The organism is Devosia sp. Root413D1, from assembly GCF_001425235.1.
GTDB lineage: Bacteria > Pseudomonadota > Alphaproteobacteria > Rhizobiales > Devosiaceae > Devosia_A.
Genome location: NZ_LMEA01000009.1, coordinates 1 through 113947 on the forward strand (window position 1 = coordinate 1; position 113947 = coordinate 113947).

Annotated in this window: 107 protein-coding genes and 1 tRNA gene (1 of these 108 cut by a window edge); 60 read left to right on the forward strand and 48 right to left on the reverse strand. The window is 65.2% G+C overall.

The features are described from left to right. The first annotated feature begins 342 nt into the window (after window positions 1-342). The 3 genes from ASC89_RS12070 to ASC89_RS12080 all read left to right on the forward strand — a co-directional run bounded on the left by ASC89_RS12070 (window position 343) and on the right by ASC89_RS12080 (window position 1935). Window positions 343-525 carry a hypothetical protein gene (locus ASC89_RS12070; RefSeq protein WP_055873375.1) on the forward strand — a complete coding sequence of 61 codons (183 nt, stop codon included), beginning with the start codon at window positions 343-345 and terminating at the stop codon, window positions 523-525. A gap of 309 nt (window positions 526-834) precedes the next feature. Next, window positions 835-1470, forward strand: coding sequence for a peroxiredoxin (locus ASC89_RS12075; RefSeq protein ID WP_055875875.1), 636 nt, complete (start codon window positions 835-837; stop codon window positions 1468-1470). Window positions 1471-1635: 165 nt separating this feature from the next. Then, a complete protein-coding gene (locus ASC89_RS12080) occupies window positions 1636-1935 on the forward strand; it encodes a GIY-YIG nuclease family protein (protein WP_055998077.1) in 300 nt (99 codons plus the stop codon). Between the two features lie 156 nt (window positions 1936-2091). Here ASC89_RS12080 and ASC89_RS12085 read toward each other — a convergent pair whose 3' ends face one another. The 3 genes from ASC89_RS12085 to ASC89_RS12095 form a co-directional block, all read right to left on the reverse strand. After that, the gene (locus tag ASC89_RS12085; protein ID WP_156384597.1) at window positions 2092-2346 is read right to left on the reverse strand and encodes a hypothetical protein; all 255 of its coding nucleotides are present in this window, start codon (window positions 2344-2346) and stop codon (window positions 2092-2094) included. A gap of 77 nt (window positions 2347-2423) precedes the next feature. Then, the gene (locus tag ASC89_RS12090) at window positions 2424-2768 is read right to left on the reverse strand and encodes an MmcQ/YjbR family DNA-binding protein (protein ID WP_055998080.1); all 345 of its coding nucleotides are present in this window, start codon (window positions 2766-2768) and stop codon (window positions 2424-2426) included. A gap of 12 nt (window positions 2769-2780) precedes the next feature. Beyond that, the gene (locus ASC89_RS12095; RefSeq protein WP_156384598.1) at window positions 2781-3104 is read right to left on the reverse strand and encodes a hypothetical protein; all 324 of its coding nucleotides are present in this window, start codon (window positions 3102-3104) and stop codon (window positions 2781-2783) included. A 240-nt stretch (window positions 3105-3344) separates the two neighbouring features. Here ASC89_RS12095 and ASC89_RS12100 point away from each other — a divergent pair. The 11 genes from ASC89_RS12100 to ASC89_RS12150 all read left to right on the forward strand — a co-directional run bounded on the left by ASC89_RS12100 (window position 3345) and on the right by ASC89_RS12150 (window position 17030). Beyond that, window positions 3345-3434, forward strand: a tRNA-Ser gene (locus ASC89_RS12100). Window positions 3435-3775: 341 nt separating this feature from the next. Further along, a complete protein-coding gene (locus ASC89_RS12105; RefSeq protein WP_055998082.1) occupies window positions 3776-4849 on the forward strand; it encodes an AAA family ATPase in 1074 nt (357 codons plus the stop codon). Window positions 4850-4967: 118 nt separating this feature from the next. Further along, window positions 4968-7289 carry a S8 family serine peptidase gene (locus ASC89_RS12110; RefSeq protein ID WP_156384599.1) on the forward strand — a complete coding sequence of 774 codons (2322 nt, stop codon included), beginning with the start codon at window positions 4968-4970 and terminating at the stop codon, window positions 7287-7289. 115 nt (window positions 7290-7404) lie between these two features. Then, entirely contained in the window at window positions 7405-8118 is a 714-nt protein-coding gene (locus ASC89_RS12115; protein ID WP_156384600.1) for a hypothetical protein, read from the forward strand. Window positions 8119-8406: 288 nt separating this feature from the next. Further along, a complete protein-coding gene (locus ASC89_RS12120) occupies window positions 8407-9291 on the forward strand; it encodes a hypothetical protein (protein WP_055998091.1) in 885 nt (294 codons plus the stop codon). Window positions 9292-9475: 184 nt separating this feature from the next. Further along, the gene (locus ASC89_RS12125) at window positions 9476-10165 is read left to right on the forward strand and encodes a GntR family transcriptional regulator (RefSeq protein ID WP_055873344.1); all 690 of its coding nucleotides are present in this window, start codon (window positions 9476-9478) and stop codon (window positions 10163-10165) included. Between the two features lie 433 nt (window positions 10166-10598). After that, entirely contained in the window at window positions 10599-12131 is a 1533-nt protein-coding gene (locus ASC89_RS12130; protein ID WP_055998094.1) for a UxaA family hydrolase, read from the forward strand. A gap of 218 nt (window positions 12132-12349) precedes the next feature. After that, window positions 12350-12535, forward strand: coding sequence for a 4-oxalocrotonate tautomerase (locus ASC89_RS12135; protein ID WP_055873337.1), 186 nt, complete (start codon window positions 12350-12352; stop codon window positions 12533-12535). Window positions 12536-12538: 3 nt separating this feature from the next. After that, entirely contained in the window at window positions 12539-14617 is a 2079-nt protein-coding gene (locus ASC89_RS12140; RefSeq protein ID WP_055998097.1) for a hydantoinase/oxoprolinase family protein, read from the forward strand. After that, on the forward strand, window positions 14614-16272 hold the full coding sequence (locus tag ASC89_RS12145) for a hydantoinase B/oxoprolinase family protein (RefSeq protein ID WP_055873332.1): 1659 nt from the start codon (window positions 14614-14616) through the stop codon (window positions 16270-16272). The genes ASC89_RS12140 and ASC89_RS12145 overlap by 4 nt, the downstream gene beginning before the upstream one ends. Continuing rightward, window positions 16269-17030, forward strand: a complete 762-nt coding sequence (locus tag ASC89_RS12150) for an SDR family NAD(P)-dependent oxidoreductase (RefSeq protein ID WP_055998100.1) — start codon at window positions 16269-16271, stop codon at window positions 17028-17030. Before ASC89_RS12145 ends, ASC89_RS12150 begins: the two co-directional genes overlap by 4 nt. Before the next feature lie 191 nt (window positions 17031-17221). On the opposite strand, the gene aldA is transcribed toward ASC89_RS12150, so the two are convergent. From aldA to dctP, 4 genes are read right to left on the reverse strand one after another with little or no spacing between them, the layout of a single operon-like run. Further along, complete coding sequence (aldA, locus tag ASC89_RS12155; RefSeq protein ID WP_197420994.1) at window positions 17222-18691, reverse strand: aldehyde dehydrogenase; 1470 nt, start codon at window positions 18689-18691, stop codon at window positions 17222-17224. A gap of 18 nt (window positions 18692-18709) precedes the next feature. After that, window positions 18710-20020 carry a TRAP transporter large permease gene (locus ASC89_RS12160; protein WP_055873327.1) on the reverse strand — a complete coding sequence of 437 codons (1311 nt, stop codon included), beginning with the start codon at window positions 20018-20020 and terminating at the stop codon, window positions 18710-18712. A gap of 31 nt (window positions 20021-20051) precedes the next feature. Beyond that, on the reverse strand, window positions 20052-20534 hold the full coding sequence (locus tag ASC89_RS12165; protein ID WP_055998103.1) for a TRAP transporter small permease: 483 nt from the start codon (window positions 20532-20534) through the stop codon (window positions 20052-20054). A 3-nt stretch (window positions 20535-20537) separates the two neighbouring features. Then, the gene (gene dctP / locus ASC89_RS12170) at window positions 20538-21554 is read right to left on the reverse strand and encodes a TRAP transporter substrate-binding protein DctP (RefSeq protein ID WP_055998106.1); all 1017 of its coding nucleotides are present in this window, start codon (window positions 21552-21554) and stop codon (window positions 20538-20540) included. Window positions 21555-21718: 164 nt separating this feature from the next. Here dctP and ASC89_RS12175 point away from each other — a divergent pair, with 164 nt between their 5' ends. Next, window positions 21719-22717: a dihydrodipicolinate synthase family protein gene (locus ASC89_RS12175; RefSeq protein ID WP_082533336.1), complete on the forward strand. Its 999-nt coding sequence runs from the start codon at window positions 21719-21721 to the stop codon at window positions 22715-22717. Window positions 22718-22730: 13 nt separating this feature from the next. Then, window positions 22731-23534: an aldolase gene (locus ASC89_RS12180; RefSeq protein WP_055998111.1), complete on the forward strand. Its 804-nt coding sequence runs from the start codon at window positions 22731-22733 to the stop codon at window positions 23532-23534. Between the two features lie 232 nt (window positions 23535-23766). On the opposite strand, the gene ASC89_RS12185 is transcribed toward ASC89_RS12180, so the two are convergent. After that, window positions 23767-24405 carry a GntR family transcriptional regulator gene (locus tag ASC89_RS12185; RefSeq protein ID WP_055998114.1) on the reverse strand — a complete coding sequence of 213 codons (639 nt, stop codon included), beginning with the start codon at window positions 24403-24405 and terminating at the stop codon, window positions 23767-23769. 144 nt (window positions 24406-24549) lie between these two features. Between ASC89_RS12185 and ASC89_RS12190 the strand changes: the two genes are divergently transcribed. Next, window positions 24550-25437: a dihydrodipicolinate synthase family protein gene (locus ASC89_RS12190; RefSeq protein ID WP_055873308.1), complete on the forward strand. Its 888-nt coding sequence runs from the start codon at window positions 24550-24552 to the stop codon at window positions 25435-25437. 130 nt (window positions 25438-25567) lie between these two features. Here the strand turns inward: ASC89_RS12190 and ASC89_RS12195 are convergent, their stop codons facing one another. The 7 genes from ASC89_RS12195 to ASC89_RS12225 form a co-directional block, all read right to left on the reverse strand. Beyond that, window positions 25568-26593: an ABC transporter ATP-binding protein gene (locus tag ASC89_RS12195; RefSeq protein ID WP_055998117.1), complete on the reverse strand. Its 1026-nt coding sequence runs from the start codon at window positions 26591-26593 to the stop codon at window positions 25568-25570. Beyond that, window positions 26590-27627 carry an ABC transporter ATP-binding protein gene (locus tag ASC89_RS12200; protein ID WP_055873304.1) on the reverse strand — a complete coding sequence of 346 codons (1038 nt, stop codon included), beginning with the start codon at window positions 27625-27627 and terminating at the stop codon, window positions 26590-26592. Before ASC89_RS12200 ends, ASC89_RS12195 begins: the two co-directional genes overlap by 4 nt. Next, the gene (locus tag ASC89_RS12205) at window positions 27624-28760 is read right to left on the reverse strand and encodes an ABC transporter permease (RefSeq protein ID WP_082533337.1); all 1137 of its coding nucleotides are present in this window, start codon (window positions 28758-28760) and stop codon (window positions 27624-27626) included. The genes ASC89_RS12200 and ASC89_RS12205 overlap by 4 nt, the downstream gene beginning before the upstream one ends. After that, entirely contained in the window at window positions 28757-29743 is a 987-nt protein-coding gene (locus tag ASC89_RS12210) for an ABC transporter permease (RefSeq protein ID WP_055873302.1), read from the reverse strand. The genes ASC89_RS12205 and ASC89_RS12210 overlap by 4 nt, the downstream gene beginning before the upstream one ends. A 59-nt stretch (window positions 29744-29802) precedes the next feature. Next, window positions 29803-31737 (reverse strand): ABC transporter substrate-binding protein, encoded by a 1935-nt coding sequence (locus tag ASC89_RS12215; protein WP_162247939.1) that lies wholly within the window; start codon window positions 31735-31737, stop codon window positions 29803-29805. Between the two features lie 150 nt (window positions 31738-31887). Beyond that, window positions 31888-32976 (reverse strand): sialidase family protein, encoded by a 1089-nt coding sequence (locus ASC89_RS12220; RefSeq protein WP_055998120.1) that lies wholly within the window; start codon window positions 32974-32976, stop codon window positions 31888-31890. A 124-nt stretch (window positions 32977-33100) separates the two neighbouring features. Further along, complete coding sequence (locus ASC89_RS12225; RefSeq protein WP_055998123.1) at window positions 33101-34192, reverse strand: sialidase family protein; 1092 nt, start codon at window positions 34190-34192, stop codon at window positions 33101-33103. 345 nt (window positions 34193-34537) lie between these two features. Between ASC89_RS12225 and ASC89_RS12230 the strand changes: the two genes are divergently transcribed. From ASC89_RS12230 to ASC89_RS12300, 15 genes are all read left to right on the forward strand, one after another. Next, a complete protein-coding gene (locus ASC89_RS12230) occupies window positions 34538-36469 on the forward strand; it encodes an ABC transporter substrate-binding protein (RefSeq protein ID WP_055998126.1) in 1932 nt (643 codons plus the stop codon). Window positions 36470-36716: 247 nt separating this feature from the next. Further along, window positions 36717-38825, forward strand: coding sequence for an alpha-amylase family protein (locus ASC89_RS12235; protein ID WP_055998129.1), 2109 nt, complete (start codon window positions 36717-36719; stop codon window positions 38823-38825). Window positions 38826-38829: 4 nt separating this feature from the next. Then, window positions 38830-39819 carry an ABC transporter permease gene (locus ASC89_RS12240; protein ID WP_055873285.1) on the forward strand — a complete coding sequence of 330 codons (990 nt, stop codon included), beginning with the start codon at window positions 38830-38832 and terminating at the stop codon, window positions 39817-39819. 8 nt (window positions 39820-39827) lie between these two features. After that, window positions 39828-40976 carry an ABC transporter permease gene (locus ASC89_RS12245; protein WP_055998962.1) on the forward strand — a complete coding sequence of 383 codons (1149 nt, stop codon included), beginning with the start codon at window positions 39828-39830 and terminating at the stop codon, window positions 40974-40976. Further along, complete coding sequence (locus tag ASC89_RS12250) at window positions 40966-42678, forward strand: ABC transporter ATP-binding protein (RefSeq protein ID WP_055873276.1); 1713 nt, start codon at window positions 40966-40968, stop codon at window positions 42676-42678. Before ASC89_RS12245 ends, ASC89_RS12250 begins: the two co-directional genes overlap by 11 nt. Before the next feature lie 86 nt (window positions 42679-42764). Next, the gene (locus ASC89_RS12255; protein WP_055998132.1) at window positions 42765-43631 is read left to right on the forward strand and encodes an NAD(P)-dependent oxidoreductase; all 867 of its coding nucleotides are present in this window, start codon (window positions 42765-42767) and stop codon (window positions 43629-43631) included. An 8-nt stretch (window positions 43632-43639) separates the two neighbouring features. Beyond that, a complete protein-coding gene (locus ASC89_RS12260; RefSeq protein ID WP_244488455.1) occupies window positions 43640-44881 on the forward strand; it encodes an ROK family transcriptional regulator in 1242 nt (413 codons plus the stop codon). Window positions 44882-44963: 82 nt separating this feature from the next. After that, window positions 44964-45944 (forward strand): sugar kinase, encoded by a 981-nt coding sequence (locus ASC89_RS12265; protein ID WP_055998135.1) that lies wholly within the window; start codon window positions 44964-44966, stop codon window positions 45942-45944. Window positions 45945-46005: 61 nt separating this feature from the next. Then, the gene (locus ASC89_RS12270) at window positions 46006-47031 is read left to right on the forward strand and encodes a LacI family DNA-binding transcriptional regulator (protein WP_055998138.1); all 1026 of its coding nucleotides are present in this window, start codon (window positions 46006-46008) and stop codon (window positions 47029-47031) included. Between the two features lie 279 nt (window positions 47032-47310). Beyond that, on the forward strand, window positions 47311-48177 hold the full coding sequence (locus ASC89_RS12275) for a sugar ABC transporter permease (RefSeq protein WP_197420991.1): 867 nt from the start codon (window positions 47311-47313) through the stop codon (window positions 48175-48177). Next, window positions 48164-49120 (forward strand): carbohydrate ABC transporter permease, encoded by a 957-nt coding sequence (locus ASC89_RS12280; RefSeq protein ID WP_082533341.1) that lies wholly within the window; start codon window positions 48164-48166, stop codon window positions 49118-49120. The genes ASC89_RS12275 and ASC89_RS12280 overlap by 14 nt, the downstream gene beginning before the upstream one ends. A gap of 124 nt (window positions 49121-49244) precedes the next feature. Beyond that, window positions 49245-50792 (forward strand): DUF3502 domain-containing protein, encoded by a 1548-nt coding sequence (locus tag ASC89_RS12285; RefSeq protein ID WP_055998141.1) that lies wholly within the window; start codon window positions 49245-49247, stop codon window positions 50790-50792. A 56-nt stretch (window positions 50793-50848) separates the two neighbouring features. Next, the gene (locus tag ASC89_RS12290) at window positions 50849-51496 is read left to right on the forward strand and encodes a DUF624 domain-containing protein (RefSeq protein ID WP_055998144.1); all 648 of its coding nucleotides are present in this window, start codon (window positions 50849-50851) and stop codon (window positions 51494-51496) included. A gap of 20 nt (window positions 51497-51516) precedes the next feature. Then, window positions 51517-53922, forward strand: a complete 2406-nt coding sequence (locus ASC89_RS12295; protein ID WP_055998147.1) for a glycoside hydrolase family 2 — start codon at window positions 51517-51519, stop codon at window positions 53920-53922. A 7-nt stretch (window positions 53923-53929) separates the two neighbouring features. Next, the gene (locus ASC89_RS12300; protein ID WP_055998150.1) at window positions 53930-54715 is read left to right on the forward strand and encodes an SDR family NAD(P)-dependent oxidoreductase; all 786 of its coding nucleotides are present in this window, start codon (window positions 53930-53932) and stop codon (window positions 54713-54715) included. A 186-nt stretch (window positions 54716-54901) separates the two neighbouring features. Here ASC89_RS12300 and ASC89_RS12305 read toward each other — a convergent pair whose 3' ends face one another. Further along, on the reverse strand, window positions 54902-55669 hold the full coding sequence (locus tag ASC89_RS12305) for an FCD domain-containing protein (RefSeq protein ID WP_055998151.1): 768 nt from the start codon (window positions 55667-55669) through the stop codon (window positions 54902-54904). Between the two features lie 181 nt (window positions 55670-55850). Here ASC89_RS12305 and ASC89_RS12310 point away from each other — a divergent pair, with 181 nt between their 5' ends. The 4 genes from ASC89_RS12310 to ASC89_RS12325 all read left to right on the forward strand — a co-directional run bounded on the left by ASC89_RS12310 (window position 55851) and on the right by ASC89_RS12325 (window position 60719). Continuing rightward, window positions 55851-57167, forward strand: a complete 1317-nt coding sequence (locus ASC89_RS12310) for an ABC transporter substrate-binding protein (RefSeq protein WP_055998154.1) — start codon at window positions 55851-55853, stop codon at window positions 57165-57167. 268 nt (window positions 57168-57435) lie between these two features. After that, window positions 57436-58482: a mannonate dehydratase gene (locus tag ASC89_RS12315; RefSeq protein ID WP_055998157.1), complete on the forward strand. Its 1047-nt coding sequence runs from the start codon at window positions 57436-57438 to the stop codon at window positions 58480-58482. 93 nt (window positions 58483-58575) lie between these two features. Further along, window positions 58576-59577, forward strand: a complete 1002-nt coding sequence (locus tag ASC89_RS12320; protein WP_055998160.1) for a glycosyltransferase family 10 fucosyltransferase — start codon at window positions 58576-58578, stop codon at window positions 59575-59577. Further along, window positions 59574-60719, forward strand: coding sequence for a nucleotidyltransferase family protein (locus ASC89_RS12325; protein ID WP_055998163.1), 1146 nt, complete (start codon window positions 59574-59576; stop codon window positions 60717-60719). The genes ASC89_RS12320 and ASC89_RS12325 overlap by 4 nt, the downstream gene beginning before the upstream one ends. Here ASC89_RS12325 and ASC89_RS12330 read toward each other — a convergent pair. Genes ASC89_RS12330 through ASC89_RS12355 form a run of 6 tightly spaced genes read right to left on the reverse strand, consistent with a single transcriptional unit; the run spans window position 60679 to window position 65888 of the window. After that, the gene (locus tag ASC89_RS12330; RefSeq protein WP_055998165.1) at window positions 60679-61761 is read right to left on the reverse strand and encodes a glycosyltransferase family 2 protein; all 1083 of its coding nucleotides are present in this window, start codon (window positions 61759-61761) and stop codon (window positions 60679-60681) included. The genes ASC89_RS12325 and ASC89_RS12330 overlap by 41 nt on opposite strands. Before the next feature lie 38 nt (window positions 61762-61799). After that, entirely contained in the window at window positions 61800-61982 is a 183-nt protein-coding gene (locus tag ASC89_RS12335) for a hypothetical protein (protein ID WP_055998169.1), read from the reverse strand. Between the two features lie 50 nt (window positions 61983-62032). Beyond that, window positions 62033-62791 carry a hypothetical protein gene (locus tag ASC89_RS12340; RefSeq protein ID WP_055998172.1) on the reverse strand — a complete coding sequence of 253 codons (759 nt, stop codon included), beginning with the start codon at window positions 62789-62791 and terminating at the stop codon, window positions 62033-62035. Between the two features lie 47 nt (window positions 62792-62838). Then, on the reverse strand, window positions 62839-63135 hold the full coding sequence (locus tag ASC89_RS12345; protein WP_055998174.1) for a PqqD family protein: 297 nt from the start codon (window positions 63133-63135) through the stop codon (window positions 62839-62841). Window positions 63136-63162: 27 nt separating this feature from the next. Beyond that, entirely contained in the window at window positions 63163-64398 is a 1236-nt protein-coding gene (locus ASC89_RS12350) for a glycosyltransferase family 4 protein (protein WP_055998177.1), read from the reverse strand. Then, on the reverse strand, window positions 64395-65888 hold the full coding sequence (locus ASC89_RS12355) for a hypothetical protein (protein ID WP_055998180.1): 1494 nt from the start codon (window positions 65886-65888) through the stop codon (window positions 64395-64397). Before ASC89_RS12355 ends, ASC89_RS12350 begins: the two co-directional genes overlap by 4 nt. A gap of 110 nt (window positions 65889-65998) precedes the next feature. On the opposite strand from ASC89_RS12355, the gene ASC89_RS12360 reads away from it, so the two are divergent. Genes ASC89_RS12360 through ASC89_RS12375 form a run of 4 tightly spaced genes read left to right on the forward strand, consistent with a single transcriptional unit; the run spans window position 65999 to window position 69516 of the window. Next, window positions 65999-66754 (forward strand): hypothetical protein, encoded by a 756-nt coding sequence (locus tag ASC89_RS12360; protein ID WP_055998183.1) that lies wholly within the window; start codon window positions 65999-66001, stop codon window positions 66752-66754. Beyond that, window positions 66747-67601, forward strand: coding sequence for an FkbM family methyltransferase (locus ASC89_RS12365; RefSeq protein WP_082533344.1), 855 nt, complete (start codon window positions 66747-66749; stop codon window positions 67599-67601). The genes ASC89_RS12360 and ASC89_RS12365 overlap by 8 nt, the downstream gene beginning before the upstream one ends. After that, window positions 67598-68569, forward strand: coding sequence for an NAD-dependent epimerase/dehydratase family protein (locus ASC89_RS12370; RefSeq protein ID WP_055998189.1), 972 nt, complete (start codon window positions 67598-67600; stop codon window positions 68567-68569). Before ASC89_RS12365 ends, ASC89_RS12370 begins: the two co-directional genes overlap by 4 nt. Before the next feature lie 29 nt (window positions 68570-68598). Beyond that, a complete protein-coding gene (locus ASC89_RS12375) occupies window positions 68599-69516 on the forward strand; it encodes a nucleoside hydrolase (protein WP_055998192.1) in 918 nt (305 codons plus the stop codon). Window positions 69517-69695: 179 nt separating this feature from the next. On the opposite strand, the gene ASC89_RS12380 is transcribed toward ASC89_RS12375, so the two are convergent. Then, complete coding sequence (locus tag ASC89_RS12380; RefSeq protein ID WP_055873206.1) at window positions 69696-70703, reverse strand: aldo/keto reductase; 1008 nt, start codon at window positions 70701-70703, stop codon at window positions 69696-69698. 228 nt (window positions 70704-70931) lie between these two features. After that, the gene (locus ASC89_RS12385) at window positions 70932-71954 is read right to left on the reverse strand and encodes an aldo/keto reductase (RefSeq protein WP_082533345.1); all 1023 of its coding nucleotides are present in this window, start codon (window positions 71952-71954) and stop codon (window positions 70932-70934) included. A gap of 252 nt (window positions 71955-72206) precedes the next feature. Here ASC89_RS12385 and ASC89_RS12390 point away from each other — a divergent pair, with 252 nt between their 5' ends. From ASC89_RS12390 to ASC89_RS12420, 7 genes are read left to right on the forward strand one after another with little or no spacing between them, the layout of a single operon-like run. Further along, on the forward strand, window positions 72207-73037 hold the full coding sequence (locus tag ASC89_RS12390) for an ABC transporter permease (RefSeq protein ID WP_200940447.1): 831 nt from the start codon (window positions 72207-72209) through the stop codon (window positions 73035-73037). Window positions 73038-73093: 56 nt separating this feature from the next. After that, window positions 73094-74107, forward strand: a complete 1014-nt coding sequence (locus tag ASC89_RS12395) for an ABC transporter substrate-binding protein (RefSeq protein ID WP_055998195.1) — start codon at window positions 73094-73096, stop codon at window positions 74105-74107. Window positions 74108-74137: 30 nt separating this feature from the next. Further along, entirely contained in the window at window positions 74138-74914 is a 777-nt protein-coding gene (locus tag ASC89_RS12400) for an ABC transporter ATP-binding protein (RefSeq protein ID WP_055998198.1), read from the forward strand. 27 nt (window positions 74915-74941) lie between these two features. After that, window positions 74942-76072 carry an LLM class flavin-dependent oxidoreductase gene (locus ASC89_RS12405; RefSeq protein WP_055998201.1) on the forward strand — a complete coding sequence of 377 codons (1131 nt, stop codon included), beginning with the start codon at window positions 74942-74944 and terminating at the stop codon, window positions 76070-76072. A 13-nt stretch (window positions 76073-76085) separates the two neighbouring features. Next, window positions 76086-77522 carry an NtaA/DmoA family FMN-dependent monooxygenase gene (locus ASC89_RS12410; protein ID WP_055998204.1) on the forward strand — a complete coding sequence of 479 codons (1437 nt, stop codon included), beginning with the start codon at window positions 76086-76088 and terminating at the stop codon, window positions 77520-77522. An 11-nt stretch (window positions 77523-77533) separates the two neighbouring features. Then, window positions 77534-78907, forward strand: a complete 1374-nt coding sequence (locus ASC89_RS12415) for an NtaA/DmoA family FMN-dependent monooxygenase (RefSeq protein ID WP_055998208.1) — start codon at window positions 77534-77536, stop codon at window positions 78905-78907. 4 nt (window positions 78908-78911) lie between these two features. Beyond that, window positions 78912-79733, forward strand: a complete 822-nt coding sequence (locus tag ASC89_RS12420) for a sulfurtransferase (protein WP_055998211.1) — start codon at window positions 78912-78914, stop codon at window positions 79731-79733. A gap of 192 nt (window positions 79734-79925) precedes the next feature. Here ASC89_RS12420 and ASC89_RS12425 read toward each other — a convergent pair whose 3' ends face one another. The 6 genes from ASC89_RS12425 to ASC89_RS12450 all read right to left on the reverse strand — a co-directional run bounded on the left by ASC89_RS12425 (window position 79926) and on the right by ASC89_RS12450 (window position 86688). After that, window positions 79926-80600, reverse strand: a complete 675-nt coding sequence (locus ASC89_RS12425; RefSeq protein WP_055998214.1) for a hypothetical protein — start codon at window positions 80598-80600, stop codon at window positions 79926-79928. Window positions 80601-80604: 4 nt separating this feature from the next. After that, window positions 80605-81462, reverse strand: coding sequence for a carbohydrate ABC transporter permease (locus ASC89_RS12430; RefSeq protein ID WP_055998217.1), 858 nt, complete (start codon window positions 81460-81462; stop codon window positions 80605-80607). Continuing rightward, window positions 81452-82378, reverse strand: a complete 927-nt coding sequence (locus tag ASC89_RS12435) for a carbohydrate ABC transporter permease (protein WP_055998220.1) — start codon at window positions 82376-82378, stop codon at window positions 81452-81454. Before ASC89_RS12435 ends, ASC89_RS12430 begins: the two co-directional genes overlap by 11 nt. A gap of 256 nt (window positions 82379-82634) precedes the next feature. Further along, on the reverse strand, window positions 82635-83885 hold the full coding sequence (locus ASC89_RS12440) for a sugar ABC transporter substrate-binding protein (protein WP_055998222.1): 1251 nt from the start codon (window positions 83883-83885) through the stop codon (window positions 82635-82637). Window positions 83886-83981: 96 nt separating this feature from the next. Beyond that, window positions 83982-85592, reverse strand: a complete 1611-nt coding sequence (locus tag ASC89_RS12445; protein ID WP_055998225.1) for an FAD-dependent oxidoreductase — start codon at window positions 85590-85592, stop codon at window positions 83982-83984. 40 nt (window positions 85593-85632) lie between these two features. Further along, window positions 85633-86688 (reverse strand): LacI family DNA-binding transcriptional regulator, encoded by a 1056-nt coding sequence (locus ASC89_RS12450; RefSeq protein ID WP_055998228.1) that lies wholly within the window; start codon window positions 86686-86688, stop codon window positions 85633-85635. Between the two features lie 209 nt (window positions 86689-86897). Here ASC89_RS12450 and ASC89_RS29240 point away from each other — a divergent pair, with 209 nt between their 5' ends. Further along, window positions 86898-87341 (forward strand): SMI1/KNR4 family protein, encoded by a 444-nt coding sequence (locus tag ASC89_RS29240; protein ID WP_055998231.1) that lies wholly within the window; start codon window positions 86898-86900, stop codon window positions 87339-87341. Here ASC89_RS29240 and ASC89_RS12460 read toward each other — a convergent pair. The 8 genes from ASC89_RS12460 to ASC89_RS12495 form a co-directional block, all read right to left on the reverse strand. Further along, window positions 87332-87808, reverse strand: coding sequence for a Crp/Fnr family transcriptional regulator (locus ASC89_RS12460; protein ID WP_055873183.1), 477 nt, complete (start codon window positions 87806-87808; stop codon window positions 87332-87334). The genes ASC89_RS29240 and ASC89_RS12460 overlap by 10 nt on opposite strands. Window positions 87809-88030: 222 nt before the next feature. Continuing rightward, a complete protein-coding gene (locus ASC89_RS12465) occupies window positions 88031-89635 on the reverse strand; it encodes an FGGY-family carbohydrate kinase (RefSeq protein ID WP_055998234.1) in 1605 nt (534 codons plus the stop codon). A gap of 1 nt (window position 89636) precedes the next feature. After that, window positions 89637-90365, reverse strand: coding sequence for an SDR family oxidoreductase (locus ASC89_RS12470; protein WP_055998237.1), 729 nt, complete (start codon window positions 90363-90365; stop codon window positions 89637-89639). Next, window positions 90362-91105, reverse strand: coding sequence for an HAD-IA family hydrolase (locus tag ASC89_RS12475; protein ID WP_082533383.1), 744 nt, complete (start codon window positions 91103-91105; stop codon window positions 90362-90364). The genes ASC89_RS12470 and ASC89_RS12475 overlap by 4 nt, the downstream gene beginning before the upstream one ends. 2 nt (window positions 91106-91107) lie before the next feature. Further along, window positions 91108-91845 carry a glycerophosphodiester phosphodiesterase family protein gene (locus tag ASC89_RS12480; RefSeq protein ID WP_055998243.1) on the reverse strand — a complete coding sequence of 246 codons (738 nt, stop codon included), beginning with the start codon at window positions 91843-91845 and terminating at the stop codon, window positions 91108-91110. A gap of 298 nt (window positions 91846-92143) precedes the next feature. Beyond that, window positions 92144-93064 (reverse strand): ABC transporter permease subunit, encoded by a 921-nt coding sequence (locus ASC89_RS12485; RefSeq protein ID WP_055998246.1) that lies wholly within the window; start codon window positions 93062-93064, stop codon window positions 92144-92146. A 2-nt stretch (window positions 93065-93066) separates the two neighbouring features. Next, complete coding sequence (locus ASC89_RS12490) at window positions 93067-94062, reverse strand: ABC transporter permease subunit (RefSeq protein ID WP_055998249.1); 996 nt, start codon at window positions 94060-94062, stop codon at window positions 93067-93069. Next, window positions 94049-95395 (reverse strand): extracellular solute-binding protein, encoded by a 1347-nt coding sequence (locus tag ASC89_RS12495; RefSeq protein ID WP_055998252.1) that lies wholly within the window; start codon window positions 95393-95395, stop codon window positions 94049-94051. The genes ASC89_RS12490 and ASC89_RS12495 overlap by 14 nt, the downstream gene beginning before the upstream one ends. A 236-nt stretch (window positions 95396-95631) precedes the next feature. On the opposite strand from ASC89_RS12495, the gene ASC89_RS12500 reads away from it, so the two are divergent. From ASC89_RS12500 to ASC89_RS12510, 3 genes are all read left to right on the forward strand, one after another. Next, window positions 95632-96585 (forward strand): sugar-binding transcriptional regulator, encoded by a 954-nt coding sequence (locus ASC89_RS12500; protein ID WP_055998255.1) that lies wholly within the window; start codon window positions 95632-95634, stop codon window positions 96583-96585. A gap of 572 nt (window positions 96586-97157) precedes the next feature. Beyond that, the gene (locus tag ASC89_RS12505) at window positions 97158-98855 is read left to right on the forward strand and encodes an AIPR family protein (protein ID WP_055998258.1); all 1698 of its coding nucleotides are present in this window, start codon (window positions 97158-97160) and stop codon (window positions 98853-98855) included. Between the two features lie 241 nt (window positions 98856-99096). Then, window positions 99097-100290 (forward strand): hypothetical protein, encoded by a 1194-nt coding sequence (locus ASC89_RS12510; RefSeq protein WP_156384602.1) that lies wholly within the window; start codon window positions 99097-99099, stop codon window positions 100288-100290. Between the two features lie 97 nt (window positions 100291-100387). On the opposite strand, the gene lepA is transcribed toward ASC89_RS12510, so the two are convergent. Next, complete coding sequence (lepA, locus tag ASC89_RS12515; protein WP_055998264.1) at window positions 100388-102193, reverse strand: translation elongation factor 4; 1806 nt, start codon at window positions 102191-102193, stop codon at window positions 100388-100390. Window positions 102194-102401: 208 nt separating this feature from the next. On the opposite strand from lepA, the gene ASC89_RS12520 reads away from it, so the two are divergent. From ASC89_RS12520 to ASC89_RS12535, 4 genes are all read left to right on the forward strand, one after another. Next, window positions 102402-103037, forward strand: coding sequence for a DUF4389 domain-containing protein (locus ASC89_RS12520; protein WP_055998267.1), 636 nt, complete (start codon window positions 102402-102404; stop codon window positions 103035-103037). 111 nt (window positions 103038-103148) lie between these two features. Further along, a complete protein-coding gene (locus ASC89_RS12525; protein ID WP_055998269.1) occupies window positions 103149-103616 on the forward strand; it encodes a hypothetical protein in 468 nt (155 codons plus the stop codon). A 227-nt stretch (window positions 103617-103843) separates the two neighbouring features. Further along, window positions 103844-104320, forward strand: a complete 477-nt coding sequence (locus ASC89_RS12530) for a DUF1203 domain-containing protein (protein ID WP_055873142.1) — start codon at window positions 103844-103846, stop codon at window positions 104318-104320. Window positions 104321-104345: 25 nt separating this feature from the next. Beyond that, entirely contained in the window at window positions 104346-105158 is an 813-nt protein-coding gene (locus ASC89_RS12535) for an extensin family protein (protein ID WP_055998272.1), read from the forward strand. 2 nt (window positions 105159-105160) lie between these two features. On the opposite strand, the gene ASC89_RS12540 is transcribed toward ASC89_RS12535, so the two are convergent. Continuing rightward, window positions 105161-105637, reverse strand: coding sequence for an anthrone oxygenase family protein (locus tag ASC89_RS12540; protein WP_055998275.1), 477 nt, complete (start codon window positions 105635-105637; stop codon window positions 105161-105163). Window positions 105638-105717: 80 nt separating this feature from the next. On the opposite strand from ASC89_RS12540, the gene ASC89_RS12545 reads away from it, so the two are divergent. Further along, the gene (locus ASC89_RS12545; RefSeq protein ID WP_055998278.1) at window positions 105718-106365 is read left to right on the forward strand and encodes a TetR/AcrR family transcriptional regulator; all 648 of its coding nucleotides are present in this window, start codon (window positions 105718-105720) and stop codon (window positions 106363-106365) included. Between the two features lie 3 nt (window positions 106366-106368). On the opposite strand, the gene ASC89_RS12550 is transcribed toward ASC89_RS12545, so the two are convergent. Beyond that, on the reverse strand, window positions 106369-106878 hold the full coding sequence (locus ASC89_RS12550) for a GNAT family N-acetyltransferase (RefSeq protein WP_055998281.1): 510 nt from the start codon (window positions 106876-106878) through the stop codon (window positions 106369-106371). A gap of 7 nt (window positions 106879-106885) precedes the next feature. Next, window positions 106886-107026 carry a hypothetical protein gene (locus tag ASC89_RS28490; RefSeq protein ID WP_156384603.1) on the reverse strand — a complete coding sequence of 47 codons (141 nt, stop codon included), beginning with the start codon at window positions 107024-107026 and terminating at the stop codon, window positions 106886-106888. Window positions 107027-107122: 96 nt separating this feature from the next. On the opposite strand from ASC89_RS28490, the gene ASC89_RS12555 reads away from it, so the two are divergent. Then, window positions 107123-108286 (forward strand): class I SAM-dependent RNA methyltransferase, encoded by a 1164-nt coding sequence (locus ASC89_RS12555; protein ID WP_244488456.1) that lies wholly within the window; start codon window positions 107123-107125, stop codon window positions 108284-108286. A 207-nt stretch (window positions 108287-108493) separates the two neighbouring features. Here the strand turns inward: ASC89_RS12555 and ASC89_RS28495 are convergent, their stop codons facing one another. Further along, complete coding sequence (locus ASC89_RS28495) at window positions 108494-108652, reverse strand: hypothetical protein (RefSeq protein ID WP_156384604.1); 159 nt, start codon at window positions 108650-108652, stop codon at window positions 108494-108496. A gap of 97 nt (window positions 108653-108749) precedes the next feature. On the opposite strand from ASC89_RS28495, the gene ASC89_RS12560 reads away from it, so the two are divergent. Beyond that, on the forward strand, window positions 108750-109667 hold the full coding sequence (locus ASC89_RS12560; RefSeq protein WP_055998283.1) for a LysR substrate-binding domain-containing protein: 918 nt from the start codon (window positions 108750-108752) through the stop codon (window positions 109665-109667). 176 nt (window positions 109668-109843) lie between these two features. On the opposite strand, the gene ASC89_RS12565 is transcribed toward ASC89_RS12560, so the two are convergent. After that, complete coding sequence (locus ASC89_RS12565) at window positions 109844-110698, reverse strand: PQQ-binding-like beta-propeller repeat protein (RefSeq protein ID WP_055998286.1); 855 nt, start codon at window positions 110696-110698, stop codon at window positions 109844-109846. A 176-nt stretch (window positions 110699-110874) separates the two neighbouring features. Between ASC89_RS12565 and mbfA the strand changes: the two genes are divergently transcribed. Then, the gene (mbfA, locus tag ASC89_RS12570) at window positions 110875-111858 is read left to right on the forward strand and encodes an iron exporter MbfA (protein ID WP_055998289.1); all 984 of its coding nucleotides are present in this window, start codon (window positions 110875-110877) and stop codon (window positions 111856-111858) included. Window positions 111859-112156: 298 nt separating this feature from the next. Here mbfA and ASC89_RS29115 read toward each other — a convergent pair whose 3' ends face one another. The 3 genes from ASC89_RS29115 to ASC89_RS29120 are packed head-to-tail and all read right to left on the reverse strand — an operon-like array spanning window position 112157 to window position 112905. Continuing rightward, complete coding sequence (locus ASC89_RS29115; protein ID WP_257720954.1) at window positions 112157-112291, reverse strand: hypothetical protein; 135 nt, start codon at window positions 112289-112291, stop codon at window positions 112157-112159. A gap of 49 nt (window positions 112292-112340) precedes the next feature. Next, window positions 112341-112760 carry a hypothetical protein gene (locus tag ASC89_RS12575; protein WP_156384606.1) on the reverse strand — a complete coding sequence of 140 codons (420 nt, stop codon included), beginning with the start codon at window positions 112758-112760 and terminating at the stop codon, window positions 112341-112343. Between the two features lie 10 nt (window positions 112761-112770). Then, window positions 112771-112905, reverse strand: coding sequence for a hypothetical protein (locus ASC89_RS29120; RefSeq protein ID WP_274532708.1), 135 nt, complete (start codon window positions 112903-112905; stop codon window positions 112771-112773). 136 nt (window positions 112906-113041) lie between these two features. Here ASC89_RS29120 and ASC89_RS12580 point away from each other — a divergent pair, with 136 nt between their 5' ends. Beyond that, the gene (locus tag ASC89_RS12580) at window positions 113042-113602 is read left to right on the forward strand and encodes a TetR/AcrR family transcriptional regulator (protein ID WP_244488457.1); all 561 of its coding nucleotides are present in this window, start codon (window positions 113042-113044) and stop codon (window positions 113600-113602) included. 240 nt (window positions 113603-113842) lie between these two features. Here ASC89_RS12580 and ASC89_RS12585 read toward each other — a convergent pair whose 3' ends face one another. Continuing rightward, window positions 113843-113947: the end of a lipid kinase gene (locus ASC89_RS12585; protein ID WP_055873111.1), read on the reverse strand. Its footprint extends 789 nt past the window's final position; 105 of the gene's 894 nt are visible here — the last part of the coding sequence; its start codon lies beyond the right edge, outside the window; it ends in the stop codon at window positions 113843-113845.

The following is a 113947-nucleotide window of genomic DNA, read 5'->3' on the forward strand; positions in this document are numbered from 1 at the left end:
CCGGTACCACCGTACCAGCCGAGACAACCGATCCAGCGGACCATCACCCGAACCGGCAAGAACTGCATCGGCAAAACCCAACTGCCCTGTCCGCTTGATCGCCATCGGTCATCAACTCCGCTCTCCATAGTCACGGAATCACACCTGCAGAATTATGCAACAGGCCCCAAGGGGGCGAGGGGACGCGAAACCACCCGCAGTGCCAAGTTGCGGGCCATCTACAAACACCCCCCACATCGTTCAAACTCGATTCAACCCCGACTGAACCGGGCAAGCCCCAGGCAAGCTGTGGGCGCGCAGGCTCACCGCGATGCCCGCCCGCGGGCTTCGGGAGGCGTGATCATGTTCAGCTGGCTGTCGCAGGGTTCGGCGTCCATCGTCGCCTCGCTGCTTTTCATCGTCGTCGTGTTCCTCATCGCCCGGGTGGCGCGGCTCAGCCAGCCGCGCGCTTTGGCGTTAGCTCTGGCGCCGCCCCTTGCGATCGTGGCCGCCCTGCAATATGCCTTCGCCAGCGGCCTGATCTGACCCGTCCCGATCTCGTAGCGCGCTGCCGAAACCGACCTAGCACGCTGATTTTGCTGCTGACCGCGCCCCCGGGGGAAGCGGTTGTTGCCGCTTGACGGCAAAACACAAAAAGATTTCAAGCGGCGCAGTCGCAATCGACTGGCCCGCGTTCGATAGTGGCGCGCGCTAGAGCGAGATCAGGAAAAGTTGTGAGACTTTTCCGGTTCGATCTCGCGACAAAACAAGGACGTGGAGCTGGAGGGCGATCGAACGATCGCAATCCTGCTCCAGTGCCAGGCATGGCATACGACCCGCATCAAGGAGTTCATCATGGCAATTCTCATCGGCGATACCGCCCCCGATTTCGAGGCGGAGACCACCGAAGGTCGCATCCGCTTCCACGATTACATCGACGGCAGCTGGGCCGTGCTGTTCTCGCACCCCAAGAATTTCACCCCGGTCTGCACCACCGAGCTCGGCTACACTGCCAAGCTGAAGCCCGAGTTCGACAAGCGCGGCGTCAAGGTGCTGGGCCTGTCGGTCGATAAGCTCGAGAACCATGCCGGCTGGGCTGCCGATATCGCCGAGACGCAGGGCGCCACGCTCAACTTCCCGCTGATCTCCGACGTCGATCGCGAGATCGCCACCAAGTTCGATATGATCCACCCCAACGCCAATGACAGCCTCACAGTGCGTTCGCTGTTCGTCATCGGGCCGGACAAGAAGGTGAAGCTCAAGATCGAGTATCCGGCCTCGACCGGCCGCAACTTCGACGAGATCATCCGCGTCATCGACAGCCTGCAGCTCACCGCCAAGCACCAGGTGGCGACGCCGGTGAACTGGAAATCGGGCGAAGACGTCATCATCGTCCCCGCCGTCTCCGACGAAGCGGCGCGTGAGAAGTACCCGGAAGGCTGGAAGACGCTGAAGCCCTACCTCCGCATCGTGCCGCAGCCGCGCGCCTGATCAGGGTCAGAGATGTTGAACGGGCGGTCCACGAGGGCCGCCCGTTTTGTTTCAGTATTGCCATGGAGTCCCCCGAAAGCGGGACCTCCGTTTGCGATCGTGCGGCAGGCACAAAAACAGAGGTTCCCGCTTTCGCGGGAATGACTCCGCGGTAGCCGTTAGGGCATGAGCACGAGCGGGCGGTTCTTCGTCTACATCCTCGCCAGTCGGAAGTACGGCACGCTATACACCGGCGTAACCGGCGACCTTCCAGTGCGCATCTATATCCACCGCGAGGATCTGATCCCGGGCTTCTCATCCCGCTACCACGTGCACAAGCTGGTGTACTTCGAACAGCACGACGACCCTTACAACGCCATCACCCGGGAAAAACAGATCAAGAAGTGGCGGTGGGTCTGGAAGATCGAACTGATCGAAAAGGACAATCCCCACTGGGACGACCTGTACGATGGGTTGTTCGGATAGCTGTTGCTTCGCTCAGCCCTGATGGCACCCCACCCACCGGGTCATTCCCGCGAAAGCGGGAACCTCCGTTTGCGAAGCTCGCGGCGCCCCCAGCCTCTGCCGGGGTGACATCGTGGGTGAGGGGAGACCCAGGAAAGCCCTCACTGAGAACCGGCCTCAGGCGTTGCCGCGCAGCGCCCGGTTGATGGCGCCCAGCAGCATGACGATACGCCCCAGCCCCATCAGCGCCAGCCCGCCGACGAACGGCAGCACGGCCCATTGCAGCAGCCGCGCCACGTCGATGAGCGTGGCAACGAGGTCCGAGCCGGGCGTATCGAGCGCCGTGTTGACCATCTGGATCAGGCCGGGCGCCCCGTACCCGGCAACGACGAGCGTCGCCAGCACCGCAATCAGCCCAATAACATAAAGCAATCCCGCAACCATCTTCGCCCCCTCATGGCTTATGCGGGGTAGTTAAGAAGGCCTGAACGACTTCGTCAACGTGCTGCTCAGATTCCCAGCTCGGCCTTGAGCTTGCGCGTCAGCTTGTCGGCGATCAGCCGATGCGATTGGCGGACATAGCCCTGAGCGAGCTCATTCTCGAGCGCGCCCGGCGAAACCCGCACCCACTGGCGCTTGGCGAAGTAAGCCGCCTGCGCAATCCCCTCGAGCTCGGTCAGCCCATCGAAGGCGATCTCGCCGACCTTGAAGACGATATCGCCCGAGGCGTCCCCGAGCAGGCAAAACACCTTGCCGCCGACCTTGGCGACCAGCGCTTCCCATTGCTCGTGCAGCGTCACCCCGGGGAGCGTGGTGACAAACGCGGTGAAGCCGTCGCGATCATGGAGGGTCAAGGGCCGTTCCTGTCAGATCTGGTCGTGCCGGACGAACAGCCGGGTCTTGCGCGAGCGCCCGGCCCAGGCCAGCAGGGCGCCGGGCACCGCCAGCACCGCCCAGCCCGGCATGGCGAAGATCGCCTCCGAGACCGGCTCGAGCACCATGCCGAAGAACCGGCCGGCGAGGAACTCGCGCACCGTGGCGAGGCTCTCGGCATTGAGCCAGGTCCAGTTCTCGGCAAGCGAGGTGAAGATCAGCTGGTTGGCGCCGAGCGAGCGCGTCCCGTCGATGATCAACAGGATCAGCGCCACACCAAGGAGCCAGGTGCCCAAAAGCCTGATAAAAAGCCGCATCGAGGTCCGTCGCGTCCGGGATGCGCCGTGCGGGGTCCCAATGCTCCACCGGCTGCTGGCAACCCTTTTGCCACGCGGTCCGCGCGCGGGACAAGACAACTTTGCCGAGCCTTGACCGCAATCCCCGTCATCGGCGCGTTATGTGCCTTGCGGTCACGACGTCGATGAGTATATTGCGCCCGCTCCGGCAGGCTCAGCCCCCGGACACGCAGACCCGGGCCCGCCCGGCCCGCTGCATGCGGAGAGATGGCCGAGTGGTCGAAGGCGCACGCCTGGAAAGTGTGTAGGCGGGGAACCGTCTCAAGGGTTCGAATCCCTTTCTCTCCGCCATTGCGGCAATCGTGCCTCAACTATATGATTTCATTTAGCTCTTAATGGATCGATGTTGTTGATGGTGCCCCACGATGGTACCCTAAAATGCCTTTTGATATGGCTATCGCCGGATAGCTACCCTGAGCGGAGCTACCGGCTGGGCATGACGTAAGATTGCGTTGATAGGTGAGCGGTATAGTGCCACAAGCGTGGTGTTGTACTTTTGCGCCTACGTCGCGGGTGACTGGAACGGCCAATAGATGTGCTGTTCATATCTATGGTCGCGGGGTGCATACGGGCGTCGTGGCGTGCTTCTGTAGTGCACATGCGTTTTGGCGCATCAAGCGGCGGATTTTGAAATGGCACGCAGTGACCTTCTCCTATCGATAGTCCGGGCCGGAGCGGAAGGCGATCATTCCACCCTTCGTGCTTCAGTCGAGGCTTTGGTCGCGGACGAGCGTGCGAAGAACCACAATGCTCTCGCGGATCGCCTAGCGCGGCTCCTGAACTCGGTGTCGGTTTCCAGCGAGATGACGCAAAGGCGCCAGCCGGCGCCGGGTCGCGATATCGTACTCGAGTCCGAGCCACAAACGCGTTTGGACGATCTGATCTTGCCGCTGCCGGTTATGCATCAGGTGCGAAACCTCATCGAGGAACAGCACCGGTCTGACGTGCTGCGGGCGCATGGTTTGCAGCCTCGCCATCGGTTGCTGCTTTCGGGCCCGCCAGGTAACGGCAAAACCTCTGTTGCCGAGGCTGTTGCTGAAGCACTGGCTCTGCCGCTCTTTACAGTTCGCTATGACGCCCTCGTTGGCTCCTACCTAGGTGAGACGAACACTAGACTGCGGAAACTATTCGACTACGTAAGGACCACTCCCTGCGTCCTCTTTTTCGACGAGTTTGACGCGGTGGGCAAAGAGCGCGGTGATACTCACGAGACAGGCGAAATCAAGCGAGTTGTTTCGTTTCTCCTGATGCAGATAGACCAGCTGCCGAGCTACGTGGTCACTGTTGCCGCCACAAACCATCACGAGCTTTTGGATCGGGCGGTGTGGCGTCGCTTTCAATTGCGGTTGTCTCTTCCCGCACCTGACTGGAGGCAACTAGCTGTGCTCATCGAGCGTCAGTTTGCCAACTGGGATCAGTCTCCCGGTATTTCTTCCGACAAACTTGCGAAGGCACTTGCACCAAGTAGTTTTGCGGAAGTAATTGAGTTCTGTCAGACCGTTCGTCGCCGCCACATCCTGTCCCTAGGCCAACGGTCACTGAAGGCTATTCTTTCAGAGGAAGTAGAGCTTTGGTCAAGCCGGGTCGAACAGCCGTCAAGTGAAAGCGGACCCATCGAAGCCCCTCCTCAAGCTCGACTTGCCCGAGCAAAGCGTTCGCCAGCCGGGTCACGGCGGGGCGACGCCGTCGAGGACGATCATCCGTGATGAGCAAGGCAGGCGCTTAGGCCCGGTCTTCGACCGGCTGCAGCGGGTACTGGCCCAGAATAATCCTGAACTTGCCCTACGACGCGACCCTGCGGGCCTCGCTCCAGAACGGCTGCTGGTGTTTGAGGTGACCGGGTCGGTTACGGACTTTGCGAAGGCGGCTGCCAACATTCCGGGTCTATCCTTTGCGGGTGAGGACACGCTCGATGAGGATGAGGAAGACGAAGAGCCGACCGTCTACCTACTAGTCCCGGACTTGCTGGCTCTCAGGCAAATTCTCGGTCTTTGGCAGCGGTGGCAGCGCGGGGATAAAGCACAGCGCGGCTTTGCTCCTTGGGGTCACCTGTTTTCTAAGCTTCGCGATGTCCGCCCTTGGGGGCCAAGTGATCGCGTTCAGCCTGCAGATAGGTCTCAGTTAGCCGCCGCATATGAGGGAGTTCCGGACAGGGATTTGGTCCGGCTCGAGTGCGAGATGGTCTTTAGGCCGAATGCGGAAAGTGCCGCGCTGGCTGAGCTAGCGGTTCGCAATTCTATCGCCGCAGGAGGTGGACGTGTGGTCCATTCCGCTCGCCATCCCGAGTTCTCCTATCACGCGGTACTTCTTGATTTGCCCGCTAGTGGCGTCAGGCGGATCGTGGAACTCGATAGGAATAGCCTCGCGGGACTAGAGCCTGTCCTTTCCATCTATCCCCAAAGTTTGGGCTCTACTCTCGAAGTAGAGGATGCGGCCGAAGCGGCAGCCCCAGAGCAAGCCGAGATTGCTGAGGAGCCCGTGGTTGCCGTGTTCGATGCGGTGCCTTTGCAAGCTCACCCATGGCTAGCGCCATGGCTGAATGTCGTGGACCCATATGGCTTGGATCAAATCTCCGTTGGTAGGCGTGTTCATGGCACCGCCATGGCCTCCATCGTCATTCACGGCGACAGAAGCGTCCCGCGCCCGCCCATAGGTCGCAGGCTTTATTTCCGCAGCGTGATGTTTGCCCCGGCTGCCGGTCCGTTTGGCCCACCGGCGGAGCGATTTGTTGACGATCGGCTGATTGTCGATGTGATGGTGGAGGCGGTCCGCACCATGAGAGGCGAGGGCGGCCAACGCGTTGTGGTTGTCAATTTGTCCCTCGGAGACACAAACAAGCGATTTGCGGATCGGCTGTCTCCATGGGCTCGTGCGCTCGACTATCTGTCGGTGGAGTACGGCCTTCTTTTTGTCGTGTCCTCTGGGAATGTCCCAGGTGATGTCGACGTCCCAGACTTTCCTGGCACCATCGAATTTGAGAGCGCCCCGGTCGAAGATCGCGCAGCCGGTGTGTTCAAGGCCCTAGATGCGGTGAAGGCGGACCGACGCATACTTTCTCCCTCGGAGAGCATCAACGCGTTGACCATCGGCGCGTGGCACAACGACCCAATGGCACCGGTCGCGTTGCCAAACATGAAGTTCTTCCCATACCCCGACATGCGCATGCCCAATGTGTCGTCCGCGCTCGGCTTGGGACATCGGCGCTCAATCAAACCAGAGGCCCTCTATCCGGGAGGGCGAGAGCATCTGAATCTCCGGCCAGGGAGTGCCCCGGCAACGGTTAGGCCACACGCACATGGCAACGCTCTAGGCGGAATGAAGGTAGCGGCTCCTCCGGGGCCGGGGCAGGCCCTCGGTGCGAGCGCCTGGACTATCGGATCCAGTGGCGCTGCAGCATATGCAACGCACGCGGCTCATAAGCTTCACGATAGCCTTGAGGCCGAGTACGGCGAGGCCTTCGCCGAGCTTCCTAATATTCAGAGGGCTGCGATACTAAAGGCGCTTTTGATCCATCCCGCCTCGTGGGGCGACACACATGACTTCATCATCCGCACGAAATTCCCAGTGCCCCAGAATTGGGAGACCATGCGGCGAGAAGTAAGCAGGCACCTGGGTTACGGGTTTGTGGAGCCGGATGACTGCCAAAGCTGTGCTGCCGACCGCGCTACCATGTGGGCGTCTTCGCGCCTTCTATCGGAGCAGGCGATAGAGTACTCGATCCCGTTGCCGGACGCCTTCAGCACAACGAACTCCTTGAGAGCGGTATATGCCACCTTGGCCTGGTTTTCGCCCGTTCGGCCGGGTCACCAGCTCTATCGGGCGGCCAAGCTCAAGGTGCTTCCCCTGGGAGATGATGCCAGGGCGGTTGCCGGTGTCGCTACTACCATCGAGCCTCCCTATCATCAGACGGAGGCGGGGACAGTCGTTCATCGTAGGTGGGCGGGCACGAGTTTCGGCCATGCCGGTGCGGGCGGTACGATCCGGTTGCAGGTGCAAAGGGAGAAGGATCAAGGGGGCCAGCTTGACGATGCAATTTCCTTCGGCTTGGCAGTGACCGTCTCGATGGATGGCAGGGACGGCATTTACGATGAGGTGCTGACCAGGGTCGCAGTCAAGCCACGTAGCAGGACCGTTGTCGCGATATGACCGCGCCCTCAGCCCAGGATCCCATTGTCGGCAAGCGTGACCTCACGCGCCGATGACTGTTGGCTCGCGAGACACAAGAAACCGTCCGAAGGGGGCTCGACTACCGGAGGCAGCCATGACCTACAAGTGCGTTGTTTGTGGACGCTCTCCGACTGTTCGGTCTCATATCGTTCCGGCGGCGTTTGCTAGAGACCTACGTGATGACGAGCCGAATGTAGTGGTGGTGAACCCTGCTGAAGGAAGCGTGAAGTTCAGCCAAAGTGGAGAGTGGCATCCGGGCTTGTTGTGCGACCAACACGAACAGGCGCTTGGTGTGTTCGACGACTATGGGGTCAGATTTGCTCGGTCACTGAAGACTTACGGGGTCACGGAAAACACGATGGCCGTTTCGGTTAAGAACGATCGGCCCGAACGCCTAGCGGGCTTCGCCTTGGCGGTGATCTGGCGCTGGCACTGGAAGCATCGACTGAATATCGGCGAAAGCCCCTTGGGCCCCTACGAATCGCCATTGCGGGAGCATCTTCTGGGGTCATCACCGTTTCCGGTTTCTTTGATTGTGACGAAACCCAACGTCACGATCGAAGGAATACCAGCCCCAATGGCGGCCGACCCTGTGCGAATACGTTTCGCCGGACGGAATTCCTACATTCTCCGCTTCGGAGTAATGGACATGATCGTCCGAATGGATCGCAACAAGTGGCCGGCGGAAATCGAAGCTCACGACACGAGCGAACGTTCACCGGCGCACGTCTTGATTGAGCGCACGAAGGATATCCGAGGGATTCCTGCATTCCGACCGCTTATCGAAAGGTTCGGCGGCACGGCGTAATCAGCTCACCACCGCGACCGAGCTGGGGAGCCTAAGCTGTGACCGGCAGGCTTGGCGGGCGGAGGTCGCATGGCCCAATCAGCGTCGGCACGCCAATCGTGGCTCGGCGCAAATCCAGAACCCTAGGTCCATAGGATAGTTTAGGTCGCCCCGTGCCCTCGGTCCGGCGCTCTCTCGCCAATCCATCTGTGGCCCACCCGCAACAACGCCGCCACAACTGCATCCCTCCACCCATCAAGTCATCATATGACTTGATATAGCCGAGTAATAACTCTTGGAGGTCGATTCGTGTTCCGTTCGTTCATGTTGTGCGTTAGCGCCCTGGCGCTGGTTTCGGGGGCTGAGGCTGCTGATCTGTTCATCGACACTGCGTATGAGGCGCCCGTTGCTGAATCCTATGGCCTCCGCGGGGTGGTTGAGCTTGGTGGGCTCGGCCGCATGGCGCAGGAGGACGGCGGCGATTTCAGTAGTTTCGGCGGGCTCTATGGCGCCTTCGCCATCGAAGGCCAGTACGATGCGCTGGTGCTCGGGCTCGATGGCTATGGCGAGTGGCTGGCGATCGAAGACAGCGATCCGAACGTCACCAACGGCAATCTCGGCGTGCTCGGCGCGCAGGTCGGCATGCGGATGGACAATTGGTATCTCGGCGGCTTCGGCACGCTTGCCACCTATCCCGATGCCGAGACCGTGGATCAGTTCGTCGGCTATGCCGCGGGCGTCCAGGCGGCAGTGGATATCGATAGCGCCAAGCTAGTCGGCCGGCTCGGCTATGCCTTCGCCCCCAACGACGATTTCGACAATGACGACGAGGGCTTTGTCGGGCCGTTCGCCGAAATCGGCGCGGCCTATGCCCTGTCGAGCGATTTCGCCGTGATGGCCAATGTCGGCTATGGCTTCAGCGCCAACTTCGACGTGTCCAACGATCCGGGCGAATATGTGAACTGGGGTCTCAAGGCGGCTTACCGGCTGCCGGGCGATCTCAACCTCAACCTCGTCGCCTCCTATGAGGGCATGCACGCCTTCGACCAGGACGACGAGTCGAACACCACCCATACCGTAAAGCTCGGGATCTCGATCCCGTTCGGCGACGAGGGCACCGCGATCGATGCGTTGCGTCCGCTGGCGAGCCCGACCGCGCCGTTCCGCGCTTCGGTCTCGGCCGACGTCCTGTAACCGCATCCGACCGACGACCTGAAGAGGCCGGCGCCTGGCGCCGGCCTTTGACTTTTGCGGGCCATGCGCCGAGGATTCGGCGGCTGGCGCTGAGTCTGGGGCAGTGCGGCGCCTCCATTTACGGATCAGGCCTGATCAGCTAATTGCTGGTTGATGGTTGATCGTCAGCAATCGCGGAGGGCTTATGGCCAAGTTGACTAGCCTGAAGTCCGAAAAGCGCCTGCTCGATCGGCAGGCCGCCGATGGGATTCGCACCCACATTCTCGAGGGCATTCTGCCCGCCGGCGGGCGCTTGCTCGAGACCCAGCTGTCCGAGGAGCTCGAGGTCAGCCGCGGCACGGTGCGCGCCGCGCTGGCGCAGCTGGCGCGCGAAGGGCTGGTGCAGCAGGTGGCGTTCACCCGCTGGCAGGTGTCCGAGACCTCGCCGCGCGATGCCTGGGAGCTCTATACGCTGCGCGCCGCGCTCGAAGGGCTGGCGGCGCGGCTGGCGGCCGAGCACGGCGTCGCCGCCGACCACAAGCGGCTCAAATCTACCGTCGCCGAACTGACGCGCGCCGTGAAGGACAAGCGCTTCGAGGATGTGACCGACATCGATTTCCGCCTGCACCAGGAGATCGTCGAGATCGCCAAGCACCGGCGGCTGGCCGAGCAGCATGGCTTCATCATGCAGCAGGTGCGCTTCCACATGGTGCATTCGGGGTTCTTCCCCAAGGACTATGCGGCGCTGGTCGATGAGCATGCGGCGCTGATCGGCGCAGTGATCGAGCGCCAGCCCGATCTCGCCGAACAGCTGGCCAAGAGCCACAACGAGGCCGAGGTGAAGCTGCTGGCCGCACACACCGAAGAGAACCCGCGCACCGTAACCGCTTCCTGAGGTGCTGAGCTAGGGATTCCGGCCCTGTGCACGCTGCGTTAGCCGCAATAGGGTGACGCTGGGTATGCGAACCCGGGCGCTGCAAGTCCCCCCAACTCGGTGTCATCCCCCGCGAAAGCGGGGACCTCCGTTTGCGATCGCGCAACGGCCAAGAAAACAGAGGTTCCCGCTTTCGCAGGAATGACCCGGTGGGTGGGGCGCGACCTAGTGCATATGCGCGAAGGTGGGGGATATCTCGGCCTCAGCGGATGCAGCGGCATCCCACTAGGTTCCCGCCTTCGCGGGAATGACCCCGGCGGTGCGCTGAGCCGCTGTGCTTCGCCTTATGGTGGTTTCGCTAGCCGGCAGGGTAGAAAATCCGGCTGGTCTTCGCGCTGCTGATTGCTGACAATCGACGATTAGTGTGATTGTCTCTTCCCGAGGAGAGACGCTCATGGCTGGTCAGGTCGCTGCGGTGCTGCAGCTGAAGCCCGGGGACGAGGTGGGGATCGCGCTGCGTGATCTCCATGCCGGCGAGGCGTTGGCGCCCTTTCCCGGCGTCGCCGCCACCGACATCCCGTTCGGGCACAAGGTGGCGCTGGTGGAACTTCGGCCGGGCGCCGCGGTGCACCGGTTCGGCCAACCGATCGGACTGGCGCGTCAGGCGATCGCCGCGGGCGCGCATGTCCATCTCCACAATCTCGGCTTCGAGACCTCGATGGCCGGCCATGCCATAGGCACCCGGCTCTCCAACGCGCCGCTCAGGCCGAAGGCCGAGATCCCGAGTTTTGACGGCATCGTGCGCGTCGATGGGCGGGTCGCGACCCGCAACTATGTCGGCGTGCTCACCTCGGTGAACTGCTCGTCGCTGGTGGCGCGGATGATTGCCGATCATTTCCGCGATCCCCTGCGGCTCGCTCCCTATCCCGGTGTCGATGGGGTGGTGGCATTGACCCATAAATCCGGCTGCAGCGTCGCCGACGGCTCGATGTCGATGTCGATGCTGCGGCGGACGCTCGGCGGCTATGCCCGTCACCCCAATTTCGCGGGCGTGCTGCTGGTCGGACTGGGCTGCGAGGACAATCAGATCGACCAGCTGATCGACGAGGAGCAGTTGGAACTCGGCGACGAACTCAACAAGCTGGTGATGCAGGAGACCGGTGGCACCCGCACCTCGATCGGCCGCGGCATCGAGCTGGTCGAGGCGATGCTGGAGCGTGCTGCCCAGGCCAAGCGTCAGCCGGTGCCGGTGAGCGAGATCATCGTCGGGCTGCAATGCGGCGGCTCGGACAGCTTTTCCGGCATTTCCGCCAACCCGGCGCTCGGCGCCGCGGTCGACCGGCTGGTGGCCTCGGGCGGTACGGCGATCCTCGCCGAAACGCCGGAGATCTACGGCGCCGAGAACCTGCTGCTCGAACGCGCCGTGACCAAGGACGTGGGCGAGAAGCTGCTCGGCCTGCTCGACTGGTGGGAGGACTATACCCGCAACGAGCCGCAGGGCTTCGACAACAACCCTTCGCCCGGCAACAAGGCCGGCGGGCTCACCACCATCCTCGAAAAATCCCTCGGCGCGGTGGCGAAGGGTGGCACCACCAACCTCACCGATGTCATCGGCTACGCCCAGCCGCTCGCCACCAGGGGCCTGGTCTTCATGGATTCACCGGGGTTCGATCCGATGTCGGCGACCGGGCAGGTGGCGAGCGGCGCCAACCTCATCGCCTTCACCACCGGACGCGGCTCCTGTTTCGGCTGCCGGCCATCGCCCTCGATCAAGCTCGCCACCAACACCGCGATGTTCCGGCGCATGGAAGAGGACATGGATATCAATTGCGGCGCCATCCTCGATGACGAAGCCTCGATCGACGAGATGGGCGAGCTGGTGTTCCGCGAGATGATCGCCACCGCCTCGGGCAAGCCGACCAAGAGCGAATTGCTGGGCTATGGCGAAGACGAGTTCGCCCCCTGGCACGTCAATGCCTGGCTGTAGGAGTTTCGCAGATCAAAGAGAGTTTCACGGATGATTGACCCAAACTCGATGTCATCCCAGCGAAAGCTGGGACCCAACTCACCGCCAGCGCCAGCCGATGGCTGGGTCCCAGCTTTCGCTGGGATGACAGCCGGTGGGTGTGGCGAGCGTTGAGTCCAAGCACCTCGCTGCCGCCGAGGCGTGAACGCTCAAACCACCCGACTTCAGGAGATACCGCAATGCCGATGATCAAGGTCGAGCTGCTCAAGGGGCGCAGCATCGAACAGAAGCGCGAGTTCGCGGAGATCGTGACGCGCGAGACCGCCCGCATCCTCAAATGCCGGCCGGAGGTCGTCGACATCGTCTTTCACGATATCGAGCCGCATGACTGGGCCAATGGCGGCAAACTCAATTCCGACAAGTAGCCGATGACCCACAGCGCCCGCCTCAGCGTCGATATCGGCGGCACCTTTACCGACCTCGTCTTGTTGCGCAGCGATGGCGCCAGCTTTTCGGCCAAGGTGAGTTCCACCCCCGAGGCGCCGGAGGATGCGCTGGTCATCGGTATGCTCGAGGTGCTGGCGGCAGCGGAGCTTCGTCCCGACGGGCTCACCGAAGTGCTGCACGGCACCACCGTCGGCTCCAACACGCTGCTGCAGAAACTGGGCGCCCGCTGCGGGCTGATCACCACGCGCGGCTTTCGCGACGTGCTGGAGATCGGCCGGCTGCGCACCCCCGGCATGTTCGACCTCACCTGGGATAAGCCGGAGCCGCTGGTGGCGCGCCGCTATCGGCTCGAAGCCACGGAGCGGGTGCGGGCCGATGGCACGGTGATGACGCCGCTGCGGCTCGACGACGTGCTGGCGGCAGGGCGGTTCTTCGCCGCCGAAGGGATCGAGTCGGTCGCCATCTGCTTTCTCAACTCCTACAAGAACCCGGTGCACGAGCGGCAGGCGGCGACCGCCTTTGCCGAGGCTTTCCCCGGCATCGCGGTCACCGCCTCGGTGGATGTGCTGCCCGAAGCTGGTGAATACGAGCGCACTTCGACCACGGCGGTGAATGCCTATGTGCTGCCGCCGCTGCGCGGTTACCTGACCCGGCTGGAGCAGAAGTTGCGGGCCCATGGAGTGACGGCGCCGCTGTTGATCGGCAACTCCAATGGCGGGCTATCCTCGGCCCGCGTGGCGCAGCAAAAGCCGGTGTTCTTTATTTCCTCGGGCCGCTCCTCCGGTGCGGTGGGCGCGCTGCGGCTCGGCGCCGCCACCGATGAAGCCAACCTCGTTGCCTTCGACATGGGCGGCACCACGGCATCGGCGGCGCTGATCCATCGCGGCGTCCTGGCGCGCACGCACGAATATGAGTTCCGGGCCGGCATGTCGGTGCCGTCGCGTTTCATCAAGGCGGGCGGCTACATGATGCGGGTGCCCACTGTCGATGTCGCCGAGGTCGGCAACGGCGCGGGCTCGATCGCCGCCATCGATCCGGCGGGGCTGCTGACCGTCGGGCCGCGCTCCGCCGGGGCAGCGCCCGGGCCGGTGTGCTACGGCCGCGGTGGCACGCAGCCGACCGTCACCGATGCCAATGTGGTGCTCGGCCTGCTGCCGCCACGCCTCGCCGGTGGCAGCCTGTCGCTCGATATCGCGGCGGCCCGCGCCGCCATCGATCGCCAGCTGGCGCAGCCGCTGGGGCTCAGCATCGAAGCGGCGGCCTATGGCATCCGCGAGATCGCCAACGCCAACATGGTGCGCGCTATCCGGGCGGTGACGGTGGAGCGCGGGCTCGACCCGCGCGACCTGACACTCCTCGCCTTCGGCGGCTCGGGCCCGGTGCATGCGGCGGATCTGGCGCGAACGCTCGGCATCACCCGCGTGCTGTTCCCGCCCTCGCCTGGCGTGTTCACTGCCATGGGCATGCTGGCCGGCACCGTGGAGCATCACGAGTTGCGGGCGCTCGCCGGCCGGCTCGACCGCGTCGATGCAGCGGAGGTCGTGGCGCTCTCGGCCGAGATGCAGCGAGCTGCGGTCGCGCAGCTCACGGCCCAGGGTTACCCTGCCGCGGCCATCGCCTGCAGCTATGAGATCGACCTCAGGCTCGATGGCCAGGACGCCGCTCTGTCGATCCCGTTCGACCGGTTCGATGCGGCGGTGCTCCGGCCCGCCTTTATCGCCGCCTATCGCGACAGCTATGGCTACACCCCAACCGATGCGGTCGAGGCAGTGGCGCTGCGGCTCCACGCCCGTGCGCAGAACTCCGAGCCGCTGGATTTCCGCGCCCTCAAGGCCGGCGACCCCGGCGATGGCGAAGCAAACGCCGCCCGGCGCGAGGTGCATTTCGGTCGTGGTGGAGCGCAACTGACGCCGGTGCTGCGTCGCGCGGCGGTGACCGGCGCCATCGATGGACCTGTGATCATCGAGGGCCCGGATACCACCATCGTCATTCCATCAGGCGCACGCGTTGCGCCCAATGCCACCGGCAGCCTCGTCGCCACGCTGGAGCCGGTCCGATGAACGCCCTCGACCCCATCACCTTCGCGGTCATCAAATCCGGGCTCGATACCATCGTCGACGACATGGCCTATGCGGTGATGCGCACTGCCCGTTCGCCGATCGTCCGCGACGTGCTCGATTACTCGGTGACCATCTGCGACGCCGAGGGGCGCATCCTCAGCCAGGCCAAGACCGTGGCACTGCATCTGGGGGCGGTTCCCGACGCGATCGAGGTGGTGCGGAGCCGCTTCGCAGGCGACCTGTTCCCCGGCGACGTGATCGTCCTCAACGATCCCTATGACGGCGGCATGCACCTGCCTGACATCTTCATGTTCAAGCCGATCTTTGCAGGGGAACGGCTGCTCGGCTTCTCCGTGGTGATCGCGCACCATTGCGATGTCGGCGGCCGGGTGCCGGGTTCGAACGCTTCGGATTCGACCGAGATCTTCCAGGAGGGGCTGCGCATCGCCCCGATGAAGCTCTACGAGCGCGGCCGCCCCAACCGCACGCTCCTGACCATCATCGAAAAGAACGTGCGCCTGCCCGAACTGGTGCTGGGCGATCTCGATGCGCAATATGCCACCTGCAATATCGGCGAGCGCGAAATGCTGCGGTTGTTCGAGCGTCACGGCGACGAGCTGGAGCGCTATTTCGACCGGCTGATCGACTATGGCGAGGCGCTGACACGCAAGGCGATCGCCAGTTGGCCGGATGGGGAATACCGCTTCACCGACTATATCGATGGCGATGGCTTCTCACTGGCGCCGATCCCGATCGTCTGCTGCATCACCGTGAAGGGCGACCATCTCTGGGTGGATTTCACCGGCTCGTCGCCGCAGGTGAAAGGCGCCATCAACGCGACGCTGAGCTTCGTCAAATCCGCAACCTATCTCACCATCCGCTGCGCCCTCGACCACGACGTGCCCAACAATGCCGGGGTCTATCGCTGCATCACGGTGACGGCGCCGGAAGGCTCGATCCTCAACCCGCGCATGCCGGCGCCGGTCGCGGCGCGCGCCCTCACCGGCTATCGCGTTGTCGACACCGTAATGGGGGCGCTGGCGCAGATCGCGCCGAAAAAGCTGATGGCGGCCGGCGAGGGCGGCAATACCGTGGTGGCGATCGGCGGCTATCACGGTGAGCCGCCAAAACCCTTCGTCTTCGTCGATATGATCAACGGCGCCTGGGGCGGCCGAGCCGACAAGGACGGGGTCGAGGGCATCACCAACCCCAGCCAGAACATGTCGAACCTCCCCATCGAAACCATCGAGGCGCGCTATCCGCTGCTGATGGAGGAATATGCGCTGAGGCCGGATTCGGGCGGCGCCGGCGAGTTTCGTGGTGGGCTTGGGTTGGTGCGGCAGTATCGACTGCTGGCCGAGAGCGCCGTGCTGCAGTTGCGCGCCGACCGCCACGAGCATTCGCCCTATGGCCTGTTCGGCGGCGGTCCGGCAGCCTCGTCGCGCAACCTGATCGATCGCGGTGCGGGCTTCGAGGTGCTGCCGGCCAAGGTGACGCTGGAGATCGGCAAGGACACAGTGATCCGGCACGAGCAGGCCGGCGGTGGCGGCTGGGGCGATCCGCAGCGGCGCGCGCGCCCCGCGATCGAGGCCGACATCGCCAATGGCAAGGTGACGCCCGAAGCGGCGGCGAAGGATTATGGGAGCAAGCGATGAGCAAACTCGTGGTGGTCACCGGCGGCGCCAGCGGCATCGGCGAGGCGACGGCACGGCGCTTCGCAGCCGGCGGCTGGGCGGTGGAGATCGCCGACCGCAATGCCGAACGCGGCGAGGCCATCGCGGCGGAGCTGGGCGCCACCTATACCGGGCTGGATGTCGCCGACGACGACGCGGTGGCGGCCTATGCCACAGACGTGCTGGCGCGCCGCGGCGCGGTCGATGCGGTGGTCCACTCGGCCGGCGTGCTGCAGAACGCCGTGCGCGTGCTCGAAATGGATATGGCCGAGTATGACCGCATCCACGCCATCAATGTCCGCGGCACCCTGGTGGTCAACCGGGCCTTCGGCACGGCGATGGCGGCGCGCGGCGCGGGTGTGCTGATCAACATGGGCTCGCTCACCACCTACCGTCCCTCCGGCCAGCCGGCCTATGCCATGGGCAAGACCTCGATCAAAATGCTGACCGAAATCCTCGCCGCCGAACTGGGCCCCAAAGGTGTGCGGGTCAACGCCGTGGCGCCCGGCTACGTGCTGACCCCGGCCATGCAGGCACGCATCGATTCGGGTCAGCGCGACCCGAAACTGATCATCGAAAAAGCCGCCCTCCGCCGCTTCGTACAGCCCGCCGATGTCGGCGAGGCGATCTGGTTCCTGTGCTCCGACGCCGCCTCGGCGATCACCGGTGTGACCCTGCCGGTGGATGCCGGCTGGCTGGCGACCAGCGCGTATACGGCTTATGCGGCGGTACCGGAGTAGGGGGCTCACCCCCACCCTAGCTTTGCCAGGTCGCTTCACTCCCGGCGACGCTACCCTCCCCACAAGGGGGAGGGAGACCTGACTGCGAGCTCTCGGTTCCATCGTCTCCCTCCCCTTGATGGGGAGGGTAGCGCAGCTGGCCGCGTCAGCGGCTTAGCGAAGCTGGGTGGGGTGGAGCAGGTCGCCCAGGCTCACGCATAGTTCACGTAGATCGTCTTCTTCTGGAAATACGCATCCAGCCCATAACGCCCGTCCTCGCCGCCGATGCCGGAATCGCGGATGCCGGCGTGGTGGGCCTGGACCACGTCGCCGCCCTGCTTGTTGACGTAGATCTCGCCGAATTTCAGCTCGCGGATCAGCCGCATCATGCGGCGCATGTCCTTGGTGAACACATAGGCCGAGAGGCCATAGCGGCTCTCGTTGGCGAGCCGCAGGCCTTCGTCGAAATCGGTGACGGTCATCACCGGCACCACCGGCCCGAACACTTCGTCCTGCATGATCTGCATGGAGTTGTCGTTCACCTTCAGCACCGTCGGATCGTACCAGTGGCCGCGCGAGAACTCGCCCTCGGTGAGGCGGCGTCCGCCGGTCAGCACTTCGGCGCCGGCGGCCTTGGCCGCCTCCACCATGCGATCGACCTTGTCGAGTTCGGGGCGCGAGAATTTCGGCCCGACATCGACTAGCGTCGTGGGGTCGCCGACCTTCAGTTGCTTCACCGCGCCGGTGAAACGCTCGAGGAACTCGTCGGCGATCTTTTCGTGCACATACATACGCTCGTTGCAGATGCAGACCTGGCCGCAATTCTCGAAGCGCGACAGCACCGCGGCGCGCACCGCGGCGCCGATATCGGCATCTTCGGCGACGATGAAGGGCGCCTTGCCGCCGAGCTCGAGCCGAAGGATCTTGAGGTCGTCGGCGGCGTTGCGGAAGATGTCCTTGCCGGCCCGCACCGAGCCGGTGAGGGTAATCAACCGGCTCTGCGGGTGGGTCACCAGTGCCCGGCCGACCCCTTCGCCGGTGCCGCTGACCATGTTGATGACCCCCGCCGGAAAGCCGACCTGGTCGGCGAGCTGGGCGATCTCCAGCGCCGTCGTCGGCGTCCCCTCGTGCGACTTCACCACCACGGTGTTGCCGGCGATCAGCGCCGGCCCGATCTTCCGGCACATCAGCGCGGCCGGGTAGTTCCAGGCGGTGAGCGCGATCACCACGCCATGCGCCACCTTCTGGATCCAGATCTGCTCGTCCGGATTGTCCGAGGGGATGATGTCGCCGGTGATGCGTCGGGCTTCCTCCGCGGCATAGCTGAGGTAAAGCGCGGCGCTTTCGATCTCGCCACGCGCTTCCTGCAACGGCTTGCCCTGTTCGGCGATCACCATGCGGGCGAGCCGCTCGCGGTTTTCCAGGACGACGCGGGCGAGGTCCTTCAGCAACTGGCCGCGCGACGCCGGCGGCAGCGCTTCCCAGGCGGGCTGGGCCTGGTAGGCGGCGGTGACCGCACGGTCGGCATCGTCGGCATTGCCGCGCGGCACCGAAGCGATCACCTGGCCGGTGGCCGGGTTCTCCACCTCGATCCATTCCTTGAGCGTCGAGTCCACCCACTGTCCGCCGATGAAGTTGCGGTAGCGGTCGGTGCCTTTGACGAGATCTTTCATGCCGGGCATGGCGGGGTCCTCAGGTGGTCAACGCATAAAATTGCCCTGGACTTTGTAGCCCGCCATTTCGGGCAGCCAGAGCGTGATTTGGGGCACATAGACGAGCACGAAGAGCAGCCCGATCAGCGCGATCAGAAAGGGCCAGAGCTCCTTGGTGATATCGGCGACCTTGATCCCGGAAACTCCGGCGATCAGGAACACCAGCTCGCCCATTGGTGGGGTGACGAGGCCGATCATCAGGTTCACCACCGAGACGACGCCGAAATGCACCGGGTCGATACCGAGCGCGATCACTGTCGGCATCAGGATCGGGATGATGATCAGCAGCATCAGCAGCGTATCGAGGAAGGCGCCGAGGATCAGGAACAGCAACGTCACCACGAACATGAACAGCACCGGGCTGAGTTCGAGGCTGATCATCCACTGGCCCATCGCCTCGGGGATCTGCTCGGCCGCCACCACCCAGTTCATCACCAGCGCGCCGGCAATGGTGATGGCGACAATGGCGGTGGCCTTCGATGAATCGACCAGCACCCGGTAGAAGGCTTTGAGAGTCAGCGAGCGATAGAGGAAGGCGGCGAGCAGCAGGGCGCAGAACGCCGCTACGGCAGCGGCCTCGGTGGGGGTGACGGCGCCCGAATAGATGCCGCCGAGCAGGATCACCGGCAGGAACAGCACCGGGATGGCGTGAAACACCGTGCGCGCCGCCTCGCGGAGCTTTGGCGCCGGTTCGACCGGAAAATCCTTATAGCGCGCCATCACCGTGACGATCGCCGATTGCGCCCCGGCCAGCAGCAGCCCGGGAATGACCCCGCCCATGAACAGGTAGCCGATCGAGGTGTTGGCGACGACGCCGTAAAGCACCATCGGAATCGAGGGCGGGATGATCGGCCCGATGATCGCCGAGGTGGAACTCAGCGCCGCGGCAAAACCTGGGCTATAGCCGGCCTTCACCATGGCATCGACCTCGAGCTTGCCGGGGCCGGCGGCGTCAGCCAGCGCCGAGCCGCTCATCCCCGAAAAGATCACCGAGGCGAGAATGTTCACATGCGCCAGCCCGCCCTTGAAGCGGCCGACCAGCATATTGGCGACGCCATACATCCGCTCGGTGAGGCCGCCGGCATTCATGATCTCGGCGGCAAAGATGAACAGCGGCACCGAGAGCAGCACGAAGCTGCCATAGAGGCCGTTGAGGCTCTGGGTGGCGACCAGCGCGATATCCTGCTGGGTCAGCAGCAGGTAGACGATGCCGCTCGCCAGCATGGCATAGCCGATCGGCATGCCGAGGAACGACCACAGGAAGAACAAGGCGAACATCGCCCAGGCGGAAAAGCTCATGACGCTGGGGTTCTTTGGTGTCGCATCTCAGTCAAAGCGATTTCTGCCACTCGGCGCTCAATAGCCGCCGGATCCGGATCGCCGCGCCGACCACCACCGCAATGAGGAAGATGGCAAAGCACGAATAGACCAGGTCCATCCGCACATGCAGCAGCATCGTGCTGCGCTTGCCGAGGAATAGGATGTAGTCGATGACGCCCGGTAGCGCCGCGAGGAAGGCGAGGCCGAGGCAGGCGGTGTTGAAGATGGCAAGCCAGCGCCGCGGCCCCGGCTTGAACCAGTTGTAGATCACGTCGAAGACGATCTGCCGCCGCTCCGGCACCAGGATCCCGCAGCTCCAGAACACCACCCAGACATAGGCGATGGCGCAGAGCTCCAGCGTCCAGGCCACCGGCGCGTTGAAGATGTAACGCGAGGCGACCTGGACGATGAAGGCGAAGAACATGACGGCAAAACTCAGTGCCGCCACGCCCTCGGCCACCTGCGTCCACAGGTTGCGGAGCCGGTTGGGCACGGATCAGGCGCCGGCGGCGTTGATGCGGTCGAGCAGCCCGGCCGGCCAGGTCTTGGCGAACTCGCTCTCGAGGAACTTCTTCTGCACCTGGTCGCGGAACGAGGCGACATCCGGGGTGACCACCGTCAGGCCCTGGCCTTCGAGGAACTTCACCGCATCGGCTTCGGCCGCCAGCACGGCATCATCGTTGAACGCCTTGGCTGCGGCCTCGGCGGCTTCGATGGCCTTCTTCTCGGTATCGCTGAGCCCGTCCCAATAGGGCTTGGCCACGGCAAAGAAGGTGTTGGAGACCATGTGGTCGGTCAGCACCACCTCCTTGGTCACTTCATAGAACTTGTTGGCGATCACGTCGGCCAGGGGGTTCTCGAAGCCGTCGATGGTGCCGGTCTGCAGCGCCAGGTAGATTTCCTCGAAGGCCAGCGGTGTGGCGTTGCCACCGAGCGCGTTGCCGAGGAACTGCCAGGTTTCGGAGCCGGGCATGCGCAGCTTCAGCCCGGCGAGATCGGCCGGGGTCTTCACCTCGCGCGGCTTCACCAGCACCAGCTGGCGCGAGCCCAGATACTGGCTGCGGACGATCTCGAGCCCGAGATCGGCGCCGACCTTGGCCTTGTACTCGGCCCCGACTTCGCCGTCATACACCGCGTCCAGATGCTTGGCGTCGCGCATCAGGTAGCCATTGGTGAAGATCGAATATTCGGGGATCAGCGCCGCCACATCCTGTGGCGAGATCATCGCCACTTCGAGATTGCCCCGCTGCATCGCCTCGATCTCGGTGCCCTGCGCGAACAGCGTGCCGTTATAGTGGATCTGCACATCGAAGCCGCCGGGCAGCGCCTTTTCGAGTTCGTCCTTGAACACCACCAGCGCCTTGGACTGGATCTCGTTCTCGGCGCCCGGGGTGGAAATGCGGAGCGCCTTGGCCTCAGCCAATGCCGGGCCGGCCATGGCGATGGAAACGACGAGAAGTGCGGCGCCCGATATCAGCGTGCGGCGCCCGAATTTCGGAACGTTGAACGTCATGATTGTTCTCCCTGCATGGAGCCGCACGCCGAAGCGCCCTCTGCGGCTCCTTTCGCAGTTTCGATGCTTCAACAGGGCGGGGGATGCGTCAAGCACAATGTTGACAATCGGCAATTAATCTTGATGATGACGAGCATCCTGAAGCTGGCCATTCGAGCCACGAAATGCAGTTATCTCAAGAGGTTAGAGTGGATGGTCTGCCCAAGACCCGGTGCCTTGCGGTCGCCATAGCGACCCCTCTGACCAGGGATTTTCACCCCGATTTGCCGCGTCTGGTCGCCCGCATGGGGGCGCTGCTGGCGGCTGGCTGCGACGGCATCACGCTGTTCGGCACCACCGGCGAAGGCGCCGAGTTCTCTCTCGAGGACCGCACGCAAACGCTCGAGGCGGTGATCGCCGCCGGCATTCCCGCCGGCCGGCTGGTGGTCTCGATCGGCGCGCTGTCGCTCCCCGATGTGGTGGCGCTGGCGAGCCATGCCACCCGGCAGGGGGTGCACGGCGTGCTGCTGATGCCGCCCTGCGTCTATCGCGGCGGCATCACCGAGGACGCGACGTTCCGCTATTTCGCTGCGGTGATCGACCGGGTAGCGCTCTCGGCGCTGCGGCTCTATCTCTACCACTTCCCCGATATCTGCGGCGTGCCGATCACCCCGCAAGTGGTGCGCCGGCTCGACGAGCGCTATCCGGGGATGATCGCCGGTGTGAAGGATTCCGGCGGCGACCTCGATTTCACCATGGACCTGGTGCGCCGCTTCTCGCACCTGTCGATCTTCACCGGCAGCGAGATCCACCTGCCCGAACTGATCGCGGCGGGCGCGCGGGGCACCGTTTGCGGCCTCGCCAATGTCATGCCGCGCCTGATGCGCGGCATGATGGACGAGCCGACGGCGTTCGATCGCCGGGCCCTGCTGCCGCTGCTCTTTGCCGGCGACGCCATCCTGTCGCGCCGGCCGTTCATTCCGTCAGCCAAGGCGGTGGTGGCCGATTGGCTCGACGATGCCGAGTGGCGCAGGGTGATCCCGCCAATGCCGGATATCGCCATCCTGGAACGCCAGCACATCGTCGCCGATTTCCGCGCCTGGGATGCCGGCCTGCCCGAGCCGTGGCGCAGCATCGCCGCGGTGCCGGCGACCACTAATGTCGTCGACCTCAAGCGCGCCTGACAGGAGAGTCCATTTGGCCCACTCGCTCGACGGCAAGCCGCAACTTGCCACTGCTGCCGTGCTGCGCAGCAACGCGCCCGATCTCCACAGTCCGGCCGTGCGCGAAGCACGGGTCGATCTTGCCGCCTGCTTCCGCATGGCGGCGCGGCTGGGCATGCATGAGGGGATCTGCAACCACTTCTCGGCGGTGGTGCCGGGCCATGACGAGCTGTTCCTCGTCAACCCCTATGGCCGCGCCTTCGCCGAGGTGACGGCCTCGTCGCTGCTGATCTGCGATTATCTGGGCAATGTCATCGACGGCGATGGGGTGCCCGAGGCGACGGCCTTCTATATCCACGCCCAGGTGCATCGCCGGCTGCCGCGCGCCCGCGCCGCGTTCCACACCCACATGCCCTATGCCACGGCCTTGTCGATGACCGAAGGCGACCCGCTTATCTTTGCCGGCCAGACGGCGCTGAAGTTCTATGGCCGCACCGCGGTCGACCGCGACTATAACGGCCTGGCGCTCGACGAGCGCGAAGGCGAACGCATCGCCGCCGCCATCGGCGACGCCGATATCGTGTTCATGAAGCACCATGGCGTCATGGTCTGCGGCAGGACCATCGCCGAGGCTTGGGACGATCTCTATTACCTCGAGCGGGCCTCAGAAGTGCAGTTGCTCGCCATGTCGACCGGCCGCGAGATCAAGCCGGTATCCCCGGAAATCGCCGAGGCAGCAGCGCGGCAGATGCGCGACGGCGACGCCGAATCCGGCCGCCTGCATCTCGAGAGCATCAAGCGGCAGTTGGACAGCAGCGAGCCGGAGTATCGGCACTGAGGGTGGGGCTGGGCCGACACCGCTCCTCGCTTCGCTCATAGCGCGCTACGCTTCGCTCCGCGTACCCCTCATCCGGCGCTGCGCGCCACCTTCTCCCTCAAGGGGAGAAGGGAGTCCCGACTGAGATGCCTGAGGTGGTCGTCCTTCTCCCCTTGAGGGAGAAGGTGCCCGAAGGGCGGATGAGGGGTACGCGATTCGAAAGCATCGCCGATCCGAGCGGAGCGAGGAGCGATTACCCCTCCGCGTGCAACATCCGCCCCGCATCCTCGATATGCTTCCGCAGCAACCCCACCGCCTTCGCCACATCGCGCCTGCGGCAGGCATCGAGGATCAGCTTGTGCTCCCGATGCGCATCGGCGCGGCCATTGGTGGCCATCACCTGCATGCGGATATAGCGGCCGATGGTTTCGTGGGTACGGCGCAGCAGCTTCAGCATGCCGGGCCGGCCCGCCGGGGCGTAGAGCACCTCGTGCAGCCGCCAGTTGGCGTCGCCCCAGCCGTCGAGGCTGATATCGGCCATTTCCGAGATGATGGAGGTGGCCTTGTTGAGGTCGGCCTCGGTCATCTCGGGGATAGCAAGCGCGATGAGGTGCGGTTCGACCAATAGCCGCAGCTCGAACAGTTCGGCGATTTCGGCACGCGAGATCGGGGAAACCTGGGCGCCCTTCTGCGGCGTCAGCACCACCAGCCCCTCGGCCTCGAGCTGGCCGAGCGCCTCGCGCACCGGGCTGCGGCTGACGCCGAGTTCCGCCGCGATCTGCTCCTGCTGCAGCTTCACCCCTTGCGGGTAGTGGCCGGCGAGGATGCGGCGGCGCAGTTCCTGCGCCACCTGGATGCTGATGGTCGTCTTGTCGAGCAGGCCTGTCGCCATGTCCCGTCTCTCCAGCTGGCCCTCAGGGCCTCAATCGCTGTTACAGAGCCTTGCCCCGCCTTGCAACGTCGAAATGAGGAATGTATACATTCGACATACGGCGGACCACAGGTCCGGCATTCCCAAGACAAGTTGAGGCGAGAGATGACCTGGAGCGGCGTGTTCCCTGCAGCCACCACCAAGATGACGGCGAGCGGCGGGCTCGATCTGCCTGCCATGCAGCTGAGCATCGAGCGCCTGGTGAAGGGCGGCGTCAGCGGTGTCATCGTCTTGCCGATGCTGGGCGAAAACGCCGCGCTGACCCAGGCCGAAAAGGACAAGGTGGTGCGAGCGGCCAAGGAAGTGGTGGCCGGCAAGGTGCCGCTGCTCTCGGGCCTCGCCGAGCTCTCCACCGACGATGCGATTGCCGCGGCGAAAAACTACCGCAAGCTCGGGGCCGAGGGGCTGATGGTGTTCCCCAGCCTCGCCTACCGCACCGACCGGCGCGAGACTATCGCCTGGTACAAGGCGGTGGCCACCGGCGGGCTGCCGATCATGATCTACAACAACCCCATCGCCTATAAGGTCGATGTCGACGTCTCGACGCTCGAGGGCCTGGCTGGGGTGCCGGAGATCGTCGCGGTGAAGGAAGAGACCGGCGATATCCGCCGCGTCACCGACCTCTACAACGCCTTCGGCGACCGCTTCGATATCTTCTGCGGCGTCGACGACCTGATCCTCGAGAGCCTGGCGCTGGGCGTCGTCGGCTGGGTTTCGGGCATGACCAATGCCTGGCCGAGCGAATGCGTAAAACTGTTCAACGCGGCGCGGGCCGGCAACTTCAAGGCAGCGCTGCCGCTCTACCGGCTGATGACTCCGGCCTTCCACCTCGATACCGACGTCAAGCTGGTGCAGTACATCAAGTTCGCCGAGCACCTGGTCTACGGCGCCCCCGAACACATCCGCCCACCGCGGCTGCCGCTGGAGGGTGAGGAGCGGGCAAGGGTTGAGGCGGTGATCATGAAGACGATCGCGGACCTGAAGCGGGTTTAGGTCACTGATGAACTTCCCCTCACCCAGACCCTCTCCCCGGAGGGGAGAGGGGACGCACTTTGAACGGGCGGTGCCACATCGCCCCCTCTCCCCTCTGGGGAGAGGGTCGGGGTGAGGGGCAGTGCAACCCCTAAGCCACCCCACGCAAACTCAGCGCCTCGGCAAAATGACACGCCGCCAGATGCGGTCCCGTTACCCCTTCCACCTGCCGCAGCGGCGGCACCGTGCTTTTGCACACCTCCTGCGCATACGGACATCGCGGATGGAACGGACAACCCGACGGCCGGTTGGCGGGGTCGGCGACTTCGCCGCGGATCGCCACGCGTTCGCGCCGCACATGCGGGTCGGGTTCGGGCACGGCCGACAGCAGCGCTTCGACATAGGGCATTTTCGGGGTGCGGAGCAGCGCCTCGGTTTCGGCGAACTCGACGATCCGGCCCAGATACATCACTGCCACCCGGTCGCACTGGTGCTCGATCACCCCGAGGTCGTGCGAGATGAACAGGTAGGTGGTGCCCAGCCGCTCCTGGATGTCGCTCAGAAGGTTCAGCACCTGCGCCTGCACCGACACATCGAGGGCCGACACCGCCTCGTCGCAGACGACGAAATCCGGCTCCAGCGCCAGCGCCCGGGCGATGCCGATGCGCTGCCGCTGGCCGCCGGAAAAAGTGTGCGGGTAGCGCAGCAGGTAGCTCGCATTGAGCCCGACCAGCTCGAGCAGTTCCACCACCCGGTCACGACGCTGCTTGTGCGTGAGGTGGTCGAGGCAGATCAGCGGTTCGGCGATGATCTCCTCGACATTCATCCGCGGGTTGAGCGAGGCATAGGGATCCTGGAACACCATCTGCATCTTGCGCCGGATGCGCTTCAGCTCGGTGCGGCCGAGCTTGGCCACATCGACCGTGCCATCGCGGTCGTGAAACAGGATCTCGCCGGCGCTGGGCTCGATGGCGCGGAGGATGGCGCGGCCGGTAGTGGATTTGCCGCAGCCGCTTTCGCCGACCAGCCCAAGCGTTTCGCCGCGCGTGATGTTGAGGTCGATGCCGTCGATGGCGCGCACTTCGCCGGTGACGCGGCGCGACAGGCCGGAATGGATCGGGAAGCGCTTGCTCAGTCCCCTGATCTCAAGCAGCGGCGCGGTCTGTGCCTCGATCATGCGGCCTCCAGCGCGACCGAAGCCGCCAGCACTTCAGGGTAGAGCAGGCACCGGGCCCGATGGCCGGGCGCCACCTCGGCCATCTGCGGTTTCACCACATCACAGAGCCCGGCGACCGCCTTGGGGCAGCGCGGCTGGAAGGCGCAGCCGGGCAGTTCGGCGAGCGCCGAGGGCACCGAACCGCGCATCGCCGGCAGCCGCTCGCGCTTGCCGCGCCGGCTGCCGAGCCGCGGCACCGAGCCGAGCAACCCTTGCGTGTAGGGGTGCCTGGGCGCATCGAACAGCGCTTCGGTGGTGGTCTCCTCGACCACTTCGCCCAGATACATCACGGCGACGCGCCGTGTGGTCCGCGCCACGACGCCGAGATCATGGGTGATCAGCAGCACCGTCATTCCCAGCTCCTGCTGCAGCCGCTGCAGCAGTTCGAGTATCTGCGCCTGGATGGTGACGTCGAGCGCGGTGGTCGGCTCGTCCGCCACCAGCACGTCGGGCTTGCAGGCCAGCGCCATGGCGATCATGGCGCGTTGCCGCATGCCGCCAGACAGCTTGAACGGGTGGGCATCGAAGTGCTGCCGGGGGTTGGGCATGCCGACCAGCTCGAGCATCTCGATCGAGCGCTCTTTCGCAGCGCGCTTGTCGAGCTTCTCGTGGATCAGCAACATCTCGGCGATCTGGTTGCCGATGGTGTGGACCGGCGAGAAGGCGGTCATCGGTTCTTGGAAGATCATCGCCAGCCGGCGGCCGCGGATGGCGCGCATCGGGGCTCCGTCCGGGTCAAGTGCGGCGAGGTCGACCGGCGGCGTCTTGCGGTCGTCGAGGACGATCGAGCCGGCGGTGATGCGCATCGGCGACGGTGTGATGTTGAGCAGTGCTCGCGCCGTCATCGATTTGCCGCAGCCGCTTTCGCCGACGAGGCCGGTGGTGGCGGCGCGGGGGAGGTCGAGGTCGATGCCGCGCAGGGGCCGCAGCATGCCATGGCGGCTGCGCGCCGCGACTTCGAGCCCGCGGATGGAAATGATCGGGCCGTCGGTCACTTAAAACTCTCCCGCGAGAACGGGTCGGCCGCATCGCGGAGGCCATCGCCGAGGAAGTTGAAGGCGAGCACGGTGACGATCACCAGCGCGCCGGGCAGCAGCAGCCAGGGGGCGGTGGCCAGCGTGTTGACGTTCTGCGCATCCTGCAGCAGCACGCCCCAACTCAGCGCCGGTGGGGTGAGGCCGATGCCGAGAAAACTCAGCGCCGTTTCGGCCAGGATCATCGAGGGGATCGACAGCGTCACCGAGGCGATGATGTGGCTCATGAAACTGGGTAGCAGGTGCTTGCCGATAATGCGGGCCTCACTGGCGCCGGCGAGCCGCGCCGCCATGACGAAATCCTCTTCGCGCAGCGACAGGAAGCGGCCGCGCACCACCCGCGCCAGGTCGGTCCAGCCGACCAGCGACAGGATCACGGTGATACCGAAATAGACTTGGATGGTGGTCCAGTCATGCGGCAGCGCCGCCGCCAGCGCCATCCACAGGGGGATCGAGGGGAAGCACTGGATGATCTCGATCAGCCGCTGCACCGCGAGATCGACCCAGCCACCGAAATAGCCGGAGATGCCGCCGAGGATGACGCCCAGCACCAGGCTGATGGCGACGCCGACGAGGCCGATCGACAGCGAGATGCGCGAGCCATAGACCATGCGCGAGAACACGTCGCGCCCGAGGCTATCGGTGCCCATCAGGAAGAAGGCGCCGCCCTTGTCGACGCCGAACAGGTGCATGTCGGTAGGGAACAGGCCGAACCAGCTGTGCCGGTCGCCGGCAATGAACAGCTGCACCGGATATCGCTTGGACGTGTCGATGGCGTAGACGCGCTTGAAAGTCTTGCGGTCGAGCTGTTGCGACACGCCGAAGGCGACCGGCGGCCAGACGAACTCGCCATCGACCATCACGGTCGGCCAGCTCGGTGGCGAGAACGGCAGGCCGGTGCGGCTTTCGGGGTCGAAGGGCGCGATCCAGTTGGCAAAGATCGCCGTCAGGTACAGCGCTGCGATCACCCAGATGCTCGCGACCGCCAGCCGGTGGGCGCGGAACTTGTACCACATCAGGGTGAGCGGCGATTCGACCGGCGCGCCTCGCACGCTTCCGCCGCCGATCGGCAGGGGTTTGGCCGTAACGCTCATGACAGCCGGATCCTGGGGTCGAGCCAGGCGAGGAGGATGTCGGAGATCAACACGCCAATCACCGTCAGCACCGCCAGCATCAGCACGAACGCACCGGCAAGATAGGTGTCCTGGCTGAGCAGCGCTGCATAGAGCAGCGGCCCGGTGGTCGGCAGGTTAAGGACGATCGAGACGATCACCTCGCCCGAGATCATCCCTGGCAGGATGAAGCCCATCGAGGAAACGAACGGGTTGAGCGCGATGCGCACCGGGTATTTCAGGATCAGCAGCATCGGGTGCAGGCCCTTCGACCGCGCCGTCTCGACATAGGGCTTTCTCAGTTCATCGAGCACGTTGGCGCGGGTGATGCGGATCAGGCCCGCCGTGCCGGCGGTGCCGACGATCACCACCGGGATCCAGAGGTGACTCAAGAGGTCGATGAACTTGTCCAGGCTCCATGGCGCGTTGAGGTATTGCGGCGAGAACAGCCCGCCGATCGACAGGCCGAAATAGCGGTTCGAGATGTAGAGGAAGGTCAGCGCCAGCATGAAATTGGGAATGCCGAGGCCGAGAAAGCCGAGGATGGTGAAGAAGTAGTCGCCCAGCGAATACTGCTTCACCGCCGAGAAGATGCCGATCGGCAGCGCCACGCTCCAGGCGAACAGTAGCGAGCAGGTGGCAACGAGGAAGGTGGTGGGCAGCCGCTCGATGATCAGCTGGCTGACCGGCAGGCGCCACTCGAACGAGTAGCCGAAATTGCCGTCGAAGACGATATTGCCGAGCCACTTGAAGTACTGCACCCAGATCGGGTCATTGAGGCCGTAGCGCAGGCGCAGCGCGTCGATCGTCGCCTGGTCGACAGTGGTGCCGAGTGCTTCGAGACGCGCGATATAGGAGCTCAGATAGTCGCCGGGCGGCAACTGGATGATGATGAACGAGATGATCGAGATCACGATCAGCGTCGGCACCATCCAGACGAGCCGTCTCAGTACGAAACCCCACATCGCATCGCCCCGGCAGAAAATCGGGGGGCAACTGCCCCCCTTCTAGTTGGCAGGAAAGACTACTGAGCGAGATAGAACTGCTCGGGATGATAGCGCGCCATGTAGCCCCAGTCCCATGAGGCCATGCCCTGTTCCGGGATATTGCGCATGGCGTTGGAGACGATCAGCGGCTGCGGGAACGCTCCGACCGTGCCGATGGTCCAGGCGCCGTCGGCATTGGCCTTCACCACGGCCTTGCAGCCTTCGACCAGCGCCTCGGGCGTGCCGGTAGCCTTGGCCTTTTCCCAGGCCGCCATGGCATCCTTCATGTCCTGCGGAGGCTCTTCGCCCTTTTCGCCATGGGTTTCGAACCAGGTGGCCCACAGGGTGGCGAAGGCGCCGTGCCGCTGCGTTCTCGGGATGATCTTCGGGCCGGTCACCCAGAGCGGGTCGGTGGCGCTGTCGGCGTGCCACAGCCCCATATCGTGCTGGTTGGAGGTGGTGAACTCGAAATAGAGGCTGCGCTCCACCTCGCGCACGTCGAAGTTGAGGCCGATATTGCGGAAATAGGTCTGGGTCAGCTCGACGATCTTGCGCTTGGCATCGCCGCCTTCGCCGGGCCAGTAGGTGAGGGTGAACTTGAACGGCTTGCCGTTGGGCAGGGTGCGCCAGTCGCCATCCAGCTTCATGCCGATCTCGTCGAGCAGCGCCTTGGCGCCATCGGGATCGAACTGGGTGTTGGTCTTCGAAACCGCTTCATCCCAGCAGCGTCCGCCGATCGGCAGGATCGAGTTCTGCATGGGCGTGCCGAGCCCGAAGAACACCAGCTCGTTGATCTCGTCACGGTTGATGGCGATCTCGAGCGCCTTGCGGAACCGGATGTCCTGGAACAGGGCGCGCTTGTCCGGATCGGCGACGGTCTGGTTCAGCATCATGTTGGCGATGTTGGTGAAGCCGGCGCTGTACTCGAGCACGCGGTAGCCGCCCTTTTCGGCATTGTCGATGAACACCGGCATCTGCGTGATGGTGGTGTTCTCGAGCGCCAGGTCGGCTTCGCCCGATGAGGCTTTGAGCGTGTAGACCTCGGGGTTCTGCACCAGGTCGACATCGACCTTGTCGATATAGGGCAGCTGGTTACCTTCGGTGTCGACCTTGAAATAGAAGGGGTTGCGCTCGAGGATCAGGTGGCTGCCATTGGTGGAGGCCGGCTTGAAGGCGCGGATCACCGGGCTGTCGAAATTGGCGACGCCGAACACGTCGTCGCTCAGCGCCTTCTGCGCGAACAGCTCGGCCCAGGTGGCGTAGCCGGCAGCCTTGGCCATCTCGGCGAGTTTGGCCGGATCGGCATATTTGGGGTGGAACGGTTTCAGGAAATGCGCCGGCAGGAAGATCTGCCCCTGATAACCGTCGCGGGCAATCAACAGCTCGATCAGCCGGTTCGGCGCCTTGAAGTCGAGCTTGAAGGTCTGCTCGTCGACCACCGTCACCGTCATCGGCTCGCCGGCCGACATCCAGTCGCCCGGCATGGTCGGGGTCAGCTCGGCATTGTTGATGACGTCATCCCACCAGAAGGCAATATCGGCGGTGGTGAAGGGCTCGCCATCGGACCATTTGAGGCCCTTGCGGAGCGTCATCGTGAGGGTCTTGTCGTCGTTCGACCATTCCCAGGATTGCGCCAGGTTCGGCTCGATCGTCGCGCCGTCTTCGGCGTTGAGCCGGGTCAGCGACTCGATGCCCACCACTGAGGTGGCGTCGCCGAACTCTTCGGTCGATGAGCGCATGGCGCGCGCCGTGCCGCCATAGCTGCCGACCTCGGAGACCGGCGTGACCACCAGCGGCTCGGGCGGCAGGCGCTGCTCGATCGGTGGCAGGCTGCCATCGGCAACGGCCGCGTCGAGCATGGGAGACTGTTGGAATGCGGCCGCCCCGAAGGCCGTGGTCGAAAGCAACAAAGTCGCGAGGGTGGCGGTGCCGACAAGGCGCCGGCTCCATCCCCCGATTGTGCTGAGTGTCATAACGCTTCCCCTTTCCTGACTTCTTCCGAAGTCCCCTCGGGCTGGCCATGTCCCGGAAACCTCACCGCCCCCTCGGCGGCAGGCTCCGTTCTGGCAATGGCGCGGTCCGATCTCCTCTCCGTCCTGCCCCATGGCAGGCCCGTAATCGCGTCAGGGCGCCCAGATGGTGGCGCCGATGAAGCGCTCGCCGAGCGCCTCGTTGAAGTAGTAGGCGGTGACCAGCTCACCGGCCGCGTTGGCGACGGTGCGCGGATAGCCGAGGTCGTGGTTGCCGCCGTTGCGCCGGAGATGCCGGGCGGCGCTCCAGCTCCGGCCGCCATCGGACGAGATGCGTGCATCGATGGTGTAGGGCGCATCGCGGTTGCCGTAGGTCAGGGCGATCCGGCCATCCGGCAACAGGTTCAGCGTCGCCGGGTTGCCGAGGTGGTTGGCATGCCGGTCACGGAAGGCGGTGGCAATGCTCGGGCCATCCCAGCTCTTGCCGTTGTCGGTGGAGCGGTAGATCTCGACGGCATAGTCCTGGCCGTGTCCGGCGCGGGTGGCGACGAGAATCGTCCCGTCCTTGAGGCGCAGGCTCGCCGGCATGATGCCGTGGTCGAGATCGGGCAGTTCTTCGCCGATCCAGCTGAGAAAGTTCCAGCTGATGCCACCGTCGCGCGTCTCGGCCGCGAACACCCGGCCTTCGACCCCATCGGCTTTGTTGGCGGTGAGAAAGACGATCAGGTGGCTCTTGCCCAGCACCAGGTAATCGGTGCGGGCGGCGACGCCGGCCCAGACGAATTGCGGGAAGGCAAACGGCCCCTGCCAGCTCTTCGCCCGGTCGAGCGACAGGTAGTAGAAGCTGCGGCAGCCGGGCTCCAGCCCATCGCGAGCGCACATCAGGGCGAAGTCGGGATGGCTGAAATCCACCGCTTCGGTTTGCGGCTTCGGCCCCTCCGGCCCATCGAGCAGCTCGCCGACGCGCAGGCCTGCCGCCATGTGTTCGTCAGCCGACAGGCCGCGGCCGCCCGGCGTCTTGCCGGGGAACCCGATCACCGTCCAGCTGCGGCCGCCATCGCGCGAACGGGCCTGATGGGTCAGCGCCGGGTAGTTTTCGTTGCGGGCGTGGAACTCGGCATCCCGTTCGTAATGGCAGGTGACGAAGCCGACGACCAACTCGTCGCCCCAGGCCCACATGCCGTAATTGGCAGGCCAGCCCGCGAAGCGCCCCGGTTCTGAGTAGACGGTTACCTGCTCCACGGCGCGTCCCCGAAAGAGCCAGAGGTGGGTCTCTGTTGAGGATATATTGTCAGCAATAAAATCGCTGCACAAGCCAAGCCGCGGGGCGGCTCTATCGGTTGGAACATGGTGTCGATCATCGATCTCATGGTCGCCAGCGCGTGGCGCCGATGAAGCGCTCGGTTCTGGCGTCCTCGTTGAAATAGTAGGCGGTGACCAGGGTGCCATCGGCCGCGGTGACGGTGCGCGGATAGCCGAGATCATGGCTGCCGCCGCCGCTGCGCAGCACGATGGTCGGGCCCCAGGTCTCGCCATTGTCGGATGAGACCTTGGCGTCGATGCTGTAGGGGGCGTCGCGGTTGCCGTAGGTCATCACCACGCGGCCATCGGCCAGTTGGTTCAGCGTGCCGGGGTTGCCGAGGTGGTTCTTGGCATTGTCCTTGAATGCCGCCGCCACCTGCATCGGCCCCCAGGTGCGGCCGAGGTCCCTCGAGCGGTAGGTTTCCATGGTGTAGTCGTGGCCGTGCCCGGCACGGACCACGACGAGGATGTCGCCGTTCTTCAGCATCAGGCTTGCCGGCATGATGCCGTGGTCCTTGCCCCAGAGCTCCTCGCCGATCCAGCTGAGGAATTTCCAGCTCAGCCCGCCATCCAGCGTTTCGGCCGCGAATACCCGGCCTTCCTCGCCGTCGAACTTGTTGGCAGTGAGAAAGACGATCAGGTGATCCTGGTTCACCACCACATAGTCGGTGCGGGCGGCGACGCCGGCCCAGACGAATTGCGGCCATTTGAACGGGCCCTGCCAGCTCTTCGCCCGGTCATAGGAGAAGTAGAAGAACGACTGGACGCCCGGCTCGAGCCCGGTGCGCGCCGCCATGAAGGCGAAGTCGGGATGGGTGAAGTCGATCTTCTCGGTGAGCGCGGTCGGCCCTTCCGGGCCATCCATTACTTCTTCGAGCTTAAGCCCCTTGATCATGTGCTCGTCGGCCGACAGCGCCCGGCCGCCGGGCAGCCGGCCAGGAAACGGCCCATAGCTCCAGGTCCTGCCGCCGTCGAGACTGCGCGCCATGGTGGTTGTGGTGGGTTGCGAGCGGTCGCGGGCATGGAAGCCGGAATTGGCATTGAAGGTCGACACGGTGAAGCCGACGACCAGTTCATCGCCCCAGGCCCACATGCCGTAATTGGCGGGCCAGCCGGCGAATTTCCCCGGTTCGCGAAAGATCGTCACCTGCTCCACCGACCCCTCCAGCCTGCATAATGTCGACATTATCCACGATGCGGCACCCACCCCAACCGGTCAAGCGGAAAATAGATGATTGTCAGCAATGTTGGGCGTGCGCGTCTGTCACGTTTGTCAGCGGCCATGACCATAATCCCATGCGGGTCGAGCTGATAAGCCGGAATCGACGAGCAGAATGCAACTTTCGTCGTGCATTTGTCATGGGCCTTGACAAAATAGGCGTTGGCGCTACCGTTTAGCTCAGCATTGCCTCGGGGGTGTTGAGGCAATCGCGGCCGGCGGGACGCTGGTACGCGGCGGGAGCAAGGGGCTCCACGCGCAGCAATCAGGGGAACATGTGAGATGATCAAGCTATCCAGGAGACTGTTCGTCACGTCGTCCTTGGCGACGCTCGCCGCTGCGGCGACTGGCCTCGGCCCGGCGCTCGCCGCTGCGATCGGCGAGGCGCCGATGCTGAAGGCGTTGGCCGATGCCGGCACACTCCCGCCGCTGGCTGACCGCCTGCCCAAGAACCCGATGGTGGTGACGCCGCTCAGGGAAGTGGGCAAGTACGGCGGCACCTGGCGCTCGACCATTGTTGGCGGCGGTTCGCTGTCGATGTTGTTCCGCTACCAGGCCTATGAGCCGCTGATGCGCTACAACCCGGAATGGACCGGGGTGATCCCCAACGTCGCCGAATCCGTCGTCGCCAACGACGCCGCCACCGAATTCACCTTCAAGCTGCGCGAAGGCCACAAGTGGTCCGACGGCCAGCCCTACACCACCGACGACGTGATGTTCTGGTACGAGGACGTGTTCTCCAACCCCGACATCGAGGTCACCAACCAGGACCACCTGATCGTCGGTGAGGACAAGGCGGTGTTCACCAAAGTCGACGCGCTCACCTTCACGGTCAGCTTCAAGAGCTCGAACGGCCTGTTCCTGCTGCTGCTGGCCTGGGCCGACAGCGACCAGACGACCCGCTTCCCCAAGCACTACCTCAGCCAGTTCCTGCCCAAGTACAATCCGGACGCCGATAAGCTCGCGACCGACCAGGGCCTGTCGGGCTGGGTGCAACTGTTCCAGAAGAAATCCGGCGCGGCGCTCGAGGACGACTTCTTCACCAACAGCGAAATCCCCGTCCTCCACCCATGGAAGATGAAGGTGGCGCCGGGCGAGAGCACCGAGCATGCCATTGCCGAACGCAACCCCTACTATTTCAAGGTCGATACCGCCGGCAACCAGCTGCCCTATCTCGACAGCATCGATTACGTGCTGGTCGCCGACGCCCAGGTGCTGCTGCTCAAGTGCCTGCAGGGCGAGATCGACCTGCTCGACCAGTATATCGGCACCCCGACCAACAAGTCGGTGCTGTTCGACGGCAAGGAACGTGGCGGCTACGACTTCTATACGACGCTCTCGACTCAGCCCAACGAGATGGCGATCTGCCTCAACATGACCCATCCGGACAAGGTCAAGGCAGAGCTCTATTCGAACAAGGATTTCCGCATCGGGCTGTCGCATGCCATCGACCGGCAGGCGCTGATCGACTCGGTGTTCGTCGGCATCGGCTCGGCCTCGCAGCCGGCCATCGCCGAGGGCGATCCGCTCTACAATGAGCGGTTGGCGAAGCAATTCACCGAGTTCGATCTCGCCAAGGCCAATGAATTCCTCGACAAGGCCGCGCCCAACAAGGATGCCGATGGCTATCGCCTCGACAGCTCCGGCCGCCGCATCACCATCATCGTCGAGCAGGATCAGAACCGGCTCGAAATGGTCGACATGATGCAGCTGATGATGCCGATGCTGAAGGCGGTTGGTATTGACGGCCAGCTCAAGCTGATCGACCGCTCACTGTGGGAAGTGCGCATCCGCCAGAACATGGATTACGACGCCACCACCAACCGCTTCGGCGGCGGCATCGGCCTCGCGGCCATGCTCGATCCGCGCTACTTCGTGCCCTATAGCGGCAACGCCTTCTACGCCATGGGCTGGCAGATCTGGTATAACGATAAGACCGCCGCCAATGCCGTCGAGCCGCCGGCCCAGGTGCAGGACGCGCTCAAACTCTATGACGAGATGAAGAGCACGGTCGACGATTTGAAGCGCGTCGAGGCGTTCAAGCAGATCCTCGAGATCGCCGCCGACCAGTTCTACTGCATCGGCATCAAGGTGCCCAACGACGCCTACGGCATCGTGCGCAACGACTTCCACAACGTGCCCGACAAGATGCCGAACTCCTTCGGCTATCCCACTCCGGCGCCGACCAATCCCGAGCAGTACTTCAAGGCCTGACCCGGCCTGACCGGGGAGCCCCCCAGGGCTTCCCGGCGCTTTTTTCTCCGGCGCATTAGAGCCTTTCACCGATGACCTGAACCACCCCCGATGTCATCCCTGCGAAAGCAGGGATCCAACCCTCCACCGGCGCCGGCTGCGAGATGGGTCCCAGCTTTCGCTGGGATGACAGCCGGTGGGTAGGTCCAGACCGAGCCTAACCGCCATGCCGATGCAGCCAATGCGAAACGATCTAGCGGTAGTAGCGATGAACAGCACAGCCGAGGCCCTGAGCGGCCTCAGGTCACCCACCTGGTATGAAGGCGCGACGCGCTGGACGCAGCTCACTTTGGTCGAGGACGACCCAGGGAGCTACGACCTCGATTTCTGGCTCGGCGTGTTCGACGAGACCCAGTCGAACGCCACCTGCCTCTCGGCCGGCGGCTATGTCGCCTACTATCCGAGCAAGATCCCGCTGCACTATGTCAGCCGTCATATCGGCGACGGCGATCCGTTTGGCGACCTGGTGGCCGGGGCGCGGCAGCGCAACATGCACGTGGTCGCCCGCGTCGATCCGCACGCTGTGCACGCCGACGTGGCGGCAGCGCATCCCGAATGGATCTCGGTGACCGCCGAAGGCGAGCTCCGCAGACACTGGTCGTTCCCCGAGGCCTATGTCACCTGCGCCTGGGGCGGCTATAACCGCGAGTTCATGAGCGAGGTAATCCGCGAGATCGCCGCCGGCTACGATATCGACGCCATCTTCGCCAATCGCTGGTCCGGTCACGGCGTCTGCTACTGCGCCCATTGCAGCAGCGATTTCCGGGCGAAGACCGGGCGCGAGCTGCCACGCCGGCGCGATCCGTTCGATCCGACCTGGCAGGCCTGGCTGGGCTGGTCGCGCGATGTGCTCACCGAACTCGTCGGACACTGGAATGGCATCGTCGCGTCCGAGCGTCCGCATGGCCGCTTCATTCCCAATATCGGCAACTCCTCGATGCTCGACTTCGCCCTCGACGAGGTGAAACGCTATTGCCCTATCCTGTTCGTCGACCACCAGGGGCGCACCGGCGTGGTGCCGATCTGGTCGGCCGGGCGCGACGGCAAGCGCATGCGCGGCGTGATGGGCGACAAGCCGATCGGACTCGTCACCTCCACTTCGGTCGAGGAGAAGTGGCGCTGGAAGGATTCGGTGCAGTCGCCCGAGGAAATCCGCATGTGGATGATCGACGGCATGGCGCATGGGCTGAGGCCCTGGTTCACCAAGTTCAACGCCAAGGTGCACGACAACCGCTGGCTGCCACCGATCGTCGAAACCTACCGCCTCCATGCCGAGCTCGAGCCGGTGCTGTCAAAGCTGGCGCCGACTGCCGAAATCGCCCTGCTCGACCCCAGCACCACGCTGCGCACCTGGCACTCGGACGACCGCGACAATGCCGAGGGGCACGAGCTCGGCTTCTACCACGCGCTGGTCGAAGCCCGGATGCCGTTCGACCTGCTCTCCGACCTGGTGATGACCGATGCGGCGCTCGACCGCTACCGGCTGATCGCCGTCGCCAACGCGGCGTTCCTCTCCGAGGCGCAGTGCGACATGCTCACCCGCTATGTCGAACGCGGCGGTGCGCTGGTCACCAGCTTCGAGACTTCGCTCTATGACGAGCACGGGGTGCAGCGGCCGGATTTCGGACTCTCCCGCCTGTTCGGCGCCAGCGTTGCCGGGCCGACCGAAGGGCCGGTCAAGAACACCTACATCGCGCTCGACGGTGCCGATCACCCGATCCTCCGCGGCTTCGACGGCGCCTCGCGCATCATGGGCGGCACCCGCCGCATTCCCCTCGATGTTCACGGCGTCTCCGAAGTGCCGTTCCGTTTCGTGCCGCATTTCCCCGACCTGCCGATGGAGGAAATTTACGCGCGGGAGCCGGCCCTTGAACCTGCGGTGCTGGCCCGACAGGTCGGCAAGGGCCGGGTGGTCTACTTCCCCTGGAACATCGGCGAGATCTTCTGGGAAGTGACCAATGCCGATCATTCGCGGCTGCTCGACAACGCCTTCCGCTGGGCGCTGGGTACCCCGGCGCGCGTGCAGTCGGCTGGCCCCGGCCTCGTCGACATTGCCACCCGCGACGGCGCGGGCCAGATTTCGGTGCACCTCGTGAACCTCACCAACCCGATGATGATGAAGGGCCCGATCCGCGAAACCATTCCGCTGCGTGGCCAGTCGGTATCCGTCGCTTTGCCGTCTGGCGCTACGACGGCGACGGCGCGGCTGCTGGTTTCGGGGCAGGTGCCGGCCACCAGCCTCCAGGGTGGCAGGCTGCATGTCGATCTGCCCGAGATCCACACCAACGAGGTGGTGCTCGTCGAGTTCGGGCCCTGACGGCATGCTGCTCTATATCCTCAAGCGCCTGCTCTACATGGTCCCGACGCTGTTCGGCATGTCGCTGGTATCGTTCCTGATCATCCAGCTGCCTCCGGGTGATTTCCTGACCTCGCTGACCTCGGCGATCGCCGATTCCGGGCAGTCGCTCGACCAGGCCTCGATCGACCGGCTGACCGCGCTCTACGGGCTCGATCAGCCGTTCTACGTGCAGTACTGGAACTGGATCTCCAACATCATCTTCCGCGGCGATTTCGGCTGGTCGTTCGACTGGGGCCAGCCGGTGAGCCGGCTGCTCTGGGATCGCATGGGGGTGACGATTTTCGTCTCGGCCCTGAGCCTGGTGTTGATCTGGGCGCTGGCCATTCCGATCGGCATCTACTCGGCGGTGCGCCGCTACTCGATCGGCGACTATGTCTTCACCTTCCTCGGCTTTGTCGGGCTCGCCGTGCCGACCTTCATTCTGGCGCTGGGGCTGATGTACATCAGCTTCACCTGGTTCGGCCTCAATGTCGGCGGGCTGTTCTCGCCCGAATACGAGCAGGCGCCCTGGAGCCTCGCCAAGTTCATCGACCTGCTGCAGCATTTGTGGATCCCGGTGGTGGTGATCGCCATCTCGTCGACTGCGGCGCTGATCCGGGTGATGCGCGCCAATCTCTCCGATGAACTCAGTAAGCCCTATGTCGTCACCGCCCGCGCCAAGGGCCTCTCCGAGTTCACCCTGATCATGCGCTACCCGGTGCGCCTCGCGCTCAATCCGTTCGTCTCGACCATCGGCTGGGTGCTGCCCTCGCTGATCTCGGGCGTCACCATCACGGCGATCGTCCTCAACCTGCCGATGGCCGGCCCGCTGCTGCTGCGCGCCCTGGTCAGCCAGGACATGTATCTCGCCGGCGCCTTCATCCTGATCATGAGCGTGTTGACGCTGATCGGCATGCTGCTCTCCGACATCCTCCTCGCCGTGCTCGATCCGCGCGTCAGGTACCAGCGATGAGCGGCGTGATGTCAGAAGAAGATTTGGCCCTGCCGCCGCCGATCATCGCGCGGGCGGGCAACTCGGCCGCGACCGCCAGTCAGTGGCGGCTGATGGCCTGGCGCTTCAGCCGCCACAAGCTGGCGGTGGTATCGCTGGTCATTGTGGTGCTGCTCTATCTCACCGGCATCTTCGCCGAGTTCCTCGCGCCCTACAGCCCTGAGACCACCCGGCCGCAATATACCTACGCGCCACCGCAGGGCATCAATCTGTTCGCGCCCTCAGCCGATGGTGGCTGGGCCTTCAACTTCCACGCTTCAGGCTATGACATCACCGTCGATACCGAAGCGATGCGCCGGAGCTTTACCGCCAACCCCGACAAAATCATTCCGCTCGGCCTGTTCGTCGAGGGCCAGCCCTATCGGCTGTTCGGGCTGATCGACGCCAACATCCACTTGATCGGCGCCACCGACCCCAAGGAGGTAGTGTACCTCTTCGGCAGCGACCGGCTGGGCCGCGATGTGCTGAGCCGGCTGATCCACGGCACCCGCATCTCGATGTCGATCGGGCTGGTCGGGGTGGTGATCTCGCTTGTCCTCGGCGTCTTTTTCGGCGGCATTTCCGGCTATTACGGAGGCTGGCTCGACAGCGTCATCCAACGGCTGATCGAGGTGATCAGCGCCATGCCCACCATCCCCTTGTGGATGGGGCTGGCGGCGGCGATCCCGCTGACCTGGGGGCCGATCGAGGTCTATTTCACCGTCACCGCCATCGTCTCGCTGCTCGGCTGGACCTCCCTGGCGCGCGAAGTGCGTGGTCGCTTCTTCTCGCTGCGCAACGAGGATTTCGTCACTGCGGCGCGGCTCGACGGGGCAGGCGAGATGCGGATCATCTTCCGCCAGATGCTGCCCTCGATGACCAGCCACATCCTCGCCATGGTGACGCTGGCGGTGCCGGCAATGATCATTGCCGAGACCTCGCTGTCCTTCCTCGGCGTCGGGCTGAAGCCGCCGGTGGTAAGCTGGGGCGTGCTGCTGCAGGACGCGCAGAACCTCCGCGCCATCACCAGCGCCCCGTGGCTGCTGTTCTGGCCGGCTTTGTTCGTGATGATCGCAGTGCTCAGTTTCAACTTCCTCGGCGATGGGCTTCGAGACGCGGCGGATCCCTATGACAGCTGAACCCGACATCGTCCTTTCGGTCCGAGATCTGACCGTCGACTTCACCCAGCGTCAGGGCAGCTTCCGCGCCGTCGACGGCGTCAGCTTCGATTTGCGCGCCGGCCGCACGCTGGGCATCGTCGGCGAAAGCGGCTCGGGCAAATCCGTCACCGCGCGCGCCCTGATGCAACTGGTCGATCCGCCCGGGCGGATCACCAGCGGTTCGATCCGGCTGGGCGAGATCGACATCGCGCAACTGCCGCGGCGCGGCGAAGCCATTCGCGCCATTCGCGGCGCCGATATCTCGATGATTTTCCAGGAGCCGATGAGCTCGCTGTCGCCGGTGCATACCATCGGCGCGCAGGTGATGGAGGTGCTCGAGCTGCATTTAAAGCTCGACCGCAAGGCGGCGCGGGCCCGCACTATCGAGCTGCTCGGGCAGGTGGAAATTCCCAACCCCGAACAGGCGATCGATCGCTACGCCTACGAGTTCTCGGGCGGCATGCGGCAGCGGGCGATGATCGCCATGGCGCTGGCCTGTAACCCGCGTGTGCTGATCGCCGACGAGCCGACCACGGCGCTCGATGTGACTACCCAGGCCGAAGTACTCGACCTGATCGGCCGCATCCAGCGCGAACGCGGCATGGCGATGCTCCTCATCACCCACGACATGGGCGTGGTGGCCGAGACGGTCGATGACGTGGCGGTGATGTATCGCGGGCAGGTGGTCGAGGCCGGGCCGGTGGACCAGGTCTTCCACGGCGCCACCCATCCCTATACGCAGCGACTGCTCGCCGCGACGCTGAAGCTCGAGCAGCCGGCAGCGCGCCCGGCGCTATCGGTCGTATCGTCGCCGATCCTCTCGCTGCGCAACCTGGGCAAGACCTATCAGCTCGGCATCGGCGCCTTCGGCGGCAAGGCCAAGGGCACGCTGCGCGCCGTTGACGCCGTCAGCCTCGAACTCGCGGCGGGCGAAACGCTGGGGATCGTGGGGGAAAGCGGCTCGGGCAAGACCACCCTGGGGCGGCTGATCCTCCGCACCGTGGAGCCGACCGATGGCGAGGTGGTTTACTCGCCGCCCGGCGCGGCGCCGGTTGTGGTGCGGACGCTCGATAAGGCGGGGCTGCGCAACCTCTACAGCGAGATCCGCTTCATCTTCCAGGATCCGTTCGCCTCGCTGAACCCGCGCATGACCGTGCGCCAGATCGTCGGCGAGCCGTTGCTGATCAACCGGCGCGGTTCGGCCGCTGAGATCAACGCCCGGGTCAGCCAGCTGCTCGAGCTGGTCGGGCTCGATGCCGAGATGATGGATCGCTACCCGCACGCCTTTTCCGGCGGCCAGCGCCAGCGCATCGGTATCGCCCGGGCGCTGGCGCTCGACCCCAAGGTACTGATCGCCGACGAGCCGACCTCGGCGCTCGACGTGTCGATCCGCAGCCAGATCCTCGACCTGCTGATCGAACTCAGGCAGCGGCTGGGGCTGAGCTTCATCTTCATCAGCCACGACATCGGCGTGATCCGCTATTTCTGCGACCGGGTCGCGGTGATGCGGCGCGGCCGGGTGGTCGAGGTCGGCGACGCGCAGACCATCTGTACGTCGCCCAGCCATCCGTATACGCAGGCACTGATCTCTGCCGTGCCCTATCCCGATCCGCGCCGCCCGCGCATGCAGCAGCGCGCCCGCTACACCGAAACTTCCTTGGGCGTCGCTACGCTTCGTTGAATGCCCAAGGTATTGATTTTGTCGCGCTTTCGAACCGGAAAAGTCTGCAACTTTTCCTGAAAGCGCTCTAGAGAAAGAGGAACAAAATGGTCAAGGCAGCTTTCCTGGGGCTCGGCGTCATGGGCTACCCGATGGCCCGGCATCTGAAGGCCAAAGGGCACGAGGTCACCGTCTACAACCGCACCACGGCAAAGGCCGAAAAGTGGGTGTCGGAGCAGGGCGGCCGGCTGGCGAAGACGCCGGCAGAAGCGGCGGCAGGGCAGGACATCGTCTTCGCCTGTGTCGGCAATGACGATGATCTGCGTCAGGTGACACTGGGTGCCGAGGGCGCCTTCAAGGCGATGGCAAACGGTGCGGTGTTCGTCGACCACACCACCGCATCGGCCGGCATTGCGCGCGAACTCCATTCCGCGGCCTCCGCCGCGGGCTTCGGCTTCCTCGATGCGCCGGTCTCGGGCGGGCAGGCCGGCGCCGAGAATGGCCAGTTGACCGTGATGGTCGGCGGCGACCAGGCGACCTTCGAGATCGCCCAGCCGGTGATCATGAGCTTTGCCAAGGCGGCGCGGCTCCTTGGTGCGCCCGGCGCCGGCCAGCTCGCCAAGATGATGAACCAGATCTGCATCGCCGGGGTGGTGCAGGGGCTGGCCGAGGCCATCCATTTCGGCAAGCAGTCGGGCATGGATATCGAGGCGGTGATCGACGTCATTTCGAAGGGCGCCGCCCAATCCTGGCAGATGGAAAACCGCTACAAAACCATGAATGCCGGCAAGTTCGACTTCGGCTTCGCCGTCGACTGGATGCGCAAGGATCTGGGCATCGTGCTCGAGGAAGGGCGCGCCAATGGCGCCAAGCTTCCGCTCACCGCGCTGGTCGATCAGTTCTATGCCGAAGTGCAGGCCATGGGTGGCAAGCGCTGGGACACCTCGAGCCTCCTCGCGCGGTTGGAGCGCTGACCGGTATCGTGAGCGCGGAGAGCGACCAGGCTCCGGTTCGTCCCGCGCAGCTGCCGCCGGTGGCGCGGCAGCTGTCGGTTCGCGCCATCATGGAAACCATCCTGCTCAATGGCCCGACCTCGCGGGCCATGCTGGCGAAACATACCGGCCTGTCGCGCCAGACCACCACGCAGGTGGTGCTGGAGCTCGAGCGCGACGGCTGGCTCGAAGTCTCGGGCAAGATGCAGGGCAAGCTCGGCCGCAGCGCCCCGACCTACGAGCTCACCGCCGGGTCGGCCTATGTGCTGGGCATCCGGCTCGAGGGTGAGATCGCGCAGATCGCGCTGGCCAATATCCGCGGCGAGGTGGTGGGCGAGATCGCCGCCGCCACCGACCCGCGTGGTGGCACCAATGTGGTGCGCCAGATCGGCGTGCTCTATCGCGAACTGACCGACACGCTCGGGGTGCCGCGCGATCGGGTGAAGCTGGTGGTGGTCGGCAGCCCCGGCGTGGTCGACCCGGTCACCGGCCATATCGACATCGCCCCCTCCATTCCGCACCTCGGCGACATCAACGTGGTCGACGAGCTGCGCTCCGAGATCGGCGTGCCCCTGACCATCGAGAACGGCGTCAAGCTCTCGGCGCTGGGCGAGCTGTGGCAGGGCGTCGCCCGCGGGGCGCGCAACTTCGCCTATTTCGGTGTCGGGCGCGGCGTCGGCATGGGCATCGTCGCCGATGGCAAGCTGCTGCGCGGCGGGCGCGGGGCGGCCGGCGAAATCGCCTACCTGCCGCTCGGCGGCAACCCGTTCGATCCCTCCGGCTTCGCCTCGGGCACCTTCGAGACGGCGGCCAATGTCGATGCGCTGCAGCGGCGCTACGAGGGCTATGGCGGTGCCGCCGGCTTCTCGGTGACCGAGATCCTCGCCGCCTATGGCCAGGGCGAGGCGGCCGCCGTCGCCGCCATCGACGAGACCGCCCGCTTGTTGGCGTTGGCGATCGGCGCGGTGCATGCGGTGATCGATGTCGACCTGATCGTCTTCGGCGGCAGCATCGGGCTCAGGCCCGAGATCGTCGAACGGGTGCGCGGCCTGCTGCCGCGGCTGATGCGCGAGCCTCCGAAAGTCGAGGCCAGCGCGCTGGCCGACCGCGCCACCTTGGTGGGCGCCCTCGGTGAGGCGCTGCATCGCTTGCATGCCGAACTATTCGGCGTCGAAGCCGTCCGCCGCGAACTGACGCTGTCCGACCTCGGCAAGGGCCGCACACCGCGCTAGCGGGGACAAGCCGGAGTGCATTGCAGCGCGGACGCGTGCTACCGCTTGGCCACCACTTGCATGTGCCAGGGACGCCGTCGAAATGCCGAGCTCTGTTTTGTCCCCCGACGAACTGGGGCCGACCATCTGCGTCGGTGAGATCCTCGTCGAGATCGTCGCAACCACCACCGGCGAGGGGTTCCGTTCGCCGCAGCCGCTGGTCGGGCCGTATCCGAGCGGCGCGCCGGCGATCTTCATCGATCAGTGCAGCCGCCTCGGCGGCAGCGCCGCGATGATCGGCGCGGTCGGCGATGACGACTTTGGCCGGGTCAATCTCGATCGGCTGCGCGCCGATGGCGTCGATGTGTCGGCCGTGGCCATCGATCGTCAGTTCCCGACCGGCAGCGCCTTTGTGCGCTACCGCGCCAGCGGCGCCAGGGATTTCGTCTACAACATCGCCACTTCCGCTGCGTCGCGGTTCGGCTGGGACGACAAGGTCGAGGCGCTGGTCCGTCGTGCCGGCCACCTGCATGTCATGGGCACGGCGCTGTCGATGCCGAGCGCTCGCGAGGTCATTGCGCACGCCGTCGAGATCATCAAGGCGCGCGGCGGCACGCTGTCGGTCGATCCCAATCTGCGCAAGGAGTTGCAGCTGAGCGCGCCGATCGAGCGGCAATTCGCCGAGCTGGTGGCCAAAGCCGATCTCCTCCTCCCCAGCGCTGACGAGCTCGAGCGCGCCGCCGGAGTGGACGGGGAAGCGGCAGCGCTCCGGCGCCTGTTCGAGCTTGGCGTCGGCGAGATCGTGCTGAAGCGCGGGGCGGCCGGCGCCAGCTGGTTCGGCCGCGACGGATCCCGCATCGATGCCGCGGCATTCGCCGTGACCGAACTCGACGCCACCGGCGCCGGCGATTGCTTCGGTGGCGCCTATGTCGCCGGCCGCCGTCTCGGGATGGGGCCCGAACAGGCCCTCACCTATGCCTCCGCGGCTGGGGCGCGCAACGTTACGGTTCGGGGGCCGATGGAAGGCGCCGGGACGCGGTCCGAACTCGACACGTTCATCGCCGCTACGCCAAGACACGTGTGATTGCCGCTTGCATAGGTCCTGCCTTCTTGCCTAAGCAGGTCTCCCGGTTGGGGAAAGCGTCGTGGTCACGATCAAGGAAATCGCCAAGGCAGTGGGCGTCTCGTCCGCGACGGTGTCGCGGGTGCTCAACTTCGACCAGACGCTTTCGGTGACGCCCAAGACCCGGCAGGCGATCATCGAAACCGCCGAGGCGCTGAAGTATGAGACGCCGCGGGCGCGCAACCGCGCCTATCAGCAGGGGCTCGGCAAGGTGGCCCTGGTGCACTACCTGCGCCCCGACCAGGAATTCGTCGATCCCTACTATGTCGGGTTGCGGCTCGGCATCGAGAGCCGCTGCCAGGCGCTGAAGATCGAGACCATCAAGGTCTACCACACCGACAGCCTGCCCGAGGCCTCGCTGCTGCGCGGTGCCTCGGGGATCATCGCCATCGGGCGGCACGACGAGAACGAGATCGCCTGGCTCAAGCGGCACAACCGCAATCTGGTGTTCGCCGATTTCGCTCCGCCGACCGACGAGATCGATTCGGTCGAGGCGGACCTGATGCTGGCGACGCGCAAGCTCCTGCAGTCGCTGCGTGAGGCCGGCTACCGGCGGATCGCCTTTGCCGGCTGGGTCGATGTCTATGACGGGGTGGCGCCGACTCGGGTCGAACGGCGCTGCCGCGCCTATATCGAGTGGGCCAGGGAAGCCGGGGTGTTCGACGAGCGCATCTGTCTCACCGACGGCAAGACCGAAGACAGCGGCTACAAGCTGACCCGCCAGATCCTGTCGCAGCCCGACCGGCCCGACGCGCTGATCACCGCCAATGACAACATGGCCGTCGGCGCCTACCGCGCCATCCATGAAATGGGTCTCAGCATCCCCGACGACATCGCCGTGGCGAGCTTCAACGACATCTCGGTGGCGCAGTTCCTCAACCCGCCGCTCACCACCGTGCACCTTCCCGCCGAAGAGATCGGCGAGGGCGCCGTCGAGCTGCTGCTCGAGCGGATGGGCGGGCGCGAACTGCCCAAGCGGGTGACCTTGGCGACCAGCATTCGCTGGCGCGGCAGCACCCGAATCCGGGCGCCGCAGACCGCGAACTAAATATTTACTGAAAATCTTGCGCAGAGCGCATCCCCCGGCTAACACTATGCTGGCGGGAGGGAGACCTGCACGACCGCACTGAGCCGACCAAGAGCAAAAAAGCTCGGGCCCGGTTGGTTGCGAGCCACATGAAAGCCGATCCGTCGGCTGCTCATCGTGGCAGCGTCTGGAGGGACGTCGCGGCTGACGGCAGAGAGGGGGAAGATGTCAGGAACGGATACGGCCCGGGGACCTAAGTCCATTTGGCGGCAGCTGGCGGACAGCAAGGTCCTCTTGCTGATGTGCGTCCCGGCGATCATTTTCTTCATCGTCTTCAATTACATGCCGCTGCCGGGCGCGTGGATCGCCTTCACCAATTTCAACTACCGCGACGGGATTTTCGGCAGCCCGTTCGTCGGCTTCAAGAACTTCGAGTTCCTGATCAAATCCGGCCAGCTCTGGACGCTGACGCGCAACACCATCCTCTACAACCTCGCCTTCATCGTGCTCGGCAACATCCTGCAGATCGCCATTGCGATCATGCTCAACGAGGTGCGCCTGGCCTGGTTCAAGAAGCTCAGCCAGGCCGCGATGTTCCTGCCGTTCTTCATCTCGTCGGTGCTGGTCGGCGTCATCGCCTTCAACCTCCTCAACTACGACACCGGCGCGCTCAACGCGCTGATCAAGCAGACCGGCGGCGACCCGATAAAGATCTACTCGAGCGCCGGCGCCTGGCCGCTGATCATCATCATGGTGCACCTGTGGCAGTCGACCGGCTATGGCTCCATCGTCTACTTCGCCGCCATCATGGGCATCGATCGCAGCCTCTACGAGGCGGCGACGGTCGACGGCGCCTCGGCCTGGCAGCGCATCCGTTTCGTCACCCTGCCGAGCCTCAAGCCGACCTTCATCATCCTGGTGCTGTTCGCGCTGGGCGGCATCATGCACGGCAATTTTGGGCTGTTCTGGAACCTCGTCGGCAACAATGCCGCGCTGTTTCAGACCACCGACATCATCGAGACCTCGGTCTACCGGATGGTGCTGTCGCAGAACAACTTCACCACCTCCACCGCAGTCGGCCTTTACCAGTCGCTGTTCGGCTTCGCCCTCGTCATGACGGCGAACTGGATCGTGCGCAGGATCAATAAAGACTATGCACTCTTCTGACCTGGCACGCCCGTTCGACACGGAAGGCGTCGGCCTCGGGCCGGCCAAGCCCCGCGCCATCAAGCTCGACGGCAGCGACATCGTGATCCGTTCGATTTCCTACATTACCATCACGCTGTTTGCGCTGTTCTGCCTTTTGCCCTTCATCATGATGCTGTCGGCCTCGCTGTCGAGCGAGGCGGCCATCATGAAATCCGGCTTCGGCATCCTGCCCAAGGATTTTTCGCTCGCCGCCTATGAGTGGATCTTCAAGGCGCCCAAGCAGATCATCGGCTCCTATGTCGTCACCATCGTGATGACGGTGTTCGGCACGGCGATTGGCCTGTTCATCATTTCGATGACCGGCTACGCGCTGCACCGGAAGGATTTTCCGTTCCGCAACCACATCTCGTTCCTCATCTACTTCACCACGCTGTTCTCGGCCGGCCTCGCCCCGACCTTCCTGTGGGTGGCGCGCGACCTGGGGCTGCGCGGCAACTACCTCGCGGTGTTCCTGCAGCTGCTGATGACGCCGTGGCTCATCATCCTGATGAAGAACTTCATGCGCACCGTGCCCTACGAGATCATCGAATCCGGCAAGGTCGACGGCGCCGGCGATTTCCGCATCTTCGCCCAGCTCTGCCTGCCGATGATGAAGCCGGCGCTGGCGACGATCGGGCTGTTCCTGGCGCTCGGCTACTGGAACGAGTGGTACCTCAGCTCGCTCTACCTGGGCAGCACGGTCGAGTTCAAACCGCTGCAATACCACCTCTACAACATCATCAACACGGCGAACGCGCTGCGCAATTCCGTGGCCGGCTCCAATGTCAGCGTCACGGCGCTGCCGAGCAATACGCTGAAGATGGCAAGCGCCATCGTCGCGACCGGCCCGATCCTGCTGCTCTACCCGTTCGTGCAGAAATACTTCGTCAGCGGCATCACCATCGGCGCGGTGAAAGGCTAGCGGCGGCGAACAACCAACTACGCGGCCGGCGCCGATGACCGGCCGCACCCTCGAAGCCATTCGAGTTGAGGGAAATCTCGGCAGGAAAGTCGAAGAAGTCAGAAATTCAGAGGAGGAGTCTGAGATGAAGAGAAGGAACTTCGTGCGGGTCGGGGCGGCGCTGCTGGCCATCGGCATCAGCATGCCGGCGCTGACGGCAGGGGCGTTCGCCCAGGATGCGCCGACCGAGATCACCATGCTGACCATGGGCAACAAGCCCACCAACGGTCGCCTCGAGGCGATGCTCGAAAAGCTCAATGAGCTGCTGGTCGCCAAGGTCAACGCCAAGCTCGACCTGTTCTACATCGAATGGGCCGACTGGCAGACCCAGTACAACGTGCAGCTGCTGTCGGGCGACGACAATGTCGATCTCGTCGCCACGGCCACCGACTGGCTCTACGCCTGGGAGAACGCCGAGAAGGGCGCCTTCCTGCCGCTTTCGCCGGAAATGCTGCAGGCCAATGCGCCCAAGACCTGGGCGCAGGTCGAGGCCGACGGCCACTGGGATCTGACCAAGCTCGCCGACGGCAAGATCTATTTCGCCCCCGAGGATAACTACACCCAGTACACCAACCACGGCTTCTTCTACCGCGGCGACTGGGCCAAGGAGGCCGGCTTCGAGAACGGCGAGGTCACCAAGTTCGAGGATTTCACCAAGTACTTCGAGTGGGTGAAGGCCAATAAGCCCGACGCCTATCCGTGGGATGTGGCGGGCGCCAACGAGGCGGCGCTCACCGGCTACATCCAGGGTCATACCGACTTCCAGACCCTGCAGGGGATCAGCGCCGGCAACTACATCCCGTTCCACACCACGGCGGCCAACCCCTTCACCGTCACCTCCTGGTACATGGAGGGCGACGCCCTGGTCGAAGCCGCAAAGCTCGCCAAGCAGTGGAACGATATCGGTGTGTGGCGCGAAGATGCGCTGAACTACGATGGCGATACGCGTGAGGAGCTCTATGCCGGCCTCTCCGGCGTCGAGCAGCACCACACGCAGACCTTCGTCAACGACATCGTCAACAACATGAATACCAAGCAGCCCGGCTCCGACCCCAAGTTCTTCTACTGGGGCCAGGAAAACGGCAACTTCTTCAAGGACATCTTCACCCACGGCGCCATGGCCGTGAGCGCCTACTCGAAGCACCCGGAAAAGGCGCTGCAGGTCTATGACCTGATCCGCAACGACAAGGAAATCTACGACCTGTTCAATTTCGGCATCAAAGATGTCGACTACGTCATCACTGCCGATGGCAAGCTCGGCTATCCGGAGGGCTACGACTCCTCGACCATGGCGCTGGGTACCGACTACTGGTGGGGTCGCACCGATGAGTTCGAGCTGCCGCGCACCACGCAGGCTCCGAACCGGGCGGAGATCATCGCCGCGCTCGATGCGAGGGCCAAGGACTACCCGTACTCGACGCTGATCGTGAACAAGCAGAACATCGACTCGACCCTCGCGGCGATGGCCGGCGTGCTGTCGGAGTACATCCCGCAGCTGCAATACGGCAAGTTCGAGGACCCGGCCGCTGCTGTCGCCGAGATGCGCCAGAAGCTGAAGGACGTCGGCTACGAGGACGCCCGCGCTTCCATCCAGGCCGACATGGACGCCTGGAAAGCCGCCCGCGGCCTCTGATCGTCGAACTGGACCGGGCGGTGTTCGCACCGCCCGGTCGCTCCGGAGGATCCAGCATGGCAACTCTGTTCTCGCAGGACTCGGCGTTGATGCGCGGCCTGAGCCTCGTTGCCGATGTGATCGTCCTCAACCTGCTGTTCGTCGCCACCTCGATCCCGCTCTTCACCCTCGGCGCCTCGCTGACGGCGCTGAACTTCACCGCGATGCGGCTTGCAACTGGGGAGTGCAACTCGGTGAGCGCGGACTATTTCCGCTCGTTCCAGCGCAACTTCCGCCAGGCCACGCTGATCTGGCTGCTGCTGCTCGCTTTGGTCGGCGTCTTGGCCGCCTGGTATGTCGTCGTCACCAACCTGACCTTCGGACCGCTGGCCGAGCTGATCCTCCTCGCCATCTGGTATGTGCTCGCCTTCAACTTCGCCGCCGCCGCCCTGTTCGTCTTCCCCTATCTCGCCAGCTTCGACGGCCGTATCCGCGACGTGCTGCGCAACGCGCGGCTCCTCTCCTGGAAGCACCCGTTCACGGGCTTGGCCGCAATGGCGCTGATCGGCCTCTCGGTGATCGTCACCATCTTCTACCCGCAGTTCACCGGCTACGGACTGTTCTGGTTCTTCGTCGGCTTTGCCGGCATCGCCACCATCAACGGACGCCTGTTTGCCGGCGTCTTCAGCAAGTACATCGCTGCCGCTGCGTCGGCATCCACCTGATAGATAAGGGCCGACGGCTCATGCATAGCTACGATATCCGCCGGTGGGTCTTCACCCTCACGGACACGCCGGAGGCCTGGGCCAAGGGTTTTGATGATACCGCGTGGCGGCCGGTCACCGTGCCGCATGACTGGAGCATCGCAGAGGATTTCGCCGAGCACCATTCGAGCGGCACCGGGTACCTGCCCGGCGGCATCGGCTGGTATCGCGCGCACGTTTCGCTGCGTGACGTCGGCGATCTCGCCGGCAAGCACGTGCGGCTCAAGTTCGGCGGCGTCTACAAGAACGCCCGGGTCTGGGTGAACGGCTACCATGTCGGCGGCCGTCCCTCGGGCTATGCCGAGTTCTCGTTCGATCTGACCGAGATCCTCTCCTACGCCAACAGCGACGACCTGGTGATCAGCGTCAGGGTCGAGCACACCGATATCTCCGATAGCCGCTGGTACAACGGCACCGGCATCAACCGGCACGTGACGCTCGAGCTGCATGAGGCGGTGCGCGTCGCCGAATACGGCACCGTGTTCGAGACGCTGGCGGCCGACTCTGCGGAAGCGTCGGTCCGCGTCACCCAGCGGCTGGTCAACGACACCGCGGCAGCGTTGACGGTCGCGGTGCGGCACGAGTTGCGCTCGCTCTCGTCGGGCCGGACCGAAACCTTCGAAACCACGGCAGAGCTTGCCGCCGGGGCGTCGGCCGAGACCGTTGTCACGGCAACCGTCCCGCAGCCTGAGCTCTGGTCCGATACCAGCCCGAACCTCTATCGGCTCACTACCACCCTCAGCTGGGGCGCGAACCAGCGCGCCATCTACGACGAGACCGTCGGCATCCGCACCTTCCGCTTCGATGCCGAGCGGGGCTTCTTCATCAACGGTGAGCCGCGCACCCTGAAGGGCGTCTGCCTGCATGAGGATGCCGGCCCGTTCGGCACCGCGGTGCCATCAGAGGTGTGGCTGCGTCGGCTGCTCAACCTCAAGCAGCTCGGCTGCAACGGGGTGCGCATGGCGCACAACCCGCACGCCCCGGAACTCTATCGCCTCTGCGACGCGCTCGGTTTTTACGTCATCGACGAGGCCTTCGACGAGTGGGAGAACCCCAAGAACAAGTGGTGGCAGGGGCACAATGTCTACCCGCCGCGCCATCAGGGCTATGCCCAGGATTTTCATGAGTGGGGCGAACGCGACCTGATCAACATGATCGATGCGCACCGCAACCATGCCTCGATCATCGCCTGGAGCACCGGCAACGAGATCGACTATCCCAACGATCCCTATGCCAGCGCCATGTTCGAGGCGATGACCGGCAATAACGACGCCAACAAATCGGCCAAGCAACGCGCCTACGATCCGAACCGCCCCGATGCCCGGCGCCTCGCGACGATCTCGCGCCGGCTGGCTGCCATCGTGAAGGCCAAGGATCCGACCCGGCCGGTGACGGTGGGCGCCGCCTTCCCCGAGCTGTCGCGCTACACCGGCTTCCTCGAGCCGCTCGATCTCATCGGCTACAACTACAAGGAGCACCTCTACTCGGCCGATCACGGCAAGTTCCCCGGCCAGCCGATCGTCGGCAGCGAGAACGGCCATGGCTATGCCGAGTGGCGCGCCGTTACCGACAACGACTACATCTCCGGCCAGTACCTGTGGACTGGCATCGACTATCTCGGCGAGACCGACCGCTGGCCGCATCACGGCTCGCGCGCCGGGCTGCTGACCATCGCCGGTTTTATCAAGCACAGCGCCCAGTTGCGTCGCAGCTGGTGGTCGGATGAGCCGGTGGCCTATATCGCGACGCGCCAGCGCGGCGACGAAAAGAAGAACCTCTGGTCGCACCCGATAGCCCGGTCCTGGGATGACATCGCCGGTGGCGATGTGGAGGTCGTCTGCTTCTCCAACGGCGAACCGCGGCTGAGCTGCGCGGGCGTGGATGTCGCGCTGACCCGCGACGACGAGCACGGTTACTGGGTTGCCGCGGCCTTGCCATCGAACGGGCCGCTGCTGCTGGAGACACGCCGGAACGGCCTGGTGGCGCAGGATACGCTCGGCTCACGCGGCGACGCGGTGCGGATCGACGCTGTGGTGTGGCAGGCGCCCGACGAAGCCATTCGCTGGTGCGCGGCCGCTGGCCTGCTCGGCGACAGCGTCATCCAGATCGAATGCACGATGCGCGACGCGCACGGCGAGGTGGCGCGCAACGACCTGCCGGTGACGGTCGAGGTGGATGGCGGCGTTCTGCTCGGCATCGAGAGCGGCGACCTCAGCGACAACACACCATACGCAGTGCCCGAGCGGCGCAGCTTCGACGGGCGGGCCATCGTCTTCGTCCGTGCCGGCGAAAACACCTCGCTGCGCCTCAGCGCTCCCGGCCTGCCGGAGCTCCGGCTTCAACCTCCCGAGGCCGGCCTCGCCGGCGAACCTCTCCCAACACGGTGATCTGAACATGCTGATCGATCTCAAGAACAAGGTGGCCATCGTCACCGGCGCCGGCCGCGGCATCGGCAACGAAATCGCCAAGACCCTGGCTGGCGAGGGCGCCATCGTCGTCGTCACGGATATCCGCCAGGAGCTGCTCGATGCGGTCGCCGAGGAGTGGCAGCGCAATGGCTGGCGCGGCCTGCAGCTGCTCTGCGATGTGCGCAAGACCGAGGACAATCGCGCCGCTGTTGCGGCGGTGGAGCAGGCCTTCGGCCGCATCGATATCCTCGTCAACAATGCCGGCGTCGCCGGTGGTGCGCGGGTCGAGGAGCTCTCCGAGGAGACCTGGGACCTCAACCTCGACGTCAACCTCAAGGGCACCTTCCTGATGTGCCAGGCGGTCATCCCGGTGATGAAGCGCCAGCGCTCCGGCCGCATCCTCAACGCCTCGTCTTTCGCCGCCATCATCCCGTCGGTCGGCGGCGCCGCCTATGCCGCCTCGAAATCCGGCGTCGAGGGCCTGACCCGGGTGCTGGCCGGGGAGCTCGGGGCGCACGAGATCACCGTGAACTGCTATGCCCCGGGCATGATCCCGACGGCGATGAACCGCTTCGCCGACCGGACCGATGCCGAAAAGAGCCGGCTGCTCGACACCCTGACGCTCCGCCGCTGGGGCAGCCCCAAGGACGTCGCCAATCTCATCTGCTTCCTCGCCTCGGACCTGGCGTCCTACATCACCGGCACGATGATCGATGTCTCCGGCGGCAAGTTCGCCACCCAGATGCCGTGGGTCAGCCACCGCGAGCCGTAGCTCTCTGCGCTTCACGATTCAGCTGCGCGATACGGCGGCTGGGCTCAAGCCTGGCCCCACTCACCGGCTGTCATCCCAGCGAAAGCTGGGACCCAACTATCGGCTGACGCGGGCTGAGAAATGGGTCCCAGCTTTCGCTGGGATGACACCGGGGATACTTGGTCGATCAGTGAAACGAACTGCGTTTCAGGCAGTCGGCGGATCCACATAAGCGTCCTGCGGCAGCTCTTTCTGCGTCACCCAGGCCGCCCACCAACCCTTGAGATGGTCGCGCATCGCCGTCTCCGCCGCATCGGGGTCGCGGGCGGCAATGGCGTTGAAGATGTCGGTATGCTGGCGATGCGCATGCTGTTCGGTGAACGACTCCCGCTGCAGCTTCGAGCGCCGTTCTTCGACCCAGCCGGCAAAGGCATCGTGCACCGCCTCGAAGATGCGGTTGTCTGCCACTTCGAACAACGTCCGGTGAAACAGCGCGTCGGTGCGGACGAACTCGTGCCGGTCGCCGATGGCGCGGCCATTGCCGTCGAGCCGCTCGCGCAGCAGCGCCAGCTGTGCGTCGGTGATGTTTTTTGCCGCGTTGCGCGCCATTGCCTGCTCGAGGAATGAGCGGGCGGCGAACAGGTCCTTGAACGTCTCGCCGTCCTGCAGCGACAGGTGAATGACGCTGTCGAGCGATTCCAGCACGCTGAAGACATCGGGTTTGCGCACCCGCGCCCTCCGGCCGTTCTCGGTTTCGATCAGCCCCTTCTTCTCGAGGAACAGAAACGCTTCGCGCACCGAGGGCCGGCCGGTCTCGAAGGTCTCCATCAGGTCTCGTTCCGAGGGCAGGCGGTCCCCCGGCTTCAGTCGTCCATCGCGGATCGCCGCCTCGAGGCGAGCCGCCACCACCTCGTACAGCTTGGGGCGGGATATCGGCGCCAGTCCGAGACCTTGGCTGGAATCGCCTTCGTTCATTGAGTGTCCTCGCTTGGTGCCGCCAGCATAACCAAAACGGATGAGCCCACAAGACTTGATGTCATGCCATCATGCTGTTACCTGTCATGCCAGTTTGGTGAGGTGGAGAGGAGGGTGGACGGCGCTGGCGCACAGCGTTCGCCTGCCGCCGCCAGCACCGTTCACGTGGGAGGGAAAAGCAGTGAATGAGACCTTGAACCGAGCCGGCTGGACGCGCCGGCGGGTGCTGGCGAGCGCCGCAGGCGGCGTGGCCCTCGCGGCCGCCGGAGCGTTCCCGATGCCGGCCATCGCGCAGTCGAAGAAGCTGACCTATTGGGGCGGCCTGGTGCTGAGCGATACAGCCCACAAGCTGCTGATCGACGCCGTCACCGCCTGGGGCGCGGCCAACAATGTCGAGACCGAGGTCGTCTTGATCAACGTCAACGAGATCACCCAGAAGGTCTCCGCCGCGATCGCCTCTGGCACGCTCCCTGATGTCTTCGATGTCGGGCTCGAGCTCCTGACGCTGCTGTCGCGGCAGGATGTCTTCGCCAAGGTCGACGACGTCTATGAGCGGATCGGCAACGCCCATGGTGGCTGGTTCGAAGGTCCGGCCAAGGCCAGCGACATGACCGCCGTAGCCGGCGGCCGCACTGCCATTCCGTTCGGCGTCAGCGGCAACCTGCTGATGCGGCGCAAGGACCTGCTGGAGCCCGCCGGCTTCACCGAACCGCCCAAAACCTGGGATGAACTGGTGACCCAGGCTGTGGCGATCAACAAATCGCCGCTCTCAGGTCTCGGCCTCGCGCTCTCCAACGTGGGTGACGGGAACCTCCAGACCAGTGTGCTGCAGTCATTCGGCGGCCGCATCGCCGACGATGCAGGTAAGAAAGTGATGCTCGACTCCCCCGAGACCCGCCTGTGGCTCACCTGGCTGAAGGACGCCTGGGACAAGGGGTTGTTCGCGCCGGGCAGCACCGTCTGGGACGGCTCGGGCGACAACCAGGCTTACCTGTCGGGTCAGGTCGGCTTCATTGCCAATACCGGTTCGGTCGCCGTGGCGGCGCGCAAGGACGATCCCGAGCTGTTTGAGCAGACCGGCTTCTCGGCCCTGCCGGCCGGTCCGATCGGCACCATCTCGCCGGTCAGCCCGCAAAGCCGCGTCATCAACGCTAAAAGCCCGCTGGTCGAAGAGGGCAAGTCGCTGCTCGAGCACCTCGCCAACTCCGAGTTCATGAACGAGTATTTCCAGTACGCCATCTGGGGGCCGGTGCTGAAGGACCAGGAACAGCTGCCGGCTTTCGACGGCTCCAACACCATCCTCAATGGTCTGCTCGATCTGGCCAAGACCGGCACGCCACCCGCCTACCCTGATGTGTTCAACGCCGCCTATGCCGACATGTCGGCCAACTTCATCATCCCCAAGCTGGTGCAGCGCGTGGTGGTCGACGGCTGGGATTTCGACAAGGCCATCGCCGAAGGCCAAGCCTCGACCCAGGCGATTTACGACAAGTACTGATCCGGTGGGACGGGCACCACTGAACGATCCGCGCGCTTGGCTACCCCTCACCCTGGCCCTCTCCCCAAAGGGGCGAGGGGACGCACTTTGCGCCGGCAGTGCCACAACGCCCCCTCGCCCCTCCTAGGGGAGCGCGAGAGCGCCCCCGAGGGGAGAGGGTTGGGGTGAGGGGCCGCCAAGCGCACCGGACCATGACTGTTTCAACTCAACGTCCCGCCTTTCGCGGGGCGGCCGGTCAACGTCGAACCGAATTTTGGAGAAAGAGATAATGGGTATCAGAGCGGCGGTGGGGCAGTTTCACGACCTGACCGAGGAGCGGCTGCGCTTCGCCAAACAGATCGGCGTCACCGGGTTGCAGATGAACAATCCGGCGCTGCCCGGCGACGGCAAGTGGGCCGAACAGGATGTTCGCGAACTGGCCGACAAGGTCCGCGAGGCCGGGCTGACCTTCGAGGCGATCGAGAACGTGCCGTCGCAGTTCTATATGAAGGCGATGCTGGGGCTCGAGGGCCGCGACGAAGAGATCGAGAACTACCAGGCGACGATCCGCGCCGTCGCCCGCGCCGGCATCCCGGTGCTGGGGCTGCACTTCATGCCCAACTCGGTGTGGACCACCGACTATGTCGGGGTGACCCGCGGCGGCGCCACGGCGCGGAAGTTCGATATGGCCGTGGTCGAAGCCAACAGCGAGAACCTGGAACTGCTGCGCAGCTTCATGCCGACCGGGCTCGGCAGCCTCTCGGGAATGCCTTTGTTCGGCAAGGATGGCCCCTTCGTTTCCGAAGCGCAGATGTGGAGTAACTACAGCTACTTCATGAGCGCGGTGCTGCCGGTGGCGGAGGAAGAGGGCTTGCGGCTGGCGCTCCACCCCGACGATCCGCCAGTGCCGATGTTGGGCGGCGTGGCGCGGCTGTTCTACAAGCCCGACAACTTCAAAAAGGCCTATGAGCTGTTCGGCCAGTCGCCGAGCTGGGCGCTCGATCTCTGCCTCGGCTGCTGCTCGGAAATGATCGGCGGCAAGCAGAACGTCACCGAGATGATCGAGTTCTTCGCCCCCAAAGGCCGCATCGCCTATATCCATTTCCGCGACGTGCAGGGCACGGTGCCGAACTTCACCGAGTGCTTCATCGGCGATGGCAATTACGATCCGGCCGAAGTGATCGCGCTGCTCGCCGAGAACGGCTTCGACGGCTTCCTGCTCGATGACCACGTGCCCAAGATGGATGGCGACAGCGACTGGAACCATCGCGGCCGCGCCCATGCCATCGGTTACATGCAGGGCCTGATCCGCATGCTCGAGTTCAGCCGCAGGTAGACGCCGCGCTGATCACCCGCAGGAAGCGACGCCGGTTGCAGCCTCTCGTTTTGCCCGTTACCTCAGCAGGCACGCCTCAGGAGGAGCAGCGTCGTGGCCGGCCCCCTTATCTTGTTCCGAACCCCGTATTTTCGCGGCCCGGTGCCGCTGGCAGGCGTGCCCGACGCGCTGCGGGATCACTTCACCGCCGATCAGGCGCGGCTCCGGGAAGCCGATGCCGTGGTGTTCCACATCCCGGACTGGCGCCCCACGCAACTGCACGATACGCCGAAATATCCCGGCCAGCTCTGGGTGCTCTGGTCGATGGAAAGCTCGGTGAACTATCCGCGCATGGGGGATCCGGCTTTTCTTCGCCATTTCGACCTGTTCGTCACTTACGAGCGGAGCGCCGATATCTGGTCGTCGTACCTTCCGCCGATGGCCCAGTGGCAAACCGCCCTGCAGGTGCCGCAGCCGTCCAAGCCGGAAGCGGCGCCGCTCGTGCTGTTCCAGTCGGCGCTCATTGACGGCTGCGGCCGCAACGCCTTCTCCGGCGCCCTGATGCGCCGGATTCCGGTCGACTCCTATGGCCGGGTCTATCGCAACCGCACGCTGGCCGAGGACCTGGGGCGGCAGAGCAAGCTGGACACGATCTCGCGCTATCATTTCTGCCTGTCGCTCGAGAATTCGTTGTCGCCTGACTATGTGACCGAGAAGCTGTTCGACCCGCTGCTGGTCGGCACCGTGCCGGTCTATCGCGGCGCCCCCAACGCTGCCGAGTTCGCCCCCGAGCATTCCTATATCGACGCCGAGGCCTATAGCGGACCCAAGGGCCTCGCAGACTATTTGCGCCACCTGCTGCAGAGTCCGGCCGAGTACGCCGCCTATTTTGCCTGGCGACAGCGGCCGCTGCCCGATTGGATCGAGGAGAAGCTTCGGGCCTCGGCGACCTCGTGCTGGCTTCGCCTGCTCGAGCGCGTCGACACCGCCCGTACCGGACGGCGGAGCGGGCGGCCGGCGCTGCCCTTCGGTTTTCGAGCTGCACTCTCGGCGCGGACCACGCGGCTGCTGCGCCGGCTTGGCGGCCGGCAGTCACCGCCGGTACAGTTCCAATGACGGAGCGCCCGACCGCCAACCTGCAGGAGCTGCTCGTCGCCTGTCTGCGGTTCGATGGCGCTGAGGGCGATCAGGCCCTGGCTGGCCGCATCGCGGCTGCAGGGTGGGAGCAGTTGCTCGGCCATGCCGACGAGCTGCGCCTTGCTTCGGTGCTGATCACGGCAGTCATGCGTCGCCGTCTCGCGCCACCGGTGCCGCCGCTGACCCTGCCTGACGGACGCATGACCATTACCAGGGCGCTGCAGCAACGCTGGACCGATCACCTGGCGCGTCGCGCCATCATGCGGCAGCGCCTTGACGAGATCGTCGGAGCCCTGCGGCGCGAGGCCATCGTTCCGCTGGCGCTGAAAGGCGGGCGATCGATCGTCACCGGCGCGCCGGACTGGCGGCACCTGCGCGACCTCGACCTGCTGGTCGCGCCGGCTGAGGCGCAGCGCGCTCAGCAGATCGTCCTGGCGCTCGGCTATCGTCCGGCCGGCGAGCCCCGTCCCCGGCTGATCCATCATCATCTGCACGAGCTGTACCGCGCCGACATGCCCGGCTGGATCGAAATTCACCGGCGCGGCGGCCCCTCGCGCGTCGAGCAGTTCCTTCCCTCTGCCGAGCTGCTGGCCGCAGCCATGGACGCCTCGCCGGGCAATGCGGGCGCTATGGTCCTGCCGGACCATCTGCACGTCCTGCACGGCATCATCCATCACCATGTCGGCCACCGCGCCGTGAAGCATGCCACCATCGAGCTCAAGGCGCTCTACGAGTTCGCCGCCGCGGTCATCGACATGGACGAGGGCGGGCGACGCCAACTGGTCGAGCGCGCCGCGAGGCATCCGCGCCTGCTGGCAATCCTCGAGCTCTGGACGGCGGCGGCAAGCGATTTGCTGGGCATGCCGGTGGCGGCGTCGCTGCACCTGGCGACGGATTCGATCGCCTGGTGGGCCAGCATGTGCCGGGCGACGCCGGACATACCGTCACCGGGGATCGGGCCGGAACTGCGCGCGGCCACGTCTGCCGAGCGGATGCGCCGGGCAGCCGGCGGCGACAGCGCCCTGCGCCGGTTCTACTGGCGGCTGACCATGCCGCTGACCTTCGTCAAGCGGCCGATGCTCATGCCAACGCGGCGGCACCGCCAAGCGCCATCGCCTTGACGCGATATTCCTGAACCCCCGGGGCGGCGGCGGCCGCGCGCGCAAAGGCTGCGGCTGCCTCGGCGCGGTTACCCAGGCGCAGCAGCGCGACGCCCATCAAGTCGTGGGCATAGGCGCCGAAAATCCGTCGGTCGTGCGCCAGGATGTCGTCGACGACCGCATCGGCATCTTGTGCAAGGAGCAGCCGCAGGTCGTCGATCGCCGCACCAAATGCTCCGGCATTCACGCTGGCGCGAGCTCGGAGGAACAGCAGCGACCAATTCTCGGGGTGAAACGTCAATCCCGCTGCGATCAACTCGCGCATATCTTCTCCGCGCTGCATGCGAAGGCGAGCGTGGGTGTGGATCAGCATGCTGCGCATGATGCGGCCCGGCCGGTCGGTGGGCTCACGGCGCCCCAGCCCCTGACTCGAGACCGCGATCGCCTCGTCCAACTGGTCCAGTCCGGCCAGCGTGTTGGCCAGATCCTGCCAGTAGTAGCTGCGATCGGGATGGCGCTCCACCGAGGCGCGCAACAGGGGCAGGTTGCGGCGGTACTTCGCCAGCATGTCGCCGTCATAGCCCAGATGGAAGAGCTTGGCGGTCGTGTCGATGACATGCACTCCGGCCGCACGCTGCAGCGCCGACAGGTCGGGCAGCATCGTCTCGTGCATTGCTCCCTTGAACCGGAGCCGCTTGTCGTTTCGGAACAGCCGGAACTCGCGGTAGAGCGTGCTGTTGCTGGTCACCCGGAACAACAGTCGGGCGGCATAGACATCGGGGGCATCGAGCCCGACGCGCAGGTCATCGCGCGTGGTTTCGACCAGGCGTTCGTCCGCGTCGATGTAGAGAATCCACTCCGACCCGGCCGCCTCGAGGCCGACATTGCGGGCGGCGGCGAAATCATCGTGCCAGGCATACCGAAGGATGCGTGCCCCATGCGCCCTGGCGATGTCGACCGAGGCATCCGTAGAGCCGGTATCGACGATGACGATCTCGTCGACCAACCCCTGCAAAGATTTCAAGCAGCCGTCGAGGAACGGCTGCTCGTTCTTGACGATCATGCACGCGCTGATCCTGGGATCAGCGCGCGGTGTTTGGCTCACGAACCGGTGGAGTTCGCAGCGAACGCCGGGCTCACCATCAGGCCATCGACGGCAAACGATACCACCACAGGAACGGCAAACGCCGAAGTCGTCACCAGTTTGCGCAGCGCATCGCGGCGACCCTGGTCAACAGTTTCGAGCGCCTGTTCGAGCCGCTCGCTCTCGTTCTTCTCAGACATCGCAACCCCTTGCTCTCAATCAGCTGCGAAATGTTGCTCCGCAACGTGGTTCACGTCAACTGCGATGCAATACTTGACAGGTGCCATTCAGCGGTAGCGAGGTCTCCGAGCAACAGTTGGTAGGCTGGTACCTCCACCGCCACCTGCCGCAGCCGCCCGGCAGCGGCGGCTACGCCGGTACGCGGCAGCATCACTTCGCCCATCAATCGCCCGAAAGCATCCTTGCTGACGATCGGCCGCGCCGCCGAGCGCCCACCGTGGTTCGCAACGAGGAATACCATGGCGTCAAGCCGGCCCGGGCGAATCGCCCATGGCCGTCCGCCCACCGCGGGACTGATCGAGCGGACAATCGAGCCGTCCCAGTTGTGAACAGAGGGCGCTTGCCAGACCTGATCCGGCAGCTTCGCGACCAGGTGCAGGCTCCCCTCTTTCACCCGCAGGGTTCGAGGACGCGCCACCACCTCGCTGTCCCGAATGACCAGGTGTTCGTCGCCCTCGACGTCATAGCCGGCCAGCGCCAGATGCAAAGCGAGTGTACTCTTGCCCGATCCCTTGTGCCCGACCAGCAGGACGCGGCGCCCGCCGATCATCACCGTGGCCCCATGCAGGAACGGGGCGCCCGGCTCACCTTCGACCAGATCGGCGAGGATGATCCGGTGCATGGCGCTGAGCACATGGTTCGGCGTTCCCTCGACGAGTTCGCCCGAGGGCAGGGTGGCCGCGAGAAAACCGTCGCGGAAGCGCACCGGAATATCGAGAACCTCGAGCGGCAGAGCCGGCAATTCTGGCGCCGCTTCGACGAAGCGCAACAGCGAAGCGACCTCGTCGGAGGGGGGATGCAGCCGATACTCTCGCCTCAGGGTGCGGCAGACGATGGGGCGCAAACCACCAGCCCTTCGTCGAGCAGCGAGGCGAGGCAGTCCTTGACTGCCTCGGTCGGCGCCACGTCGAGGCCGAACGCATCGGCGATGAAGGCCTCGATCTCGCCGGCCGTCTTGTTGAGGCCGCACAGTTCGAACACGATCAGCGCGGTCGGATTGAGGAAGTGCACGCGCTCGCGTTCGTTCTGGTAGACCATGGCGCCATCCGGTACGCGATTGACCTCGATGCCATCGACGGAACTGAACTTCGTATCGGGTGCGATCTCAGTCATCGCATCTGGTCTCCTTTGGCCCGCTGGTCATCTAGCTGCAATTTCCGAAAGGCGGCAAGCGAGCCGTTCGATGACGCCACCCCGCTGATACTGCGCGCGGACGATAGACCATGCGGCCTCCACGCGGGTCGCGCTGGCGCGGGCATCGGCGATAGTATCGAGCGTCGCCTCGGCGAACCCGGCGACACTGTCGGCGAGCAGCAAGTGCTTGCCGCTTTCGAACGGCAGCCCCCTGGCGCCGAGGGTGGTTGCGACCAGCGGCACCCGGTGCGCGGCGGCTTCGAGCAGTTTCACCCGCGTACCGGCGCCAGCGCGGAGCGGCGCAAGAAACACCGTGGCTCGACCATAGGCATCGGCGACGTCTTCGATATCGGGTTGAACCTCGACCCTGTCCCGCTGCCCAAGCCGGGCAACCCGGCCGGCATCGCGCCCAACGATCAGCAGACGCAGCGGACGAGCCGCATGGCGTTGGATGAGAGGCCAGATCTCCTCAACGAGCCAGTTGGCCGCATCGACGTTCGGTGCGTAGCCGAATGAGCCGAGAAACAGCAGCGTTGCGCCATCATCTCGCCGATGGGTTTCGGCCGGCACACTCACCGCGTTCTCGATGACCTCGAGCCCGGCGGTCGTCGGGTGGCGGTGCTCGATCAGAGCTGCATCGAGCCGGCTCGAGATGAACCGGGCGGCAAAGCGCGGGGCTTGCCGCCCGATGAGTGCGGCCATGGCGTCGGCCTCCGCCGCTGCCCAGGCCGAACCGACCGGATCGCCCGGCTCCAAAGTTGCGGCGATCTCACGGTGGGAGGTCCACTCGTCCTCATCGAGATCAACGGTCGCTCGTGCGGCGTCGAGCACCTGAAGCGCGTCGCCCAGATAGGAGCGCCCGAGGTGAACGAGGTCATAGCGCTGCGCTCCGACCGCGGTGCGCAGCTCCGCGAGGACCGGCGAAGACAGGTGGCTGGCGAGCGAACTGCGACCGTAACTACGGAAGGCCGAGAGGCGCGCCGCCGGAACGGCGAGGCGCGCCAGCAGGCTGAAGTGGGTATCCTGCCGCCCGGCGACCGGAATGACCGTGGCGGGGACGCCAAGCTCATCGGGCAACGCGGCCGGAGCGTCGTCCCGCCCGACCACCGGCAGGACGACGAGACGCGTCTCGAAGCTCCGGCTCAGCGCTTCGAGAAACATCCCCTGCCGCATGGCGAGGCCGTTGCCCGACCGTGCCGGCATGATCGGTGCGATGTGCAGGGCCCGCGGCCGCTCGCTCATTCCGGGATCTCGGCCCGGATATAGCCGGTTTCGAACTTCAGGGTGCGATCGACCCTGCTGAGCGGGGGCGGTGGTGTGACCCGCTCCGCCAGGTCCAGCAACCGGCTCGCGATAATCGGATCGGTCTGCAATCCGGCGAGCGTCGCGATCCGCTCCCTGACCCCGGGCAGCACCGCAGCGATGAGGCCGAGCGCATCCACCAGCTGTTGCGACACGCCGGCCGGGCCGCCGAACGCGCCGCCGGCGCGCAGCAGCTCATCGACGAGGCCCGGCGCGGGCAGGGCGACAGGCTCCGCTCCGGCAACGCCGTAAAGGCTGACGTCGACGATCGGCACCCGGTGGCGCTGCCCGCGCCAGATCCGATCGTCGCCACGTTCAAGCACATAGCCGGGCCGATCGCTGCCGGAGAGAACGAGCTTGTGGCTGCCTCCGCTATCCTCGACCCACCAGTGCCGGCGGTCGACCGCGCGGCCGGCGCCGACCTCGGCATGCTCTCCCAACCGGATGGTGAACGCCGGCTCGTCAGCGGATTCGAGCACGAACTCACCCGCGGCGATCAGCTCCTGTTCCACTTCGCGCGCCCCGAGGCTGCGGTCGGGAGCGGTGAACGCGTGCCCGCTCCAGCGCCGCTCCAGCTCGGCCATCGCCGCGAGGCAGGCGGCCTCATGCTGGAAGCCGAACAGCTTCCGCTGCTCACCGCCATATTGCCATTTCGCATTGGTCCGGTGCTGGAACAGGGCGTTGCCGGAAAAGTCCCGCTGCACCAGCATGAACTCGTCGGTATAGGGGCGATGTGACACCAGCGCATAGGGCGCGCCCAGCATCTGCCAAGCGAGGAGGTAAGTATCCTTGTCGCCATAGATAAGCCGATAGAGGTCGTCGGCCGCCTCGTTGAGCCGAACCGCCGCCCGTAGCGCTGCCCCGTGCCGCCGCCGATCGACCAGCATCTGCCCGCTTTCGAGTGACACGGCGCGTCGCGGCTCAAGCCCGAGCAGCGCCCATACGGCGTTGTCGCTCCGCAGGTCGATGATGTCTGGCCAGAACACCGCACCGGCCTCGACATATTCCGGCCAGTCGAAACAGGCCGCCGGGTCCGAAATCGGCACCTGGTCGGCATCGAGCAGCAAGGCTTCGGCAAAGCCGCTATGCAGCAAGGCAAACGATTTGAGCTGCCAGCCGTCCCGGATATTGGCCCCGGTCGCCGCAATAACCGGATTGGCGTCGACCAGCCGCACCCCGAGGGGTTCGATCAGCGCCGCCATCGCCGCAGAGACCTCGGCCTGGCCGAAATACCAGAGCTCGACCGGCAGCTCGGATTTCAGCGCGTGGCGCAGCATGTGAACCAGCACATAGGCATTGGTGAAGATCCGGGCGCCGCCCGCGACGATCACCAGGCCGCGTCCCTGCCCCTGAAGCGGGGCCGGCGACGACGCTCTGATGTCAGCGGCCAGACGGCGGATGCGCTCCGCAGCTGCTGCTTGATCGGTCATGACGTCCCCCTGCAACTGGCACGGATTACCTGTCGACGGCCGCTTGCGCCTTCTGCGTTCATTAGATTTTATCGCGCCGCAAGGGGCAATAATGTCCGCGCTGGAATCGAATGCTTCCCAAAGTTCTCATCCTCACGCCAGTCAAAGGGGCCGCCCGGCACCTGCCGCGCTACACCGAACTCGTCGAGCAGCTGGATTGGCCTAAAGACCGGCTGTCAGTCGCCTTGCTGGAAGGCGACAGCAAGGACGGCACCTTTGCCGTCGCCGAGACGCTGCTGCCACGACTGCGCCAGCGGACTCGCAGGGCCGAGCTGTTCCAGCGCGATTTCGGCTTCAACATCCCCGATGGCGTGCCGCGCTGGGCCCCCGCCTTCCAGCTGATGCGGCGCGCCGTGCTGGCGCGGGCCCGCAATCACCTGCTGTTTCGGGCCCTCGATGACGAGGATTGGGTGCTGTGGATCGATGTCGACGTGATCGACTACCCGGCTGACGTGCTGCGCCGGTTGCTGGCGACCGGGTTCGATATCGTGGTGCCCAACTGCGTGAAACGACCGGGCGGCAAGACCTTTGACGAGAACAACTGGGCAGCGGAAGGGACCGTGACGCTGTCGGACCGCCGGGGCAGCGGCGCCATGCGCCTCGATGCGGTGGGCGGCACCATGCTGCTGGTCCGGGCCGACCTGCACCGGGATGGCCTGGTGTTTCCGTCTTACCCTTATGGCGTTGCCAGTGCGCGCATCCGCAGCCGCCACCCGGTCTGGGGCAAGGGCGAGATCGAGACCGAAGGGCTTGGCGCCATGGCGGCCGATATGGGGATCCAGTGCTGGGGCCTGCCCGACCTCGAGATCATCCACGCCAATGAGTAGGCTGTTTCGGGGAGCAGCGTCTCCGGTCACGATCGACATGATCGGCCTGCCGCGCTTCCGGATGGTAACGCATGGCAGAGGCGATATCTTCGTCTCGAGGGTGATCGAGGACTGGGGCAACTGGGAAGCCAGCAATACCGCCCTGCTGCTGCAGATGCTCGGCCGGCCTGCCGACTTCATCGATATCGGCGCCAATATCGGCTGGTTCACCCTGGTTGCGGCGCACGCCCTCAGCGGACGCGGACAGGTTCACAGCTTCGAGCCCGACCCCGCCCATCTCGCAAAGCTCCGGGCCAATGTCTCCGCCAATCACCTCGAAAACGTCACCATCAATAGCTGTGCCCTTTCAGACAGAAATGGTGACGCGCGCCTCTACCTGAACGCGGTCAACCGCGGCGACAACAGCTTGCTGCCGAGCATCGAGAGGTCGGGCTCGACGCTGGTGCGGCTGCAGCGGCTCGACGACTACGACGGGCTGAGCCGCGAGCGTCCGCTGATCGTCAAGCTCGACGTACAGGGCAGCGAGATCGATGTGCTGATGGGAGCGCGGACGTTGCTGACCAGCTACCCACATGACGTGGTGCTGTTCTGCGAGGTGTCGCCGTCGGCCCTGGCGGCGGGCGGGCGTCGCACCGCCGAGCTCGCGGCGCTGCTCGATGAGTTCGACTTTGCCGCGGCCTTTGTCGATCGGGCGCGTCCCCGGATCATCCCGATGAGTTGGCAGCGACTGGTCGACCATCAGGAAGACGACAATCGGCGTCACCCGGGCGCGGATTGCGATATAGTCGCCTTCCGTCGGATCGATGGCTTGATGGCACCGATCTTCACAATGCGAGGGACATCGTGACGCGAAAGATACTGGTTCTGGGAGCTGGGGGCTTTATCGGTTCTCATCTGGTTCGCCGGCTGGCGAACGAAGGCAATGAGGTGCACGGCGCCGACCTCAAGCGGTCCGAGTTCTCGGCTTCGGCCGCCTATCGGTTCATGATCGCCGACCTCCGCGATCCGCTGGCCTGTGCCGAGGTGTTCGACCGGGGCTATGACGAGGTCTACCAGCTGGCCGCCGATATGGGGGGCGCCGGCTACATCTTCACCGGCGAGAACGACGCGCAGATCATGCGCAACTCGGCAGCGATCAACCTCAACGTCGTCGCCGCCTGCGAGCGCACGCGCGCCGGCCGGCTGTTCTATTCCTCTTCCGCCTGCATCTATCCGGCGCGCAACCAGGTCGATCCTGATCACCCCGATTGCAGCGAAGACTCGGCCTATCCCGCCGCCCCCGACAGCGAGTACGGCTGGGAAAAGCTGTTCTCGGAGCGGCTCTATCTTGCCCAGGCGCGGAACCACGGCATGCTGGCGCGGATCGCCCGCTTTCACAATGTGTTCGGGCCGGAAGGCGCCTGGCGCGGCGGGCGCGAGAAGGCGCCGGCCGCCATCTGCCGCAAGGTGGCGGAGGCCCGCGACGGCGACGAGATCGAGGTCTGGGGCGACGGCGAGCAGACCCGGTCGTTCCTCTATGTCGATGAGTGTCTCGAGGGCTCCATCCGCCTGGCGCGCTCCGATGTCACGAGCCCGGTGAATGTCGGCTCGGACGAGATGGTCAGCATCAACCAGCTGGTGGACATGGTGGCGGCGATCGCCGGCAAGCGACTGTCGAAACGCCACATCTCCGGCCCCACCGGGGTGCGTGGCCGGTCCTCCGACAACCGCTTCATCGAGCAGAGCCTCGGCTGGCGCCCCAGCATGCCGCTCCGGGCGGGGCTCGAAAAGACCTATGGCTGGATCGAAAGCCAGGCTCACGCCGTCCCTGCCTGAGCCGTCCGACAATCAACGAGGAGCATGACGTGTCGCTGTCCGATGCTGATCGGCTGATGCTGTTGACCCCCCGCGCCGGCCGGCTGCGGGCGGTGCTCGATACCGACACCTACAACGAGATCGACGACCAGTATGCGCTGGTCCAGGCAGTGCTGTCGCCTGAGCGGATCGGCCTCGAGGCGATCTATGCCGCCCCGTTCCACAATTCACGTTCCGATGGTCCCGGCCATGGCATGGAGTTGAGCTATGGCGAGATTCTGGAGTTGTTGCAGCGGCTCGACATCTCGCCCGAGGGCTTTGTTTATCGCGGCGTCAACGACTATGTCGGCCCGGCCAAGCTCGCCCGACCGGCGGCGGCTGTGGACGACCTGATTGCCCGGGCCCGCGCCGGCTCGATCGATGATCCGCTCTACGTCATCGCCATCGGCGCCATCAGCAATGTCGCCTCGGCTTTGCTCAAGGCCCCCGATATCATCGACCGCACCGTCGTCGTCTGGCTCGGCGGGCATGCCCTCGATTGGCCGCACCAGCGCGAGTTCAATCTGAAGCAGGATGTCGGCGGCGCCCAGGTGCTGTTCGACAGCGGCGTGCCGCTGGTGCTGGTGCCCTGCATGGGCGTCACCTCGCACCTGCACAGCACGGTGGCCGAGATCGAGCGCTACGTCGAACCCTGCGGCGATATCGGCAAGTTCCTCGCCATGCGGTTCAAGGAGTATTCTGAGGATCACCTCGGCTGGTCCAAGGAAATCTGGGACATGGCGGCGGTCGCCTGGCTGCTCGATGCCGACTGGACCCCGAGCGTTCTGGTGCCGACGCCGATCCTCACCACCGAGATCACCTACAGCACCGATCGCGCGCGCCACCCGATGCGCTACGTCACCCATGTCCGCCGCGACCCGATCCTCAGGGACTTTTTCCTGAAGCTGCAGGCCGCGACGGCGTTGTAGCGAGAGGGCCTCGGGCGAGCTGATCCACTGCGAAGTGAGCGAAACTGCAGATCGGCGAACTTGCCACCGGGCAGCACCCCAAACTCGATGACAGCCGGTGGGTGGGCCCAATCGAAGTCCAATCGGCTTCGCTGACGATCACCCGCAGCCGTCGAGCCAGCAGCCCTGCCGTGCTCCGCCTACCGCGGCACGCGGCCCTCGACCGGGTGGCCCGGGTCGGTGAAGCCGTGGGTCGAGGCGTGGCCCGGGGTGACCAGTCGATCGACCAGCGCCTCGTCCTCGGCATCGAGCTTGACGTCGAGGGCGCGGATGTAGCTGTCCCAGTGCGCTTCGGTGCGCGGCCCGGTGATTGCCGCGCTCACCAGCCGGTTGTTGAGCACCCAGGCCAGCGCGAAGTCGGCGGCGTCGATCCCCTTGCGCCGCGCATGCGCTGCGATCTCCTGGGCGATGGCGAGCGATTCCGGTCGCCACTCGGTTTCGAGAATACGCTTGTCGCCGCGCCCGGCGCGGGTATCGGCCGCCGGTTCCTGGCCGGGCTGGTACTTGCCGGTGAGCACGCCGCGCGCCAGTGGCGAATAGGAGACGACGCCGAGGCCGTAGTGCTGCGCCGCCGGCAGCTGCTCGGCTTCGGCCGTGCGGTTGACGATGTTGTAGAGCGGCTGGCTGGCAATGGGGCGGTCGATGCCGAGTTGGTCGGCGAGGTGCGCCACCTCGGCGATGCGCCAGCCGCGGAAGTTGGAGACGCCGAAATAGCGGAGCTTCCCGGCCCGGATCAGGTCGGCGATGGCGCGCACCGGCTCCTCGAGCGGCGCATCGAACACCGCGCGGTGGAAGTAGATCAGGTCGATATAGTCGGTGCCGAGCCGCTGCAGCGAATTCTCGACCGTTTCGATCACCCATTTGCGCGAGTAGCCGCCGAGGTTCGGGCCCTTCTTGCCCGAGTTGACGAACTTGGTCGCCAGCACCCAGTGGTCGCGATTGGCCCTGATGCCTTGCCCGACGACTTTCTCGCTCGCCCCGTCGCCATAGACGTCGGCGGTATCGATGAAATTGATCCCCTGCTCGCGCGCCTTGTCGATGATCCGGAAGGCTTCCGGGTCGGGGGTCTGCTGGCCGAACATCATCGTGCCGAGCGACAGCGGGGATACCTTGAGGGCGCTGCGGCCAAGGTAGCGATAGTCAACCATGCGTATGTCTCCTGGGTCGTCTGAAGTCTGCAACTGTTACGGGGTGTCTGCTAGAGCGTTTCGCGATTGGGCACGTTCCACGCCCCACCCACCGGGTCATTCCCGCGAAAGCGGGAACCTCTGTCTTGGTGCCTGCTGCACGATCGCAAAAGGAGTTCCCCGCTTCGCGGGGATGACACCGAGTTTGGTGAACTTGCAGAGCCTCGGCTGGAGGCTTTCGTGACCACCCTAGCCCCGGCGCAACAGCGCAAGCACGTCGCCGCTGGCGGTCTGGCCCGGCGTCGGCGCTTCGTTGCGGTGGAAGTTCACCTGCTGTGGCTGGTACACCTCCTCGAGCTCGGCGCGCTCGGCTGGCGATAGCTCGATGTCGAGCGCGGCGACCGCGTCGGCGATGTGATGCGGCTTGGTGGCGCCGACGATCGGCGCGGTGACAGCTGGATTGTCGAGTAACCAGGCGAGAGCAAGCTGCGCCGGCTTCACGCCGCGGCGCTCGGCCAGCTCCACCACCCGGTCGACCACCGCTTCGTCGGCGGCGCCGAGAAAATCCTGCACCACCTTGGAGCGCTCCGACCCGGCCCGGCGGCTGCCGGCGAGGAGGCCGCGCGCCAAGGGGCTGTAGGGGATCACCGCGACGCCCTGGTCGAGGCAAAGCGGCAGCATTTCGCGCTCCTCCTCGCGATAGAGCAGGTTGTACTTGTTCTGCATCGAGACGAACCGGGCGAGCCCGTTGCGCTCGGCGATGCCCTGCAATTTCATGAACTGCCAGGCATGCATGCTGGAGGCGCCCAGATGCAGCACCTTGCCGGCGCGCACCAGGCCATCGAGCGCCTCCATCACCTCTTCGAACGGCGTCAGCGGGTCGAGGCGGTGGATCTGGTAGAGGTCGATATAGTCGGTGCCAAGCCGGCGCAGGCTGTCATCGACGGCGTGCCGGATGTGTTTTCTCGATAGCCCCTTCTGGTTGAGATCGGGGCCCATGGCGCCGAACACTTTCGTCGCAATGACGACGCGGTCGCGGCCCGTGCCGAAGCGCGTTATGGCACGGCCGAGGATCTCTTCGCTCAGCCCGCTCGAATAGGAGTCGGCGGTATCGAAGAAGGTGAAGCCCGCTTCGAACGCTGCCCGATAATGCTCCTGCGCGTCCTCCTCGCTCAGCGCCCAAGCCATCCAGTCTTTCGAACCGTAGCTCGAACAGCCGAAGGCGAGGCGGGACACCTGGATGCCGGTGGTTCCGAGGGGGACATACTGCATTCTCATCTCCGTGGGCCGCCGCGACCGGGGCGGCGAATATCGTTCGCGGCGGCCGGGCCCGGCCTAGACGCATACTTCGCGACAGCACCGATAATGAGCACGGATTATCTTGTCTATGGAATTAGTAGACTTTAGGTTTTGATCACCCTGAGAGGCTTGTGAAGCCGGCTCGGCCGTCGACCTTCCTCGCCGCCCAGCCGATTTCATGCGCCGCTCAGGGACCAGTTTCCTGAAGTCGAACGAGGGTCTCAGATGTCGCTGCAACAACCGACAGCCGATCAGTCAGCGCTGCAGCCCAGCAATCCCGGCCTGTCGCTGCCGCGGCTGAAACTGCCAGTGATCCTCGTGGCGCAGATCGCCGTGCTTACCGTGGTGCTGCTCGCCGTGCAGCACGCGGTCGATAGCGGCGCGGTCAAGAGCATCTACCTCGCCTCGCCCACCCAGGTGCTTGCGGCCTTCCCCAAGCTGGTCGAGGAGCAAAATCTCCTCTTCCACCTCTATGTGACGCTCTCGGAAGCGGCGGTCGGCGTCCTGATCGGCGGCGTGCTCGGCGTCGCCACCGGCATCTACATGGGGCTGTTTCCACGGGTGAACCAGTTCCTCAACCCGTTCCTCGTCTGGGCCATGGCGGTGCCCAAGGTGACCATCATCCCGCTGCTGACGCTGTATCTGGGCATCGGCTACGGCCACAAGGTCTTCATCATCTTCCTGTTCTCGTATTTCCTGTTCGTTTTCAACACCATAGCCGGCATACGGCAAGTCCAGGAAAGTCATGTGAAGGTGGCCAAGACGCTGGGCGCCTCGCACCGGCAGATCGTCTGGAAAGTGATCCTCCCCAGCGCCATCCCCTCGATCATGGCGGCCGTGCGCATCGAGGCGGCGACCTGTCTCGTCGCGGCCCTGTTCGCCGAAATGGTCGCCTCGAAGGCCGGCCTCGGCAACCTGCTCAACAAGCTCACCGGCATCTACGACACCGCCGGCACCTTTGCCCTGGTGATCCTCATCACCACCATCTCGCTCATCATCATCTTCCTGGTCGAATGGCTGGAGAAGCGGGTGCTGCTCAAATGGAAGTACGCCTGACCGGCGCGCTCCCCCTCACTCTCCACACCTGAACCGACTGACGAAAAGGAACTGCCATGCGCAGGACGAGACCGCATTTTGTCGCCACCCTCCTTGCCGCCGCAGCGTTGGCGCTTGGTCTGAGCGGCACCGCCACGGCGCAGGACGCGCCGGTTCGCAAAACCATCAAGCTGCTCGATACGCTGAGCTACACCCAGCAGCCGATCAATTTCGGCATCGAGAAGGGCTTCTTCGAAGAGGAGGGGCTGGATGTCGAGTTCGTCGCCGCCCAGGACACCGTCGGCGCCGTCGCGACCAACGAGCTGACCTTCGCTTTCGGCCCGACCAGCACGTTCCTCCGCGCTGCGGCGCTCGGCGCGCCGATCAAGATCATCGCCTCGGCCTTCCGCAACAAGGGCGCCTTCTGGCTCATCGCCAAGCCCGAGATCAAGACCATCGCCGACTTGAAGGGCAAGACCGTCGGCATCGCCACCGAGGGCAGCGGAATGGCCGTCTACACCCGGGTGATCCTGCAAAAGAGCGGCATCGACCCGGATAAGGATGTGACCCTGTTCGCCAATGGCACCCAGGCCCAGGCTTATGGCACGCTGACCGAGGGCCAGGTCGATGCCACCATCATCCACCAGCCCTTCGCCGCCCTGGGCGAGCTCGAGGGTAAGGCGCATGTGCTGGCGCGCGGTTGGGAGTTCCTGCCGACCTATCACACCGGTGTGCTGATTGCCGGCGACGACGTCATCGCCAACGATCCGGAGCTCTTGGAGCGCGGGCTGCGCGCCTACTTCAAGTCGTACGAATACGCCAAGGCGCATTACGACGAATACATCCCGTGGTTGCAGGCCCGGCTGAAGCTCGACCCCGAGGCGGTGCGCCAGGCCGTCGAGCAGGAAGATGACATCTGGGAAGACAACCCGGATGTCGATCCGGTCGCCATTGCCGACACCCAGCAGATCGAGATCGAGCAGGGCAACCAGGACGCTCCCTACGACGCCAGCAAGTACATCGACCTGCGCTTCATCCCCAAAGACTACGTCAAGGCCTTCTCCTATCCGGCCGACAAGTCCCAGGGCTGAGCCCCGCTACGCCCAACCAGGAAGTCGATCATGTCAGTGTTCACCGTCACCGCGCTCGACAAGGTGTTCCCCGGAGCATCGCCGGTCCGCGCCCTCGACAAGATCGACCTCACGATCGAGGCGGGCGAGTTCGTCGTCCTCCTCGGCCCTTCCGGCTGCGGCAAGAGCACGCTGCTCGAGATCCTCGCCGGGCTGCAATTGCCGAGCGCCGGCGAAGCCCGCTTCCACGATCAACCAATCGCCGGGCCGGGCGGCCGCGGGCTCGGCGTCGTGTTTCAGGATGCCTCGCTGATGCCGTGGCGCACCATCGCCGCCAATGTCGGGCTCGGGCTCGAAATCCGCGGCGAAAGCAAAGCCAATGCGCAGCGCATCATCGATCGGCACCTGGATCAGGTCGGCCTCACCGGCTTCGGCAGCAAGTACCCGCACCAGATCTCGGGCGGCATGAAGCAGCGCGCCGGCATCGCCCGGGCGCTGGTCAATGACCCCGAAGTGCTGCTGATGGATGAGCCGTTCGGCGCCGTCGACTACATCACTCGGATCAAGCTGCAGGAAGACCTGATCTCGATCTGGCAGCAGCACAACAAGACCATCGTCTTCGTCACCCACGATGTCGGCGAAGCGGTGTTCCTTGCCGATCGCATCGTGCTGCTGTCACCGCGCCCCGGCCGTATCGCAGAGACCTTTGCCCTCGACCTGCCGCGGCCGCGCCGGCGCGGCGATCTCGAACTGCTGAAGCAGGAAGCCCGCGTCTACGAAGCGCTGCACGCGCTCGAGGCAGAGGCGCAGACCCACGCTGCCGCGTAACCCCATTGCATTGAAGGAATTTCGGTCATGACCACGCCAAAGCAGATCCGTCTCGGCTACCTCTACGAGCCGCATGGCAGCCACCCCTCCGGTTGGCGCCACGCCGGCGGCCGGCATAACCCCTTCGCCGCTGCTGAGATCGTAGCGCTCGCCCGTCTCGCCGAAGCCGGCAAGTTCGATTTCTTCGCCATCGGCGACCGGCTGACCGCCGACGCTACGGACGCCGCCAACCCCTCGCTGGCGGCGCGCACCGAGCCCTTCACCACGGCCTCGTTCCTCGCCACCAAGACCAGCCGCATCGGCCTGCTGGTTACGGCCAACGCCAGCTACTACGAGCCCTACAACCTCGCCCGGCTCACCGCCTCGCTCGATCACGTCACCCATGGCCGGGCGGTGTGGAACGTCGCCACCGGCGCCACCGCGCCGGCAGCGAAGAACTACAGCCAGTCCGAGGCCGACGCCGCAGCGCACTATGGCCGCGCCGGTGAAGCGATCGACGTGATCCGCGAGCTCTGGGACAGCTGGGAGGATGGCGCCTTCATCCGCGACAAGGCGACCGGCGCCTTCGTCGACGGTGACAAGATCCACCCGATCAACCACCAGGGCCAGCTGTTCAGCGTCAAGGGCCCGCTCAACGTCGCCCGCCCGCCGCAAGGCCAACTGGTGCTGGCGCACGAGGCTGGCACGCCGCTCGCCAACGAGTTGGCCGGCCGCGAAGCCGATATCGTGTTGTCGCGCCCCCTCGATATCGCCGCCGGCAAGGCCTTGCGCGATGAGCTCCGCCAGGCTGCCACGGCGCAGGGCCGCGATCCCGACGCCCTCTGGGTACTGGTCGAGATCACCCCGATCGTGGCCGAGACCGATGCGGCCGCCGAAGCGCTGCTCGCCGAGCTCAACGGCCTCGGCGGCACCATCTCCGGTGCGGTCATCGTCGGCGGGGCCGAGCGGATCGCCGATCAGCTGGCGGCCTGGGTTTCGGCCGGCGCTGCCGACGGTTTTGTCGTGCGGTCCGCCACCTTGCCCGACCAGCTCAACCAGTTCGTCGAGCGCGTCATCCCGGAGCTGCAGCGGCGCGGCCTCGCCCGCACCGAGTACCGTGCTGCGACGCTGCGCGAGAATCTCGAGCTGCCCGCCGTCCCGAACCGTCTCGTCGCCTGAGGAGCCCTGGATCATGACCGAATTGAAACGCGAACTGCATCTGGGCCTGATGTTCTGGGGCACCGGCACCCACCCCGCCGGCTGGCGCTGGCCCACGGCCAAGGCCGATGCTGCCTATGACATCGAGTATCTGCAGCAGGTGACGCAACTGGTCGAAAAGGCCAAGTTCGATTTCCTGTTCTTGGGCGACAAGCTGGCCAGTGAGCCCGGGCTGCAGACCACCAACCCGGCGCAGATGTCGCGCCTTGAGCCGTTCGCCGCCGGCGCCAGCCTTGCCGCCGCGACGTCTCAGATCGGCATCGTGGTGACCGCCAACCCGACCTATTACGACCCGTTCACCCTGGCCCGGCTGTTCGCCTCGCTCGATCATCTGAGCCAGGGCCGCGCCTCGTGGAACATCGTCACTGGCGCCGATCCGCATGCCGCCGCCAACTTCTCGCGCGATGCCCATTGGGATGCCGAACAGCGCTATGACTGGGCCGACGAGTTCGTCGGCATCGTCAAGGACCTGTGGGACAGCTGGGAGGATGGCGCCTGGAACCCCGATGCGCAAACCGGCAGGGCGCTCGAGCCGGCCAAGGTCCATGCCCTCAACCACAAGGGCCAGCATTTCACCGTTGCCGGGCCGCTCGATGCGCCGCGCCCGCCACAGGGGCACCCGATCATCCTTCACGCCGGCACCTCCGATCGCTCGCGCGAACTGGGGGCCCGCGATGCCGATGCGATCTTCACCAGCCACGCCACCATCGAGAGCGCTCAGGCCTATTACCGCGACATCAAGGATCGGGCGCACAAGTATGGCCGCACCGATGCCGATATCGCCATCCTGCCCAGCCTCACCCCGATCGTTGCGCCGACCACTGCCGAGGCGGTGGCGATCTACGATCAGCTCAACAGCTACCTGACCCTCGATCCCGAGGACAAACCCGAGGGCCCGGGCGCCTTCGGCGGACGCGGCGGAGCCAAGAACCGCAACCTGACCACGGCCTCGAAAGCCTTCGGCGTCGACCTCCTCGATAACGACCATGATGCGCCGGTGCCACCCAGCGTGCTCGTCGCGGCCAGCGACGAGGGTAAGCGCCTGTTCGCCGAAATCACCCGGCTGACCCGCCGCACCGTCGATGGCCCGCAGCGTATCACCTATCGCGACCTGATTATCGGGGCGAGCCGCGGCACCAGCACCGTGGTCGGCAACCCCGACGAAGTCGCCGACTACATCGAGGCGTGGTTCACTGATGGCGCCGCCGACGGCTTCAACATCTTCCCCGCCTATGTCGCAGGGGCAGTGGAGGCCTTCGTCGACCTGGTGGTGCCGGTGCTGCAGGCGCGCGGCATCTACCGCACCGACTATGCCGGCCCCACCTTCCGCCACCATCTCGGCCTCGAGCGGCCGGAGAACCGGCTGGTTGCCCGAGCCCGGGCCGCTGCCGAACGAAAAACTGCTGTCTGAGGAGTACCAGTATGGGCAAGCGCCAGCGCGAACTGCATTTCGGCCTGATGTTCTGGGCCGGCGGCACGCATCCGTCGGGCTGGCGCATGCCCAGCTCGCACGCCGCGGCAGCCTTCGACATCGCGTTCCTGCAACAGGTGACGCAGATCGCCGAGCGAGCCAAGTTCGACTTCCTGTTTCTTGGTGACCGGCTGGCGAGCGACCCGAGCCTGCAAACCACCAACCCCTCGCAGATGTCGCGGCTCGAGCCGTTCGTCTCCGGCGCCAGCCTTGCCGCGGCCACCAGCCATATCGGCATCGTCGTGACCGCCAACCCGACCTACTACGACCCCTACAACGTGGCGCGCCTGTTCGCTTCGCTCGACCATCTGAGTGAGGGGCGCGCCTCGTGGAACCTCGTCACCGGCGCCGACGCGATCGCCGCCGCCAATTTCTCGCGCGACGCGCACTGGGACACCGAGCAGCGTTACGACTGGGCCGACGAGTTCGTCGCTGCGACCAAGAGCCTGTGGGACAGCTGGGACGACGAGGTGCGGCCGGCCGGGCACCACGGGCGCTATTTCGACATTGCCGGACCGCTGACCGTCCGTCGCCCGCCGCAGGGCCATCCGGTGCTCCTCCACGCCGGCACCTCGGACCGCTCGCGTGAACTGGGGGCGCGCGATGCCGACGTGATCTTCGCCGGCCAGCCGACCATCGAGAGCGCCAAGGCGTATTACGACGACATCAAGAGCCGCGCCGCCAAATATGGCCGCGGCCCCGACGAGATCGCCATCCTGCCCGGCCTCACCCCGATCGTCGCCCCGACCACCGAAGAGGCGGTCGCCATCTACGATCAGCTGAACAGCTTCATCGCGCTCGATCCCGAAGGCGAGGCGAGCGGCGAGAAGCACTATGGCGCGCTCGGCCGCGGCGCGCGGCTGCGCAACCTCGGCTCGGTCTCCGACGTCATCGGCGTCGATGTCCGCGGTTCCGGCATCGACGATCCCGTGCCGCAGCGCGTGTTCGACGAAGCCAATGCCGATGGCCGCAAGGTCTTCGCCGCGATCACCAGGCTGACCCGCCGCACCGTCGGCGGCGAACGGCCGATCACTTTTCGCGACCTGATATTGGGGATCACCGGCATGGGCGCGGTGGTGGTTGGCAACCCCGAGGAGATCGCCGACTACATCGAGCACTGGTTCAACGAGAAGGCGGCGGATGGCTTCAACATCTTCCCCGCCTATGTGCCCGACGCGGTGTCCGCCTTCGCCGATCTGGTGGTGCCGCTGCTGCAGGCGCGCGGCATCTATCGCAAAGACTATTCCGGCCCGACCTTCCGCGACCACCTCGGCCTCGAGGTCCCGGCCAATACCCTCATCAAGCATGCCGACGCCGCGGAGTAATCGGATGACCATCGACCATCGCGCCAAGGTGCTGATTACCGCGAGGGAACTCGACGCCCTCCTCACTGCCGGCCGGGCGCCGGTGCTCCTCGATATTGGCGGTGTTCGCCCTGGTGCGACGGACGCGCGCAGCACCGGGCTGCCCGGCGCCGTACCGGTGGATCTCGCTACCGAGCTTGCCGGGCCCGGTGGCGGCACCCTCGGCAACCGGCCGCTGCCTGACATCACCGAGCTCGAGGCCAATGCCCGGCGCTGGGGCATCCGCGAGGGCGCAGCTGTCGTGGTCTATGACGACAAGCATGGGCTGCAGGCGGCGCGCGCCTGGTGGGTGCTGCGCTGGGCCGGCATCGAAAACGTGCGGCTGCTCGACGGCGGCCTCAGCAGCTGGCTCGCCGCCGGCTACGCCACGGCCGAGCTGACCCGCGTGCCGGACCTCGGCAATATCAGGCTCAGCCACGGCCACCTGCCGGTGCTCGATGCCGATGCCGCCGCCCGGCAGCCGCACCGCGGCGTGCTGCTCGATGCCCGTGACGCCAATGCCTATGAAACCAGCGGCCACATTCCCGGCGCCCTGAACGCCCCGGCCAAAGGCAACCTCTCGGCGGCCGGCACCTTCGCCTCGGCCGAAGACCTGCGCCTCCGCTTCGCGGCCCTGGGCGCGCTGGGCGCCGATGTCGGCGTTACCTGCGGCGCCGGCGTTTCGGCCGCCCACGACATCCTGGCGCTGGCCAGCCTCGGCCAACCGGCTGCGTTGTTCGTCGGCTCGTGGAGCGCCTGGAGCGCCGATCCGGCGAGGCCGGTGGCGACGGGGCCTTCGCCGGGGTGAGGTAGCAGCCTTTGCTCACCATCGGGCTGCACAAGCTGATCCACCAACTCGGTGTCATCCCAGCGAAAGCTGGGACCCATCTATCCGCTGGCGCGGGCTGCGAGTTGGGTCCCAGCTTTCGCTGGGATGACAGCCGGTGGGGAGGAGAGGGGGGAGCTCATCTCGACTGAAGGCTTATCGAGGGCGGTCCGCCTACGCCCCCCGCGCCGCCTCGACGATCGGCGCCACCGCCCGCCGCAGCCCTTTCGGCTCCAGCCCGGTCACCACGGCGCCAACCAGAATAGCCCCGATCCCCGCCGCCTTCAGCCGCGGCGCATCCGCTGCGGTGAACTTCTTCTGGCTCGGCGCGATCACCGGGCGGCCCGCCATCGTGACGATCTCGGCAAAGCGCGTGAGGTCAGCATCGTTGAGCGGCTGGCCATATTCGGCAAAGCGCCCGATCGAGGCTTCGACCATGGCGCCGGGGATGGCGCGGATGGCGTCGATATCGGCCTCACCGCTGTCGCTGTCGAGCGCCAGGATCGGCTTCAGCTGCGATTGCAGCAGATGCGGCTGCACGTGCTGCAGATAGATGTTCCAGCCTTCGACGCCGTAATCGGCCAGCGCCTCGAGCTCATCAAGGCTCGGCTGGGTTTCCTGCCCGCTCATCACCAGCATGGGTTTGCCCAGTTTCGCCAGCGCTTCGATGAACCCGCGTTCCTCGCTGAAACTGCCGAACGTGGTGCCGCTGGCCCGGTGATAGGCGTTGAGGTGGAACTTCAGCCCGAACACCCCGGCATCGACCGCCGCCTTGGCGAGGTCGAGATCATGCCGGCCGAGGGAAACCAGCACCGGCAACTCTCCGGCGCGCATTGCAGCTTCGATCATCGTCTCAGCCCTTCAAGCCAGTATGAGCCAACCCTTCGATGAATTGGCGCTGCGCGAAGATGAACACCACCAGCACCGGCAGGGCGGTGAGCGTTGCGGCGGCGAGCTGGGTGTTCCACATCGGCCCCTGGTAGACGTCGACATACTGGGTCAGCGCCTGCGGCAGGGTGAAATTGCCGGGGGTGGTGAGGAAGACGATCGGCTCGAGATAGAGGTTCCACGAGTGGAGGAAGGTGAAGATGGCGACCGCCGCCAGCGCCGGCTTCGCCAAGGGCAGGGCGATCTGCCAGAAGATGCCGAAGCGGCTCAGCCCATCGACCCGCGCCGCCTCCTCGAGCTCCACCGGCAGCGCGATGAAGAACTGCCGCATCACGAAGGTGGCAAAGACGCTGGGGGCGCCGAAGATCGGCACGAGGATCAGTGGCCAGTGGGTGTTCACCAGCCCCCATTTGAGGAACATCTGGAACAGCGGCACGATGGTGACTTCCGACGGGATCAGCAGCCCCAGCAGCACCACCATGAAGATCAGGTTGGCGCCCGGGAACTTGATCCGCGCGAAGGCGTAGCCGGCCATCGAGGAGACCGCCATCGTCCCCACGGTGACGATCGCCGCGATGTAGCAGGAGTTCCAGTACTGCTGCGCGAAGGGCTGCAGCTTGAACACTTCCGCATAAGTCGACCAGTCGAAGCGCGACGGGATCAGCTCGGGCGGGAAGGCGAAAATGTCAGAGATCGGCTTCACCGAGCTCGTCACCATCCACCAGGTCGGAAAGACGAAGGGGATGGCGAGCACGCAGAGCAGGCCATAGAGCGCGACACGGGCGCGCGGTGAGATGTCGTTGGGGGAGCTCTCAGTTTTCATAGAAGACGATCCGTTTGCGCATCTGCCACTGCGCGAAGGTGAGCACTGCGACGATCAGGAAGAGGAGGATCGAGATGGTGGCGCCGTAGCCGAAGCGGTGGAACTGGAAGGCCTGCTGGTAGAGGTAGTAGACCAGAACCGTAGTCGACATCCCCGGCCCGCCCTGCGTCAGCACTGCGATCTGCGCGAACACCTGGAGCGAACCCACAATGGTGATGATCATGGTGAGCAGGATCGTCGGCGAGATCAGCGGCACGGTGATCGCATGGAACTGCGTCCAGCGGCTGGCGCCATCGACGCGCGCCGCCTCGTAGAGCTCGCGCGGCACCCCCTGCAGCGCCGCAAGGAACAGCACCATGTTAAGCCCGACATTCTTGAACACCTGCACGACGATCACCGAGGCCATCGCGGTGGGCGGCGAGCGGAGCCAGTTGGGCCCGGTGACGCCTATGACCTGCAGCAGCCCGTTGATGCCGCCATTGGCCTGCAGCAGGAAGTTCCAGACGATGGTCCAGGCGACCAGCGACACCACCACCGGTGAAAAGAAGATCGTGCGGAACACCGTAATGCCCCTCAGCTTCTGGTTCACGAGAATGGCGAGCAGCAGCGCGAGCGACAGGTTGAACACCACCAGCCCGGCCGAAAAGATCGCCGTGGCGCCGAGCACTTCCGGCAGCGCCGGATCGGCCGCGAGCTTCTTGTAGTTCGCATCGCCGACGAAGCGGAATGTGCCGGCCAGCACGTTCCACTCATGCAGCGAGTACCAGACCACCAGCCCGAGCGGGATCAAGACGAACAAGACGATGCCGCAGAGCTGTGGCGCGATGAACAGGTAACCCGCGAGGCTATCCCGCCGCTCCATGGTCCAGAACGGCCGCTTGCGCGATCGGTCAGCGGTGAGAGCGGCAGTGGGCATTGGGAGTCCTGTGGGCATGGGCAGTTGGATAGTGTCGAGCGGTCGGGGCACGGATCCCTTCTCCCCTCAGGGGAGAAGGTGGCGCGGAGCGCCGGATGAGGGGTGAAGAGCGGCGGCATGCTGGCTCTTCGAGCATGTGGAGAGATCGCACCCCTCACCCAGCTCCGCTAACTCGCTGGCGCTCGTAAGCTTCGCTGCCCTCTCCCCTAAGGGGCGAGGGGTGAGGCCACACGCAGCGGCCACCCCCAACCATTCATCACAGCATCGGCTGGATCCGGTCGCACACCGATTTCAGCACTGCCGGCACATCCGCATCGGCCACCCACAGCGCGTCGAGCGCGGCGCGGGCCGTCTGCTGGATTTCGGCGAAGCCGGCATGGCCGGGCTTCACCTTGCCGGTCGAGATGCCCTTGATCACCACGTTCTCGATCTGGGTAGCCGAGAGCAGCGGGTTGGCGGCGCCGAGCACTTCGGCATTGAGCAGGCTCGAACGCGGCGGCGGGAAGAATTTTGCCAGCTTCTTGGCATTGTCCGGGTTGCTGAAGAAGGCGAGGAAGTCGGCGGCAACCGCAGGGTTCTTGCCCGAGGCGAAGACGCCGATGCCGGCCTGGCCGATCACGGCATATTCACCCGCCGGGCCCGAAGGCAGCGGCACCAGGTCCCAGTTGAACGGGTTCTCTTTGGGGAGGAGCGAAGCGCGGGAAATCTGCGTGATGGTCATTGCCGCGTCGCCGGCGAAGAAATCGGCGGTGACGCCGGGGCCGGGGATCGCCTTGTCGGTGAAGATCGCCTTGTGGATGAAGCTCATCGCGTCGACCATCGGCTGCTCGGTAAAGGTGCAGGTCTTGCCGTCGGCGCTCCACGGCGAGGCGCCCCAGCCGTTCCAGATCGAGGCGAGGTTGTCCCACACCTTGTAGTCGAAATCGCGGACGATCAGCCCCTGCTTGCCGGCAGCGGCGACGGCGGTGTTGATCGCCTCAGCCTTGTCCCAGGTCCATTCGCCGGCCGCGATCAGCTCCGCCGGGGTCTGCTGCCCGGCGGCCTTGATCACGTCGTTGTTGACGAACATGCCGAACGGCGAGGTGGAGAACGGATAGGCGTAGATCTCGCCATCCGCCGTCCATAGCGACAGTGCGCTCTCGGTGACGTCGGCGAGGTTGTAGTCGGCTACTCCCTCGAACGTCGCTTTCAGCGGCGACAGCGCACCCGAGCTGACGAAATCGCCGGCCGTGGTCTCGAGGATCCAGGCGAGGTCCGGGGCATTGCCGCCTGCGATCTGCGTGGTCAGTGTCGTGGTGTAGCCGTCGAAGGGCAGCGAGTCGAAGCTGACCTTCACCTCCGGGTGCTGCGCCGTGTAAGCGGCGGCGATCTCGTTGAACAGCTTGAGGTGCGCCTCGTTGGCGCTCCAGATCGCCATGCGGATATCCTGGGCGATGGCCGGCACTGCTGCCAGCGGGAGTGCGATGCCGGCTGCGAGAGCCGCCAGTCTCAGGTCGAACAGTTTCATGGTTTCCTCCTTTGTCGTCGTCTTCTGGTCGTCGTTGGTCGTTGTCTTTCCGGATGCCCGCGGGTTGAAGCGGCCCGTACCTGGTCGCCCAGGCGGTCAGTAGCCCCTGACATCGGGCCAGCGGGTCTCGATGCCTTCGGCATAGAGCCGGGCCTGGAAGTCGGTGAGCAGCGCGTCGTCGGCCTGCACCTGGTGCGGCGTCACCCCGTGGTCGAGGCAGTAGGCGGCGAGCAGCCCGGCGACTTCGCCGATGTTCCACTCCACCGGGTGCAGCCGGTAGCAGCCATTGGTGATGTGGGTGGTGCCGATGGTCTTGCCGGCGGGGATCAGGTTAGTGGTCCGCTCCGGCAGCAGCGCGCCGAGCGGGATCTCGAACGGGCACGAAGCCACGTCGATATAGTTGTCGCCGCCGGTCGAGGGGTGCAGGTCGATCCGGTACATGCCGATGCCGACGCTGTCGCGATAGTGGACCGCGCCGCGCTCGCCGCGCACGTCGTAGGAGAGGTCCTGCTCGACGATGGTGGTCACCGCCTTGATGCGGCGGCTCTCGCGGATATAGGGCGCCATGGCGAGGCCATGGTTGGTGCCGGTGATGTCACCGCGCAGCCGCAGGCCCGGGAAGCCCTGGCCGCCATCTTCGCGCGGCGCCTCGGTCTGCAGCCAGTAGAACACCGAGTAGGCGAGATCGGCCGCGTCGCGGATCCGCTCGTCATAGACGGCTTCCGGCACATCGATGATCGGATATTCGAAATAGTCGAGCATCGGCCAGTTCACGAGGCAGATATCGGAGGCGTAGGCACCGTCGACGAAATTGCGCCGCGCCGCGATGCGCCTGAAAGTCCAGAGGTTCCCGTCGCCGGGGTTCTTGCGCTGGTCGGCATCGACCAGGGTCGGGTCATCATCCGGGTTCGGGGTGAAACTGCGCACCGTGGTTTCGAGGGTGCGCGGATGCGGCGCCACGAAGCCGATCAGCGGCCCGCCCCAGAAGCTCGGGGTATAGGCGCGCCACTTGTCGTAGTTGCGCGGCTTGTCGCCCACCTGGTTGCCCTCGACATGGTCGATGGCAAAGCAGATCGACACCGCCTGCGAATTGGTCGGCTGCGCCTCGGCCGGCGCCGAAGGCTCGCCGGTATCGCGCTGGCTCTCGAAGCCGGTGACATATTCGGTACCGGTCATCGGCAGCAGGTCGCCGAGCTCGGTGGCCTCGATGATGTATTTGCCGGTGACGACGATGCTCTCGCCGCTGTCGCGATGCCGCAGCGTCACCGCCCGCACCCGGTCGCCGTCGACCTCCGCCGAGATCGGCTTGTAGGGCTGCAGCACGGTGAGCTTGCCGCCGCCGCGATAGGGCATCAGCATCGCTTCCATCACCGCGAGGCCGACACGCGGCTCATGGCAGAGCCGCGACACGAACCCGGCGCCCGGGTTGAGGTCGCCCCAGGCGCGGCTCTGCTCGGTCAGCGGATAATGGTCACGATAATATTGCCGGATGCCGTTGCGCAGCGCCCGATACGAGCGGGTGATGCCGAACTGCTCGACCCAGCTGTGCTCGTCGGGCGGCACCGCCTGGCTGGTCATCTGCCCGCCCAGCCAGTCGAACTCCTCCGTCATCACCACGCTGCGGCCCGAGCGCAGCGCGCCGAGCGCCGCCGCCACGCCGCCGAGGCCGCCACCGATGATCGCGATATCTGCCGAGTATTCTTTCACTTCAAATCCGTCTGGTTGGTCGCGATGTGGGAAAAGTCGGTCAACTCGTCGCCTTATCGCTTGGGTGGATAGCGCCGAGGGTGTCGCCCTCGACCGGCTCGCATGGCAGCACCACCTGCTCGCCGGCCGAGCCGGCCTCGATCCGCTCGCACAGCATCTGCGTGGCGCGCCGCGCCATTTCTTCGCGCGGCACCGAAAAGGTGGTGAAACGGGTGCCCGACTGCATGGGGCGGAGGTGGCTGCCGAGCACGACGATCGACAGGTCGCCCGGCACCGCGAGGTTCTGCGAACGCGCCGCGGCATCGACGATCACCGCGTCGGCCATTTCGGTGAAGAACACCACGCTGGCGCCCGACGCACGGATCGCCTCGAGCATCGGCAGCGCCTTGCCGCCGACCTCGGGAATATGCAGCACCAGCTCCGCCTCGGCGATCGCGGAGGCAAAACCGGCCCAGCGATCGACCGAGGATTCAGCGCCCTTGCTCGGTCCGACATAGGCGAGCCGCGTATGCCCCTTGGCCTTGGCCCGCCGCACCATCTCGGCTGTCGCCTCGACGTAGTCGGCGCCGACATAGGGCACTGGCGCGCCGGTCGGGCCGCCAATCGGGTCACGGCGACCGACAGCGACGAACGGATAATCCCCGGCCACCAGCCGCTTCAGCTCGGCCCGGTCGAACTCGCGCCCGAGGATGACGCAGCCGTCGGCCAGCCGCAGCCGGTTGTTCTCGTCAAAAATGTTGCGCTTGCCGCGGTTGGCGGGGGCGCCGGTGAGCAGCAGCAGGTCATAGCCCAGCGTCTGCGCCGTCTCTTCGATGCCGAACAGGAATGGCGCAAAGAAATCCGCCTGGGCGCTCGGAAACGCCGGCTCGTAGGTGAACACCCCGAGAATGCGGTTCAGCCCCTTGGCCATCCGCCGGGCAATCGGGTCGGCGACATAACCGGTCTCGCGGATCGCCTTCTGCACCCGCTCGCGCGTCTCGTCCGGAATGCGTCCTTCGGCCGCCTTGGCATCGTTCAGCACCAGCGACACCGTCGCCTGGCTGACCCCGGCAATGCGCGCAATATCCCGCTGTGTCAGCCGCCCTGCCTTGGCCAAGCCGTCCTCCCCGACGCCCTTTGCATTGCTAATGCGTATTAGCTGCTAATGCGTATTAGCGGAGAGTCCGAACGTAAGTCAAGGGAGCCGGACAGCGAGAGTTGACGACGCTGGACGATCGTGACCGGGGACGAGAAGGGGATGCAGCTTGCTGTAACAACGCCGTGCAATCAGACTGGCCATGTAGGCGATACCAAGGTTAGCGCCAAATGGTGACCTTCTTCGACCCGGGCCCCGAGCTTGATGGCGCTGGTGGACAACGGCTTGAAAGGGCACTCGGACATGCCCTTCCCGGCGACTACGGCGCGTTCTTGCGGTCCCACAATGGCGGTCGGCCTGAGCCCTGCTACGTGCCGATTCCCGACTTCCCGGGCGGAATCGTGGACGTTCAAGTTTTACTCGGATGGGGTGCCAAACCCCAATCCTCTGATATTCGTTGGGCACTGCCGGAGGTTCGGGCGCGGTTCCCAGATGACACCCTATTGCCCATAGCGTGGGATTCGTCCGGAAACCTGTTCGTGCTGAGATTTGACGACGGACGGGCCACCGCAGTGGAGTATGCAGATCTCCTGGCCCGACCCGCAGAGTTTCATTTTGTCGCTTTGAGCTTCACGGCGTTCGTGAACAGCCTGAGGTCGGTTCCCTACTCGTGATCCGCCCACTTGCCCGCGCGCGGTGTCACCTTCGGCGTCGCCAGCATCGCAGTGAGGATCCGGCTCATCAGGGCCTGTTCCTGCTTCTTGCCTTCGGCGCCGCGGCGGAGATCGACGAGCAGGGCGGAGGTGGCGTTGAGGCGGGCGCAGGCGAGGGTGGCGATGTGGAGGGCGAAATCCGGGTTCTGTGACAGCACATCGAGTGCTTCCTCGATCACCCGGACGCGCACCGTGGTTTCGGCGGTGACGGTGGCGCTGTGCGGCGTGGCGAGCAGCACCGCCATCTCGCCGATGATCGCCCAGGGCTCGTCGATACGGGCGATATCGACGCCGTCGCGCGACACGGTGAGCCGGCCGGCCTCGAGCAGGTAGAGCCGCCCCGAATAGCTGCCTTCGGTGGTGAGCCGCTCACCTGGCTTGAGCGTTTCGAGGGGCAGCGAGACGGCGAGGGCGGCGAGGGTGGACATCGGCAGATTCCGGCAGGTTCGGGGCGGCAGACTGGTGGAGCTTAGGTGAACGCTCGATGAAAGTCGCGGGGAGTGGTGCGCCGGCTCATCAGCCGGCGGCCTTCTCCTGCTCGCCGGGCTGCTCAACATAGCGGGTGTCGCGCTCCTTCTGTGTCACCATGCTGACCTGCATGTACCTGAACGACGCGATGCACCCCGGACATTGAGGAGAGCGACCGGCCCTCAGCGGATCTGGCGGCCGGCGCCCTGCAAGGTCTCGAATGCGGCAAAGCGCCTGTCATGCCAGGCGCGCGTCGCGGCCGAAGGCTGGTAGCGTTCGGCGATGTGCGACATGGCCGCCATGGCGGCTGCCGCGTCGGCATAACGGGCCGACGCCACTGCGCCCAGAATGGCCGAGCCCAGCAGCACCGGCTCCTCTGCCGCCGGCGCGGACACCTCGACCCCGGTCGCGTCGGCGAGCAGTTGCCGCACCAGCGGCGATTGGGCCGCGCCACCGCTGACCACGATCTCGTCGATGGCGATGCCCTGGCGGCGCGAGGCGGCAAGGATCTGCCGCACGCCATAGCCGAGGCTTGCGACGCCGGCGACATAGAGCCCGACGAGGCTGTCCAATCCGCGCTCCATGCCGAGCCCGGCGACAACAGCCCGGGCCTCCGGATCGGCGAACGGCGCGCGGTTGCCGAGGAACTCGGGCACCACGTGCAGGCCGCCGACCAGTGCTGGCACGTCGGATTGCTTGAGCCGCTCCGCCGCCGTGCGGCTCAGCCAGGCGACCAGCCCGAGGCCCTCGGCTTTGGCTCTGGTCTCGGCCTCCGGCGCGGCGGGGTGGAAGCGCACCAACTGGTCGATCGCCGCCCCGGCCGCCGACTGGCCGCCTTCGCTGAGCCAGAACCCCGGCACCATGGCCGAGAAGTACGGCCCCCAGACGCCATCGACGAAGGCCGGCTCTGCCGTTGAGGTCATCGTGCAGGCCGAGGTGCCGAACACATAGGCCATGCGCCGTTCGACGCTGCCGCTGCGATCCTGCGCCCCGACCGTACCGAGCCCGCCGGCATGTGCATCGATCAGCCCGGCGGCCACCGGCACACCGGGCACGAGGCCGAGTTCTGCGGCGGCCTCAGCCAGCAGCCCGCCCGCCAGCGGCGTGCCTGCCGCGACGATTTCGGTGCCGATGCGGGCAAAGCCTTCATCGGCCAGCACCCCGAGGCCGATGGAGCGGAAATACTCGGCGTCCCAGCGCTGTTCATGCGCGAGGTAGGTCCATTTGCAGGTCACCGTGCAGATCGAGCGCGCGAGGCTGCCGGTGGCGCGCCAGCTGAGGAAATCCGGCAGGTCGAAGAACTGCGAGGCGCTCTCGAAGCTCTTCGGCATCTGCTCCTTGAGCCAGAGCAGCTTCGGCGTCTGCATCTCGGGCGAGATGGAACCGCCGACATAGCGCAGCACTGCGTGTCCGCCGCGGTTGATCCGCGCTGCCTGTTCGCGTGCGCGGTGATCCATCCAGACGACGATATTGCGCTCGCGCTCACCCGAGGCGCTGACCGAGACTGGTCTGCCACCTTCCCCCAGCACCACCAGCGAGCAGGTCGCATCAAAGCCGATGCCGGCAATGCTCTCGGGCGCCACGCCCGCTTCGCTCACCGCCTGGCGGACACTGCGGCAGACCGCGGCCCAGATGTCCTCGCTCGATTGCTCGGCGATGCCGCCGGCCGCCTGGAACAACGCGATATCGTGCTTGCCGACGCCGAGCTGCCGGCCGTTCGCGTCGAACACGCCGGCGCGGGCGCTGCCGGTGCCCACGTCGACACCGATGAAATGCTGTTGCGCCATCTCAGAGATCATTGCTCTGCGGCAGGATGACGAGGTCGCGTATCGTCACCTTGCGCGATCGGGTCAGCATGAACAGCACTGCTTCCGCCACCTCGGTCGGCTCCATCAGGTCGCCGGCCGCCAGGGCCGCCTCGAGCTTCTCCTTGGGCCAGTCGCTCAGCAGCGCCGTGACCACCGGCCCCGGCTGCACGGCGCCGACGCGGATGCCGTGCTGTTTCACCTGCCGGCGCAGGGTGTGCACGAACGCCTGCATGGCGTGCTTGGAGGCGGTGTAGATCGGCTCGCCGACCACCGGCACCACGCCGGCCACTGAGCTCGTGACGATGATGTCGCCGGTCTTTCGCTCGATCATGTGCGGCAGCACCGCGTGCACCGAGCGGAACACCGCATTGATGTTGAGGTTGAGCATGCGGTCCCACTGGTCCGGGTCGCCAGCGGCGAAATCGCCCCCGACATAGGCGCCGGCATTGGCGTGGAAAATGTCGAGCTGCCCCGCCTGCTCGAGGATCCCCGGCAGCATCTGCGCCACGCTTCTGGGCTCGGTGAGGTCGATCACCAGCGGCATGGCGTTGGGCCCGAGTTCTGCGCAGAGCCGCTGCAGCTTGTCGGCGGCGCGGTCGATCAGCACGACGCGCGCCCCGGCGGCAAGCAGCGTCCGCGCGCATTCGAGCCCGATCCCCGATGCGGCGCCGGTGATCGCCGCGACTTTTCCGTTGAGGTTGGCGCTCATTGCATTTTCCCCGATTGCTGCGTCCTTGATGCCAGTGCGTCGTCGGCGGCGGCAAGCGCCGCCGGCAGTTCCTCGGCGCCCATCGCGACACGGAAGGCTCCCGCCGCCTTGAGCAGGGCGCGTCGTCCCGGACGCGGATCGGCCGGATCGACAAAGCCGATCGGCACCATGCCGGCGGCGACCGCCGAACTGATGCCATGCGGGCTATCGTCCACCATGACGCAGTGCGCCGGATCCACCGCGAGCTCTTTGGCGCAGTAGAGCAGCAGGTCGGGGGCGGGCTTCGGCCGCTTCACCTGTTCGGCGCTGAACACGAACGGCGCAAAGCTCTGCCATAGCGGCAGCTGCCCCAGGCTCGCACCCAGCCGCTCCAGCGTGCTGTTGGAGGCGACGCATTTCGGCCGCTCGAGCGCCGCGACCACCTCGGCAATTCCCGGCATGGCGGTGAGCGTCGTGGCGAACTCGGCATAGAGCCGCTGGTGCCAGCCCGTGAACAGGCCCTCGAGATCCTCGAGCCCATAATCGCGCGCGCACATGGCGCGGATGTCCCGCTCGGAATTGCCGGTAAAGCGTCGATGCGCCTCCTGCGGCGTGATGGCGACGCCGGCCGCCGCCAGCGCTTCGGCCAGTGTGCGGCTGGCGATCGGCTCGCTGTCGATCAGCACACCGTCGCAGTCGAAAATCACAAGCCCGATATGGTCGAGCGTGGCCGCCGCGCGGGGTGGCAGGGTATCGGAAATAGTCACGCCTTTGCGCCCCGGATGCTGACGGCCCGATCGGGGCGGTCGGTGGTGATCTGGCGGATCGGCTTGTCGAGCCACAACTTCAGGTCCGCCTCTTCGTTCGGCACCCAGGCGCCCAGCCGCTCGAGCGGCACTTGGGCCGTGATGGCGTCCCATTCGGCGAGCAGCAGGCTCTTTTCCACCGCGACGATGTGCGAGAGCTCGAGCATGGTGCTGAGCCCCGCCTTGAGCCCCAGCCGCTCGGCCGAGTTGCGGTCGAACGACGAGAGCCGGCGGATATGCGGCGCCACCCGGCCGATCTCGACCAGGATCTCCTCGTGAAAGCTGGTGAGGATGCTGCGCTCGGCCAGCCCGAACCGGTCGATCAGTGCCGCAGCTTCTGCCTCGAGCCCGGGATAGGCCACGTGTCCGACGCCGGCCTTCAGCTCCACATGCAGCTCCATCGTGCCATCACGGAAGATCTCGAACACCTCCTCGAGTGTCGGGATCGCCTCGCCGTCACTGTCCTTGAGCCGGACGTTGCGGTGTTCTCCTGCCGGGAGCGCCGCGACCGGGCCGCTATGGTCGGTGGTGCGGTCGAGCGTCGGATCGTGGATCACCAGCAGCTCGCCATCGGTGGTCAGGTGCACGTCGAACTCGACGCCCTCGACCGGCATTGCCGCAAGCTTTCGAAAACCGGAGAGCGAATTCTCCGGCCACAGGTTCCGGCCACCGCGGTGGCCGATGATCATTACCATCGTAGAGTTCCTTCAGGGAAATACATGAAAAGCCACTGACTGCGCTGAAGCGCTGACAGCAGTTGGAGGGCCTTCTCCCCTTGTGGGAGAAGGTGGCCGAAGGCCGGATGAGGGATATCTCTCCGCGTACTGGGTCGCTCCTCGCTTCGCTCGGAGCGCGCTACACTGCGTTGCTCGGTACCCCTCATCCGCCCTTCGGGCACCTTCTCCCACAAGGGGAGAAGGCGATCGCTGCACCGCCAGTGGCTCCCCATATGCGACAGCCCTGCCCGTTGGACGAGGATCGCGCCGGTACCCCTCACTTCCCTGCATCGACCAACCCACGGGTGAACCACCTCTGCATCACAAGGATCACCAGGGCCGGCGGCAGCATGACGAACAAAGCCGCGCTCATCGCGATGTTCCAGGCCGGCGCCGCGTCGGAGACGGGAACCAGCTCCTTCAGCCCCAGGATCGCGGTCTGCATCTCCGGGCCGGTGGTGAACAGCAGCGGCCACAGGTACTGGTTCCAGCCGAACAGGAAGAGGATGATGCCGAGCGCCGCGATATTGGCGCGGGAGAGCGGCAGCAGCACATGCCAGAAAAAGCGCAGCGGGCCTGCTCCATCGAGCTTGGCCGCTTCGCACAATTCGTCCGGTACGGTCAGAAAGAACTGGCGGAACAGGAAGGTCGCTGAGGCCGAGGCGATCAGCGGCAGGATCAGCCCGGCATAGGAGTTGACGAGGTTCCACTGCAGCGCCGCCTCGATCCGGTAGCCGGTGAGGCTCTCGACCAGCCCCCCGAGCCCGGTCGTGCCGACCACCCAGCGCAGCGGCCCGCCGGCATCGGCCACTGCCTCGTAGGTCGGGATGATCCGCACCTCGACCGGCAGCATCAGCGACACGAAGATCAGCCAGAACGCCGTCATCCGGAACGGGAAGCGGAAATAGGTGATGGCGAAGGCGGCGAGCAGCGACACCACGAGCTTCCCCACCACGATCCCGAGCGTCACGATGATCGAGTTGAGGAAGGCGCGCGAGAAATTGCCCTCGTTCCAGGCGGTGGCGAGGTTGTCGATGAGGTGCGCCCCCGGCAGCAGCGGGAACGGCGTCTGCTGCACCTCCTGCAGCGTCAGGGAGCCCGCCACCAGGGCGAAGTAGAGCGGCAGGCAGACCGCCGCGGCGCCAATGAGCAGCACCGCATGGCAGAAGATCGAGAGCGTGAGGCTACGGCCCACCATCGCTACACCCCGTAATTGACTTTGCGCTCGAGGGCGCGGAACTGCAGCACCGTGAACACCACGGCGACGATCATCAGCACCACCGACTGGGCGGCGGACGAGCCGAGGTCGAGCTGCACGAAGCCATCCTGGTAGACCTTGTAGACGAGGCTGTTGGTCGCTCCGGCCGGGCCGCCCCGCGTCATCGCGTCGATCACGCCAAAGGTCTCGAACAGGCCGTAGACGAAGTTCATGACGATGAGAAAGAAGATGGTTGGGGTGATCAGCGGCACCGAGATGGCGAAGAACCGCCGGATATGCCCGGCGCCGTCGAGCGTCGCCGCTTCGAGCAGCGAGGCGGGCACCGCGAGCAGCGCCGCGACGAGGAAGATGTAGTCGTAGCAGACATGCTTCCAGACCGAGGCGATGATCACCAAGAGCTGCGCATCGAACGGCCGCCGGTTCGGATCCCACGGAATGCCGATCGCTTGCAGCATCTCGGCAATCGGCCCGACCGCCGGGTTGAACAGGAACGCCCAGATCACCCCGGAGATCACCGGCGCGATGGCATAGGGCATCAGGATAATGCTGCGGTAGAGGCCGCGCCCGCGGATCACATAATCGGTGGCAAAGGCGAACAGCCCCGCGAGCCCGAGCGTCAAGACGTTCTGCACCACCGAGAACCACAGCGTGAACACCGCGCTGTCGCGGTAGTCGGCGCTGGCGAACAGGGCGAGGAAATTGTCGAGCCCGACGAAGATCTGGATGCCGCCGAACGGATCGACCTGCACGAAGGCCAGCGACAGCGCCTTGTAGGACGGAATGAAGAAGAAGAAGACGAGGATCAGCAGCTGTGGCGTCAGCAGCCCCGCGGCCAGCCACGGCTGGCGGAAATGCGCGGTCTTCAGCCCGGCGCTTGAGGCGCGCGGGAACAGCCGGCCGAGCGCCAGTCCACCCGAGGTCCGGGGGCGGCGGCTGGCGCCGCCCCCGATCTCGATGCTGCCATCAGCCGCCGGCATGGAGCTTCTCATACTGGCGGAGGATCTGGTTGCCCTGTTCGACCGCCGCGTCGAGCGCCTGCTGCGCCGTCTTCTCGCCGGTCCACACGCTCTGCACTTCCTTGACCAGGAGCTGCATCGACTGGTTGTGGTTGCCGAAGCGGAAGCCGCGCGAGTTGTCGGTCGGCGTGCCGCGGCTCAGCTGCAGGATGGCGATTTCCCGGGTCGGGTGCTCGTCATAATAGCCATCCGCCTTGATCGCCTCATAGGCGGTCATCGTCACCGGCACATAGCCGGTTTCTTTGCTCCACCAGGCCTGGGTGGCCGGCGAGGCGACGAAATCGAGGAACGCCGCGGCGCCGGCATATTCGGCGTCCGTCTCGCCCTTCATCACCCACAGGGCGCCGCCACCGATGGTGCTGTTCTTGGGTTCGACCCCTTCCTCATGCGGCAGGAAGGTGGCGCTCCAGTTGAACTTGGCCGTCGACTCGACGCCGGCATGCGCCGCGGTCGAGGCCACGAAGGTCGAGCACTGGCCCGAGGTGAACAGCTGGTCGGGGGCGAGGCCCTGTCCGGCGAGCTGCAGCACCCCATCATTCATCCAGCTCTGCAGCCGTTCCAGCTGGCCCACCACCATCGGGCTCTGGTTGAAGATGAACTCGGTATCGAGTCCGCCAAAACCGTTGGCCTTGGTGCCCCAGGGCTGATCCTGGATGGCGGCGTAGTTCTCCAGCATGCTCCAGAAGAAATCGTTGGCCAGCACCATCGAGCAGTCGGACACGCCCTTTTCCTTGATGGCGCGCAGCTGGGTGTCGATCTCCTGCCAGGTCTCGCCGGGCTTGTCGAAGCCGGCCGCCTTGAAGTGATCGGCGTTGTACCAGAAGATCGGCGTCGAGCTGTTGAACGGCATCGCGGCGGGCTTGCCGTCGACGAGGAAGAAGCCGGCGACAGGGGCGACGAAGTCGTCCCACTTGATGTCATAGCCCTGCTTTTCCATCAGCTCGGGCACCGGCACCACGGCGCCGGAATTGAGCATGGTGAGAAAGCCGCGCTCGGCTGCCTGCACCAGGGTTGGCTGCTGGCCGACGCGATAGGCGGCCACCATCGCCGCCATGGTCTCTTCGTAATTGCCCTTGTTGATGCCGACCAGCTCGTACTTGTCCTGGCTGGCGTTGAAATCGACGATCAGCTTGTCGACGATTTCGGCCAGCCGGCCACCGAGCGCGTGCCACCATTCGATCTTGGTGCGCTCCTCTGCCATTGCCCCGCCTGCCTGCAAGACCAGCGCAGCCACGGCAGCGCCGGCCAGCAGCCGGCCGATCACGGCACCATGGCCGCGTTTGTTGCCTGTCATTTTTCTCTCCTCTCGAGCCTCGCCGTCTTTCCTTGGCCGGTTGCTCCGGCGTGACCCGCTTCATGGCGGCGAGGTACGAAGGCTAGTGGTCACCGTTTACAAATGTCAAGCATCTGTTACAAATGTATGACACTGCCATGGAGATGCGATTGACAGCCGACCCGGGAGTCATGTCCATGCTGAGCCGGACCTGAGGGCGAGGGCACATCAGCGTGGCAATACCAGCGCCGCAGGGCATGTCGGACGAGCAGATGTCGGTGCGCGTCGTCTGGCTCTATTTCATGGAGGGGCGCACCCAGGGCGAGATCGCCGATGCCCTCTCCACCAACCGTCTGCGCGTCAACCGCATCATCAGCGAGGCCCGGCGCACCGGTCTCGTCACCATCACGCTCAACTCCAAGCTCGCCTCATGCGTCGAGCTAGAGCAGCAGCTGATCAAGGCTTTCGGGCTGAAGCGCGCCATCATCGTTCCCACCCCCGAGGATTCGGCGCTGGTGCCGGTGCTGCTGGGGCAGGCGACGGCCGATTATGTCGGCCAGTTGCTCGCCGATGGCACCATGACCGGGGTCGGCGTCGGCTGGGGCACCACCCTGCGCGAAACGGTGCGGCACATGCCCTCGCTGAAGCGCCCCGAGCTGCTGGTCAACTCGGTGATGGGCGGGCTGACCCGCGGCATCGAGATCAACACCTTCGACATTGCCGGCGATCTTGCGCGGCACCTCGGCGCCGATTGCGCTTATCTGGCCGCCCCGATCTATGCCGGCAGCCCGCAATCGCACGACGCCATCATGACGCAGGACGTGTTCCAGGAGGCGTTCGAGCGGATCGGCCGCAACGACCTGATCCTCCTGACCATCGGCGATATGACCGAGCGCTCGCTGCTGATGCGCTATGGCCTGCCGCGCGACGTCACCATCGACGAGCTGGTGGCATCAGGCGCCGTGGGCGACGTGATGGCCCAGTTCGTCGATGCCGCCGGCCAGCCCATCGACCACCCGATCAACCGCCGCGCCATCGCCCTGCCGCTCGAAGCCTTGCGCAAGGTGCCCAACGTGGTGTTCGCCTCAGGCGGCGCCAACAAAACCCACGCCATCGCCGCCGTGCTGCGTTCGGGGCTGGGGAGTGCGCTCGTGTGCGATGAGGCGACGGCTCGGGCGGCGATGGGGATTGCGCTGGGGGCGGTGGGGTAAGTCCGCCAGGGGGAGTGCTCTTAAGCCGATCGCATGGAGGGCGTTTCACTATTGAGCCTTGTAGGACGGCTCTGACCCCGACACGGGCGATTCTCACGACAGCGGGAACCTCTCCTTTCTGGCGCCAAGGGCAACGATCCGCGACTGGCGATGACCGTCGGACTGCCGGCGCCGGAGCTACAGATGGCGGTGATCGATGCGGTGCATCCGGGGCGTTTGAGGGAGCAAGTCGTTCGGCGGACCCGGAGCTTCGGAGTTGTGGCAAGTTGCAGGACTGGCACACAGGCCGACGGCAGTCCGCGGTAGAAGCAAGCCGCTGCTTCACCGTGATCGGGTGTTTCGAGCGGGCCATCCCGCATTAGCAAAGTGAGCACGACCAACGTGTGAACCGACCGCCACCGTGCAACCTGCCGTTTCTCTTTCCATCAGGTAAGTTGCGCGAGGACGACCCTTTATGCACCCACGGTCACCTTCCCGCACCAACACTGCTGGACGGTAACAACGCGAGCCGCCGTTGACGCAGCCCAATACCAGCCGCATAACACTACGCCAATGCTAAAGGGGGGTGTGTAGTGGAAGATCAGGTACTTAACGCGTATCTTCGCGATTTTTCTCAGTCATTCGACCTGTCGGATCTGAGTGAGGCTAGTGCATTCGAGTATTTTTCCGCTTACTGCGTGTTCTTTAGAGATTTTTCAGAGAACACCGTCCTTGAGGATATGGTCGTATCGGGCGGGCTGGACACGGCAATAGATGCCGCTGGTATTTTCCTAAACGATATTAGTGTGACCACGTCGGCTCAGGTTGACGAAATTGCTACGAGGCAGCGCGTGGACGCAGACTTTGTCTTCGTTCAGTCCAAAACAAGCAGATCGCTCAACGCCGCCGAGATTGGCAGCTTCGTTCAAGGCGTAAGAGAATTTTTCTCAGAGCGACACATGCCGACAAACGAGGATATAGCCGAGCGCCGCGAACTGTCGGATCACGTCTTCACAAAGAGTGTTCGGATGCGGGCCAAACCGAGGCTGCATTTATACTACGCGTATGGCGGATCGTTCAAGAGCGATCCGAACATCGTGGCAAGAGTAACATCTGGCACCAACGACCTCAAAAGATTGAATCTATTCTCCGAAGTTAATTTCACGTTCCTGGACGCGAATAAACTTCAAGAACGGTATCAAGAAGTCAATCTGCGGATCGAGAAGGAGATACAGATCAATGAATATGCATCGTTACCTGCGATCCAAGGCATACGACAGGCCTATATTGGGGTGTTGCCGTGTCTCGAGCTTGTGAATTTGCTTTCAAATTCGGATGGAAAGCTACAGAAATCTCTGTTCAATGAGAATGTGAGAGACTTTCTGAGCAGAAATCCAGTAAACGACGAAATAGCTGAGACGATAAAGTCCAAAACGAACCAAGGTAGATTGGCCGCCTTAAATAACGGCATTACAATAGTCGCGAGAGACATCAGGATAATTGGGAAGAAATTCACCCTAAGCGATTTTCAGATCGTCAATGGCTGCCAGACTAGTCACATAATTTTCGAGAATCAACATCATCTTCAAGCAGACACCTCGATAGCCGTAAAGATTATTGAAGCCGAGGACAGGGAGTTGGTCAACGAGATCGTCCGAGCAACGAACCGGCAGACTGAGGTGAAGGACGAGGCATTTGTGGTGTTGGCCGACTTTCACAAAAGACTGGAACGCTTCTTTTGGAGCATGGATTCTGACGCGGCGTATAAATTGGTATATGAGCGCAGAAAAAGGCAATATGCGGACTCGACATTCACGGCCGCCAATATTGTTACGCTAACGTCTTTGACCAACAGTTTTGTTAGTTGTGTGCTGGAGAATCCTGTCGACGCCGTCGATTATTATGGGGTTCTGCTTCATCGATATCAGGATGGGATATACCAGAACGATCACTCGTTATGGTCGTATCTTGTGGCGGCGACCGTTCTTAGAGAAATTGAGAAGCTCTGTGTTGGAAAGAACCGACCAAGTCTTTGGAAGTTCCGCTTCATCATAGCATTGATGGTTCGTCAGAGTTTCGGCAAACTCCCGCCATTGCAAAACGACAGGTCTCAGAAGGCGTATGCAGACGAGGCCCTTAAGGTGGTCAGGAATAGGAGAGAGTTCACCCGTCGAGTCGAGGCTGTCGAATTGCAGCTAGCAAACGCAATCCTAGCCCAAGGGCCTCAGTTTGATAAACGTAACGCCCATCAAGATCGCCGGTTCGTGGATAGCCTCATTGCCACTCCGTAGTTCGCAGCGGAGGTGGCCGCCAACGTACTATCCCGTCCGCGACGAGTCGGCGTAGCGATCTGCGCCGATATCGTTGCGGTTGGAACCAAAGAATTGTCACGGCGCCCTGATGTCGCAAGCAAGCACTGAACGCCAATGTGTTGAACTCCTACTGGCATCCATCACGGCGCGCATGGGCGACGATGGCCTTCGTGCCGCATTCATGTTTGGTCCGCCTGGCTCTCAAAGTTGGGAGCGAAACATGGGAACTGAGCTTTACTACCACGCCAGGGAGCTGACACTTGCTTGCCTCTATCTTCGCAGGCATGGACCTCCCTATCTTCGCGCGCTTCCAATGGAGCGGATATGGGGGCTCCTCCAGGGCTTTATTGCCGAGAACTATTGGCATCTCTTCGACGAGACATGGGCGAAGCCATTTGACGGGACCTACGCGGATCACGTTTCTGCATCGACCAAAGATATTTTGGCTAGGCAGCTGGCGGCGTCGTTGATCTTCAGGCCTGTGGCGGAGTTAACTCTCTACCCCCTCGTCCCTGTCCAGGTAAAGGCGGCCTTTAGATCGGAGCCTTTTTCAGTTGTTTCGCCCTCAACGCTCGTGAGGGGTGAGATACCGACTGAACTAGAGCGCTGGGTAGAGCCGGATGCGTTTCCTCCGCTGACCGACTGGAAAGGTCGCCGTGATGTCGGAGTTTCCAGTTGGCTTGCTGTCCGTTCGCCCGTAGAGGATGCTGCTGACAAGGTCAGAGCAGCAATACTCGGTGCAATCGCCCTTACGCCACTTCCCATGTATACTTACCTGTTCTCTGGGAGACGCATCTTTGGCGGCCGGTGTACGATTACAGGAGATGGTGGGGCCACAACGTCATTTAGCGCTGGTCACACCCCTCCCCTGATGCACGATATTGTCGTCACCGAGGCTGACCACGCCTGGCTCTCGATGCTAGCAGAAAAGTTAGGTTCGAACACCAAGACAGCACGGCGAGAACTGCGTTCCCTAGAGTACTTCTATCGAGCATGGCCGTTGGGCAAATCAGAGAGATTTCCGATCCTGTGCATGGCACTCGACGCGGTTTTTGGCGATGCGAACGGAGCTACTCAGGCGGTAATCGACGGTATCCAAGTAGCCCTCGGTAGTCATGTGCCGGACGCACGTCTACGACGACTGATGAGCCTGCGTGCCGCCGTCATCCATGGCGGAGCGCCCGACGTCTACGACTCCAGCAAGTACGCAGAATACTACTCAGAGTACGCTGTCGACCCAATCTATGACCTCGAACTGATCACGGCGGCATGCCTGCGAGCGAGGGTGTTCAATGGTGCTCTCGTTCCTCACTCCGATCCGAATGGGGAGATCGTTCACGAACATCAAAAGGCCGGGCGCCTTCCAAAGCAGTATCTCCGGCCAAGCATTCTAGACGTTGCTGGTACGCCGTAGTATTAAGTGCGTGGCACCCAATGCTGCCACTGGCTAAATCTCGTGTGGGGCGTGGCCAGCTATTGCTCGCGAGTTCGTCGGGAATCGAAAGCCGCCCTCACTCATCCCCCATCTTCAGCGCCTTGATAAACGCTTCCTGCGGGATCTCGACGCTGCCGAACTGGCGCATCTTTTTCTTGCCCGCCTTCTGCTTCTCGAGCAGTTTCCGCTTACGGGTCGCGTCGCCGCCATAGCACTTCGCCGTCACGTCCTTGCGCATGGCGCGCACGGTTTCGCGGGCGATGATCTTGCCGCCGATGGCGGCCTGGATCGGGATCACGAACAGGTGCGGCGGGATCAGGTCCTTGAGCTTTTCGCACATGATGCGGCCGCGCGTTTCGGCGACATTGCGGTGCACCAGCATCGAAAGCGCGTCGACCGGCTCGGCATTGACCAGGATCGAGAGCTTCACCAGGTCGCCCTCGCGGTAATCGGCGAGCGTATAGTCGAAGCTGGCATAACCCTTCGAGATCGACTTCAGCCGATCGTAGAAATCGAACACCACTTCGTTGAGCGGCAGGTCATACTCGACCATGGCGCGGTTGCCGACATAGGTCATGTTGCGCTGGATGCCGCGCCGATCCTGGCAGAGTTTCAGGATCGAGCCGAGATACTCGTCGGGGGTGAGGATGGTGGCCTTGATCCACGGCTCGCTGATGTGGTCGATGCGCACCACGTCCGGCAGGTCGGCCGGGTTGTGCAGCATCAGCACCTCGCCATTGGTGAGGTGCACCTCGTAGACCACCGATGGCGCGGTGGCGATCAGATCAAGGTTGAACTCGCGGCTCAGCCGTTCCTGGATGATTTCGAGGTGCAAAAGCCCGAGAAAGCCGCAGCGGAAGCCGAAGCCGAGAGCCGCCGAGGTTTCCATCTCGTAGCTGAAGCTCGCGTCGTTGAGCCGGAGCTTGCCCATGGCAGCGCGCAGCTCCTCGAAATCCGAGGCGTCGACCGGGAACAAGCCGCAGAACACGACCGGCTGCGCCGGGCGGAAGCCGGGGAAGGCGCTGGCCGTCGGGCGGCGATCGTCGGTGATGGTGTCGCCGACATTGGTATCGGCCACTTCCTTGATCGAGGCGGTGAAAAAGCCGATCTCGCCGGGGCCGAGTTCGCTGATATCGACGAGTTTGGGGGTGAACACGCCGACGCGGTCGAGCTCGTAGGCCGCGTTGGCGTTCATCATCCGGATCTTCTGGCCCTTCTTCACCGTGCCATCGATGACGCGGATCAGCACCACGACGCCGAGATAGGTGTCGTACCAGCTGTCGACCAGCAGCGCCTTCAGCGGCGCGTTGATATCGCCCTTGGGCGCCGGCAGGCGCTCGACGATGGCTTCCAGCACCTTGTCGATGTTGAGGCCCGACTTGGCGGAAATCTCCACTGCGTCCGAGGCATCGATGCCGATCACATCCTCGATCTGCTGCTTGACGCGCGGGATATCGGCGGCCGGCAGGTCGATCTTGTTGAGCACGGTCACCAACTCATGGTTGGCATCCATGGCGTGGTAGACATTGGCGAGGGTCTGCGCCTCGACGCCCTGGCTGGCATCGACGACCAGCAGCGAGCCCTCGACGGCGGCCAGCGACCGGCTGACCTCATAGGCGAAGTCGACATGGCCGGGCGTGTCGATCAGGTTGAGGATATAGGTCTCGCCGTCGGTGTGCTTGTAGGTCAGCCGGACGGTCTGCGCCTTGATGGTGATGCCGCGCTCACGCTCGATATCCATCGAGTCGAGCACCTGCTCCTTCATCTCGCGCAGCTCGAGGCCGCCCGTGAGCTGGATCAGCCGATCGGCGAGCGTCGATTTGCCATGGTCGATATGGGCGACGATGGAGAAGTTGCGAATATGGTCGAGCGGTACGGACATGGGCCGCTGATACCAGAGCCGGGTGACGGGGCAAAGATGGTTTATCGGGGGTTAACAGCAGCAGATGCGTAGCCACGCCCGCGCTGCGATGATGTGACCGCGCCGCGCCCGGGCGTGCTAGGCTTCCTCCGCGGCGCGATGGACAGCCCGGCCACGCGCTGATCCCCGCGAGGCGCGGGGGTTGGGTCAGAGCGGGCAGGGGCGGAAAATGGCAGACAGCAGCGACTACGCAGCGCGTTTCGACGTCGATTATCCCGGCCAGATGGACCGGCTGACCACCTTCTTTCGCCTGATCTGGGCGATCCCGATCCTCATCGTGCTGGGCCTCCTCTCCGACACCGGCGGCTACTATTATTACGATGCGGCCGGCAACGCGGTGAAATCGGCGGGCGGCGGCATCACCGCCGGGCTGTTCCTCGCCACCGTGCTTATGCTGGTGTTCCGGCAGTTTTATCCGCGCTGGTGGTTCGATTTCGGCGTCGAGCTGGCGCGCTTCGGCGCCCGGGTCAGCGCCTATCTGTTCCTGCTGACCGACAAGTATCCCTCGACGGTCGACGCGCAATCGGTGCATCTCGAGGTCGCCTATCCCGAGGCGGCAGAGCTCAACCGCTGGCTGCCGCTGGTCAAATGGCTGCTGGCGATCCCGCACTATGTAGTTCTGGCAGTGCTCGGCCTCGTCGCCCTGCTGGTGACGATCGTTGCGTGGTTCGCCATCCTGTTCACCGGCACCTACCCACGCGGCATGTTCGATTTCGTCGTCGGCGTCGGCCGCTGGGCCACCCGGGTCTGGGCCTATGCCTTCCTCCTCGTCACCGATGTCTACCCGCCGTTCAGCCTGCGCTAGCGAGAGGATTTAAAGCCTGACACGCGCTGGCAGGGTAACTGCGCTACATGGCTTCCGGAGCGCTGGGCTGGGCCGGATTTGGCCGGTCGGCAGCGTCACTGGAGGGATGAGATGGATTCGGAGACACGGCGCGGCTTTGCGTTCAACCATGGCGACTGGGTGGTCACCAACCGGCGGCTGAAGGCCCGCGGCGTCGGCTCAACCGAGTGGGACGTGTTCACCTCCTATGAGACGGCGCAGCTGTTGCTCGGCGGCATGGTGTCGGTGGATGAGAGCGACTTCCCGACCAAAGGCTTCAAGGGCATGACGCTGAGGATCTACAACCCCGAACGCGACGAGTGGGCGATCTACTGGATCAACTCGGAGAAAGGCGTGCTGGAGCCGCCGGTGTTCGGCCGCTTCGAATACGGTCGCGGCAGCTTTGCCGGCGACGACATGGATGGCGACCGGCCGGTCAAAGTGCTGTTCGACTGGAGCGGCGCCGACACCGAAACCCCCCGCTGGAGCCAGGCATTTTCGTACGATGGCGGCGATAGCTGGGAAACCAACTGGATCATGGAGTTTAGGCGGCCGGAGTAGGGCTGTCGGAATGAGTTGAGCTGAACTGCCCCTCACCCCGACCCTCTCCCCGGCGGGGAGAGGGGGCGTTGGGGCACAGTCGATGCAAAGTGCGTCCCCTCTCCCCTCTGGGGAGAGGGTCAGGGTGAGGGGCAGTTCATTCAATCGCGAAGCCCAGGGATCCGCCAAAACCGGGTCGCTTCTCCCCACCACCTCCGGCAAATGTCTCCCGAGCAAAGGAGACCGCCATGACCCTGCATTATTCCGGAATGCCCTCAGACCTTGCCGCCGCCTACCGTGCCGGCGCCCCCGACGCCAATGGCCAGGCGCCGGAGCGGCGCATCTCCGATGGCGACGGGGTGCCGTGCCGGCATTGCCTCGAGAACGTCGCGGCCGGCGAGCCTTACCTCGTCCTCGCCTATCGCCCGTTCCCGGCGCCGCAGCCCTATGCCGAACTCGGGCCGATCTTCCTGCATGCCGAGGCCTGCCCGGCCTATGAACCCGCCGCCGGCCTGCCGGAGCGCGAACAGCGCGGCACCAGCGGTCGCATCTTGCGCGGTTACGGCGCCGACGACAGGATCGTCTACGGCACCGGAATCGTGGTGGGGAACGATGGCATCGAGGCAGCAGCTGAGGCGATCCTCGAGCGCGCGGACGTCGCTTACGTCCATATGCGCTCGGCCACCAATAACTGCTTCACCCTCCGGATCGACCGCGCAACCTGATGCGGGGTCGCCGCGTTCGGGGTGCATGCGGTTCATCTTCGCCTGCCTTCTCGCCAGCATGAGCTTTGCCGCCCTGGCGCAACAGGCAGGCGACACGACCGTGCCGCTTCCCAAGCCGCGGCCGGCGGAACTCTCCGCCGAACCGGCGGTGAAATTGCCCCGCCATCGCCCGGCGGCAACGCCCGACAAGCCCGCGCCGAAGCCGCCCGCCGCCGATCCGATCGGCCCGCCGCTACCGCCCGGCGAACATGTTGCCGAGCCGGCAGAACCGACGGCCCGCATCTACCAGACGGCGTGCCCCGCCGTTCTGCTCGGCAAGGTCGAGGCCAAGGCGCTGCCACCGATCGAAGAAAAACAATGTGGCACCCAATCGCCGCTCTCGGTCACCGGGGTGCTGGCCAATGGGCGGATGGTGCCGGTGGCGGGCGGCGTCGAGACCGATTGCGGCATCGCCTCGGCCCTGCCTGACTGGATCGAATCGATCGACAGCTACCTTATGGCGCGCGACAACACGCGGATCGCCGAAGTGGTGGTCGGCACCTCCTACATGTGCCGCAACGTCAACAATGGCAGCACCGGTAACCTCAGCTTCCACGCCTTCGCCGATGCGCTCGACGTGGTCGGCTTCAAGCTCGAAGACGGCCGCTTCGTCACCGTCGATGGCGGCTGGAGGGACGCGCTCTCACCCGAGGGCCGGCTGCTGCGCTTCGCTCACGATTCCGCCTGCGCCCATTTCACCACCGTGCTCGGCCCCGAGGCCAATGCCGAGCATCACGACCACCTGCATGTCGATCTCGGCTGCCACGGCAAGACCTGCACGGCGCGGCTCTGTGAATAGCGTCAGGCGCTGCGGTCGGTGAACACTGCCGCGATCAGCAGCAGCAGCGCCAGGATCGTGGCCCCCAGCCGCGCCGCATGCCAGCTCCACCAGCTGTTGCGCAGCGTTTCCCAATCAGTGGGAAGGGCATCGGCGGACCAGCCCATCACCGCGTCGTTGATCGGCTGGTTAAGCAAGCGGGTGATCAGCCCGGCAGCGACGAGGCCGAGCGCCGCGGCGCCATAGAGCATCAGCACTGTCGGCCGCTGGCGCGCCAGCACGGCCAGGACGACGACCATGACGATCGCGGCAAGCCCCATCAGCGGCAGCAGCGTATTGAGGCCGCGCACCGCGCCCTGATGCACCTCGACAAAGCTCGTGGGCGAATAGCGGGTAATGTCGTAGCCGAACCAGATTCCGTACATGCTGCCGGCCAACAGGCCGACGAGCAGCAGGGAAAGCGCTTGTCCGATGGTGGATAGATAGCCGAGGCCAGGCATAGGATATGGGCTCCTCTCGACGCTGGAGCTGTAATTACAATACAGTGTCACTGTAGTCAATATGGTAATGGCATAGCGAATTGACCGATCAGCCTGAACCCCGCCGAAAATACCAGTCCCGCCTGCGCCAGCAGCAGGCCGCCGATACGCGTGGCGCCATTGTCGCGGCGGCGCGCCAGCTGTTCGTTGCCAATGGATGGCAGGGGACGACCATCGCTGCCGTGGCCCGCGTCGCAGGGGTATCGGCGGAGAGCGTCTACGCCGTGTTCGGCAACAAATCCGCACTGCTGCTCGGGGTGGTGCAGAGCGCGGTGCGGCGTGGCGATCCGGCGACGCCGCTGGTCGAACAGGCCGGCCCGCGGGCCGTGGCGGCTGCCCGCGACCAGCCCGAGGTGCTCAGGCTGTTCGCCCGCGATATCGTGCAGGTGCTCTCGGCGGTAGCCGAGATCGTGGCGGTGCTGCGCGTCGCGGCTGAAACCGACCCCGAAATGGCGAAGGTCTATGACGCGATCCATGCCGGGCGACGCGAGAACCTGGCGCTGGTGGCGAAGGCGCTGGCCGGCAAGGGGCCGTTGCGCGACGGCATGAGCCAGGCCGCGGCCCTGGCCCAGATCTGGCGCCTCGCCAGCCCCGAACTGTTTCTGATGCTGACCCGGATCGAGGGTTTTACGCCGGAGCAGTACGCCGCCTGGCTCGAGCACACGCTGGGGCAGCTGCTGCTGCCGTAGCGATCAAACGATCGGCGAGTTGTCCTTGCGCATGAAGGCGACCACCATCACCGTGCCGTCCTCGAAGCGGTATTCGCCGCGGCCGCTGACGTGGTAGCCGAAGGCGGAGTAAAAGCTCTTGGCATTGAGCGAGGCGCGGACGTTGAGTTCGTGCACGCCGTGGGCGCTGACCGCCGCTTCCATGGCCGCGAGCAGGGTGCGGCCGATGCCGCGGCGCGCCGCTTCCGGCGCCACGTAGCAGGCCGAGATCTCGCCGGCCTCCGGCACGACGACGCCGAAGCCGACCAGTGTGCCGTGCTGTTCAGCGACCAGCGTCAGCCCGCCATCTTCCTGGGTCTCGCGATAGCGCCGCTCGGCACTGGCCAGCGTCACCGGTGCGCTCCAGTGCGCCAGCACCTCTTGCGGATAGAACGGCGCTGCCAGCTGATGCACGGCGACATGGTGCAGCGCGGCAATCGCCAGCGCATCGCCCAGCCGCGCCGGGCGGATCACCATGGGAGGGGCGGCGTTCATCGCTGGCTCAGAGCGCGTCGTCTTCGCGGCGCGGATGGTGCGTCGGCAGGTCAGCCCAGTCACGCGGGGTCCAGGTGGTGGACCAGTCGCGGGTCTGCGGCTTGGGCGAACGGTTACGGAGCTTCGAGAACAGGTCTTTCATCTTCATCTTTCTTCTCCCAACTAGGGAAGGCGCCAAGCGCCATGGGCGGTCGATCTAGTCGCGACCCGCTGAACGCCCCATGAACTGGCCTGTCAGGCGGAAATGCACTACAGCAGCCGCATGTCGCACCTCCCCGATGCCCAGCCGCGTGAGTTCGATCCGAACGCGCCGTTCGAGATTTTCCTCGTCGCCACTCCCGGGCTCGAGGCGGCCTTGCGCGCCGAAGCGGCTGCGCTGGGCTTCGAGAAACCCCAGCAGGTCGAGGGCGGCGTCACCATCACCGGCGGCTGGCCCGAGGTCTGGCGCGCCAATCTAGAGCTGCGCGGCGCCAGCCGCGTACTGGCCCGCTTCGCGACGTTCCGCGCCATGCACCTGGCCCAGCTCGACAAGCGGGCGCGGAAGCTCCCCTGGGCGGCGCTGCTTCGGCCCGACGTGCCAGTGGCGGTCGAGGCCAGCTGCCGCAAATCGAAAATCTATCACGCCGGGGCTGCCGCGCAGCGCGTCGCCACCGCCATCCGCGAGGAACTGGGCGCCACTGTCGTCGACAAGGCGCCGCTCACCGTCATGGCGCGGATCGAAGACGATCTCGTCACCATCAGCGTCGACACTTCCGGCGAGCTGCTGCACAAGCGCGGCCACAAGGAAGCGGTGAACCGCGCGCCGATGCGCGAGACCATGGCGGCCCTGTTCCTCAGCCAGTGCGGTTACACCGGCGACGAGCCGGTGCTCGACCCGATGTGCGGCTCGGGCACCTTCGTCATCGAAGCGGCGGAGATCGCCGCCGGCCTGCAAGCGGGCCGCTCACGGACGTTCGCCTTCGAACAGCTGGCAAGCTTCGATCGCGCCAAGTGGGACGCGCTGCGCACCACCACGCGCCGCGAACCGACGGTGCGGTTCTATGGCAGCGATCGCGATGCCGGCGCCATCGAAATGAGCAAGGCCAATGCCGAGCGCGCCGGCATCGCCGGGCTGACCGAGTTCCGACAACTGCCGGTCGGCGAACTCGAGCGCCCGCCGGGACCGCCCGGCCTCGTGATCGTCAACCCACCCTTCGGCACCCGCATCGGCGAAAGCGCCTCGCTCGGCCCGCTCTACCGCAGCCTCGGCAGCGTACTGCGCGAACGCTTCTCCGGCTGGCGCGTCGGCCTGATCACCACAGAAGCGGGGCTGGCCCGGGCCACAGCGCTGCCGTTCCTGCCGAATGGCGCGCCAGTGCTGCATGGCGGGCTGCGGGTGACGCTGTATCGGACGGATGTGCTGGCTTAGGCAGTTTCACGCCGGCGGCGCCCCCAGCGTCCCCTCGCCCCTCTGGGGAGAGGGTTAGGGTGAGGGGTAGCCAAGCACACTGACGGTTGCCTTCAGGACGATGATCCGGCGCGCGTGGCGCCCCTCACCCCGCGATGAGGCCTTCGGCCTCTTCGCCGCCCTCTCCCCAGAGGGGCGAGGGGGCGGGGTGGCACGGCCAGTGCGTGTCTAAGCCCCGATGCAGTCGTCAAACCGCGGGTGATACACCGGCAAATCCGCCAGCTCACGCGCGCTCATGCAGCTCAGCGGGTCGTCGCCCGTCTCATCGCCGTCGATCTCGAACAGTCGCGCCAGCCAGAGGCGCAGTTCACTGAACAGGTTGTACATTTTGAAGCCCTCCTTGGGTGCGGTGTACGGCCTAATATGTGCTGTGAGGCTACGCGCGCCAATCGACAAGAATTTGCGATGGGTATAGAAAATCTATATGCCGAGCCCGTTCCCCATTCCGCTCAATGCCATCCGCGCCATCGAGATCGTGGCGCGCCGCGGTGCGCTTGCCCCAGCCGCCGAGGAACTCGGGGTGACGCCGGGCGCCGTCAGCCAGCATCTGCGCCGGGCCGAGGAGCGGCTGGGGCTCGAGCTGTTCGAGCGCACCCCGCAGGGCCTGCGTCCGACTGCGGCCTTGCGCCAGATCCTGCCGCAGCTGACCAGCGGTTTCACCGCGCTGGCTGATGCGGTGGGCAACCTCAAGCCCGGCGACGAGAAGGTGCTGACCCTCACCGTCGGCAGCGTCTTTGCCTCGCGCTGGCTGATCTGGCGCATCGCCAAGTTCAACAAGCTGCACCCCGAAATCGAAGTGCGGCTGGTGGTGACCGGCACGATGATCGATCTCGTCCACTCCGACATCGATTTCGGCATCCGCTTCGGCCGCGGCAACTGGCCGGGGCTGAAGGCCGAGCTGGTCGGCGGGGCGCGCTACAGCCCGGTGGCGGCGCCGTCGATGGCGAAACTGCTGCACACGCCGGCCGATCTCGCCCGTGTGCCGCTGATCCGCGACACTTCCTCTATGCTGCCCTGGGAGCCGTGGTTCGCGGCGGCCGAAGCGCCACCACTCGAACTCACCGGCCCGCGCTACGACGACCCGGCTCTGGCCTTCGACGCTGCGATCTCGGAGCAGGGCGTGCTGATGGCGGTGGATATGATGGCGGCCGACGCGGTCAGCGACGGCCGCCTGGTCCGCCCCTTCGCCACCTCGGTCGAAAGCGACCTCGGCTACTGGCTGATCGTCGCCGAAGGCCGGCGCGAGCCGAAAAAGGTCCGCCTGTTCCGCGAATGGCTGCGGGCCGAGGTGCCGGATTCAGCCGAGGGCTATGTGGCGCAGGTGAAGCGGCGGGAGGGGTAGGGGGGCGGCGCGCGTGGCCTCCCCCACCCAGCTTCGCTACAGGCTTCGCCCAGCTCCGCTACCCTCCCCACAAGGGGGAGGGAGACGATCGAGCCAGCCGGACTATCAGTCATCTCTCCCTCCCCTTGATGGGGAGGGATCAAGGGTGGGGTGGGGCCGCTTGCGCCGGGCGAGCCTCACTCCACCGTCAACGCCACCAGTTCCCCGGTCTGCGTCAGCGGCACATAGACCACCTTCCCCTCAACCCACAGGTCCGCCGCTCCCGGCGCCAGCGTGGTCAGCGTCGTCACCTTGTCGTCGGCATAGCTGAGGATGGTACCAGCCGGGTTGTCGTCGAACACCAGGCTGTCGCCGAGCCGGGCGACGCCGTCGGTGAGGGCGATTTCCATGGCGCCAGTCAGTGGCGTGATGGCTTTGGTGGCGAGGTCCACTGCCTGCAGCCCGCCTTTGCTGTCGAACGTGAAGTCGGGCTTCATGCCGGTGCCCATCGAGCCGACGATCAGCGTCTTGCCGTCGATGAACAACCCGTTCGGGGTGGCGAGCTGCTCGTCGGCCAGCCACTTCTCCACTGTGCCGCCGGCAAGCTTGTAGATCGCCGAGCCCATCAGGTCGCTGACATAGATATCGGTGCCGTCGCTGGTGACGTCATTGGGGAACATCGCCCCCTCGAGCGCGTGGGTGGTGACGATCGAGCCGTCGCTCAGCTTGATCTCGACCAGCCCATTGCTGTCGGCGACGAACAGGCTGTCGCCGACGATCGCCATGCCCTTGGGGTCGGTGAGGCCGGTGGTCCACTGCTCGGTGACGAGCTTGCCGTCGGGCGAGACGAGGGAGAGGTAGCCGTCGGCGCCGCCATCGGGCCCGAAGGTTACCATGTTGGTGACGATCAGCCGGTTGTTGGCTGTGTCGAAAATCACCGATTCCGGCATTTTCAGCCCGCCCAGCCGCCAGCTCTCGGTGGCGCTCTGAGCTGAGGCGCCAAGGGTGGCGGCCGCAACGAGGCCGATGGCGAGGCTCAATCGCAAAAACATGGGTCTTCCTCCGATTATCGATTTTGGCCGGCCTCCGCAGGCGTGCCGGCGGCGCGAGCCTATGCGCACTCGAACAAGGTTCGGCCTTTGCTCGATATCAGCGAAAGGCATGACCGGGGGTTGTCGGACTCGTTGTTCATGCTTAGAATAATTCTAAACTGAATGGCTAGAGCGCTATGTTTGCACGACTTCTCCACCCGCATCTGCGGGATTTCCTCTCGCTCGACGAACGCGAGATCCTCTCCCTGGCGGTTGCCGCCGAAGAAGAGGATGGCGCCATCTACGCCGAAATCGCCGAGCGCTTCGCCTCGCGCTACCCGGCGACGGCAAAAGTGTTCGAGGGCATGGCAGCCGAGGAAGACGGGCACCGGCGCCGGCTGCTCGACCTCTATGTGGAAAAGTTCGGTTCGCGCCTCGTGCCGATCCGGCGCGAGCACGTGCGTGGCTTCATTGAGCGCAAGCCCGTCTGGCTGATGGAAACCATGAGCCTCGAAGCGGTACGCCAGCTGGCCTTCGAGATGGAGGCGGCGGCGTCGCGCTTCTACACCGAGGCGGCCGGCCGAACGACGGATGTCGAAGTGCGGAAGCTGCTCGGCGACCTCGCTGTGGAGGAGCGTGAGCACGCCAACCTGGCCGGCAAGCTCGAAGAGCAGGCGCTCGGCGTCGAGGAGCGGGCCGCCGAAAAGAGCGAGGAGCACCGGCAGTTCCTTCTGACCTATGTGCAGCCCGGCCTCGCCGGGCTGATGGATGGCTCGGTATCGACACTGGCGCCGGTGTTCGCCGCGGCCTTTGCCACCGGCAATACCTGGTCGACCTTCCTCGTCGGCCTCGCCGCCGCCGTGGGCGCCGGCATTTCGATGGGCTTTACCGAAGCCGCCGCCGATGACGGCAAGCTTACCGGCCGTGGCTCACCCATCACCCGCGGCGTCGTCACCGGCGCCATGACCACGCTGGGTGGCCTGGGCCATGCCATGCCCTACCTGATCCCGCATTTCTGGACCGCGACCGGCGTCGCCGTCGCCGTGGTGGTGATCGAGCTCTGGGCCATCGCCTTCATCCAGAACCGCTACATGCAGACCCCGTTCTGGCGCGCCGCCTTGCAGGTGGTGGTCGGCGGGGCGCTGGTCTTTGCGGCGGGGATAATTATTGGCAGTGCTTAGGCTGCATGCAATCGCACGTGGGGAGCCGCTGACAGCAGACGTGGTGCCTTCTCCCCTTGTGGGAGAAGGTGCCCGAAGGGCGGATGAGGGGTATCTCTCCGCGTACTCGGACGCTCCTCGCTTACGCTCGGATCGCGCTACACTTCGTTGCGCGGCCCCCTCATCCGGCGCTGCGCGCCACCTTCTCCCACATGGGGAGAAGGCAAACCGAAGCGCATCATGCCATCCTCCAGGAAACGGCGGAGCGTCCCAATTCCGCGGCAGCCTCTCATCCCGGGCCGGCGGCTATGGTCGTCGCTCAGTTGGCGACGACGAAGAACACCACGAGCACCAGCACGGCGAACAGCCCGACCAGGAATGGCCATGGCAGCAAGTGCAGTTCGTGCTGGGTTTCGAGTCCGTGATCGACGTTTTCGTGGCGGATACCCTGCATAGGCGGCCTCCCGTGATCGTTGCCGGGGCCAAGGGCGCCGGCTCAGCGATCATAGCACTCTCCGCCGTGAGGCGGAACTGCTCACGCCGGAACGCGCCGCCAGCACCAGCAGCACCGCCGGAATGAGCCCGAGCGGATAGCCGCTCGGCTCCATCACCAGCCCGGCCAGCAACGCCCAGGCGCCAATGCCCCAGCCGACAAAGGCCGGCGGCACGAGGCCGCGCCGGTCCATCCACAGCACCAGCGCGCCAAACACCAGCATCGGCAGCGCGAAGCTGCCGAGCGTGGCGTGGAACACCGCGCCATTGGCCGCCATGTCGGGGCTTTGCGTTGCCACCGGCTGCCAGTGTTCGAGCGTCCACAGCTGCCCCGACAGCCATGCCGGCAGCAGCGCGATGGCGTCCATGCCGAGCACGATCAGGTGCAGCACGCTCATCCCGATCATCGTCCATCCAGCCCATTTCAGCATCCGAACCTCCTCAGGCTTTCGAGCGCGGCAGCGCCGCGATGACGATGGCGGCGAGGCGCAGCGCGCCGCATTCGATGCGGATGCCGCAGACGGCGAGCCGCCATCCCGCTCGGGCCTCGGCCTTGGCTGTTTGAGGTGCGCTCATCTTGGATCCCTCCAGTGCATTGCAGGCGACCATACGGTGCCGTATGTATCGGCATCCTCGACGCTCGTCCATACGGTAGCGTATGGATGCGACGGCAGGTCGCGGTCAGAAGATTTGGCGGCAGGAGATCAATGACGTGAGCAAAGCCGAGAGCCTCAGCCGCATGGATTGGACCGTTGCCGCCACCGTGGCGCTCGGCGCGGCGGGTGTGGACGGGGTACGGGTCGAGGCTCTGGCGCGGCAGCTCAAGACTTCGAAGGGCTCGTTCTACTGGCACTTCCGCGATCGCGCCGACCTGCTCGATGCGCTGCTGACGCTGTGGGAAGACGAAGGCACCGAGCAGGTCATCGCCGCCGCGGCGCACCTGCCGACGCCGGCCGCGCGGCTCGATGCCGTGCTCGAGGAAGCCGTGCAGTTCGATGTGCATGGGGCCGAGGTGTCGGCGGTCGAAGGCGCCATCCGCGCCTGGGCCGGCCAGGACGAGGCGACGGCAGCGCGGGTCCGCACCATCGACGCGCGCCGCGTCGACTATCTTCGCGATGAGCTGCTGCTGGCGGGACACGCCCCGGACGTGGCGCAGCGCCGCGCCGAAGGGCTGTATTTGGCGCTGCTCGGCTACTACGCCGCCCACCGCTACGCCTCGCCCTCGGCCACAGGGGATGCCCTTGCGGTGCTGCTACGGCTGGCGGTGGACTAGCGCGCCGGACCTTCAGTCGGCCGCCCTCTCCCGCTTGTGGGGGAGGGGGGACCACGCGAAAGCGTGGTGGGAGGGGGGAGCCCCACGCGTTGAAAGTGGGTCATGCTTCCCTCACCGGCAGTGAGCGGATGGGGCAGAGCCGGCGTTTGCGGCTCCCCCCTCCCACCGTCCTTTCGGACGGTTCCCCCTCCCCCGCAAGCGGGAGAGGGCGTCCCGACTGCCAAGTCAGCGGGTGGGCAATCAGCCCCCCGCCGGCGGTGCGAACACCGTGATCGCACCCGGGCGGATGCGGAAATGTGCCGGGGTCTGGGTGACGATGTCGCCGTCGAGATTGACCGGGCGCGG

What these genes read in the sequence shown, in the direction of transcription:
- ASC89_RS12290 (WP_055998144.1), top strand. Translation starts at nt 50,849, where the DNA reads ATGGCAACTCTGTTCTCGCAGGACTCGGCGTTGATGCGCGGCCTGAGC.
- ASC89_RS12185 (WP_055998114.1), bottom strand. Translation starts at nt 24,405, where the DNA reads ATGGCGACAGGCCTGCTCGACAAGACGACCATCAGCATCCAGGTGGCG.
- ASC89_RS12140 (WP_055998097.1), top strand. Translation starts at nt 12,539, where the DNA reads ATGACCCACAGCGCCCGCCTCAGCGTCGATATCGGCGGCACCTTTACC.
- ASC89_RS12095 (WP_156384598.1), bottom strand. Translation starts at nt 3,104, where the DNA reads ATGCGGCTTTTTATCAGGCTTTTGGGCACCTGGCTCCTTGGTGTGGCG.
- ASC89_RS12255 (WP_055998132.1), top strand. Translation starts at nt 42,765, where the DNA reads ATGGTCAAGGCAGCTTTCCTGGGGCTCGGCGTCATGGGCTACCCGATG.
- ASC89_RS12425 (WP_055998214.1), bottom strand. Translation starts at nt 80,600, where the DNA reads ATGATCGAAGCTGCAATGCGCGCCGGAGAGTTGCCGGTGCTGGTTTCC.
- dctP (WP_055998106.1), bottom strand. Translation starts at nt 21,554, where the DNA reads ATGACGTTCAACGTTCCGAAATTCGGGCGCCGCACGCTGATATCGGGC.
- ASC89_RS28495 (WP_156384604.1), bottom strand. Translation starts at nt 108,652, where the DNA reads ATGTACAACCTGTTCAGTGAACTGCGCCTCTGGCTGGCGCGACTGTTC.
- ASC89_RS12355 (WP_055998180.1), bottom strand. Translation starts at nt 65,888, where the DNA reads ATGACCGATCAAGCAGCAGCTGCGGAGCGCATCCGCCGTCTGGCCGCT.
- ASC89_RS12525 (WP_055998269.1), top strand. Translation starts at nt 103,149, where the DNA reads ATGGATTCGGAGACACGGCGCGGCTTTGCGTTCAACCATGGCGACTGG.
- ASC89_RS12385 (WP_082533345.1), bottom strand. Translation starts at nt 71,954, where the DNA reads ATGCAGTATGTCCCCCTCGGAACCACCGGCATCCAGGTGTCCCGCCTC.
- ASC89_RS12470 (WP_055998237.1), bottom strand. Translation starts at nt 90,365, where the DNA reads ATGAGCGCCAACCTCAACGGAAAAGTCGCGGCGATCACCGGCGCCGCA.
- ASC89_RS12510 (WP_156384602.1), top strand. Translation starts at nt 99,097, where the DNA reads ATGGGAACTGAGCTTTACTACCACGCCAGGGAGCTGACACTTGCTTGC.
- ASC89_RS12410 (WP_055998204.1), top strand. Translation starts at nt 76,086, where the DNA reads ATGACCGAATTGAAACGCGAACTGCATCTGGGCCTGATGTTCTGGGGC.
- ASC89_RS12395 (WP_055998195.1), top strand. Translation starts at nt 73,094, where the DNA reads ATGCGCAGGACGAGACCGCATTTTGTCGCCACCCTCCTTGCCGCCGCA.
- ASC89_RS12575 (WP_156384606.1), bottom strand. Translation starts at nt 112,760, where the DNA reads ATGCTGAAATGGGCTGGATGGACGATGATCGGGATGAGCGTGCTGCAC.
- ASC89_RS12130 (WP_055998094.1), top strand. Translation starts at nt 10,599, where the DNA reads ATGGCTGGTCAGGTCGCTGCGGTGCTGCAGCTGAAGCCCGGGGACGAG.
- ASC89_RS28490 (WP_156384603.1), bottom strand. Translation starts at nt 107,026, where the DNA reads ATGAAGATGAAAGACCTGTTCTCGAAGCTCCGTAACCGTTCGCCCAAG.
- ASC89_RS12400 (WP_055998198.1), top strand. Translation starts at nt 74,138, where the DNA reads ATGTCAGTGTTCACCGTCACCGCGCTCGACAAGGTGTTCCCCGGAGCA.
- ASC89_RS12490 (WP_055998249.1), bottom strand. Translation starts at nt 94,062, where the DNA reads ATGCCGGCGGCTGATGGCAGCATCGAGATCGGGGGCGGCGCCAGCCGC.
- ASC89_RS29240 (WP_055998231.1), top strand. Translation starts at nt 86,898, where the DNA reads ATGGTGACCTTCTTCGACCCGGGCCCCGAGCTTGATGGCGCTGGTGGA.
- ASC89_RS12150 (WP_055998100.1), top strand. Translation starts at nt 16,269, where the DNA reads ATGAGCAAACTCGTGGTGGTCACCGGCGGCGCCAGCGGCATCGGCGAG.
- ASC89_RS12440 (WP_055998222.1), bottom strand. Translation starts at nt 83,885, where the DNA reads ATGAAACTGTTCGACCTGAGACTGGCGGCTCTCGCAGCCGGCATCGCA.
- ASC89_RS12305 (WP_055998151.1), bottom strand. Translation starts at nt 55,669, where the DNA reads ATGAACGAAGGCGATTCCAGCCAAGGTCTCGGACTGGCGCCGATATCC.
- ASC89_RS12550 (WP_055998281.1), bottom strand. Translation starts at nt 106,878, where the DNA reads ATGAACGCCGCCCCTCCCATGGTGATCCGCCCGGCGCGGCTGGGCGAT.
- ASC89_RS12125 (WP_055873344.1), top strand. Translation starts at nt 9,476, where the DNA reads ATGGCCAAGTTGACTAGCCTGAAGTCCGAAAAGCGCCTGCTCGATCGG.
- ASC89_RS12280 (WP_082533341.1), top strand. Translation starts at nt 48,164, where the DNA reads ATGCACTCTTCTGACCTGGCACGCCCGTTCGACACGGAAGGCGTCGGC.
- ASC89_RS12365 (WP_082533344.1), top strand. Translation starts at nt 66,747, where the DNA reads ATGAGTAGGCTGTTTCGGGGAGCAGCGTCTCCGGTCACGATCGACATG.
- ASC89_RS12560 (WP_055998283.1), top strand. Translation starts at nt 108,750, where the DNA reads ATGCCGAGCCCGTTCCCCATTCCGCTCAATGCCATCCGCGCCATCGAG.
- ASC89_RS12075 (WP_055875875.1), top strand. Translation starts at nt 835, where the DNA reads ATGGCAATTCTCATCGGCGATACCGCCCCCGATTTCGAGGCGGAGACC.
- ASC89_RS12070 (WP_055873375.1), top strand. Translation starts at nt 343, where the DNA reads ATGTTCAGCTGGCTGTCGCAGGGTTCGGCGTCCATCGTCGCCTCGCTG.
- ASC89_RS12145 (WP_055873332.1), top strand. Translation starts at nt 14,614, where the DNA reads ATGAACGCCCTCGACCCCATCACCTTCGCGGTCATCAAATCCGGGCTC.
- ASC89_RS12405 (WP_055998201.1), top strand. Translation starts at nt 74,942, where the DNA reads ATGACCACGCCAAAGCAGATCCGTCTCGGCTACCTCTACGAGCCGCAT.
- ASC89_RS12530 (WP_055873142.1), top strand. Translation starts at nt 103,844, where the DNA reads ATGACCCTGCATTATTCCGGAATGCCCTCAGACCTTGCCGCCGCCTAC.
- ASC89_RS12350 (WP_055998177.1), bottom strand. Translation starts at nt 64,398, where the DNA reads ATGAGCGAGCGGCCGCGGGCCCTGCACATCGCACCGATCATGCCGGCA.
- ASC89_RS12175 (WP_082533336.1), top strand. Translation starts at nt 21,719, where the DNA reads ATGCAGTTATCTCAAGAGGTTAGAGTGGATGGTCTGCCCAAGACCCGG.
- ASC89_RS12190 (WP_055873308.1), top strand. Translation starts at nt 24,550, where the DNA reads ATGACCTGGAGCGGCGTGTTCCCTGCAGCCACCACCAAGATGACGGCG.
- ASC89_RS12300 (WP_055998150.1), top strand. Translation starts at nt 53,930, where the DNA reads ATGCTGATCGATCTCAAGAACAAGGTGGCCATCGTCACCGGCGCCGGC.
- ASC89_RS12285 (WP_055998141.1), top strand. Translation starts at nt 49,245, where the DNA reads ATGAAGAGAAGGAACTTCGTGCGGGTCGGGGCGGCGCTGCTGGCCATC.
- ASC89_RS12160 (WP_055873327.1), bottom strand. Translation starts at nt 20,020, where the DNA reads ATGAGCTTTTCCGCCTGGGCGATGTTCGCCTTGTTCTTCCTGTGGTCG.
- ASC89_RS12535 (WP_055998272.1), top strand. Translation starts at nt 104,346, where the DNA reads ATGCGGTTCATCTTCGCCTGCCTTCTCGCCAGCATGAGCTTTGCCGCC.
- ASC89_RS12480 (WP_055998243.1), bottom strand. Translation starts at nt 91,845, where the DNA reads ATGGTAATGATCATCGGCCACCGCGGTGGCCGGAACCTGTGGCCGGAG.
- ASC89_RS12250 (WP_055873276.1), top strand. Translation starts at nt 40,966, where the DNA reads ATGACAGCTGAACCCGACATCGTCCTTTCGGTCCGAGATCTGACCGTC.
- ASC89_RS12135 (WP_055873337.1), top strand. Translation starts at nt 12,350, where the DNA reads ATGCCGATGATCAAGGTCGAGCTGCTCAAGGGGCGCAGCATCGAACAG.
- aldA (WP_197420994.1), bottom strand. Translation starts at nt 18,691, where the DNA reads ATGCCCGGCATGAAAGATCTCGTCAAAGGCACCGACCGCTACCGCAAC.
- ASC89_RS12325 (WP_055998163.1), top strand. Translation starts at nt 59,574, where the DNA reads ATGACGGAGCGCCCGACCGCCAACCTGCAGGAGCTGCTCGTCGCCTGT.
- ASC89_RS12205 (WP_082533337.1), bottom strand. Translation starts at nt 28,760, where the DNA reads ATGAGCGTTACGGCCAAACCCCTGCCGATCGGCGGCGGAAGCGTGCGA.
- ASC89_RS12460 (WP_055873183.1), bottom strand. Translation starts at nt 87,808, where the DNA reads ATGTCCACCCTCGCCGCCCTCGCCGTCTCGCTGCCCCTCGAAACGCTC.
- ASC89_RS12105 (WP_055998082.1), top strand. Translation starts at nt 3,776, where the DNA reads ATGGCACGCAGTGACCTTCTCCTATCGATAGTCCGGGCCGGAGCGGAA.
- ASC89_RS12235 (WP_055998129.1), top strand. Translation starts at nt 36,717, where the DNA reads ATGAACAGCACAGCCGAGGCCCTGAGCGGCCTCAGGTCACCCACCTGG.
- ASC89_RS12345 (WP_055998174.1), bottom strand. Translation starts at nt 63,135, where the DNA reads ATGACTGAGATCGCACCCGATACGAAGTTCAGTTCCGTCGATGGCATC.
- ASC89_RS12420 (WP_055998211.1), top strand. Translation starts at nt 78,912, where the DNA reads ATGACCATCGACCATCGCGCCAAGGTGCTGATTACCGCGAGGGAACTC.
- ASC89_RS12555 (WP_244488456.1), top strand. Translation starts at nt 107,123, where the DNA reads ATGCACTACAGCAGCCGCATGTCGCACCTCCCCGATGCCCAGCCGCGT.
- ASC89_RS12540 (WP_055998275.1), bottom strand. Translation starts at nt 105,637, where the DNA reads ATGCCTGGCCTCGGCTATCTATCCACCATCGGACAAGCGCTTTCCCTG.
- ASC89_RS12240 (WP_055873285.1), top strand. Translation starts at nt 38,830, where the DNA reads ATGCTGCTCTATATCCTCAAGCGCCTGCTCTACATGGTCCCGACGCTG.
- ASC89_RS12465 (WP_055998234.1), bottom strand. Translation starts at nt 89,635, where the DNA reads ATGGCGCAACAGCATTTCATCGGTGTCGACGTGGGCACCGGCAGCGCC.
- ASC89_RS29120 (WP_274532708.1), bottom strand. Translation starts at nt 112,905, where the DNA reads ATGAGCGCACCTCAAACAGCCAAGGCCGAGGCCCGAGCGGGATGGCGG.
- ASC89_RS29115 (WP_257720954.1), bottom strand. Translation starts at nt 112,291, where the DNA reads ATGCAGGGTATCCGCCACGAAAACGTCGATCACGGACTCGAAACCCAG.
- ASC89_RS12230 (WP_055998126.1), top strand. Translation starts at nt 34,538, where the DNA reads ATGATCAAGCTATCCAGGAGACTGTTCGTCACGTCGTCCTTGGCGACG.
- ASC89_RS12275 (WP_197420991.1), top strand. Translation starts at nt 47,311, where the DNA reads ATGTGCGTCCCGGCGATCATTTTCTTCATCGTCTTCAATTACATGCCG.
- ASC89_RS12500 (WP_055998255.1), top strand. Translation starts at nt 95,632, where the DNA reads ATGTCGGACGAGCAGATGTCGGTGCGCGTCGTCTGGCTCTATTTCATG.
- ASC89_RS12360 (WP_055998183.1), top strand. Translation starts at nt 65,999, where the DNA reads ATGCTTCCCAAAGTTCTCATCCTCACGCCAGTCAAAGGGGCCGCCCGG.
- ASC89_RS12315 (WP_055998157.1), top strand. Translation starts at nt 57,436, where the DNA reads ATGGGTATCAGAGCGGCGGTGGGGCAGTTTCACGACCTGACCGAGGAG.
- mbfA (WP_055998289.1), top strand. Translation starts at nt 110,875, where the DNA reads ATGTTTGCACGACTTCTCCACCCGCATCTGCGGGATTTCCTCTCGCTC.
- ASC89_RS12565 (WP_055998286.1), bottom strand. Translation starts at nt 110,698, where the DNA reads ATGTTTTTGCGATTGAGCCTCGCCATCGGCCTCGTTGCGGCCGCCACC.
- ASC89_RS12115 (WP_156384600.1), top strand. Translation starts at nt 7,405, where the DNA reads ATGACCTACAAGTGCGTTGTTTGTGGACGCTCTCCGACTGTTCGGTCT.
- ASC89_RS12390 (WP_200940447.1), top strand. Translation starts at nt 72,207, where the DNA reads ATGTCGCTGCAACAACCGACAGCCGATCAGTCAGCGCTGCAGCCCAGC.
- ASC89_RS12495 (WP_055998252.1), bottom strand. Translation starts at nt 95,395, where the DNA reads ATGACAGGCAACAAACGCGGCCATGGTGCCGTGATCGGCCGGCTGCTG.
- lepA (WP_055998264.1), bottom strand. Translation starts at nt 102,193, where the DNA reads ATGTCCGTACCGCTCGACCATATTCGCAACTTCTCCATCGTCGCCCAT.
- ASC89_RS12430 (WP_055998217.1), bottom strand. Translation starts at nt 81,462, where the DNA reads ATGAAAACTGAGAGCTCCCCCAACGACATCTCACCGCGCGCCCGTGTC.
- ASC89_RS12215 (WP_162247939.1), bottom strand. Translation starts at nt 31,737, where the DNA reads ATGACACTCAGCACAATCGGGGGATGGAGCCGGCGCCTTGTCGGCACC.
- ASC89_RS12195 (WP_055998117.1), bottom strand. Translation starts at nt 26,593, where the DNA reads ATGATCGAGGCACAGACCGCGCCGCTGCTTGAGATCAGGGGACTGAGC.
- ASC89_RS12415 (WP_055998208.1), top strand. Translation starts at nt 77,534, where the DNA reads ATGGGCAAGCGCCAGCGCGAACTGCATTTCGGCCTGATGTTCTGGGCC.
- ASC89_RS12330 (WP_055998165.1), bottom strand. Translation starts at nt 61,761, where the DNA reads ATGATCGTCAAGAACGAGCAGCCGTTCCTCGACGGCTGCTTGAAATCT.
- ASC89_RS12080 (WP_055998077.1), top strand. Translation starts at nt 1,636, where the DNA reads ATGAGCACGAGCGGGCGGTTCTTCGTCTACATCCTCGCCAGTCGGAAG.
- ASC89_RS12520 (WP_055998267.1), top strand. Translation starts at nt 102,402, where the DNA reads ATGGCAGACAGCAGCGACTACGCAGCGCGTTTCGACGTCGATTATCCC.
- ASC89_RS12295 (WP_055998147.1), top strand. Translation starts at nt 51,517, where the DNA reads ATGCATAGCTACGATATCCGCCGGTGGGTCTTCACCCTCACGGACACG.
- ASC89_RS12245 (WP_055998962.1), top strand. Translation starts at nt 39,828, where the DNA reads ATGTCAGAAGAAGATTTGGCCCTGCCGCCGCCGATCATCGCGCGGGCG.
- ASC89_RS12485 (WP_055998246.1), bottom strand. Translation starts at nt 93,064, where the DNA reads ATGGTGGGCCGTAGCCTCACGCTCTCGATCTTCTGCCATGCGGTGCTG.
- ASC89_RS12335 (WP_055998169.1), bottom strand. Translation starts at nt 61,982, where the DNA reads ATGTCTGAGAAGAACGAGAGCGAGCGGCTCGAACAGGCGCTCGAAACT.
- ASC89_RS12265 (WP_055998135.1), top strand. Translation starts at nt 44,964, where the DNA reads ATGCCGAGCTCTGTTTTGTCCCCCGACGAACTGGGGCCGACCATCTGC.
- ASC89_RS12380 (WP_055873206.1), bottom strand. Translation starts at nt 70,703, where the DNA reads ATGGTTGACTATCGCTACCTTGGCCGCAGCGCCCTCAAGGTATCCCCG.
- ASC89_RS12435 (WP_055998220.1), bottom strand. Translation starts at nt 82,378, where the DNA reads ATGCCCACTGCCGCTCTCACCGCTGACCGATCGCGCAAGCGGCCGTTC.
- ASC89_RS12210 (WP_055873302.1), bottom strand. Translation starts at nt 29,743, where the DNA reads ATGTGGGGTTTCGTACTGAGACGGCTCGTCTGGATGGTGCCGACGCTG.